This is a genomic window from Cellulomonas sp. zg-ZUI22 (assembly GCF_017353535.1).
GTDB lineage: Bacteria > Actinomycetota > Actinomycetes > Actinomycetales > Cellulomonadaceae > Cellulomonas > Cellulomonas wangleii.
On sequence record NZ_JAFMUZ010000004.1, the window covers coordinates 56,587 to 167,704 of the forward strand.

A 111,118-nucleotide genomic window follows, 5' to 3' on the forward strand; every position below is an offset into this window, starting at 1 on the left:
CCTTGGCCGTCTCCTCGGCGCTCGACACGAGCGTGACCTCCTCGCCCATGACGTAGGAGATGACGCCGGTGAGCAGCGGGTAGTGGGTGCAGCCCAGCACGAGCGTGTCGACGCCGGCCGCGCGGACGGGGTCGAGGTACTCGTGGGCCGTGGCCAGGGCGTCGGGTCCGGACGTCACCCCCGCCTCCACGAGCTCCACGAACCGGGGGCACGCACGCGACGTCAGCTCCACCCCGGCGACCGCGAAGGCGTCGTCGTAGGCGCGCGAGTCGATCGTGGCCCGCGTGCCGATGACACCGATGCGCCCGTTCCGCGTCGCCGCGACCGCTCGCCGCGCGGCCGGCAGCACCACCTCGACGACCGGCAGCCCGCGGCGCAGCGTGTACCGCTCACGGGCGTCGCGCAGCACGGCCGCGGACGCGGAGTTGCAGGCGATGACCAGCATCTTCACGCCCGCGTCGACCAGGTCGTCCATGATCTCCAGCGCGTGGGCGCGCACCGCGGCGAGCGGCTTGGGACCGTACGGGCCGTTGAGGGTGTCGCCGATGTACAACGTGGACTCGTGCGGCAGCTGGTCGAGGATGGACCGCGCCACGGTCAGGCCCCCGACGCCGGAGTCGAAGATGCCGATGGGGGCGTCGCTCACGCGACCGAGACTAGCCGTCGGACCGGCGGCGCCCGGTGCCGGGACGCTCCGGTGCGGCGAGCATCACAGCCAGCAGCGACTCCTGCAGCCAGGACAGCGCGCCGTACACCGAGGCCAGGTAGGCGCGGACGTCGTCCTCGTCGCCGTCGCCCAGGCCGTCGTACAGGGCCTCGGAGTCCGCGTCCGTGCGGATGCCGAGCCGCTCGCCGAGCACCAGGCGCAGGTCCGTCAGCGTCGCCGCGACGTCGTCGGCCTGGTCGGGCGACACCACCAGCGCGTGCTCCGGCCACCCGGGCTCGCCGTGCACCAGCGCGGCCCACAGGGCCCGCAGGCGGGCGATCTTGCGCCCGCGCAGGTCGTCCTCCGTCAGCCTGCGGAACTCGTCGGCGACCTCGGGGTCGTCCCGCGACGCGTCGGGCAGCAGCCGGCGCACCGCGGGGTCCTGCGGCGGCGGCACGGGTCCGGTACGCATCGACCACCCACCGGGAGCACCGGGGACGGGCTCGCCCGTCGCGGGCGGGGCGCCGTCCTCGAGGCGGCCGGCGCCCAGCAGCTCGGCGACGTCGGCGACGACCGAGGCGACGACGTCGCGCTCGCTCGGGTCGAGCTGCGCGACGAAGCGGCCCTTCTGACGGCGGAACGCGCGCATCACTGCCCCCCGCGCTGCATCGTGGCCCACAGGCCGTAGGAGTGCATGGCCTGCACGTCGATCTCCATGGCCTCACGGTTGCCGGTCGACACCACCGCGCGGCCCTCCTCGTGGACCTGGCGCATGAGGTGCTCGGCCTTCTCGGTCGGGTACCCGAAGTAGGTGCGGAAGACGTAGGTGACGTAGGTCATGAGGTTCACCGGGTCGTTCCACACGATCGTGACCCAGGCGTCGGCCGTGGACGTCGCCTCGGCCACGTCCGGGCGGGTGTCGGGAGCGGTCAGCGCGGGCACGACGCCCACTGTAGGTGGGACGGCCTGGCGCGGCGGATGACCGCGTCGCCGGGGGCGTCTACGTTGACGGCATGACGGACACGCACGCACCGGCACCGACCGCGACCACCCCGGCCGTCGCCGCCGTCGGCTCGGGCAGCACCGCCCTGCTCACCGACCGCTACGAGCTGACCATGCTGCAGGCGGCACTCGCCGACGGCACGGCGCACCGGCGCTGCGTCTTCGAGGTCTTCACGCGGCGGCTGCCGGCCGGCCGCCGGTACGGCGTGCTGGCCGGCACGGGCCGCGTGCTCGAGCAGCTGGCCGCCTTCCGGTTCGGCACCCCCGAGCTGGACTGGCTGGCCGACGAGCGCATCGTGGACGACGCCACGCTGGAGTTCCTGGCGGGGTACCGCTTCCGCGGCTCGGCCGTGGGCTACGCGGAGGGCGAGATGTTCTTCCCGCAGTCCCCCGTGCTGGTCGTCGAGGGCACCTTCGCCGAGGCCGTGCTGCTCGAGACGCTGGTGCTGTCCGTGCTCAACTACGACTCGGCGGTGGCGTCGGCGGCGTCCCGCATGACCAGCGCGGCGGTGGACCGCCCGTGCCTGGAGATGGGGGCGCGGCGCGCGCACGAGGACGCCGCCGTCGCAGCCGCCCGGGCCGCCGCGGTCGCGGGTTTCGCCGGCACGTCCAACCTGGAGGCGGGGCGCCGCTACGGGCTGCGGACCATCGGCACCGCCGCGCACGCCTTCACGCTGCTGCACGACGACGAGGAGGCGGCGTTCGCCTCGCAGGTGCGCTCGTCCGGCGCCGGTACCACCCTGCTGGTCGACACGTATGACGTGCGCCGCGGCGTGGAGCGCGCGCTCGCGGCGGCGGGCACGGGCCTGGGTGCCGTGCGGCTCGACTCCGGGGACCTGGCCGTGCTGGCGCAGGAGGTCCGTGCCCAGCTGGACGCGGCGGGCGCCCGCGACACGCGGATCGTGGTGACGAGCGACCTCGACGAGTACGCGATCGCCGCGCTGGCGGTCGCTCCCGTGGACTCGTACGGCGTCGGCACGTCGCTGGTGACCGGCTCGGGCGCCCCCACGTGCGGGATGGTCTACAAGCTCGTGGCCCGCGAGGGCGCCTCGGGTGCCATGGAGCCGGTCGCCAAGGCGTCGCGGTCCAAGACGAGCCTGGGTGGCCGCAAGTCCGCGGCGCGGCGCCTGGACCGGGACGGGCGCGCCGTCGAGGAGGTGCTGGTCGTCGGTGACGACGAGCGGGTGGCCGCCTGGACGGACGAGCGGCACCGCGACCCCGACCCCACGCTGCGGCCCCTGCACGTGCCGCTCGTGGTCGACGGCGAGGTGCTGCCCGGGCTGACGGCGGCGCAGGGCGTGCGTGCTGCGGCCGCGCGGCACGCCGCGTCCCGCGACGAGCTGCCGCGCGGCGCCCGCCGGCTGTCCTCGGACGAGGCGGCCGTTCCGACGGTGGAGCTGCGCCTGGGGTGAGCCACTCCGGACACGGCACGGGCCGGGACGCGTGGTGCGTCCCGGCCCGGCGCGTCAGGTCGGCGTTCGCCGACCGCGCGATGCTGCGTCAGATCCTCGTGCGCGACCGACCACGGCCCACGAGGCCCAGGATCAGGCTCACGACCAGCACGATGACGCCGATCCAGATGAGGAACTGGCCGATGTTGGTCGCAACGCCGAGGACGACGAGGACGACACCGACGAGAATGAGGATGAGCCAGGACGGCATGTGAGCACCCTTTCGTGCGAACGCCCGGCGGCACGTGGCCGCAGGCTCCGAGTTCGGCCCCGGGGGTACCCGGGGCCGTCTTTGTCACGGGAAGAGCCTGGCAGTCACAGGCCCGCTCGGCACGTCGAACGGTCGACTTGCGGAGCCGGGCGTCACTGGTATGTGGTCACGTGTCCAGCGTCCTGACCTGGCATTTCATCCAATCCTCATCGTCCACATCGTGAGATGGACGGGTGTGCGAGACAGCCGTCCCGATGCGCGACGGACCGTCAGCGCTTGCCGACGAACCACCCACGGACCATCGCGATGCGGGCCTCGAGCTGGTCCGGCGCGGCCAGCGCGACCTCCGGACCCCCGCACCGGCGACGCAGCTCGGCGTGGACCGTCGCGTGCGGCTGCCCGCTGCGCCGCGCCCACGCGCCGACCAGCTGCGCGAGCTCCTTGCGCAGCTCGGCCTGCTTGCGGTGGTCCATGACCTCCGGCTCGGGCTGGGAGCGCGCACGACGCGCCCCCTGCTGGTCGGCCTGGCGCTGCCGCAGCAGCGTCGTCACCTGGTCCGCGTCGAGCAGGCCCGGCAGGCCGAGGAAGTCCAGCTCCTCGTCGGAGCCCACCTCGGCGCCCGTGCCGAACTCGCCGCCGTCGAACAGCACCCGGTCGAACGAGGCCTGCGCCTCGAGCGCCTGGAACGAGCCGGCGACACCGTCCGCGCCGACCGCGTCGGAGGCCTTCTCCGCGCGCTCCGCGAGGGCGAGCAGGTCCCCCTCGGGGTCCTCGGAGCCGTCGGTCGGCTTGTCGAGCGCGTGGTCCCGCTCGACCTCGAGGGAGGCGGCGAGCTCCAGCAGCTGCGGCACGCTCGGCAGGAACACCGACGCCGTCTCGCCGCGCTTGCGCGCCCGCACGAACCGGCCGACCGCCTGGGCGAAGAACAGCGGGGTCGCGGTGCTCGTCGCGTAGACGCCCACGGACAGCCGGGGGACGTCGACGCCCTCGGAGACCATGCGCACGGCCACGAGCCAGCGGGAGTCGCTCGCCGAGAACTCCTCGATACGGTCGCTCGCCCCCGCGTCGTCGGACAGCACCACGGTCGGCGACTGCCCCGTGAGGCGGGCGAGGTGCCCGGCGTAGGCGCGGGCGTCGGTCTGGTCCGTCGCGATCACCATCGCCCCGGCGTCCGGGACGGTGCGGCGCACCTCCGTCAGCCGGCGGTCGGCCGCCGCCAGGACCGAGGGGATCCACTCGCCGTCGGGGTCCAGCGCGGTGCGCCAGGCCTGGGACGTCATGTCCTTGGTCAGCGGCTCGCCCAGGCGCGCGGCGATCTCGTCGCCCGCCTTGGTGCGCCAGCGCATCGATCCCGAGTACGACAGGAAGATCACGGGACGCACGACGTGGTCGCGCAGCGCGTCGCCGTACGCGTAGGTGTAGTCGGCGACCGAGCGGCGGATGCCCTGCGCGTCGGGCGCGTACGTGACGAACGGGATCGCGGCGGTGTCCGAGCGGAACGGCGTGCCCGTCAGCGCGAGCCGGCGCGTGGCCCCCTCGAACGCCTCGCGCACCGCGTCGCCCCAGGACAGGGCGTCACCGCCGTGGTGCACCTCGTCGAGGATGACCAGCGTGCGCTCGGCGGTGGTGCGTGCCGCGTGCAGCGCGGGCTTGCTCGCCACCTGCGCGTACGTCACCGCGACGCCGTCGTAGCCGGCACCGTGCCGCCCCTGGGCGTTGGAGAACCGCGGGTCCAGGCGGATGCCGACGCGCGCGGCCGCGTCCGCCCACTGCTTCTTGAGGTGCTCGGTCGGGGCGACCACGGTCACGCGCCGGACGGCACCCGACGCGAGCAGCTCCGTGGCGATCCGCAGCGCGAAGGTCGTCTTGCCGGCGCCGGGCGTCGCGACGGCGAGGAAGTCGCGCGGCGCACGCTCGCGGTACAGGTCGATCGCCTGCGCCTGCCAGGCCCGCAGGCTCCCCGCGGCCCCCCACGGCGCACGCGCGGGGAACGCCGGCGGCAGCTGCTGCGCTGCCGCCGTCGAGGGGTGCTGGGGGGTGGAGACAGGGGCGACGGACCGACGGGCCGCGCTCACGCGCCGCCCGCGCCGGAGCCGGAGCCGGAGCCCTTGCCACGGCCGAAGCCGAAGAACCCGCGGCCTCCGCCGCCTCCCCCGTCCGAGCCGCCGTCGCCGTCCTGCGGCTCGCGGAGGCCGTCGTACACCTCTTTGCAGATGGGGCACACGGGGAACTTGTTCGGGTCGCGACCGGGCACCCAGACCTTGCCGCACAGCGCGATGACCGGCTTGCCGGTCATCGCGGACTCCATGATCTTCTCCTTGCGCACGTAGTGCGCGAAGCGCTCGTGATCACCGGGCTCGACCTGCTCGGTCGTCTCGGCACGCTCGAGGACCGAGGTGCCGCCCTGGGGTCCGAACGGGTCGTCGGGTCCGGTCGGCGGGGTCGGCTCACTCATGGGGCCATCGTACGTCGGGGGTCGGACAGCCCCGCGGCGGCACGACGGGTCGAGCCGGACCGGGAGGAGCCCCCACCCGGCGCGACCGGGTCTGGAACCACTCCCCTGTTTTGTGTCAATCTATGAACACATTGACATCGTCGCGGAGGCCGTCGTGAACCTGCCCGTGCTGCTCCTCTCCCTCGCCGTGGCGGCCCTCGTGGCCTGCCTGGTCGCGGTCGTCGCCGCGCGTGCGGCCACCTCGGCCGTCGGCGAGGTGGTCGTCACGCCCGCCGCGTACGACCGTGCCCGGCGGCACGCCGCGACCGTGGCGCTCGTGGCGTGGGCCGTCCTGTCGGCCGTGGCCGTGCTGCTGCCCGGCGCGGTACCCGACGGACCAGGGGCCGGGGTCGCCCTGGGCTGCGTCCCCGCGGTCGCCGGCCTGGCGTTCCTGCTCGTGGCGGCGGTCGGCGAGCGCACGTGGCCGGCGCCCCGGGGGACCGTCCGCGGCGCGGCGCTGACCCGCCGCACCGCGCGCGACGTCGCGCCCCGCTGGACGGTGGTGGCGCTGCTCACGTGGACCGCCCTGCTGCTGGGGACCCTGCTCGCCACCGGCGTGACCGCCGGACCCGACGGCCGGACCGTCGTGCTGCAGCCGGACGCCCTGGTGTCGACCGCCGCCGGGCCGTACCCCGGAGCTCCCTACGCGGTGCCCCTCGCCGCCGCCACCGTGCTGCTGGCGGTCGCCACGTGGGGCGTGCTGCACCTGGTGGCGGCGCGCCCGGCGGTCGCCGGGGTGTCGACGGACGACGACGCCCTGCTGCGCCGCGTGTCCGGGGCGCGGGTCGTCGCGGGCGTGCAGCTGGTCGTCGGCGGGACGCTCGCCGCCGTCCTGCTGGCCACGGGCAAGGCGGTGCGGTCCGCCGCGCACGCCACGTACGCGGTCGACGGCGTGTCGATCGAGGTCGTGCAGCCCGTCGCCGCTGCGCTCGGCACCGCGGCCATCGCCGCCGCGCCGGTGGTGGGGCTCACCACGCTCCTGCTCGCCGCGACCGCGCTGCTGCGCTCCTCCCGTGCGGCGCAGCCGCGCGTCGCCGTCCGGCTCGACGCCCGGGTCACCGGATGAGTGCCCCGCGGATCGAGGTGGACCTGGGCTCCGGGGTCCCGGTCTACGAGCAGCTGCGCACCCAGGTCGTCGCGCACGTCGCCGCAGGCCGCCTGCGGCCGGGCGACCGGCTGCCCACGATCCGCGCGCTGGCCACCGACCTGGGCGTCGCACCCGGGACGGTCGCCCGCGCGTTCCGGGAGCTGGAGCTCGCCGGCGTCGTGGTGACGCGGCGCCGCACGGGGACCGTCGTGGCGGCCGACGCGGCCCCGGCGACCGTCGGCGCGCGCGAGGCCGCCGCGGCCTACGTGCGGGCCGCGCGGGCCGCCGGCCTCAGCCCGGACGAGGCGCTCGACCTCGTGCGCGGCGCCCTGCTGACCTGAGGCCGCCCGGGCGACGGCCACGACGGGCGACCGTCGAGGCCGACGACGCCGGGACACGCGGACCGGAGGCACGCGGACCGGAGGCACGCGGACCGATGCGCGCGAGCCAGGGAGGCGTGGGCTACAGCCCCTGCCACGCGGGCTTGCTCGCCCACGTCTCGCGGTAGTGGTCCAGCAGCCGCAGCCGGCTCGCGGCCGCCTCGTCGACCAGGACGCTCACGTGCGGGTGCAGCTGCAGCACGGTGGCAGGCCACAGGGCGCTGACCGGGCCCTCGACCAGCTGCTGCACGGCCTCGGCCTTCCCCTCCCCCTGCGCGAGCAGCACCAGGTGCCGTGCCGCCATGATCGTCGCGAGGCCCTGGGTGAGGCAGTGCGTGGGGACCGCGTCGGCGTCGCCGTCGAAGAACCGGGCGTTGTCCTCGCGCGTCTGGCGCGTCAGCGTCTTGATCCGCGTGCGCGAGCCCAGCGACGATCCCGGCTCGTTGAACGCGACGTGCCCGTCGGTGCCGATGCCCAGCAGCTGCAGGTCGACGCCGCCCGCGTCGGCGATCGCGGCCTCGTACGCGGCGCACGCCGCGGGGAGGTCCTCGGCCAGCCCGTCGGGGCCGTGGACCGCGTCGGGCGGCAGGTCGACGCGCGAGACCAGCTCGGCGTCGATGACGTGGCGGTACCGCTGCGGGTGGTCCGCCGGCAGCCCGACGTACTCGTCGAGCAGGAACGCCTGCGCGCGCGCGAACGACAGGCCGTGCTCCGCGTGCCGCCGGGCGAGCTCGTCGTACACGGCCAGCGGGCTCGACCCGGTGGCCAGGCCCAGCACGGCGTCGGGCCGCTCCGTGAGCAGCCTGCCCACGGCGTCCGCGGCCAGCCGCGCCAGCTCGGGCGCGGGTGCGACGACCACCTCCATCAGACGACCTCCCCTCGTCCCACGAGCGCGGCCCCCACGGCACCCACGGGCACGTCCCGTGGTGCCAGGTGCACACGCTCGGCCAGTCGCAGCGACGCCAGGAACGGCGACGCCGCGGCCTCCCTCCCCAGCTCGACGCGCACCGCGTCCAGCAGCGGATCACCCACACCGCTCACCCCACCGCCCAGGACCACGTGGTCGACGTCGCACGTCAGCACCAGGATGCGCACGGCACCGGCGACCGCCCACGCGAACCGGTCGCGGACCGCCACGGCGCGCGGGTCGCCCGCGGCGGCCGCCGCGAACAGCGCGAGCGGCGCGGGCCGCCCGTCCGTCGAGGGCCACGCCACGTCCACGGCGCTGCCCGACGCGTACTGCTCGACGCACCCCCGCTGCCCGCACCCGCACGGCAGGCCGTCAGGCACGAGCGTCAGGTGCCCGACCTCACCGGCCGCCCGACGGGCGCCGCGCCGCAGCGCCCCGTCGAGCATCAGACCGGCGGCCACGCCGGTGCCCAGCGCGAGGAAGGCGAGATCGCGCGGTGCGGGCACCGCGTCGACCGTGTGGGCGGCGCCGACGACCGCGGCGTTGAGGTCGTTCTCGACCCGGACCGGCACCTGGCCGGCCAGCGCCGCCGCCACGGCCGATGCCAGCCCGAAGGGGCGCTCGACGCCCACGTTGACGGCGTGCTCGACCGTGCCCGTCACGGGGTCGACCACACCCGGCACCCCCACCCCGACCCCGCTCAGCGCGGCGAGCGGCAGTCCCTGCTCCGCGGTGAGCGTCTCCACGCAGGTCCGCACGGCGGCGACCAGCCCGTCGGGCCCGGGCACGGTCGGCACCCGGTGCGTGGCGACGACCGCGCCGTCGGCGGCGAGCAGGACGGCGAGCACCTTGGTGCCGCCGACGTCGACGCCCACCGCCCAGCCCGCCCGGCCGGCGTCGGTCGGGGTGCCGCCGGCGGGTACGAGGGCGCCGGTCGCACCGGCAGGCGTGACGTCAGGGGCGGTCGGGTCGACGGGTGTGGTGCGGGCGTGCGTGGGCACGACAGGGTTCCCCCCCGGGGTCGTGGCGTCCATGGCTCAGCCCTTGACCGCTCCGGACACCAGGCCTCCGGTCATGCGCCCCTGCACGAGGAGGAAGAAGATGACGACGGGGATCGCGACCAGCACCGAGCCGGCCATGAGCGCCCCCCAGTCCGTCGCCTTGGTGGCCTGCTGGAACGTGCGCAGCCACACGGGCAGCGTCATGGACTCGGGCCGGGTCATGATGATCAGGGCCATCATGAACTCGTTCCACGCCTGCAGGAACGCGAACACGCCGGTGGCCACGAGACCGGGCGCGAGCAGCGGGAACGTCACCTTCCAGAACGCGCGCGGGCGGGAGCAGCCGTCGATCATCGCGGCCTCCTCGAGCTCGACGGGCACCCCGTTGACGAACCCGCGCAACGTCCAGATCGTGAAGGGCAGGACGCCCGCGAGGTACACGACGCCGAGCGCGACCACGGTGTTCAGCAGCCGCCAGGAGTCGACCATCTGGAACACCGAGATCATCATCGCCTCGCCCGGGACCATCTGGATCACCAGGATCGACAGCACGAAGGCCGCCCGCCCCCGGAACCGGAAGCGTGTGACGGCCAGCGACGCGAAGAACGCCAGGACCATCGCGGCGACGAGCACGAGGAACGTCACCTGCAGCGAGTTGCCGAGCGCCGGCACGAAGGGCGAGCGCTCCTGGTGGAACATCGCGGTGTCGTAGTTGCGCAGCGTCGGCTCGTCCGGCCACAGGTGCAGCTCCGGCCCGATGATGCGGTCGGTCGGCAGGAACGACGTGTTGACCATCCAGTAGACCGGGAACACGAAGGCCGCGGCGAGCAGGGCGGCGACCACGCCCCAGCCGACGGACGCCGCCCGGCGGCGGGCCGGACGGCGGCGGACGACACCCGCGGCCGGTGGTGCGGGTGCAGCGACCGGCACGGTGCCGGCGGGTGCCAGGCTCACAGCTGCTCCTCCTTGACCGTCGCACGCACGTAGTACGCGGAGATGGCGAGCATGAGGACGGTGAAGATGACGGCGATGGCGCTCGCGGCCCCGTAGTGGCCCTGGGCCATGCCCATCTCGTAGATGTAGACGCCGAGCGTGCTCGTCTCGGACGTCACGCCGCCGATGCCCTGCAGGACGAAGATCTGCGTGAAGACCTTCAGGTCCCAGATCATCGACAGCACGATCAGCACGACGTAGATGGTCCGCACGTACGGGACCTGCACGTCGAGGAACCGCTGCCGGCCGTCGGCGCCGTCGAGCTGTGCGGCCTCGAGCACCTCGCGGGGGACCTGCGTGAACCCCGCGTAGAGCGTGAACGCCACGAAGGGGATCGCCCCCCACACGATGACCAGGGCCGCGACCGCGAAGAAGGACAGCGGGGAGATGAGCCACGAGTGGCCCATCCAGCTCTCGCCGGTCACCGACGTCAGCAGGTGGTTGACGACGCCGTACCGGGTGTCGAAGATCCACCCCCAGACGAGCATCGCGGCCAGCGGTGGCATCGCCCAGGCCAGCAGCAGCGCGACCGACAGCACGAGGCGCATCACCCGGCCGAGCCGCATGAGCAGCAGGGCCACCAGCGTGCCGGCCGTGATGGTCGCGACGACGCACACGAGCATGAAGACGAAGCTGCGGGCCGTGACGGCCCAGAACCGTTCGTCGGTCAGCGTGGCGGCGTAGTTGTCGAGACCCACGAACGGCGCCGGCACGCCGAGCAGCTGGGCGCGCTCGTACTCGTGCACGGACAGCCAGAGCATGCGGACCAGCGGGTAGCCGGTGACGACGACGAGCACGGCGAGGCTGGGGGCCAGCAGCACCCAGGGCAGGAGCCGCGCGGGGGTGGTCGCGCGGGTCGCGCGGGGCGGCGGCGCGGCGCCGGGCGGCGCGGGCCGCAGCACGGTGGAGCTCATGGGGGTCCCTCCTGCGGTGACCCGGCCGGGCCCGCACGCGAGGCGCGGACCCGACCGGTGACGCCGGGTCAGCCGTTGAGGATGGACTCGATCTGCGCGTCGAGCTCGGTCGCGATCGTCTCGACGTCACCGCCCTGCGCGATCTGCACGAGGGCGTCCTGGACGACCTTCTGCGCCTCGACGTCGCCCCACCTCGGCGTCGCCGGGGTCAGCTCGGCGTTGGCCGCCGCGGTGGCGGACGCGAGCGTGAACTCGTCGTCCGGCAGGGCCGGGACGAGCGACTTCTTGGCCGGGATCATCGAGTTCTCGGCGAGGATCGTCTGGTACTCGTCGGACAGCAGGATCGTCAGGGCCTTCTTCGCCAGGTCGACGTTCTGCGACTTCGTCGCGACCGCGATGTTCGACCCGCCGGCGAAGACCTTGGCGGTCTCGCCCGCGGTCGCGCCGGGCAGCGGGAAGGCGTGCAGGTCGGCACCGAACGTGTCGGCGCACCCGGGTGCCTCGGCGTCGGCCGGGGCCTGGATGGACCACCGGATCCAGTTCGGGGCGGACAGGAACGTCGTCTGCCCGGCGCAGAACGGGATCTGCAGCTCGGACTCGTCGCCGTCCTTGGGCGCGTTCGAGGCGTTGACCATGAGGTCCTGGACCTGCTCGAGGCCCTTGATGCCACCCTCGGAGGAGAACCCGGCCTCCCACGTGCCGTCGTCACGGGGCTCGGCGATGAAGCCGCCGTTCTCCCAGACGAACGGCAGCGCGTTGTACCAGTCCTGCCCGGGGAACCAGACACCGGAGTGGTCGGCGGTCCTCAGGGACTTGGCCGTCTCGACGTACTCCTCGAGCGTGGTCGGCAGCGCCGCCCCGCCCAGGACCTGGTCGCTGTAGAACACGATGCGCGAGCCCGCGTAGTACGGGGCGGCGTAGAACGTGCCCTCCCACGTGCCGGCCTTGACGAAGCCGGGCAGCAGGTCGTCGCCACCGAGGTCCTCGGCGATGTCGTCGAGCGGCGCGAAGTACCCGGCGGACGTGAACGTGGCGGCCTGCGTGTTGCCGACCTCGACGACGTCGGGCGAGTCGGACGACGACAGCGCGGTCGTCAGCTTGTCGACGAGGCCGGTCCAGGACTGCTCCTCGATGGTGAGCGTCGAGCCGGGGTTCTCCTCCTCGAACGTCGACGTGAGGTACTCGCGCGCCTCGTCGGGGGTGTCGCTCCCGACGAGCCAGACGCGGATCTCGGCGGCCTCGGCGCCGGACGCGTCGTCGGTCCCGCTGTCACCGCCGCCGGAGCACGCCGTCAGGACGAGGGCTGCCGCCAGGCCGGCGGCGCCGGTACGTAGGATCTTCACGTCGTTGTTCCTCCCAGGTGCGAGGCGACCGTCGCGCGACGTCGCCGGTGGGTGGTGCCGACCTGCTGGACGCTCGGCCCGGGGTCGTCACGTGACCCCGGGCCGGCTCCGGCCGCTCCGGATCGTCACGTGATCCCGAGCCGGCCGGACAGGACGAGCACGCAGGCGCCCGCGAGCGCCGCGTCCTCGTCCAGTGCTGCCATGCGGACCCCGAGGTCGTGACCGACCGCGGGGATGGTGCGCTCGCGCAACGTCGTGGTGGCCGCCGCGCGCAACGGCCCGTCGAGCAGGTCGACGGGGCCGGAGAGCAGGACCTCGGCGAGGTTGAGTGCGCTGACGACGGGCGCGAGGGTGCGGCCCAGCGTCCGCCCGGCGGCGGCCAGCGCCTCGTCCGCGTCCTGGGCGCTCGCGCCGGAGGTGCGGCGACGCAGCGCGGGCGCGCTCAGCACGGTCTCCAGGCAGCCGGCGCGCCCGCACGCGCAGGGCAGCGGCGCCTCGCCCGGGGTGTCCGCGTCGATGACGGTGACGTGCCCGATCTCGCCGGCAGCGTGCCCACGTCCGCGTACCAGCGCACCGTCGACGAGCATCCCCGCCCCGACACCCTGCCCGACGGTGACGACCATGGCGTTGGCGTCGGCGCCGCCGAACGTGTACTCCCCCAGCGCGCGGGTGTCGGCGTCGTTGGCGACGTGCACCGGGGCACCGAGCACGGCCGTCAGCCGGGAGGCGAGCGGCACGTCGTACCACCCGCGGTTGGGCGCCTCCAGGACGCGGCCCGCGTCGTCCACGACCCCCGGGGAGGCGATCCCCACACCGAGCACGGGCGCGGTGGCGGCCGCGACGAGCCTGCGCCCGAGCTCCTCGACGAGGGCGACGGCGGCCGCGCCCGTGGCACCGGCCGTCGGCACGTGGTCCCGCGCCACGACCTGCCCCTCGAGCGTCATCACGGCGCCACGGACGGTCTCGTCGTCGGTGAGGTCGAGCACGACCACGTGGTGGTCGGCCGAGCGCAGGCCGACGAGCGTGGCCGGCTTGCCGACGCGACCTTCCGTGCGCACACCCAGGTCCCCCACCAGCCCGTCGGCGAGCAGGTCGGCGACCAGGTCCGACACGGTGACGCGCGTGAGGCCGGTGCTGCGGGCGATGTCGGCGCGCGACGAGGGGCCGGCGTGGAAGAGGTGCCCGAGCACCAGGGACCGGTTGTGGGCCCGGGCGTGCTCGGGGAGCACCTTGGCGGTGGGCCGCAGCTCGCGCCGCACCGGCCCGGGCGGGCGGCCGGTCGTGCGTCCCGTGGTCGTCGACATGTTTGTTAGTAGACCTTCCTTACAAATCCCGGTCAAGGCTCCCCTGTGACCGTGATCACATCGTGACCGCTGGTTCACACGGGCGTCTCACGGCCCGCGGCGGCGCCCGGAACGCGGCTCGGAACGCGGGGACCGCCCTGTGCTCAACCGGCCGCAGGACCACCCTCGGCCAGGGCGGCCAGCCAGCCCCGGGCGCCCGGGTGCCGGACGGACGTCGTCGCCCGGCGGACGCCCTCCCCCAGTGCGTCCAGGGGGTCGGCACCGCGCGCGAGCGCCGCGGCCATCGCGCCGTGCAGCACGTCGCCGGCACCGAGCGTGTCCACGACCTCGCCGGGCGGCACCGCGACGGGCGCCACCCAGGACCGCACGGGCGGCCCGTCGGCAGCGGCACGGCGCACCCGGACCGGCCCCGCCCCGGCGCTGCGCGCGACGAACCGCGGCCCCTGCGCGGCGACCTCGTCCAGCAGCGCGTCCACCGCCCGCTCGTCGCGCACCGCCCGGCCGGGCACGGCGAAGTCCGCCGACAGCACCGCCAGGTCGACGACGGCCAGCAGCTCGGGCGTCGACGGCTTCCAGCTCCCGCCGTCCAGGAGCACGGGGACGCCCGCGTCGCGGGCCGCGCCCGCCAGCACCGCGGCGGCGCCCGCGTGGTGCCCGTCCACGAGCAGGGCGCCGGCGCCGGTGACCACGTCCGCGCCGGGGGTCGGCAGCCGCGGGACGCGCGCGCCGTTCACCGACACCACCGCCCGCTCCCCCGTCGCGCGCGTCACCAGCACCGTGGACACCGGCAGCACGCCCGCCACGTCCGGCACGAGGTCGACGACGTCGACGCCCGCAGCGGCCAGGCCGGCACGGGCCACGTCCGCGAGCGCCCCGGAGCCGATCGCCGTGACCAGCGTCGTGGGCACCCCGAGGCCGGCAGCGACCGCGGCGGCGTTGGCCGCGGGACCGCCGAACGTCACGTCGAGGCCGTCGGCGACGACCTTCTCGTCCGCACCGGGCAGGCGGTCCACCACCTGGGTGACGTCGAGCGTGGTCAGGCCGCAGCAGACGAGGCGGGCAGGCATGCGGGCATCCTCCCAGGCGCGCCCAGCACCGCCGCGCCGCGAGCCGGACCTGCGGCCCCACCACGTAACGTTTCACAGCCGCCCCGGGGGATTCGCCGGAGATGTCCGGCGTGGTTCGCTGAGCCCGCGTAAGCGCTTCCCCCACGAGAGGCAGGGACATGTCCCGCAGACCACCGGCGGCCCGACGCCCGTTCCGCGTCGCACTCGCCGCCGCCCTCACGCTCGCCCTCGGCGGCACCCTCGGCCTCGCCACGGCCGTCGGCGCGAGCGCTGCGAGCGTCGACACCAACGCCTGGTACGTCCTGGTGAACCGCCAGAGCGGCAAGGTCATGGACGTCACCGGCACGTCCACGGCCGACGGTGCGGCCATCCAGCAGTGGCCCCGCAACGACGGGGCCTGGCAGCAGTGGCAGTTCGTCGACTCCGGGTCGGGCTGGTACCGGCTGAGGTCGCGGCACTCCGGCAAGGTCCTCGACCTGTGGCAGTGGTCGACCGCCGACCGCGCCCCGTTCCACCAGTACTCCGACCTCGACGGGTACAACCAGCAGTTCAAGCTCATCGACTCCGCGAGCGGCGCCTACGTGCGCCTGCACAACCGCCACTCCGGCAAGCTCGTGACCGTCACCGACCGCTCGACCGCGGACGGTGCGAGCATCACGCAGCTCACCGACAACAACCAGTACAACCAGCAGTGGCAGCTCGTGAAGGTCGGGGCGGGCACCGCGCCCACGCAGCAGCCGACGCAGCAGCCCACGACACCCCCGCCGTCCGGCGGGTCGGGCTCCTGGCCCTCGGCGTCCGGCCAGCAGAAGGTCTCCGCGACCATCAAGGTCAGCGGCACCCTCGACGGCCGCAACGTGCGGTACTACGGGATCTCGTCGGGCGACCAGGACGAGTCGCAGCCGCCGATCTTCCAGCTCTCCGACGGCGCGGTGCTCCGCAACGTCATCATCGGCACGGGCGCCGGCGACGGCGTCCACTGCACCGGCACCTGCACGCTCGAGAACGTCTGGTGGGAGGACGTCGGCGAGGACGCCGCGACCCTCAAGGGCTCGAACGCCTCGCAGGTCATGACCGTCAACGGCGGTGGTGCGAGGTCCGCGTCGGACAAGGTGTTCCAGCACAACGGGCCCGGCCGGTTCGTCATCACGAACTTCCAGGTGTCCGACTTCGGCAAGCTCTACCGCTCGTGCGGCAACTGCTCCACGCAGTACGCACGGACCGTCGTCATCGAGAACGTGCAGGTCACCGCGCCGGGCAAGTCGCTCGTGGGGATCAACTCCAACTACGGCGACAGGGCCACCATCTCGGGCGTGACGATCGTCAACGACCCGTCCCGCAAGATCGTGATCTGCGAGGAGTACCGCGGGGTCACGTCGGGCGAGCCGTCGAAGATCGGCTCCGGCCCGTCCGGGGCCTGCGGCTACAGCAGCTCGAGCATCACCTACCGCTGACGCGTCAGCGCACGGCGACCCGCGGCCGTGCCCGGTCGACGAGCCCCCAGGCCGTCGCACCGAGCACGACCGCGGCCGTCAGCACGGCGGGCCACGGCCCGAGGACGTCGGTCGCGACGTGGGACGCGACGAACACCCCCAGCCCGACCGCCACGACGACGAGCGCCCGCCACCAACCGGCCCGCGGCACCGCGAGCCGCAGGCACACCGCGGCCACCACGAGCAGCACCGCACCCCCGAGCCCGCGCACGCCGGTGCCCTGCGCGACGGCGAAGGCGACGACCAGACCGACGGCGGCGAGCGGTGCGACGGGGAGGCGGGGCATGCGCCCACGCTAGCCCGGTCCACCGGACGTCCCGTGCGGGCTGCACCCCCACGGCCCTACGGTGGGCGGGAGACCACGCCCACCCCGAGGGAGACCCACGTGCCCACGCCGCCCATCGACCCGACGACCACGAGCGCCTGGCAGGACCTCTCGGAGCACGAGAGCACGCTGCGGCCCGACCTGCGCGCCTGGTTCGCCGACGACCCGGAGCGTGCGCAGCGCATGACGCTGCAGCTCGCGGACCTCACGGTCGACCTGTCGAAGAACCTCGTCACGGACGAGACGCTGGCGCTGCTGGCACGCCTCGCCGACGAGGTGCGGCTCACCGACCGCTTCACGGCCATGCTGGCCGGCGAGCACATCAACGTCACCGAGGACCGCGCCGTGCTGCACACCGCCCTGCGGCGCCCGGCCGACGCCGAGCCGCCGCTCGTGGTCGACGGGCAGCAGGTGGACGACGACGTGCAGGCCGTCCTGGGCGAGGTCTTCGCGTTCGCGGAGAAGGTGCGCTCGGGCGAGTGGACCGGCGTCACCGGCGAGGCCGTGCGCACGGTGGTCAACATCGGGATCGGCGGGTCCGACCTGGGCCCCGTCATGGTCTACGAGGCCCTCGAGCCGTACGTCGCGGACGGGCTGGAGGTGCGGTTCGTCTCCAACATCGACCCCACGGACCTCGCGCAGAAGACCGCGGACCTCGACCCGACCACGACGCTGTTCATCGTCGCGTCCAAGACCTTCACGACCCTCGAGACGCTGACGAACGCGCGCCTGGCCCGCCAGTGGCTGTGGGACCGGCTGATCGGCGAGGGCCGCATCGAGGACACGGACGAGGACCGTCGCCGCGCGGTGGCGAACCACTTCGTCGCCGTGTCGACCGCCCTGGACAAGGTCGCCGACTTCGGCATCGACCCCGCCAACGCGTTCGGGTTCTGGGACTGGGTCGGCGGGCGCTACTCCGTCGACTCCGCGATCGGGACGTCGCTGGCCATCGCGATCGGCCCCGACGCGTTCGGCGAGCTGCTCGAGGGCTTCCACGCCGTCGACGAGCACACGCGCACCACCCCCGTGGCGCAGAACGTGCCGTTCCTCATGGGCCTGCTGAACGTCTGGTACGTCAACTTCCTCGGCGCGCACACGCACGCCGTGCTGCCGTACGCCCAGCAGCTGCACCGCTTCCCGGCCTACCTGCAGCAGCTCACCATGGAGTCCAACGGCAAGTCCGTGCGCTGGGACGGCACACCCGTCACCACGCAGACCGGCGAGGTCTTCTGGGGCGAGCCCGGCACCAACGGCCAGCACGCGTTCTACCAGCTCATCCACCAGGGCACGCGGCTGATCCCCGCCGACTTCATCGCGGTGGCCAACCCCGCCTACCCGCTGAGCGACGGCGGCACCGACGTGCACGGGCTGTTCCTGGCCAACTTCTTCGCCCAGACCAAGGCGCTCGCGTTCGGCAAGACCGCCGACGAGGTCCGCGCCGAGGGCACGCCCGAGGAGATCGTCGCCGCCCGCGTGTTCTCGGGGAACCGGCCGACCACGTCGATCCTGGCGCCCGCCCTGACCCCGTCCGTCGTGGGGCAGCTCATCGCGCTGTACGAGCACATCACCTTCGCGCAGGGCGTCGTGTGGGGCATCGACTCCTTCGACCAGTGGGGCGTCGAGCTGGGCAAGAAGCTCGCGACGGAGATCGCCCCGGCCGTGCAGGGTGACGCCGCGGCCCTCGACGCGCAGGACGCGTCCACGCGCGCGCTGATCGCCCGGTACCTCGAGCTGCGGCGCTGACAGCCGCTCGGGCGGTCCGACGACGGGCCGCGGCTCCCCACCCGGGGGCCGCGGCCCGTCGTCGCGTCCACGGCGCCACGTCGCCTCAGGCGGTCACCGCGCCGTGCACGTGACCGCGCCGGGCGCGCCGCTGCCCGTGCCCTGGAAGCCGAGGTCGGTGGACGCCCCCGGCGCGAGCGCGCCGTTCCAGGCCGCCTCCCGGAAGGTCACGGGCGACGTGCCGGACGCCGTCGCGCTCCACACGTGGGCGACCCGGCCACCGGGTAGCTCGACCGTGACCTCCCACCCGCTCGACGCGACGGAACCCGTGGCGGTGACGCGCACCGAGGCCACGAACCCGCCCGGCCACGCGCTCGTCACGGCGTAGGTCGCGGTGCACCCGGGGGAACCCGGAGCCGGGGTGGGCGTCCGGGTCACGTCGGGGCGCGGCGTCGTGGCCGGGGTCGGCGTCGGGCTCGGCGTCGGGCTCACCGTGGGCGCGGGCGTCGGGCTCACGGTGGGCGCGGGGCTCCCGCCCTCGACGAGGGCCAGGGCACGCTCCGCCGCCGGGAGCCAGGTCGCGGCCATCCGCGCCGTGCCGGCGTCGTTCGGGTGGACGCCGTCGGACGTGTCGCGGGCGGGGTCCCAGCCCGTCGCGTGGTCGACGACGAGGACGGGCGACGCCGCGGTGGACGTCACGGCCGCCCAGTCGGGCACGGCCGCGTTCAGCGCGCGGGTCCGTGCCGGGCAGTCGCCGCAGGTCGGCGGCGCGACGGGGACGATCTGCGCGACCACGACCACGACCTGCGGGTCCACGGCACGCATCTGGGTGACGAGCGTCGTCCACGCGTCGAGGACCTGCTGGGTGCTCCGGTTGCTCCAGACGTCGTTGGTGGCGAAGTGCATGAGGACGACCTGGGGCCGTGTCGCGGCGAACCAGCGGGCCGCCTCGCCCGACGCGGCGACGTCCGTCACCAGCGCGCCGCCGTGACCCTCGTTGTCGCCGTCGTGCGCGAAGCCGCAGCCCTGCGGCGGCAGGGTGCCCACCATGTCCACACGGTGCCCGGCGGCCGTGAGGTCGCGGTGCAGGAGCGCGCGCCAGCACCCGGGCGACCCCGTGATCGAGTCGCCCAGGGCCATGACGCGCACGGGCTCCTGCGCCGCGCGTGCCGCAGGAGCGGTGGCCAGCGCACCGGCCGGCAGGAGCAGGGCGAGTCCCAGCAGCGCCGCTCCGACGCGACGCAGGGGGTGGTGGACCATGGTCGGCTCCTTCGACGCTGGACGCCCCCGCCGCGGGCGGGTGCCGGTGGGTGCGTCGAGCCTGCCGTCCCGGTGGTGCCCGAGGAGGGCGTCGAAGCGTTTCGCCGCGGTGCGACGTCCGCAGCCCGCGCGTGGCAGGCTGATGTCGGGACCGGCGACGTGCCGGCAGGGAGGTGGCAGCGTGCCCGAGCCGCAGGGTCGCGTACGTGTCGACGCCTGGACGTGGGCGGTGCGGCTGTTCCCCACCCGGTCCGCCGCGGCCGCCGCGTGCCGGGCGGGCCACGTGCGCGTCAACGGCGACCGGGCCAAGCCGGCGACGCAGGTGGTGCCGGGCGACGAGGTGCAGGTGCGGGGCGGCGCGCGCGAGCGTCTCGTCGTCGTGCAACGGCTCCTGGTCAAGCGCGTGTCCGCGGAGGTCGCGCAGGCCTCGTACCTCGACCGCTCCCCCGTGCCGCCGCCGCGCACGCAGGTGGCGGTCGCCGGGGAGCGTGACCGCGGCGCGGGCCGCCCCACCAAGCGTGAGCGCCGGGCCATCGAGCGGCTGCGCGGGCACTGAGCCGGCGGCACTGAGCCGGCACCGAGCCGTCGGCGGCACGCGCGCTCAGTGCACGTCGGCGAGGGTCGCCATCCAGTCGCCGACCCCGGTCTGCTCCAGCAGGTCGGCGACGCGCGGGCTGACCGCGGCCATCCGCAGGGGCAGGCCGCGCTCGGCCGCGTCGCGCGCGAGGCGCACCAGGACGGACAGCCCCGTGGAGTCGAGGAACGTCACGCCGGAGGCGTCGACCTGCACGTCGTGGACCCCGGGCGCGTCCAGCGCCCGCCACAGCGCCGGCGCGTCACGCTCCCGCACCACCAGGTCGACGGCCCCCGTCAGCACGACCCGCAGCACGGGGCCCTCGGCGTGCACGTCGAGGCGCCCCTCCGACCCCGGCCGCCCGTTCATCGGGCGGGTGTGCCCCACGCCACGGACATCCGGCACCCGTAGCGGGAGTGGCCCTGCGACCGGCGGGTCGCAGGGGTGGCGGACGCGGCCGTGACCACGCAGGCGGTGGCCGGACCGGCGTCCGGGTGCGGTGCGTCCGGCTGCTGTGCGTCGGGTGCTGTGCGTCCGGGTGCATCCTGGGGACGTGACCACGGGCCCGGGCCTCGCGACGGGCGACACCCACGTCGTCGTGGCCTGCCCACCGGGCCTCGACGTGCGCCGCACGGTCGGCCGGCTGCGGCGCGGGCCGGGCGACCCGACGTGGGCGACGACGCCGGGCGCCGTGTGGCACGCGACGCGCCGCGGCCCGGGGGCGGCCACCCTGCGGCTGTGCCCCGTGCCCGGTGGCGTGCGGGCCGACGCCTGGGGACCGGGCGCGTCCGCCGTGCTCACCGAGGCTCCTGCCCTGCTCGGGCTGCTCGACGACCCGACGGGGTTCGCGGCCGGGCTGCACCCGGTGGTCGCGCGCGCCCACCGCACGCACGCCGGCGTCCGGCTCGCCCGCAGCGGCGACGTGTGGTCGACCGTCGTGACGGCCGTGCTGGAGCAGCGCGTCGTCGGGGTCGACGCGCAGGCCTCGTGGCGCCGGCTCGTCGCGCGGCACGGGTCGCCGGCGCCCGGTCCAGCGCCTGCCGGCCTGCGGGTGGCGCCGCCGCCTGCCGTGTGGCGGACGCTGCCGGTGTGGGAGTGGCGCCGCGCCGGGGTCGACGCGCAGCGCTCCGACACCGTGCGCCGGGCCGCCGCCGTCGCGCACGCGATGCGGGCCGACCTCGACCCGCCCGAGCTCGCGCGGCGCCTGCGGACCGTGCCCGGCATCGGCCCGTGGACGACGGCGGAGGTGACGTCCCGCGCGCTCGGCGACCCCGACGCCGTGCCCGTGGGCGACGCCCACCTGCCGCACCTGGTCGGCTGGGCCCTCACCGGGCGGCGGGTCGACGACGCGGGGATGCTGCACCTGCTGGCTCCGTGGCAGGGGCACCGCCAGCGCGTCCTGGTCCTGCTGCAGCTCGCCCACCTGGGACGGATGCCGGCGTACGGCCCCCGCGGGCCGCGCGCGCTGCCGATGCGCTGACGTGCCGTGGCCGGACGTGCCGCGGTGCGGCAGGCCGGGGATACTGGCCGTTCACCGCGTCCGACCGCAGGAGGAGCCATGCCGCACGACGACACCGCCCGCCCGACCGACGCACCCCCGGAGGACCCGTCGCGCGCGGCGACCGGGCTGCTGTGCCTCCTGCTGTTCGTCGGGTCGTTCGCGCTCCTCGCCTTCGGGTTCGACGGCGACGCGACCACCGGGCCGTGGCTCGTGACGGCGGGCATCCTCGCGTTCGGTCTGGCCTTCGCGATCCCGACGACGATCCTGCCCGCGATCGAGGAGCGCGACGGCCGGTGACGCCGCTCGCGGTGCCCACGTGCCTGGTGCTGGTGCGCCACGGCGAGAGCGTCGGCAACATCGCGGCCACGCGGGCCGAGCGCGAGCGCGCGCTGCGGGTCGACGTGGCGACGCGCGACGCGGACACCCCGCTGTCCGAGCGGGGGCGCGAGCAGGCGCGGGCACTCGGGACGTGGCTCGCGGACCTGCCGGCCGACGAGCGGCCCGACGTGGTGTGGTGCTCGCCGTACGTGCGCGCCCGGCAGACCGCGGAGCTGGCGATGGAGGTGGCGGGACTCGACCTCCCGGTCCGGCTCGACGAGCGGCTGCGCGACCGTGAGCTGGGCGTGCTCGACCGCCTCACGTGGCGCGGCGTGCAGGAGCTGCACCCGCTGGAGGCCGAGCGTCGGCACCACCTCGGCAAGATGTACCACCGCCCGCCCGGCGGCGAGTCCTGGGCGGACGTCGCGTTGCGCGTGCGGTCCGCCCTCGGGGACCTGCAGCCGCGCGACGCCGGGCGGCGGGTCCTCGTCGTGGTGCACGACGCGGTCGTCATGCTCCTGCGGTACGTCCTGGAGGAGCTGACCGAGGACGAGCTGATGACGATCATCCGGGAGCGCAGCGTGCGCAACGCGTCGCTGACGCGCCTGGACCGGGCCGACGACGCCTGGCTGCTGACGGCGTTCGACGAGGTCGAGCACCTCGCGGAGCTGGACGCCCCGATCACGGAGCACGAAGGGACGGCGGACACCGGTGGATGACCTCGTGCTGACCCCCGCGCTGCTGCGGGAGCACCCCCTGCCCGAGCCGACGGGCGGCAAGGACGCGCGCGGCGGCGTGCTCGTGCTCGGCGGCGCGCGCGCCACGCCCGGCGCGGTGCTGCTCGCCGGCGTGGCCGCGCTGCGGGTCGGCGCCGGGCGGCTGTCGCTGGGCGTCGCGGCCTCCGTGGCCGGGCCGCTGGCCGTGGCGGTCCCGGAGGCCGGGGTCGTGGGGCTGCCCGAGGGACGCACCGGGTCGGTCACCGGCCCGGGTGACGAGCTCGACGGCGAGCTGCAGCGCGCCGACGTCGTCGTCGTCGGGCCGGGCCTCGACGAGCCGGACGGGACCCTCGCGCTGCTGCGCGCGGTGGTCGCCGCGGCCCCTGCCACGACGTCCCTGGTGCTGGACGCGTTCGCCCTCGGCGTGCTGCGCGACGCGCGGGACCTGCACGGGGCGCTGCGCGGGCGGACCGTCCTGACGCCCAACACGACCGAGGCCGGGCGGCTGCTCGGACAGGACGCGGACACGACCGACGAGGGTCGCGACGACGCCGACGTGCCGGTCGCCGCCCGCCTCGCGGACGCGTACGACGTCGTCGTGGCGTGCGCGGGGGTCGTCGCCGAGCCCCGCGGCCGCCGCTGGCGCTCGTCGACGGGCTACTCGGGCCTGGGCACGTCCGGCAGCGGCGACGTCCTGGCCGGCGCCGTGGGCGGGCTGCTCGCGCGAGGGGCGCCGCCCGCACAGGCCGCGTGCTTCGGGGTCGCCGCGCACGGCGTCGCCGGTGACCGGCTGGCCGCGTCCGTCGGGCCGCACGGGTACCTGGCGAGCGAGCTGCTGGCCGAGCTCCCCCGGGTGCTCGTCGAGCTGCGCTCGCGCTGAGCGCTCCCGCTCCGCGGACGCGACGCCCGGACGGGCCCGCGGTACCGCACACTGGTGGCGTGGACACACCGCGCATGAACGTCGAGTCGTTCAACCTGGACCACCGCACCGTCGCCGCGCCGTACATCCGGCTCGCGGACCTCAAGGAGCTCCCCCACGGGGACGTCCTGTCCAAGTTCGACGTGCGGTTCACGCAGCCCAACGTGGCGCACCTCGAGATGGACGCCGTGCACTCCCTCGAGCACCTGTTCGCCGAGCACTCGCGCAACCACTCGGACCGGGTCCTGGACTTCTCCCCCATGGGCTGCCAGACGGGCTTCTACCTGATGCTCGAGGGCCGCTGGACGGACCAGGAGGTGCAGGACCTGGTCGCCGCGACCCTCGAGGACGTCCTGCACGCGACCGAGGTCCCCGCGGCCAACGAGGTGCAGTGCGGCTGGGGCGCGCACCACACGCTGACCGGTGCGCAGGACGTGGCCCGCGCGTTCCTCGCGCAGCGCGACGCGTGGAGCACGGTGACCGCGTGAGCGACGGGCTCTCGGCCGCGCCCGGCGTGCTCGTCGACGCGGTCGTCGTGACCGCGATGGGGGTGGAGGCCTCCCCCTTCCTCGAGCGTGCGACCGCCGTGGGCGACGAGGTGGAGGTCGCGGGCGCGCGGCGCCGCGTGCTGGACCTCGGCGGTCCGCGGGTGATGCTCGTGACCTGCGGCATCGGCCTGGTCAACGCCGCCTCGGCCGCGACGCTCGCGCTGCACGGGTCGGGGGCGCGCGTCGTGCTCAGCGCCGGCTCGGCCGGGGGCATGGGGCTCGACGTGCGCGTCGGCGACGTCGTCGTCGGTGCCACGACCGTGTACGGGGCTGCCGACGCCCGCGTGTTCGGGTACGCGCTGGGGCAGGTGCCCGGCATGCCGGCACGCTTCGACGCCGACCCGGGCCTGCTCGCCGCGGCAGCCGGTGTCGCCACGGACGGCCTGACGGTCCGCACCGGCACCATCCTGTCGAGCGACGTCTTCGTGGACGCCGAGCGCGTGGTCCCGCTGCGCCACGCCTTCCCCGACGCGCTGGCCTGCGACATGGAGTCCACGGCCCTCGCGCACACGGCGCACCTCGCCGGGGTGCCGTTCCTGTCCGTCCGCGGCATCTCCGACCTGTGCGGGCCGATCGCCGGGGTCGACTTCGACGCGCACGTCGACGACGCGGCCGAGCGGTCCGCGGTCGTGGTGCTCGGCCTGCTGGACGCGGCGCTCGTCACGGGCTGACGGGACGCCCGACGACTTCGCGCCGCGTCCACGGTCGGTAGGTCTGTCCCGGAATGTCGTCGACCGGTGCGCGGTTGGCACCGGAGACTGCTGGCGCACGACTGCTGCGCCCGGCGGCCGTCCGTCCACCGCCGCGCCCCGCACCGGCCCGAACCGACAGGCGACCTCGTGACCGACAGGACCGCTCCGCCCGTCGCGCCGCCCACGGGGCCCACCGCGGCCACGCAGCCGGCGACCGCCGCACCCACGGGCCCCGACGGCGTCCCGGTCGCGATGTCACCCCGCGACCGGCTCGCGGTCGCGCTGCTGCTGGTCTCGACGTTCGTCGTCATCCTCAACGAGACGATCATGGGCGTCGCGCTGCCGCGGCTCATGGACGACCTCGCGATCACCGCGGGCACCGCGCAGTGGCTGACGACCGGGTTCCTGCTGACGATGGCCGTGGTCATCCCCGTGACCGGCTTCTTCCTGCAGCGCACCACGACCCGGGGCGCGTTCCTCACGGCGATGGGCCTGTTCTCGCTCGGCACGCTGGTGTGCGCGCTCTCCCCCGGGTTCGAGATGCTGCTCGTGGGGCGCGTCGTGCAGGCCACCGGCACCGCGGTGATGCTGCCGCTGCTCATGACGACCGTCATGACCGTGACCCCGCCGGCCTCCCGCGGGCGCACGATGGGCAACATCTCGATCGTCATCTCCGTCGCCCCCGCCGTGGGCCCGACCCTCTCCGGCCTGATCCTGTCGGTGCTGGACTGGCGGTGGATGTTCGGTCTGGTGCTGCCCGTCGCGCTGGCCGCGCTGGCCCTGGGCGCGCTGCGGCTGCCGGACGTCACGCAGCCGCGGCACGCACGGGTCGACGTGGTCTCCGTGGTCCTGTCGGCCGTCGCGTTCGGCGGCCTGGTGCTGGGCATGTCACGGGTCGGCGAGGTCGTCGCCGGCGGGCTGCAGCCCGCCACCGCGGCCGCGCTGGTCGCCGGGGCCGCGGGGCTCACCCTCTTCGTCGCACGCCAGCTGCGGCTGCAGCGCACGGACGACGCCCTGCTGGACCTGCGGGTGTTCCGCTCCCGGACGTTCGCCGTGTCGGTCGGGCTGATGGCGATCATGATGATGGCCCTGTTCGGCGTCATCATCATGCTGCCCATCTACGCGCAGGACGTGCTCGGCCTCGACACCCTGCGCACCGGGCTCATGCTGCTGCCCGGCGGGCTCCTCATGGGGCTGCTCGCCCCGCTGGTCGGGCGCGCGTACGACCGGGTCGGCGCGCGTCCCCTGCTGCTGCCGGGCACCGTGCTGGTCAGCACGGCCACGTGGGGCATGGCGCTGCTGCTCGGCGAGCAGACGCAGCCCTGGCTCCTGGTCGCGGCGCACCTGACGATGTCCGCAGGGCTGGCGCTGGTGTTCACGCCGCTGTTCACGTCGGCGCTCGGGGCCGTCAGCGCCGACCGCTACTCCCACGGCAGCGCGATCATCGGCACCGTGCAGCAGGTCGCGGGCGCGGCCGGCACCGCCGTGTTCGTCACGGTCCTGTCGGCGGTGGCGGCGGACCGGGCGGCCGACGGCGCGTCCGCGCTCGTCGCGACCGCGGAGGGTGTGCACGCGGCGTTCCTCGTGGGCGCCGTGCTGACGCTGCCCGCGATCGCGGGTGCGCTCGCCGTGCGCTCGGCACCGGCCGGTGCCGCCGTCGCCGGCCACCACTGACACCCGCCGGCACCCCGCGGCGCACGCACCGGGCGCCGCCCGGTCAGGGACCGGGCGAGGGCCCGGCACCGTCGGCGAGGTGCGTGACCGCGTCCAGCACCGCGGCGTGCAGGAGAGGGTCGCCGAGCGGGCGGAAGTGCCCGTCGAGCGGCAGGCGGACGTTGACCGCGCCCGCGAGCTCGCTGCCGCCGGGGACGTGCGGGTCGAACCGCGCGAAGATCGACCAGATCCGCGCGTGCGCCGCGACGTCCCGGGCCAGGGCGAGCAGGTGCACGTCGAGGGGCGACAGCGCCCGCACCGGACGCACCGGGAACCACCGCGCGTACACCGAGCCGGCGAACGGGGTGTTGACGGCCACCAGCCCCGCGACCCGCGGGCCGGCGTGCTCGTCGGCGAGCACCATCTTGCCGATCAGCCCGCCCTTGGAGTGCGCCACCAGCACGACGCGAGTGAGCCCCAGGGCCTCCAGCCGCTCCACCACGAGCGGCATCGAGGCCCCCAGCGGCCGCAGGTTGAGCCCGAGCGCCGGGACCGTGTGCACGGGGTGCCCCGCGGCGTGCAGGGCCCGCGCCAGCGACGTCATCACCGGCCACGTCTCGTAGATCCCGGGCAGCAGCAGGACGGGCGTGCGGTCGCCCGCCGCCAGGGAGTCCGGCAGCGGTGCGGCGAGCACCGCCCGCGCCTGCGCGCGGACGATCCACGCGTAGTCCCGGACCCAGGCCACCCCCTGGCGCAGCCGGTGCCACACCTCCGCGGCCGCCCGCCCGGCCGCCCGCAGCCGGGCCGGTCGCACCGGCACCGTCCTCGCAGCCGGCCCGTCCGTCATCGCGCGACGTGCTCCAGCACGAGGTCCGCGACCTCGTCGGCGCGGGGGTACATCGCGGCGTGCGACGCCCCGGGGACCGTCACGTGCGTGCCGCGCGGCGCCGCGGACGCGAGCCGAGCCGTCCACCCGGGCGGTGCGACCCTGTCGTGCTCGCCCCGCACGACGAGCACGGGCGCGTCGACCTGCCGGAGCCGCTCGGCGACGGGGTGCTGCAGCATGTGCCGCAGCACCGCGAGGTACCAGCGGGGTCCGCACTCGGCGTAGGTACGCGCCAGCAGCGCCTGCGCCCGCACCGGCTCGAAGACGTTGCCGGCCACCAGACGCAGCATCTGCTCGGTGGCGGTGGGGGCGTCGTCGTCGACGGTGGGGCCGACGAGCACCGCGTGGGACGCGACGGCGGGCGTCGTGGCGACCGCCTCGACCACGACCTGCGCGCCCATGGAGTGCCCGACCCAGGTGGCGCCCTCGATCCCGGTGCGCCCGGCCCAGCGCGTGACGAGCCGGGCCAGGTCCGCCACACCGACGTCGGTGCGGGGGCGCGGGACGCGCCCGAAGCCCGGCAGGTCGAGCAGGTGCACGGTCCCGGCGCGTGCGAGCCGCCGCGCGAGCGGGTCGAACGTCGCCGACGAGGCCCCCAGCCCGTGCACGAGCACGACGTCGAGCCGGTCCCGCTCCGGCAGCTCGTCCACCATCGCGTCGCGCAGCGTGCGGGTGCGCAGCGCGAGCCCGTCGATCCGCATCCTGTCGACCCGGCACGTCGTCGCCGTGGGTGCGTGGGCCCGGCCGACCGTCAGCGGCATGCGTCCTCCCGTCGTACGACGCCCGGTGCGGGCGCGCCCCGGGATCGTCGCACGCGCCGACCACCCGCGCAGGTCAGGGCGGCACCCGGCGTCAGCCCGCCGGGAGCTCCAGGACCGTCCGCGTGCCCGCCCCCGGGGCGTCCGCCACCCGCACGTCGCCGCCCAGGTCGCGCGCCACCTCGCGGGCGATCGCCAGGCCGAGGCCCGCACCACCGGCGTCACGCTCACGCGCCTCGTCGAGCCGCACGAACCGCTCGAACACCCGCTCGCGGTCGGCCGGCGCGATGCCCGTGCCGTCGTCGTCGACCAGGACACGGACGACGCCGGGGCCGGGCGCGACCGTCACGGTGACCCGGCTGCGGGCGTGCCGCACGGCGTTCGCGACGAGGTTGCGCAGCACGCGGGTGGCCCCCTCGACGGTGGCGGTCGCGGTGCCCGCCCCGTGCACGTCCACCCGGACGTCCCGCTCCCGGGCCGCGGTCGCGAGGCCCGCCGCGACGTCCGCCGCCACGGCCGCCAGGTCGACCGGCTCGCGCGGGGCGTCCGACGCACCCACGCGCGCCAGCACCAGCAGGTCGTCCACGAGCGTCTGCATCCGGGCGACCTGCGGGGTCAGGTCCGCGACGAGGTCGTCGACGGGGTACGCACCGGGGTGAGCGGCGGCGACCTCGACCGCCGCCCGCGCCGCCGCGACCGGCGAGCGCAGCTCGTGCGCCGCGTCCGCGACGAAGGTGCGCTGACGGGCGGCGGCGACCTCGAGCCGGTCGAGCATCGAGTTCAGGGTGCGCGCGAGCGCCGCGAGCTCGTCGTCGACGGGTGGGACGGGCAGGGCTCCGGGCCCGCCCGCGAGCGCGACCCGGTCGGCCGCGGCGCGCAGCTGCTCGACGGGGGCCAGGGCGCGTCCCAGCACGGTCCACAGCACCACCGCGAACCCCACGGTCAGCACCGGCACCACCAGCAGCAGCGCGACCCGCAGGGCGCGCAGCACGCCCTGGACGTCGGTCGCCGGGACGGTGGTGACGAGCGTGGCGGGCTCGCCCCGCCAGGTCACCGCCCGCACCGCGGCGCGGGCGACCTCGTCGTAGGCACCGGCGTCCGTGCCCACCACGAGCACGTCGTCGCCCGCGCGCTCGCGCCAGGCGGCGAGGGTCGCGGGGTCGACCACCGGCAGGGTGCGGGAGGCGGTCGCGGACGTCGCCAGCACACGCCCCGACGCGTCGAGCAGCTGCGCCACCTCTCCGGGCTGCCGGACGGGCAGCGCGTCCGGCACACGGTCGTCCGCGACGAGCGCGGCGAGCGTCTGCGAGCGCTCGCGGACGACGTCGTCGAGCGCGGCGGTGCGCGCGGTGCCCAGGGCTGCCGAGAGCGCCAGGGCGCCGGCGACCAGGACCACCGCGACGGCGAGCGTGGCGACGAGCGTCAGGCGCGCCCGCAGCGACAGGGCGCGACGGCGCGGCCCGCGCGGCCCGGTGCGCGACGCACCCGCCCCGGGACCGGTCACGCGCCACCGACCCGGTACCCGGCACCGCGCACCGTGGTGACCGCGTCGCGGCCGAGCTTGCGGCGCAGGTAGCCGACGTACACCTCGACGACGTTCGGGTCCTCGCCGCCGGTGTCGAACACGTGGTCGAGCAGCTCGATCTTGCCGACGACCCGGTCGGCGTGCCGCAGCAGGTACTCCAGCAGGGCCGTCTCCCGCACGGTGAGCCCGACCGGGCGGCCGTCCCGCGTGACCTCGCGCGACGCAGGGTCGAGCGTCAGCGCGCCGGCCTGCAGCACCGCCGGGCGCGGTGCGACCGGGCGGCGCACCAGCGCCCGCAGCCGGGCCACGAGCACGACGAACGAGAACGGCTTGGTGAGGTAGTCGTCGGCGCCGACGTCGAGCCCGTCCGCCACGTCGTGCTCGCCGTCCTTGGCCGAGAGCATGAGGACCGGCGTCCACACGTCCTGCGCGCGCAGCGCCGTGACGACCTCGTAGCCGTTGCGCCGGGGCAGCATCACGTCGACCACCAGCACGTCGTACGCGCCGTCGACCGCCATCGCCAGACCCGTCGCGCCGTCGTGCGCGGCGTCGACGGCGAAGCCCTCGGCCGTCAGGCCCCGGCGCAGGGCGTGCACGAGCCCCACCTCGTCGTCGACCACCAGCACCCGCACCCCGGCAGCATCCCACCCGCCGGGCTCCGACCGCGGTGCCCGCCGCGGTCGGCGTCTCAGCGTCCGCTCAGGCCGGTGCGCGCAGAGTGGTGGCATGGACACCGCACCCGCCTCCCCCGCCCGCCCGCGGCTGCGCACCGCGTGGGCCGTGCCCGCCACCGCGGTCGTGGCCGTCGCCGCGGCGTTCGCGGCGCCCCCGCTGCTCGCGTCGGCCGACTCCGCCGGCCTGCCGGAGGTCTCGGCGGCCGAGCTGCTGGACCGCGTCGCGGCCGCCGAGCCGCAGGCGCTGTCCGGCACGGTCGTGCACACCGCCCGCCTGGGCCTGCCGGAGCTGAGCCTGACGCAGGCGTCGGGCGCCGACCCCGTCAGCCTGCTCAGCGGCTCGACGACGCTGCGGGTGTGGACCGACGGCCAGGAGCGCTCGCGCGTGTCCCTGCTGGGCACCGCCTCGGAGTACTCGGTCGTGACCGACGCCACCCAGGCGTGGACGTACTCGTCGTCCGACGACGAGGTCGTGCACTACGCGCTCTCGCCGCAGGACGCCGCGCGGGCCCAGGAGCTGGCGGCCACCGCGACCCCGCCGGCCGACCTGCCCAGCCCCGACGAGCTGGGCCGCGAGGCGCTCGAGCGGGCCGAGAAGGACGCGACGGTCGGCGTGGACGCCGTCACGACCGTCGCGGGCCGCGACGCCTACCAGGTGGTCGTGACGCCGCGCAGCACCACCACCCTCGTGGCGCGGATCGTCGTGGCCGTGGACGCCGCGACGTGGACCCCGCTGCGGGTGCAGGTCTGGAGCAGCGACGAGGCCGCGACGCCGGCGCTCGAGGTCGGCTTCACCGACGTGACGTTCGCCGACCCGGGCGAGGCGGTCCTGACGTTCTCCGCGCCCCCCGGGGCCGAGGTCCGCGAGGTGACCGTCCCGCTGCCGGACGCCGCGGCGCACGCCGCGGCCGCGGACGCGGCGCAGGGCCTGCCGGCGGACCCGGAGGCGATGACGGCGCCCGAGGGCGTGCGCGTCAGCGGCAGCGGCTGGGACACGGTCGTCGAGCTCAGCGACGTCGACGTCGCGGCGCTGCTGGCGGGCGACCCGTCCGCCCTCGGCGACGGCCCGGCGGCGGACGGGCCGCTCGGCGGTGAGGGCGCGCAGGACCTGGCCGAGGACTTCATGCCCGAGGGCGACGGTCCCGGCGTCGAGCTGGACGCGGGGGCGCTGTACGACCAGCTGACCACGCCCGTCGAGGGCGGCCGGGCGCTGACCTCGACGCTGCTGTCCGTGCTGGTCCTCGACGACGGCCGCGTGCTGGTCGGGTCCGTGCCGGTGGACGTGCTGCGCGCGGCGGCGGACGCGTGACGACGCCCGCGGGGGCGACCGCCACGGCGGCCGCCCCCGCGTCGGCGCCCGTCGTGCCGCACCCTGGTGCGGTGGGTGACGACGCGGTCCGCACGCACGGCCTGACCAAGCGGTTCCGTACGGGTCAGGTCGCCGTCGACCGTGTCGACCTGCTCGTGCCGCGTGGGGCGGTCTACGGGTTCCTGGGACCCAACGGGTCGGGCAAGACCACGACGATCCGCATGCTGCTGGGCCTGGTGGCCCCCACCGCGGGCGAGGTGCACCTGCTGGGCTCACCGATGCCCCGGGACGCCGGGCGCGTGCTGCCGCGGGTGGGCGCGCTCGTCGAGGGCCCGGCGTTCCAGCCGTACCTGTCGGGGCGGGCCAACCTCGCGCGGCTGGACGCCGTCGACGCGTCGGCGGACCCGCGCACCGCCCGCGCCCGGTCCGACGCCGCGCTGGACCGCGTGGGCCTGGGCGCCGCGGCCGACAAGCGCTACCGGCAGTACTCGCTGGGCATGAAGCAGCGCCTCGGGCTCGCCGCCGCGCTGCTGCGCCCGCGTGACCTGCTGGTGCTCGACGAGCCCACCAACGGCCTGGACCCGCAGGGCACGCGGGAGGTGCGGCACCTGGTGCGCGAGCTGGCCGACGCCGGGACCACCGTGCTGGTGTCCTCGCACCTGCTCGCGGAGATCGAGCAGGTCTGCACGCACGTCGGGATCATGGGTGGCGGGCGGCTGCTGCTGCAGGGCCCGCGCGCCGACCTCACGGCACGGCGGGCCGCGCACGTCATGGTCCGCACGGCACCGGCGGACGTCGACGCGGCCGTGGTCGAGCTGCGCCGCCTCGGACTGGTCGACGTCACGGTCGAGCAGGGCGTCGTGGACGGCGGCGTCACCGTCGTCGCCTCGGACGCGGCCGACGACGGCCGCGAGCGGCCCGCACCGCAGGACGTCGCGGCGGCCCTGGTGCGCGCCGGTGTCGGCCTGCTCGCCTTCGACGTGCGCCGACCCTCGCTGGAGCAGGTGTTCGTCGAGCTGACCGGGGAGGGCTTCGATGTCGCCCGTTGAGACCGCCGCGGCGGAGCCGCGACCCGTGCCCGCCGTCCGGGAGGCCGACACGCCCAGCCGGCACCCCGGGGCGCTGGGCCGCCTGGTGCGCTCCGAGCTCCGCCTGGTGCTGCGCCGACGCCGCAACGTGGTGCTGCTCGTCGGCCTGGCGTTCGTCCCGCTGCTGCTGGGCGTCGTGCTGCGCCTGGCGCAGGACGCGGGCCTGGCCGGCCAGGGGCCCCCGTTCGTGGCCAGCGTGACGGGCAACGGGCTGTTCCTCGTCGTGGCGTCGCTGTTCCTGTGCACGCCGTTCCTGCTGCCGCTGACCATCGGCATCGCGTCGGGCGACGCGATCGCGGGCGAGGCGTCCGCCGGGACCCTGCGCTACCTGCTCGTGGTGCCCGTCGCGCGCGGGCGGCTGCTCGCCGTCAAGGCACTCGGTGCGCTCACGTTCGCCGCGGCGGCGGTGCTGGCGATCGCCGTGGTGGGGCTGGTGACCGGCGCCGTGCTGTTCGGGGTCGGCGACCTCACGCTGCTGTCCGGCGACACCGTCCCGCTCGGCGAGGGCGTGCTGCGGGTCGCGGGGGTCGTGGCGTACGTCGGGCTGTCGATGACCGGGCTCGTGGCCGTGGGCCTGTTCTTCTCCACCCTCACGGAGGTGCCGGTGGGCGCGATGGCGGCCACGGTGGTGGTGGCCGTCGTCTCCAGCGTCCTGGACCAGCTGCCGCAGGTCGCGGTGATCCACCCGGCGCTGCTGACGCACCACTGGTTCGACTTCGCCGAGATGCTGCGCATCGTCCCCTCGGTGGACGTGCTGGCGCAGGGGCTGGCCGTGCAGGCGGGCTGGGTCGTGGTGTTCGGTGCCCTGGCGTGGGCCCGGTTCACCACCGCCGACGTCACGTCCTGACCGGCGCACCGGGCGCCCGCCGGGGCGTCCCGGTGCCAGACTCGGTGCGTGAGCGTGTACGGGACGGAGCCGGTCGCGGGGCCGGAGGGGCTGACCTACGCCGCGCTGCTCGTGCGGGCGGAGCGGTCCGACGTGCTGGCGGCACTGACGCGGGAGCGGTTCTCCGGCTGGGTGGGCCCGCAGGACGACGGCTGGGTCGTGGCCGTGCCGGAGCACGCGCGCGGCCACGTCGCCGCGCACCGGCGCCGGGTCGACGACCTGGCCGCCGTCGTGGCGCAGGACCTGACCACGGTGGCGGTCGCCGTGCTCGTGCAGCGGGACCGTCTGCTGCGCCTGTGGGCGTCCGACGGCGCCGTCCCGGTCACCGACTACGTCTCCGACGCCCACGTGGCGTACCCGCACGACGACGAGGCCTACGGGACGGAGGGCCTCGAGGGGGTCCGCGGCCTGGCGACGCTCGCCGGGCACCCGGAGGCCGCCGACGACCTCACGGCGCTGCTGGCCGAGGAGCTCGGTGAGTCCGAGTCGGAGTCGGAGCGGCTGATGGCCGTGTGCCGGCTGCTCGGGTGGCCGCAGTGGCTCGTGGCCGTCGACTCGCTGCCGCGGCGCGTGCCCGGCGGCCCGGGCGCGGAGGCGTTCACGCGGCTGCGCGCAGGGCGCACCGGGGTGGGTGGCCTGCTGGCGGCGCGCGCCGCGGCGGTCGTGCGCCGGTCGGAGTAGCCGGCCGGCGCCGTCAGACGATCCGGGCCGCGTCGGGTGCGAGCCGGCGCTGCATGCCCGCGCCGAGCGCGAGGCCCGCGAGCACGCCCAGGCTGATGGCCACCATGGACACGCCCGTGGTGACGATGGTCGTGATCGCCTGGTCGGTCGAGCGCCCCAGCGCGGAGGTCACGCCGACCAGGCCGAGCGCACCGGGCACCAGCAGCCAGAACCCGGGCAGGAACGTCACGAGGAACGGCGGTCCCCCGCGCCGGGCGGCCGCGAGCATCGCGACCGGCGTCATCGCCAGCGCCCCGACGAACGACGACACGACCGCCCCGAACAGCACGCCGCCCAGCACCTGCCCGGCGTACCCGACCACCAGCACGAGCGTGATCCACGGCAACGACCCGCGGTGCGCCTCGTTGTTGGTCGTGACGCCCACGGCGTACACGAGCACCCCGAGCCAGGTCGCGACCCAGCCCAGGGGGTGGTCGGCCCCCGTGCTGCCGACGTCCGCCGCGGGCACGCCGACCAGGCCGGCGGCGGCCGTGATCCCCAGGGCCAGCAGGACCAGCTGCATGACGCCCGCCGCGAGACGGGACGACCCCGCGATCATCTGCCGCGTGGCCAGGTCGATGACCCCCGTGGTGAGCAGCGCTCCCGGCAGGAACGTCACCAGCGGCGCCACCAGCGGGGCCAGCAGCCCCACGGACCAGCCGGTGCGCACCAGCAGCAGCACCGGCACCGCGACGACGAACGCGCAGACCGCCACGATCAGCCCCTGGTAGACAGGGGGCACCCGCCGGGTCGCCGCGGTCAGCACGGCGACCACGCCCCCGAGCGCGGCCGCCACCAGGGTGTCGAGCCACCCGCCGCCGAGCACCATGGACAAGCCGGCGGCGACGGCCACGTAGCCCGCCGCGCGCCGCGCGGTCGACGTCGCCGGGTCCGAGGCCACGATCCTCTGCAGTTGCTCCAGGGCCTCGCGCGGCCGCACGTCGCCGCGCTGGGCGGAGTTGGCCAGGTCCAGCACGTCGGAGACCTGGTCGAGCCGCAGCGCGCGGCTGCCGGCCGTCGACACGGCCGTCTGCACGGTGTCGTGCTGCGGCACCGAGACGATGAGCGCCGTCGGGAACGTGACGACGGCCGCGTCGGGCAGCCCGTTGACGGCGGCCACCCGCTGGAGCGTGGAGTTGACCTGCACGATGGGCGACCCGGCGTCGATCATCGCCTCACCGAGCCGGACGAGCAGCTGCACGGTGACGTCCACGCGCGCCGAGAACGCCTCCGCCTCGGGGGTGCCCGGACCCGGGGAGCCCTCCCCCGTCGGGAGCACGAGCGTCGCGTCGGCGTCGTCACCGACCCGTGGCAGCGGCATCGTCGTCGCGGCGGTGGCGGGCCCGCCACGGCGGGCGCCCGTCACGTCGTCGGCCGTGCCACCGGCGGACGCCCCGTCACCCGCACGACGCTCGGCGACGGCCCTGCGCCACCACCACCACAGCCCGGCCGCCGCAGCCACGAGCACGACCGCGGCCAGCGCCACCACCACCCACGGCACGTTCGACTCCACGACCGCGGGGCGCGAGGAGAACGCCGGGACCTGGACGGCGGGCTCGGTCGTCGGGGTGGTCGGGACGACCGGTGCGGGAGCCGTGGGCGCGGCCGTCGGTTCGGCGGTCGGGAGCGGGGCGACGCCCTCGCCCGGCGTCGCCTCGGGCGTGGCCTCGACGGGCGGGGCCGTGGCCACCGGTGCGCTGGCCGTGGGTGTCGGCGCCGGCGCGCTCACCGTCGGCTCGGGTGCGACCGTCTCCTCCGGCTCGACGGGCAGGACGGGATCGACGGGCTCGAGCGGCTCGAGGAGCTCCAGGCCGGTGGGGAGCCCGAGACCTGTGAGGGACGTCGGCAGCACCGTCACGGCTCGACCTCGAACGTCGTCAGCCCCTGCGGTGGTGCTTCGTGGACCTCGAGGCCGGTGACCCGTGCGTGCCGCGGGCCGCGGGCCAGGAACGCCAGCATGGCGTCGACCTGCTCCGGCGCGCCCTCGACCGCGGTCTCCACGGCGCCGTCCGGGCGGTTGCGCACCCAGCCCGCGACACCGAGACGGGCGGCCTCCTGCGCGCAGGACCAGCGGAAGCCGACCCCCTGCACCACGCCGCGCACGACGACCCGTCTGTGCACCCGGTCCTCCGCTCCCCGCCCGCCCTGTGGGCAGGTTACCGACGCACCGGGGGGCGAGCACGGCGGGAGGGACGGCAGGATGGGGGTCGTGACCATCAACCCCGACCCGCCCCGGCGGCTGCGCTCGGCGCTGTTCGTCGACTTCGACAACGTGTACATCGGCCTGGCACGCCTGGACCCGCAGGCGGCGGAGGCGTTCGCCACCGACCCCGCCCACTGGCTGTCCGAGCTCAGCCAGGGCTCCGACGTCGACGGGGACCTGACGCGCCGCTTCCTGGTGCGCGCGTGCTACCTCAACCCGTCGGTGTACTCCCGGTTCCGTCCCAACTTCACGCGGGCCGGCTTCCAGGTGGTGGACTGCCCGTCGCTCACGCAGCAGGGCAAGTCCAGCGCCGACATCAACCTCGTCCTCGACGCGGTGGACGCGCTGGCGGCCACCACGCGGTACGACGAGTTCGTCATCGTCTCCGCCGACGCGGACTTCACGCCGCTCGCGCAGCGCTGCCGCGCGGACGACCGGCGCGTGACGATCATCACAGCGTCGCCCGCCGCGTCGGCGTACCGCTCGGTCGCGGACACGGTCATCGGCGCGGACGCGCTGGCCGACCTCGTCACCCAGACCGCGTCCACGCTGGACGCGGAGCCCGCCGTGGTGCCGACGCCCGCCGAGCCGGCCGCGGTCGAGCCGGCCGCCGACCCGGTCGCCGCGGCGGCGACGCCGCCCGCCGCGACCCGCGGGTCGCGCGGATCCGGCAGGTCATCCGCCAAGGAGACGCCCGACGAGCCGGCACCCGCCGCCGCACCGGCGCGCACGCCGGCCCGGGCGCGGGTCGCCGAGCGGGTCATGGACGAGGGTGAGGCGCGGGCCCGGCGGGCCGTGCGACGCGCGGTGCGCACCGCCGACGCACCGTTGCCGCTGGGCGCGGCCGCACAGGTCGCGCAGACCGCCGACCCGTCCCTCGCGACGACGCAGTGGGCCGGCGCCGGCAACTTCACGGCGTGGCTGGGGCGCGCGGTGCCGGACCTCGACGTGTCGACGCGCCCGCCGGGGCACGTGTGGGACCCGCAGCGCTTCGGCGAGGCCGACCTGCCGGGTGCGGTGGCCGACACGGCCCCCAACGAGCTGCAGCGTCAGGTCATCGCCGTCACCGACACACCGGGTCTGAGCCAGGCCCAGTACCGGGTGCTGCTCAAGACCCTCGCGTCGGACGTCGCGGCCCACCCCTTCGACCGCGTCGCCACGTCGCGCCGCGTCCACGAGGCGTGCCAGCAGTCGGGCACCAAGGTCGGCCGCTCGACCGTCAACTTCGTGATCTCGGGTGTCCTGTACACCGGGCTGTCGCTGGACGGGGACCCCGGTGCGGAGAAGGTGGCCCGGGCGTGGACCGACAACGTCATCGGGCTGTGCCGCGGTGCGCGCATGGAGCTGACCAACGGCGACGCGGCCGCCATCCGCGCCTGGGTGGGCGGCGGTCTGGTCACCACCTGACCCCGGACGCAGGCCGGCCCGGCCGCCACGTGGGCGACCGGGCCGGGAGGGGTGGGCGGGTGTCAGGCGTACGAGGGGCGCTGCGTCGACCCCGCGGCGGCTGCGGCCGGGCCGCGGTAGGTGCTCGAGCCGAGCCACAGGATCCAGGTGAAGACGACGGACAGCAGCACCAGCCCGACGGTGAAGCCGGCGTCGTGGCCGAACGACTTCGACAGGTCGTGCATGATGATGATCAGCGCGACCACGTTGACGCCCGGGACCAGGAGCAGCAGGAACCACCACAGGGGCCGGCCCACGACCTGCAGCAGGACGATGGTGTTGTAGATCGGGACGAAGGCCGCCCAGCCCGGCTGGCCCGCCTTCGTGAAGATGCCCATGAGGCCGAGGCAGCCGATGACGTAGAAGACGAGGCTGAAGATCAGCGCGACGACCACGCTACCTGCGGCGGCAGCGGCCTCGGCGTCGGTGAGCGGGACCGTGAGAAATGTGGACATGGCGCGAAGGCTAGCGCCCCTGTGAGCCCGCTGTGCCCCGTTCTCACCCGTGATCGTGGGCAGGTGCCGGACCGGCTCCTCCGGTCGGCGCAACCGTCGGTCCGGCGGTGAGGAACCCGACGGTCAGCGTCGCGAGCAGGTCGGGCCGGTCCCGCGGCAGCATGTGGCCGGCCCGGGGGACGACCTCGAGCCGGGCGTCCGGCAGGGACCGCACGAGGAGCCCCGTGTGCGCGTGGTCCACGACGTCCCGCTCCCCCACGACGACCAGCGTCGGCGCCGTGACCCGCGCGAGCCCGGCGGGGTCCAGGCGGGGCTCGCAGGCCATCAGCGCGACGCGCTCCGCGAACGCCCGCAGACGCGGCACGACGCGCGCGAGCGGGCCCGCCACCGCGTGCAGGGCACGGACCCGCGCCTGCACCCGGGCGGTCAGTCCCGCGGGGAACAGGTTGGCGCCCACGACGACGAGGCGCCGCACACGGTCCGGCCGGCGCACGGCCAGCTCGAGGGCGACGTTGCCGCCGTCGGAGAACCCCAGCACGTCGGGCTGCCGCAGCCCCAGCAGGTCGAGCACCTCGGCGACGTCGTCGGCCATCCGCGCGATGCTGAGCGGCCCCGTGCCGCGCGGGCTGCGGCCGTGCGCGCGCGAGTCGATGCCCACGAGCGTGCGTCCCGCGCCGAGGGCGGGCACCATCCGGTCGAAGACGTGGTGGTCCTCACCGTTGCCGTGCAGCAGCACCAGCGGGGGGCCCGAGCCGCGCGTGACGACCCACAGCGGCCCCACCTGCCGCCCGGGCGCCGGGCACCGCACCGCGACCGTCTCGCTCACGCCCCGACCCTAGGCCCGGCGGGGAGGCGACGCCGAGGCGGGCGCCGCGGCCGCCCGGGGCCCCGGCGTGCAGTGCGCCACCGGGCGCGCCGACGCCCACGGCGACCGTGGTGCGGGCGCACCCGCCCGGAATGGGGTGCCGGCACCGGCGGTTGCCCCAGGGGTGACCGCGATCTCCGTGCTCGACCTCGTGCCCGTCCGCTCCGACCAGACCACCGCCGACGCCCTCGCCGCGACCCTCGCGCTCGCGCGCGTCGCCGACGAGGTCGGTGCCCGCCGGTACTGGCTCGCCGAGCACCACAACATGCCCGCCGTGGCCGCGACCAACGCGCCCCTGCTGATGGCTCTCGTGGCGGCCGCGACGTCCCGGGTGCGGGTCGGGTCCGGCGGCGTCATGCTGCCCAACCACTCGCCGCTGGTCGTCGCGGAGCAGGTCGCGCTCCTGGAGGCGGCGTACCCGGGCCGCGTCGACGTCGGCATCGGCCGCGCGCCCGGCGCCGACCCGGTCACCGGCCACCTGCTGCGGCGCGGCGCGACGGGCGACGGCGTGGACACGTTCGACGCGGACGTGGCGACGCTGGCGTCCCTGGTCCGGCCCGACGGCGTGGACGTGCGCGTGGGGTCGTCCACCTACCCGCTGCGCGCCACCCCCCGCGCGGTGTCGACGCCGCAGCTGTGGCTGCTGGGGTCCTCGACGTACTCGGCGCAGCTCGCCGGGCGGCTGGGGCTGCCCTACGTCTTCGCGCACCACTTCGCCGGGCGCGGCACCGCCGAGGCCGTCGCCCTGTACCGCCGGTCGTTCCAGCCCTCGCCGGAGCTCGCGGAGCCCCGCACGATCGCGGTGGCGAACGTCGCGGTGGCGGCCACCGAGGACGGGGCCCGGCGTCTGGCCCTGCCGCAGGTGCGCAGCATGTGGCGGCTGCGCTCCGGGCTCACGCTCGAGCCGCAGGAGCTCGTCGAGGACGCGGAGGCGACGCCCCTGCCCGCCGCCGCCGACGAGGGGGTGGCCGCGCTGACGTCGTCGTGGGTCGTGGGCGACCCCGACCAGGCGGCGACGCAGCTGCGCGCCCTGGCCGACGTGGTCGGCACCGACGAGATCATGCTCCAGCCGATCGCGGGGGCCACCCGCGGCACCCCCGCGGACCGCTCCCCCGCCCGGGAGCAGACGCTGCGCCTGGTCGCCGAGGCCCTGGCCTGACGGACGTCACGCGCCCGCGGCCGGTCACGCGGGCGTGCGCTCCAGGAGCGTGAGCACCTCGTGGTGCGTCGTGTGCGGGAACATGTCGAGCACCTGCGCGCGCACCAGCCGCAGCGAGGGCATGTGCGCCAGGTCGCGCGCCAGCGAGCCCGCGTGGCACGACGAGTAGAGGACCCGCGGCACCCCGCTGGACTCCAGCCAGCGGCTCAGCGGCTCCCCGAGCCCGCGCCGCGGCGGGTTCACGACCACCAGGTCGGGCACGTCGGGCGCGGCCAGCGCGAAGGCGGTCGCGTCGCCGGCCAGGAAGCGGGTGCCGGGCAGGCCCGCGTCGCGGGCCGTCTGCTCCGCGCTCGCGACCGCCTCGGCGCTGCTCTCCACGCCGACGACGTCACGGCCGGGGCGCGCCAGGTGCAGGGCGAACCCGCCGACACCGCAGTAGAGGTCCCAGGCGGACGCGACCTCGGCCTCGTCGGCCCACGCCACCGCCTGCCGGTAGAGCGCGGCGGCGACCTCGGTGTTCGTCTGGAAGAAGCTGCGCGGCCGCAGGTGCAGGTCCAGGCCGTTGACCCGCATCCGGAGCGTCTCGCGCTGCGTGAGCAGGATCTCCCGGTCCCCCTCGAGCACGGCGGCGTGCGCCGGCTGCACGTTGACCGACGCGACGACCAGGTGCGGCAGGTCGGCCTGCAGGCCGGGCAGGTGCTTGCGGATCCGGGCCAGCGCCTCGGTGCTGCGCAGCACGAACCGCACCATGAGCTCGCCGTCGGGCGACCCGGTGACGATGACGTGCTTGAGCTCGCCGCTGCGTGACGGCACGTCGTACGGCGTGAGCCGCGCGCGGGTGACGAACGCGGCGAGCGGCGCGAACGCGGTCGAGACGGCGGGCGGGTACAGGGGGCAGCCCTGCAGGTCGACGCCGTGCCCGTGGCCGTCGAGGATGCCGAGGGTCGGCGCGTCGACCGTGCCGGCGACGACCATCTTCGCCTTGTTGCGGAAGCCGGCCTCGGCGCTGGTGACGGTCGGCAGCCACGTCACGCCGCCCGGGTCGCCCAGCACCGCCCGCACGTGCCGCTGCTGCTCGTCGACCTGCTGCTGGTACGGCTCGGCGAGGAGGGTGCACGAGCGGCACACCCCCGCGTCGAAGTACCCGCAGCGCACGGCACCAGGGTACGTGCCGCACCCCGCCGTCAGAGAGCTCGGGACGGCGGGGCGTCAGAGCTCGGCGAGGAGCGCGTCGATCTGCCCGACGGCCTCCCGCATGCCCTCGGCCATGCCCATGGCGAGGACCTGCTCGAGCGCCTCCGCGGAGGCGAAGTGCGAGGTGATGGTCATGATCGTGCCCGTGCCGCCCGGCTGCAGCTCGACCACCATGCGGGTCGTCGGCAGCGACGTGTCCGGCTCACCGTGCGCGTCGGCGAACCCGTCCTCGAACTCGATCCGCCGCGGCTCGTCGACCGCCACGAAGGTCCACCACCCGTGCGCGGTCGTCCCGTCGGGACCGGTCATGTGGTACTTCGCACCCCCACCGGGCCGCAGGTCGTGCTCGTCGAAGGTGGCCGGCCAGGTGGGCGGGCCCCACCAGCGCTCCAGCGTGCGCGGCTCGGCCCACAGCCGCCACGCGCGCTCGGGCGCGGCGGCGAGGTCGGCGACGACGACGAGGGTCAGGTCGGTGGTGTCGGGCGTGGTGCTCAGGACGGTCATGGCGTGCCTCCGGTCCGGGGTGCGACCCGGGCCACGGCGGCCGCGGGCTGAGGGCCGACCGCATCGGCGGCCGGGTCGTGAGCGGGGCCACGCCCCGGGTCGAGCTCCGCCAGGACGGCGGACATGCGGTCCACGCGGGCTTCCCACAGCTCCTCGAGCTGCTCGAGCAGGGCGGCCGCCCGCCGGACGGTCGCGACGTCGCCGCGGACGATCTGCTCGCGTCCGTGACGCTCCTTGACCACGAGGTGCGCCTGCGCGAGCACGCTGACGTGCTTCTGCACGGCCGCGAAGCTCATCTCGTAGCGCGCCGCCAGGGCCGAGACGGACGAGCCGTCCACGAGCACGCGACGCAAGATGTCGCGCCGCGTCGTGTCGGCCAGCGCCCGGAACAGGCGGTCCGCCGCCCGGTCCTCGTCGGTTCGTTGATCTACAACCACAAGGTTGTACGTTATGCCCGTCGACCGCGTCCCACAAGACCCCACCGCACAGCCCGATGGCGAGGGCGCCCCGGTTCCGGCGGCCCGTCGTCGACCCGCTGCACGACCGCCGGACGCCGAGGCGGCGGGTCGACGTACCCGCCGCGCACGGCACCCGGGTGCGTGCCGGGCTCAGCCGCTCGCGGTGGAGGCACGCACGACGACCCGGGGCGCGATCGTCTCGACGCCCCGCTCCGCGGCTCCCGCGATCCGGGAGAACAGCCGGGTCGCGGCCCGGCGCCCCATCGTCTCGAAGTTCATGTCGACGCTGGTCAGGGCAGGGCGCGAGCCGGCGATCATCGGCTCCCAGTTGTCGAACCCGATGACCGCGACGTCCTGCGGGACGCGCACGCCCCGCTCCCGCAGCGCGTCGAGGACGCCGCGGGCGATCATGTCCGAGCCGCACACGACGGCGTCGATGCCCGGGTCCGCGTCGAGGGCGGCGCTCACCCCGGCCCGGCCCCACGCCTCGCTCCACGAGCCGAAGCGCACCGGCCCGACCTGCTCCAGGCCCGCGGCGGCGAGCGCCTGCCCCACGCCGGTGGCGCGGTCCTGCGCGGCGGCGTAGGTCGGGTCACCGGAGACGTGCGCGATGCGCCGGCGGCCCAGCGTGAGCAGGTGCTCGGCGGCCAGCCGTCCGGCCGAGACGTTGTCGGGCACGACGGACGCGTCGTCCGGGTCGTCGGAGGGCGCGTAGGCGTACACCACCGGCACCGGGACGTCGGGACCGAGCGAGGACCGGGAGTCCGTCCGCGACCCGACGACGATGAGCCCGTCGACGCGCCGGCCCAGCAGGGCGCGCAGGTGGTGCTGCTCGCGGATCGCGTCCTCGCGGGCGTCGCACAGGAAGACCGACGTGCTCCCGGCGCCGAACGCGTCCTCGGCCCCCATGAGGATCGGCAGGCTGAACCGACCCTCGAGGTCGTGCGTCAGCAGGCCGACGGTGCCGGTGCGGCCGGCGGTGATGGCGCGGGCGAGCGAGTTGGGGGTGAACGCGAGACGGTCGGCGACCTCCTGCACGCGCCGCCGCGTGTCCGGGTGGACGTCGGCCTTGCCGTTGAGCGCCTTGGACGCGGTGGCCACCGACACGCCGGCGAGCTGCGCGACGTCGCGCAGCGTGACCGGGCGCGTCCGGGTGTCGCGCGTCGCCATGGTCGACCTCCGTTCGGTGACGGACCCCCGTCCGGGTGCCGCCGGGTCAATCATGCCCGAAAACGTCACGACGCCGTGCAGGGTTGACCCCGCCGCCTGGCCGCTGATAACGTCCCGAAAAGGGTTTCGGCGATTTTCGACCGACGGTTCTCGCACCGCGCCCGCCGCAGCGACGCGGCCCTCGCCGTCCTGACGTCGCTGCCGATCCTCGTCGTCTTCAGCCTCACCTACCGCCAGCTCATGGACGGCTCACCGTCGGCGCGGTGAAGTAGCCCCTCCTGCCACCCCCCGTCCGGCGCCGCCGGACCGAGCACCACCGGAGCACGCCATGCCCTCGTCCGACATCCTCCGCACCGACCCCCCGAGCCGCACCCCCGACCACGGCCGCCCCGTTGCCCCGTCCCGCTCCCCCTGGCGTCCCCTGGGGCTCGACGAGGTCAGGATCACCGGAGGCTTCTGGGGGGACCTGCAGGACCTCAACGCGTCGACGATGATCGCGCACGTCGAGGGCTGGCTCGAGCGGCTGGGCTGGACGGGCAACTTCGACGCCGCGGCCGAGGGGCGGCTGCCGCTGGACCGCCGGGGCCGCGAGTTCTCGGACTCCGAGACGTACAAGCTGCTCGAGGCCATGGCCTGGGAGGTCGGCCGGACCGGGGACCCCGACCTCGACCGCCGGCTGCGCGCGCTGGCGGCCCGGGTCGCGGCCGCGCAGGAGCCCGACGGCTACATCGGCACGATGTTCGGCCGCACCGGGCAGCGTCCGCGCTGGTCGGACCTGGAGTGGGGGCACGAGCTGTACTGCATCGGCCACCTGGTCCAGGCGGGTGTCGCGCGGGCACGGACCCACGGCGACGACGAGATCGTCCGCGTCGCGGTCCGGGCCGCCGACCACGTGTGCGAGGTCTTCGGACCCGACGGGCCGCACCAGGGCGTGTGCGGGCACCCGGAGATCGAGGTCGCGCTCGTCGAGCTGTACCGGGTCACCGGGGAGCGGCGCTACCTGGACCAGGCGCGCCTGTTCGTCGAGCGACGCGGGCACGGCGCCCTCGGTGAGATCGACTTCGGGCCGACGTACTTCCAGGACGACGTGCCGGTCCGCGACGCGACCGTGCTCGCCGGGCACGCCGTGCGCGCCCTGTACCTGGCGGCCGCGGCCGTGGACCTCGCGGTCGAGGACGCCGACGACGAGCTGCTGGCCGCCGTGGCCGGGCAGGTCCGCACGACCCTGGCCCGCCGCACCTACCTGACGGGCGGGATGGGCGCGCACCACGAGGGCGAGTCGTTCGGCGCGGACTTCGAGCTGCCGTCCGACCGGGCCTACGCGGAGACGTGCGCCGGCATCGGGTCGGTCATGGTGGACCACCGGCTGCTGCTGCAGACGCAGGACGCCCTGCACGCCGACGCCGTCGAGCGCGCGCTCTACAACGTCGTCGCCACGTCCCCCGCGCAGGACGGACGGGCGTTCTACTACACGAACACCCTCCACCAGCGGACACCGGGACGCGAGGTCGCACCCGACGAGGTCAGCCCGCGGGCGGCGTCCAGCCTGCGGGCACCGTTCTTCGCGGTGTCCTGCTGCCCCACGAACGTCACCCGCACGGTCGCGTCGCTGGCGTCGTACGTGGCCACGGTCGACGACGACGGCGTGCAGCTGCACCAGTACGCACCGGCGACCCTCCGGGCCGCACTCGGTGACGGCCGCCGGGTCGAGCTCGAGGTGACGACCGCGTACCCGCACGACGGGCGCGTCGTCGTGCGCGCCCTCGCCGCACCGCAGGACGACTGGACCCTCACGCTGCGGGTGCCCGCGTGGGCCACCGGGGCGCAGGTCACGACGGCCGACGGATCGTCCCGGGCGGCCGAGCCCGGCTACGTCACCGTCGCCGGCCCGGCCGCCGGGGCGCAGGTCGTGCTGGACCTGCCGGTCGCGGCCCGCTGGACGTGGGCGGACCCGCGGGTCGACGCCGTGCGCGGCCAGGTCGCGGTCGAGCGCGGGCCGCTCGTGCTGGCCCTGGAGTCGACCGACCTCGGTCGGGACGTCGCGGCCGCCGTCGTCTCGACGCAGGAGCCCCCCGTGGAGCGGGACGGCCAGGTGCTCGTGCCCGTCGCGGTGCGCGACCTGGCGGAGCGCACCTGGCCCTTCGGCGGGGCACCCTCCCCCGCGCCCGACGACCACCGGCTGGTGCCGTTGGTCCCGTACCACGCGTGGGCCAACCGCGGTCCGTCGACGATGCGGGTGTGGCTGCCCGTGGTGTGACCGCGCGGTCCGCACCGCGCACGGCCGGGCGCGCCCAACGGGTGCCCGGCCGTGCGCGTCCGCCGGGTCACGGGTCATGCCTGCGGCACCCCGGACAACCGCCCGAAACCAGGACCGAACGGATTGTCAGGGGGACGTTGCATCACCTAAGGTCACGACCGCGGGAGCGCTCCCGCACTCGCGTGCTGCGGACGTCGCCGGCCCGCAACCACGTCGCAGGCACAGGGGGAACCACCGATGGACCGCACCGCCGCGCCCGCACCCACCCGTCCCCACCCTCCGGGGCACACCGGGGCCCGACGGGTCGCGCTCGTCACCGGCGCCACCTCGGGCATCGGCGCCGCGACGGCCCTCGAGCTGGGCTGGCGCGGGCTGCGGGTGGTCGTCCTCGGCCGTGACGTGACGCGCGGCACCGGTGTCGTCGACCGCATCCGGGCGTCCGGCGGCGAGGCAGCGCTCGTCACGACCGACCTGTGTGACGACGACGACCTCGAGCGCGCCATCGACGAGGCCACCGCCGTGTGGGGCCGGCTCGACCACGCGTTCAACAACGCCGGCGTGACCGGGCCCGGGACCGTCGCCGACGCGACGACCGAGGACTTCGACCGGGCCTTCGCGGTCAACACCCGCGCCCTGTGGCTGTGCATGCGTGCGGAGATCCGCCACATGACGCGCACGGGCGGCGGGTCCATCGTCAACAACCTCTCGGTGCACTCCGTGCGGACCGTGTTCCACGGCGTCGCCCCCTACGCGGCGTCCAAGGCCGCCGCCCTCGCCCTGACCCGGTGCGCGGCGGTGGAGCTGGCCGGCCGGGGCATCCGCGTCAACGGCGTCGCCCCGGGGCCCATCGACACCGGGCTCTTCCCCGGCGCAGGGCTGCACCCCGACGGCACCGACGCCTGGGAGCCGCTGCTGCCGATGGGTCGCGCCGGCACCACCGGTGAGGTCGCGGACGCGGTCGCGTGGCTGTTCTCGGACGAGGCGAGGTACGTGACCGGCAACGTCGTCGCGGTCGACGGCGGCTTCCTCGCCTGCTGAGGTCGGGCCCCGGTCGCGCGCCCCGGCTCCCGGCGTCCTAGCCTCGGAGGTCCCACCGGCCGAGGAGGACCCCCGTGACGACGCACCGCACCCCGACCACCCGCGCCGGCGACGGGCTCGCGCGCACGATCGGCCGGGTCGCGCTGGGCGGGTTCCTCGCCTTCGCCGGCACGGGCCACCTGACGTTCGCCCGGAAGGAGTTCGTGGCCCAGGTGCCGTCCTGGGTGCCGCTGGACACCGACCTGGTCGTCGTGGGCTCCGGCCTCGTCGAGATCGCCCTGGGCACGGCCCTGGTGGTGGCGCCGCGGCGCTACCGCCCGTGGGTGGGTGCCGCCGCCGCGGCGTTCTTCGTCGCCGTCTTCCCCGGCAACGTCGCGCAGTACGTCGAGCGCAACGACGGCTTCGGCCTGGACACGGACGCCAAGCGGCTGGCGCGCCTGCCGTTCCAGGGCGTGCTCGTCCTGTGGGCGCTGTGGTCCACGGGCGCCTGGCGCGCGTGGCGGCAGCGGCGGCGCTGACGGGCGGGCCCGGCGGACGGGCGGACCCGGCGGACGGGCGGGACCGGACGAGCACCGCCCCCGTCGCGCGGGGGCGGTGCTGACGTCGGGCCGTCGCGCCGTCAGGGCGTGGTGAGGTCGAAGCTGCGGACCGTCACCGCCCCGCCGAGCGCCGTCGTGGCGTGGTTGAAGATGCCGAACCGGTAGCCCATGAAGAACTGCCAGTCGTTGTTCAGGGTGAACGCCGGGCCCAGCGTCCGGAAGGTGCTGCCGTCGGTGCTGTAGGAGAACGTGGCCTGGCGGCCCGACCCCGGCCGGATGTCCGCCGAGGCCCGCAGCCAGATCCGTCCCGCGGGCACGCTCGCGCTCGCCCGCTCGGTCCCCGTGCTGGTGGTGGCCCAGGACGAGCTCATCGCGAGCCCGTCGGTCATGACGACCCGGGAGCTGCCGTCGGCGTCGCGCACCACGCCGATCCACGCCGACGACTGCCGCAGCATCGCCAGCCCGGCCCGGTCCCCCGCCCGCATCTGCGAGTGGTCGAGCTCGATGGTCGCGGTGGACGACGGCCCCTGGATCCGGTGGGTCAGGGTGTTGCGCGCCGCGTACAGGTCGTTGGTGACCGTGGCCGTCTGCAGCCGCAGCCCGTCGCCGACCGAGAACCGGCTGGTGTCGGGGTTGTGGTTCCACTCCCACCGGTGCCCCAGCGTGCTGCCGGTGAACGTGTCCCGCCCGGTCATCGGCGCGACCGTGCGCGTCGTGCTGATCGCGGGTCGCGGGTACGTCGCACCCCAGCGCCCGTTGACGGTCTGGACGCTCGGCCACCCGTCGGTCCAGGTGAGCGGCGCGAGGGTCGGCATGCGACCGCCGGGGTACGCGTCGGTGAACGCCATGTACCACCAGTCGCCGGCCTGCGTCTGCACGATGCCGCCCTGGTGCGGGACGCCGCCGCCGCTGATCGGGCCGGGCAGGTCGAGCAGCACCCGGCGCTGCTCGTACGGGCCCCACGGCGACCGGGAGCGCAGCACGTACTGGCCGTTCGCGGGCCGCGTCAGCCAGATGTAGTAGTAGCCGTCCTTCTTGTAGAACCGGGCGCCCTCGAGCGTCCCGATGTCGGACGGCGTCTGGTACACCTGCTGCGCCCGCACCTGCTGGGTCCCATCGGCGTTGAGCTGCGCGACGCTGATGGTGCCGTTGCCGTACGCGATGTACATGGTGTCGTCGTCGTCGACGAGCAGGCCGGCGTCGTAGTAGCACTGGTTCATCCGGGCCTTCTTGGTCCACGTGCCGTCGACGGCCGAGGCCGTGTAGACGTACGTGCGGTTGAACTCCGTGCAGCCGTACCAGTAGTAGGTGCTGTTGCTCCTGCGGTAACCGAGGGTCGACGCCCAGATGCCCTTGACGTACCGGTTGCCGCCGGTGAGGTCGTACTTCGCGTCGTCGAAGTCGAGCCGTGGCACGGAGTGCCCGGCATACTCCCAGTTCACGAGGTCGTACGAGCGCAGGACCGGGGCTCCCGGGGAGTAGTGCATGGTCGAGGCGGAGTAGTAGTACGCGTCGCCCACGCGGATGATGTCGCCGTCGGCGAAGTCCTGCCAGACGACCGGGTTGGTGAAGGTGCCGGTCACGGGGGGTGGTGTCCTCGTCGGGCTCGGGGTCGGGGCCGGGGTGGTGCTCGGGGTCGCTGTCGGCGTGGCGCCGACGGGCACCGCCTGCCACTGCTGGTTGGTGCCGCCCCAGCTGTTGTACTGGACGATCTCGGCGTTGTCCCCCGTCGCCGCGTTCTGCACCTCCAGCGCCTTGCCGGAGTTCCGGTTGACCAGCGTCACGTACCCGGTCCCGGTGTCCTGCACCCGCCACTGCTGGTTCGCTCCCCCGTGGTCGGCGTACTGCACCACGCGGGCGCCGTCGGCGGTGGACCAGCCCTGGACGTCCAGGACCTTGCCCGACAGCACGGAGCTCACGCGGTGGTAGCCGTCGCCGGCGTCGATGAACCGCCACTGCTGGTTCGTGCCGGTGCCACGGGTCCACTGGGTCAGGCGGGCGCCGTCGGTGGTGGCGAAGTTGTAGACGTCGAGCGCCTTGCCGCTGTTGCGGTTGACCAGGACGTACGCGCTCCCGGCGTCCACGGCGGCGGCTGCGGGCAGGGCGGCGAGGGACGCGCAGACGGTCGCGAGCGCCGCGAGGAAGGCTGCGGCGGCCCGCGGGCGCCGCGACGTCGGGGCAGGGGTGACACGCATCGGGGCTCCTCGGGCAGGAGGGCGGCGGACGCGCCGGAGCGCGGTGTGATCGTTCACAACCCGCCATGGACGACACCGGTGTCGTCGGGGGCTGTGTCGTCATGCTCCCGCCGGGTCAGGGCGACCACAAGGCCGACGGGACCGTCGAAGCGTTTCACCCGCGCGGCGTCCGCGTCCCGCGCGCGGGGACGGTGCGCGCCGGGCGACGCGGGGTCGAGGCCGCCGCGTCGTGCGGGAGGCTGGGTCGGTGACCGAGACCAGCCCGCTGCCGATCACCCGCTACGCGTCCGTCGTCGCGACGAACCTCGCGACGCCGTGGCCGTACCACCTGGTGCACCTGGCCACCGGACCGGACGACGTGCGCCCGCCCGCCGACCTGTACCCGGCCTTCCACACGTCCTTCGACTGGCACTCCTGCGTGCACATGCACTGGCTGGGGGTCGAGGTGCTGCGCACCGGTCACGAGGACACGGTCCTACGGGCCCGGATCGACGCGAACCTCACCGCCGAGCGCGTCGGGGGCGAGGTCGCGTACCTGCGGGCGCACCCCGCCTTCGAGCGGCCCTACGGCTGGGCGTGGGCGGCGCGCCTCGCGGCGTCCTGCCGCGCCGCGGCCGACGCGGGCGACGAGGACGCCGCACGCTGGGCCGACGCGACCGCGCCACTGGCGGACACGGTGCTGGACCTCGCCGTTCCCTGGCTCGCCCGCATCGAGCACCCGGTGCGCCACGGCGTGCACAGCAACACCGCGTTCGGCCTGGCGCTGCTGCTCACGGCCGCCGACGACCTGGGCCGCACCGCCGCGGCCCGGGCCCTGCGGACGCACGCGCGCCGGCTGTACGGCACCGACCGGGACTGGCCCGCCCGCTGGGAGCGCAGCGGGCACGACTTCCTGTCCCCCGGCCTGGCGGAGGCGGACCTCATGGCCCGTGTGCTGCCCGCGGACGAGCTGCGCCCCTGGTTCACGGCGTTCCTGCCCCGGCCGGGCGAGGCCACGTCACCCGCACGCGTCGTCGACCCCACCGACGGCCACGCCGTCCACCTCGACGGCCTCAACCTCTCGCGCGCGGGCGCGCTCTTCCGCCTCGCCCGCGCCCTGGACGACCCGTCGCTGCGCGACGCCGGCGACCGCCTGCTCGCCGCCGGGCTCGCCTCCCTGGACAACGAGGACTTCGTCGCGACGCACTGGCTCGCGTCGTTCGCGTGGGACGCGATGACGAGCCGGTGAGCGCGGGAACGCGCGGCCGTGGGACCTGCTCGATCGTGGACACGCCTCACCGGGTCCGCGGGACGGCCGGGGTCAGACGTGCGCGGCACCCCCGGCGCCGTGCCCCACGGGCACGCCCCCGAGCCGCGCCAGGGCGCCGTGCGCCGCGACGACCCCCGTGCTGAACGACGCCTGCAGCAGGTAGCCGCCGGTGGGCGCCTCCCAGTCGAGCATCTCGCCGGCGACGAACGTGCCCGGCAGCGCGCGCAGCATGAGCGACCCGTCGACCTGCGACCACGCGATGCCGCCCGCGGTCGAGATCGCCTTGCCCATCGGCATCGTGTCCGTCACCACGACGGGCACCGCCTTGAGCCGTTCCGCCATGCCGGAGGACGGCAGCGCTCCGGCACGGGCCTCGCGGAGCAGGCCGATGCCGGCGGGGTCGAGGCCGACCGTGCGACGCAACCAGCTCGACCCCGAGTCCTTCGGCCGGCGTCGCTGCAGCCGCTCGTCGAGCTGCGCCACGGTGAGGTCCGGACGCAGGTCGACCTCCACGACGCAGCGGCCCTGCGCGTCGAGGACCTCCCGGATCGCGGCACCGAGCGCGTAGACCGGTCCCCCCTCGAGACCGGTGCTCGTGAGCATCGCGTCGCCGCGCACCCGCGCTCCGGGACGTCCGCGGACCGTCAGCGCGACGTTCTTCAGCGGCGTCCCGGCGAACCGCTGCGCGAACACCTCGGTCCATGCGACGCGGACCCCGACGTTGGCCGCCCGCAGCGGCGTCACCTCGATCCCGCGCTCCGTGAAGGGCCCGACCCAGTCGCCGTCGGCCCCCAGCCGCGGCCAGGACGCACCCCCGAGTGCGAAGACCGTCACGTCCGCGCCCACCTCGGACGTCGTCCCGTCCGCCCCGGTGAACCGTGACGCCCCGTCGGGCGACCAACCGACCCACCGCCGCCGCTTCTCGATCCGTACCCCGAGCTCCGCCAGCCGCGCGAGCCACGCCCGCATCAGGGGCGTCGCCCGGAACGAGCGAGGGAAGACCCGACCGCTCGACCCGACGACGGTCTCCTCCCCCAGGCCCGCGCACCACGCACGCAGGTCCCCCGGGCCGAACACGTCGAGCATCGGCCGCAACCGGTCTGCGGCCGCGCCGTACCGGGCGACGAAGGCGTCACGCCCCTCGGTGTGCGTGATGTTCAGGCCGCCGTGCCCGGCGAGCAGGAACTTGCGCCCCACCGACGGCATCCGGTCGTGCACCACGACGTCGACGCCGGCGCGCGCCAGCACCTCGGCGGCGATCAGGCCGGCCGGTCCACCACCGACGACGGCGGCGGTGGTCATCGGCGGGGACGGACGCGGCGGTCGTGTGTCGGCACCGGGCGAACGTAGCGGACCGGCGGGCGACCGCCGTCACCTGACGTGCACGTGGCTCACGCGCCGTTCGGCATCGTGAGCGCGCGGGCCACGCACGACGACGCCGAAGTCGACGACGAGCCGCCGCAGGACTGAGCAGAGAACGCGTCGAGGCCCGCCCCCAGACGGGGACGGGCCTCGATGCGATCGGCGAAGAGTGCCTTCGCGTTCGACGAAGACCTCGACGTGGAGGTGGCGGGAATCGAACCCGCGTCCGATGACGTGGGACCAGGGCTTCTCCGGGTGCAGTCCGCAGTAGATTTTCTCAGCCCCCACGATCACGCGGACAAGACGTGGACGGGCTCAGTCGGCTGAGAGTCCCGCCCGCCCCACCGACGAGGACGGACAGCAGTGGCTCTCTAGATGACGCCGGGAACTAGATCGAGAGCATGTCTAGGCCGACGGACTTCGAAGCCTCGCTCAGGCGGCGAGGGCGAAGTCGGTGCGCTTGGAATCGGCACCTATGAGTTGCACGGAGCGTTTACGAGATAACCGTGCATCCTCGACCCGCTTCACCTGGCTCGACGATCACCGTCGAAACCGATCACCCCCATGGGTGTATGCACTTGTCAAGATCGCCGTCCGCCCTGGTGGGGCGGCAGGCGTGGACCAGCGTACGTCACAACGTCCGCCGGTGTCATGGTCATTCCCGCCTGCGCCGGCGCGGGCCGACGGCACCGGACAGCGCACCCCACGGTGCGGCCCGGTGCCGTGCGCGGCCCACGTCACGCCTGGCCGGCCGGGTCCTGCTCCGGCGTCGCGTCCTGCGACGGAGCGTCGGACGACTCGTCCTGCGGGGCGTCCGAGCGGTCGCGCGGCGAACGACCCGGGCGCTCGTCGGTCGAGCCCGCGTCCTCGTCCGGACGGACCTGCGACCGACCCTCCGACGCGTCGCCGTCCTGCGCCGACGGACCCGCGCCGCGGTCACCACGGTCACCGTGCTCGCCGCGCCCACCGGGCCGCTGCCCGTCGAAGCCGCCTCGCTCGCCCCCGCCGAAACGCTCGCCCTGCCACTCCTGGTGCATCCCGCGGTCGTCGCCGCGGTCGTCGTGCGTGGCCAGCGCCACGGTGCCGCCGCCGATGACCAGGCCGAGGACCAGGGCGCCGCCACCGATCAGCGACGTCGCCAGCACGCTCAGGCTGCGGCCCTTGCCCTTGCCCTTCTCCGACGCGGGCTCGACGGGCGTCCCGCCCGGCACCGGGTCCGTCACGGGTGCGACCGGCTGAGCGGCCGCGGGCTGCGCCGGCGTCGTGGTCTCCGGGGTCGCCGCGGCGTCGGCCGGGCGGTTCCTCGTCGTGTCCTCCATGCTGCTGCTCCTTCCGTCGGCGCCCCGACGGCGCCTGCTGCATGACAGGACACCTCCCTGATCCTGGAACGTGCTGAGATCGACCTAGGACCCACCTGTGGACCGGACGGCGCACCGGTGGGACGCCGGCGACGGGGACGTGGTCAGCGCGCCCCGGGCCGTCCGGCCGGGCCGCCTCGACGCGTGACCTTCGCCAGGAGCTCCTTGGCCCTGCGCTGGTTCTCCGGCTTCGCCATCTCGCGCCGGGCGATCTGTGCCGCCTTCAGCGCGAGTCCGCTCTTCATCGCTCTGCCCAGGTATCCCATGGCTGTCCACCTCCGTGATCGTGGCGTCCCACGGTAGGACGGCATGGGTGGCTGCGCGCGCCGGGGCCGGGCGCCGCGGTTCCTCCGGATCGTGCGCGCCGGTGCGTATGTCGGTGCCGTCCCCCACGATGGCCTCATGGACCTGCCGGTGATGCCACCCGTCGCGCCGATGCTCGCGAAGTCGGTCAAGGAGATCCCCGACACCGGGCACGTCGAGCCGAAGTGGGACGGCTTCCGCACGATCGTGTTCCGCGACGGTGACGACGTGGAGCTCGGCAGCCGCAACGAGAAGCCGATGACCCGGTACTTCCCCGAGCTGGTCGAGTCGCTGAAGGCGAACCTGCCGGAGCGGTGCGTCGTCGACGGCGAGATCGTCCTGGTCTCCGGCGACCGCCTCGACTTCGACGCCCTGCAGCAGCGCATCCACCCGGCGGCCAGCCGGGTGAAGCTCCTGGCGGAGCAGACGCCGACGTCGTTCGTCGCGTTCGACCTGCTGGCCCTCGGCGACGAGGACCTCACGCACCGGCCGTTCTCGGAGCGCCGTGCGCTCCTGGTCGACGCGCTCGCCGGCGCCCGTCCTCCGGTCCACGTCACGCGCGCCACCTCCGACATGGCCGAGGCGCAGGCGTGGTTCCGGCAGTTCGAGGGGGCCGGCCTCGACGGCGTCGTCGCCAAGCCGCTGGGCGCGCCGTACCAGCAGGACAAGCGGGCGATGTTCAAGATCAAGCACGAGCGCACGGCCGACTGCGTCGTCGCCGGCTTCCGGTGGCACAAGTCCGGCGACGTGGTCGGCTCGCTGCTGCTGGGCCTGTGGAACGACGAGGGCCACCTGCAGCACGTCGGTGTCAGCGCGTCGTTCCCGATGGCCCGCCGGCGCACCCTGCTCGACGACCTCGCGCCCTACCGGGACGTCGACCTGGCCGACCACCCGTGGGGCGCCTGGGCGGACCAGGCCGCGCACGCCGACCGACGCATGCCCGGTGCGGTGAGCCGCTGGAGCGCGGGCAAGGACCTGTCGTTCGTCCCGCTGCGCCCCGAGCTGGTCGTGGAGGTCGCGTACGACCACATGGAGGGCGACCGCTTCCGCCACACCGCGCAGTTCCGCCGGTGGCGGCCGGACCGTGAGCCCCGCTCGTGCACCTACGCCCAGCTCGACGAGCCGGTCCGGTACGACCTGGCCGACGTCCTCGGCCCCTGAGATCCCGGTACGGCGTCGCTCACACGACGCGCAGCACGGCCGCCGTCACGGCGAGGGTCGCGACGACCTCCCCCGCACCGATCACCGCCGGCCGCACCTGCGGCCACCGGTGCGGCACCAGCCAGGCACGCAGCGCCAGCAGCGCGCCCACGAACCCGAGCAGCGGGTGCACCAGTGCCCCCGCCACGGCGGCCACCACGTGGTAGACCACGGAACCCCGCAGGACCCGCGGGTCGTCCCGCTCACGGATCAGCGACTTCACGTACGGCACGGTCCCGAGGAAGTACACGGCCAGCACCACGGTGGCGGTCCACACGGCACCGGACCGCGGGTCGCCGGTACCCAGGCCCGCGGCCACCGGCGTGAGCAGCGCGGCCGCGAGCACGGTGACGGTGTCGTTCCACCACGAGCGGTCGGCGCGGCGCAGCGAGGCGTAGAGGCTCACGCCGAGCAGCGGGGCGAACGCCGGCGCCCACAGCAGCAGGTGCGGCGCGACGCCGAGCAGGACCCCGAGCAGCATCAGACCGGCGGCGCCGTACACCGCGACCGGCGCCCGGTAGCGGACCTTGCGCCCCGACCTCAGCCACAGCCCGGCGGCGTGGTACGCGAGGTACCCGACCAGCCAGGCGACCAGCAGCAGCACGTGCCGCCACGACCACCCGCCGAGGACCCCGCCGACGACCGGCGGGACGACGAGCATCGCCCACGCACCGTGCTGGCGCGGCACCCAGCCCGGACCGGGCCGTCGGCGGCGGGGGCGCGCAGGGCGCACGTCGCGGACCGGCGCCGGGGACGAGGCCGGGGTGGAGGCGCTCATCCCGGCAGGCTAGGGCGCGGCACCCGCGGCCACCTGGGCCCCAGGTCCGTGCTCCGTCAGTCCGCCAGGCCGATCGCGTACCCGACGAAGAACAGCACGGCGAATGCCACGACGACGCCGATGATCACGTAGGCCGCCCAGTTGGCGCCCCGCGACCCGGTCGCGGGCTGGTGGTCGGACGCACCGGACGTCGACGACTCCCCCGGCGGTGTGTCACCGGGAGCCACGGAGCCGCCCGGCTCCAGGCCGGGCGTGGTGGCCGGGTCGGGGTCGGGGCTCGTCGGTGTACTCATGCCGCTCCTCCTGTCGTGCCGTCGTCCCACGGTGCGGGACGTGCGGCGACCCGGCAACCGCAGGAGCCGCACGGATCGCCTCCGTCGCGCGCTGCGCGGGTCTCAGCCGTCGACCAGCGCGAGCAGCTCGGCGTCCAGGGCGATCTGCGTGTCCAGGGTGACGTAGCCCCGCTCCTCGAACAGGACCGTGACCCGCTCGGGCTCCACGACGCTCACCGTGCCGGCCCCGAACTCCCGGTGCCGCACCTCCTGCCCGGGGCGGACGGCCCCCTCGGCGACGGCCAGGGACGTGCCCGCGTCACAGCTGTCGCAGCGGCCGCACGGCTCGGTGCGCTCCTCCCCCAGCAGCTCCAGCAGCAGGCGGCGCCGGCAGTCGGTCGTGTCGGTGTAGGACCGGACGAGCTCGACCCGCGACGCCTCCAGCCGGGCGCGCCGCTCACCCTGCTCGTGCACCTGCTCCAGGACGGTGCGCGGGTCGGCGTCGGCGACCAGCGACACGCGCCCGTCGTCGTGCCGGACCGCCCCGACCTGCTCGAGCGTCGCGAGGGCACGGACGACGGTGCGACGTGCGAGCCCCGCGCGCTCCGCGAGCACCTGCTGGCCCACGGGGCCCTCCGCCAGCGCGGTCAGCACCTTCGCCAGCGTGCCGGGACGCGGGCCGCCGCCACCGCGCTGGTACCGGGCCAGTGCGTGGTCCTCGGCACGGTGCAGCACCAGGCCCCGGGCAGGCTCACCGTCCCGGCCGGCCCGCCCGACCTCCTGGTAGTACTGGTCGAGCGTGGCGGGCGGCCCCGCGTGCACGACGAGGCGCACGTCGGCGCGGTCGATCCCCATGCCGAACGCGGACGTCGCGACGACGACGTCGTGCCGGCCGGCCAGGAAGGCGTCCTGCGTGGCGGCCCGCTCCGCCGCCGGCAGACCCGCGTGGTAGACCAGCGCGGGCCGCACGTCCGCGAGCCGCTCGGCCAGCCGCTCGCAGTGCGCCCGGGTCCGGGCGTAGACGATCACCGGACCCGGCTCCGCGGCGACCTCGGCGACCACGCCGGCGTCCCGCTCGTCCTCCGTCGCGGTCGGCCGCGCGCCCAGCCAGATGTTGGGCCGGTCGGCGTCGTGCACCAGCACGCGCGGTTCCCGCATGCCCAGGAGCCGCACGATCTCGTCGCGCACGTGCGTGGACGCCGTCGCCGTCAGCGCCAGGATGCGCGGTGCACCGAGCCGTCGCGTCGCGGCACCGACCAGCAGGTAGTCGGGCCGGAAGTCGTGGCCCCACTCGGCGACGCAGTGCGCCTCGTCCACGACGACGAGACCCACGTCGGCGCCCGTCAGCGCCTCGAGGACCACCTCGCGCTGGAGCTGCTCGGGCCCCAGGAGCAGCACGTCGAGGTCGCCGGACGCGGCCGCGGCCAGGGCGTCGCGCTGCTGGGCGGCGGTCCGCACCGAGCTCACGGACGACACCCGCAGCCCGGACTCCCGCAGGGCCCGCTCCTGGTCGCGCTGCAGCGCGATCAACGGCGACACCACCACGGTGAGCCGCGCCGCGACGAGGGTCGCGATCGCGTACACCGCGGTCTTGCCCGCACCCGTGCGGGCCACCAGCACCGTGTCATGGGTGTCGAGCCCCGCGAGGGCGTCGCGCTGCGCCTGCCGCAGCGCGGTTCCCTCGCCCAGCACCCGGCCCACGGCCTCGTCCAGCTCCCGGTCCTCGGTCACGCCCACCGTCCCTCTCGTCGGATCCGGGGTGATGTCTACCCGCGGCGGCGCCCGCGCGCGCGGTGAGCGCGGTCCCGTCGCCGTGCAGCCACAGGTGTCGCGCCCACCGCGCGGGTGCCGTGCCGGGCCCGTACCGTCGGGACCGGTGGCGCGCCGCGAAGCCCGCGGCCCGGCCCGGGCTCAGGAGGTCTCGCATGAGGACGACGCGACGCCCCCACGACGTGGTCGTCGTGGGCTCCGGATTCGGCGGGCTGTTCGCGACCCGCGCGCTGGCCGACGTGCCGGGTGTGCGCGTCACCGTGGTCAGCGGCGTGAACCACCACCTGTTCCAGCCGCTGCTGTACCAGGTCGCGACCGGCATCCTCTCCTCGGGCGAGATCGCTCCCGCGACCCGCGACGTGCTGCGGCGTCAACGCAACGCGCGCGTCCTGCTCGGGGTCGTCGAGGACGTGGACCTGGAGGCCCGCGAGGTCGTCCACCGGTCCGTCCTCGGCCTGCGCCGCACCCGGTTCGACTCGCTCGTGGTGGCCGCGGGCGCCGGTCAGTCGTACTTCGGCGCCGACCAGTTCGCCGAGCACGCCCCGGGTCTGAAGAGCCTGGACGACGCGCTCGAGGTCCGTGCCCGGATCCTCGGCGCCTTCGAGCTGGCGGAGCTCTCGGGCGACGACGACACCGTCGACCGGCTGCTGACGTTCGTCGTCGTCGGGGCCGGGCCGACGGGTGTCGAGATGGCCGGGCAGGTCGCCGAGCTGGCGCACCGGGTACTGCGCGGCCAGTTCCGCCGCATCGACCCGACGCGTGCCCGCGTGCTGCTCGTCGACCCCCTCCCCCAGGTGCTGCCCGGGTACCCGGAGCGCCTGTCCACCGCCGCGGCGACCGAGCTCGTGCGCGTCGGTGTCGAGGTCTGGACGGGCTGGAAGGTCGTGGACGTCGACGAGCTGACCGTCACGGTCGAGAACGGCGACGGGCACCGGCGGACCGTGCCGTCCGCCTGCAAGGTCTGGGCGGCCGGCGTGGCCGGGGCACCGATCGGGCGGGTGCTCGCCGACCGTGCGGGGGTCGAGACGGACCGCGCCGGGCGTGTCCCGGTCGAGCCGGACTGCTCGCTGCCGGGCCACCCCGAGGTGTTCGTCGTCGGGGACCTCATGCTCAACGGCAGGCTGCCGGGTGTCGCGCAGGTCGCCATCCAGAGCGGCCGGCACGCGGCCGACCAGATCCGCCGGCGGGTGCAGGGCGAGCCGACCGGGCAGCCGTTCGTCTACCGGGACAAGGGCAGCATGTCGACCGTGTCCCGGTTCTTCGCCGTTGCGCAGGTGGGGCCCGTGCGCACGGCCGGCGTCACGGCGTGGGCGCTGTGGCTGGGCGTCCACCTGGTGTACCTGGTGGGGTTCAAGAACCGCCTGACGACGCTCCTGCACTGGGCCGTCTCGTTCGTCGGCCGCGGCCGTGCCGAGCGCGCGTCGACCTGGCAGCAGGTGGTGGCCCGCAACGCGCTGCGGCAGACGGGTGAGGCCGCGCCGGCGTCACCCGGCGAGGGCTCCGCAGCCTGAGCGCACGGCCCGGACGCGGCCGGCGGCTCACCAGCCGCCGCCACCCCCGCCGCCGACGCCCCCGCCGGAGAACCCACCGCCGCCGAGCCCGGAGCCACCCGACGTCCCGGGCGTGGGTGCGCTGATCGCCGCCGTGGTGATCGACTCGAACCTGTCGATCGCACCGACGAACCCGGTGCCCCAGAACCCTGTGCCGTACGCGTACGTGCCGACGTACCACGTGGGGGCGGCGACCACCACGCCCTGCGCCGCGAGCTCGGCGAACACGCGCGACCAGCGGTCCGCGAGGCCGAAGACGATCGCGTAGGGCAGGTACCGGCTGAAGATGTCCTGCCCCTCCTCGAACCGGATCTGGTTCGCCTCGGCGGTCGCCAGGTAGCGGCGGAAGCCGAGCGCCTGGGCGAGCACCGCGGTGCCGTCCGCCGTGCGGGCGGGCGCCGAGCCGCTGAGCACGAGGACCAGGATGCCGACCAGCAGCAGCGCGACGCCGACGAGCGCGAGACCGGGCACGACACCGACCGCCATGCCGATCATGAGGCCGAGCCCGCCGACCACGGCGAGCAGGACGCCCACGACGATCCACGCGGTGCGCACGCTCTTCGGGTTGGCGCGGAACCACCCCACGCTGGTCACGTGCTGGTACAGCATGTCCTGCACCTTGGCCAGCGACGCCGCGAAGGTCGTCCGCAGCTCCGAGAGCCGGACCTCGTCACCCGTGCGGAAGAGGTCGCCGAGCAGCGTGGCCTCGAACGGCAGCAGGCCCTCGGTGCCGGACCGCAGTCGCACGAGCGTCCAGTCCTTCGGCTTCTTCCCGGGCTTCGAGCGCGGCACCTCCTCGATGCGCAACCATCCGCGCACGGCCAGGTCGATGATCGTGGCGGTCACGTCCACGGGGTCGGCCTTCTCGTCGACGAGCGTGCCGATCTCCCCCGGCCGCGTCCCCTCGGGCGGCTGGAACTCCACGCTCACGGGCGTGCGGCGGTCGCGGTGCCCGGTCGGCACCTCCATGCCCGCGGCCGGTCGCAGGCCCGGGGTCAGGCCCAGGTACGCGCGGTCCCGGCCGGTCCGGCGGACCTTGCTCACCGCCAGCCCGCCGCCGAGCAGCACGATCACGGCGGCGATCGCACCGCCCACGCTCGCAGGACGCAGCGGCAGCAGCGGGTCCGGCTTGTCGCGCAGGATCGGCTGCACGCCGGGGAACGTGCCGCCCGGCCACCCCGTGACCGTGGTGAGCTGGTCACCGACCGGGACGACGTCCTGCGTGAACGTCGCGGAGTCACCCGCGGACGTGGCGGAACCGCACGGCGTCGTCGACCCCTCGGGGCCGACGAAGCACGCGACGCCCTCGACGGTGGCCGGCCCCGTGACGGTGACCGACAGGTCCGACAGGGGGATCTCCCAGCCCGGGCCGATGACGTTCCAGTACAGCTCGTCGCCCGAGTGCTGCGCGTTCGCGGGGTTGATCCAGCCCTCGACCGTGAACTCCACCCGGTACGTCTGGACCCCGGAGACGTCGTCGACGTCCTCGTCCCCGATCCGCAGGATCATCGCGGACGTCTCGTCCTCGCGGTTCACGTCGGCCGGGGCGCCCGTGGGGCTCGAGGCCCGCACGTCGCTGAACTCGAAGACGCGGTCCTGCTCGTCGTCGTACGACACGCGCGTGGGGAAGGTCAGGTACGGGCCGTGACCCGGGTCGTCGCCGTAGTCGAAGTCCAGGTCGATCGCGACGGCCACCGTCCCGTCGACGGCAGCCTCGGCCGTGACGTCGTAGCGCGTGATCTCACGGCCGCTGGTCATGTCGCCGGGCGTGCCGGCGGCGAGCGCGACGGGCGGCGCCAGCAGCAGGACGCCGAGCGCGACGACCACGACGAGCGCCAGCACGACGAGCCGTCGTACCGCACGGGAGAGCACAGGGTCGGGTCCGGCTGGTCGTGCGTTCGTCACCGGTCGCGTCGCTCCCTGATCGCTCGCTGCGCCTCGAGGTTGTCCTGCCGCTCGCGCAGCGCCTGTCGCTTGTCCCAGTCCTTCTTGCCGACGGCCAGGGCGATCTCGACCTTCGCCCGGCCGTCGAGGAAGTACAGCGCGAGGGGCACGATCGTGTGCCCCTTCTCGCGCGTGCGCGCCTCCAGGCGCTCGATCTCCTCGCGGTGCAGCAGCATCTTGCGCTTGCGCCGCGGTGCGTGGTTGGTCCACGTGCCCTGGGAGTACTCCGGGATGTGCACCCCGTGCAGCCAGGCCTCGCCGCCCTCGACCTCGCCCCAGCCGTCGACCAGAGAGGCCCGACCGGCGCGCAACGCCTTGACCTCGGTGCCCGTCAGCACGAGCCCGGCCTCGAGCACGTCCTGGATGAGGTAGTCGTGCCGGGCCTTGCGGTTGGCGGCGACCATCTGGCGGCCGTCGGCCTTCGCCTTCGCCACGGCACGGCCCTCCGTCCTGCTGCTCGTCGGCGGCACGGGGCCACCGGGTGGGGCGCCCCTCGGGCGCGGCGCGGCGGTTGCCGCGGGGTCGAGCCTACCGGCGGTCCCCGGCCGGTTCCCAGGTCATTGCGACGCTGCCGTCACAGACCCAGGTAGGGCCGGGGGTTCACGGCGCCCCCGTTGAGGTACACCTCGAAGTGCAGGTGGCACGCGGCCGACGTGCCGGTGTTGCCCGCGTAGCCGATGACCTGTCCCGCGCTGACGCGTGCACCGGCACCGACGCTGAACGACGACAGGTGGTTGTAGCTCGACATGAGCGACGAGCCGTTCACCCACCCGTGGTCGACCATGACCTGGTTGCCGTACCCGCCGCGGTACCGGGCCCACTGCACGGTGCCGGACCGGGCGGCGTACACGGGCTCGCCGCACCGGTCGCGCAGGTCGATGCCCGCGTGCAGCCGCCAGTAGCCCAGCACGGGGTGCAGGCGGTTGCCGTACTCCGAGGTCACCACCATCGGGTTGTGCGCCGTGGGGTTGGCGAACAGGGCACCCGGTCGGGCACCTCCGGGCTGGGAGCTGCCGCCACCACCGCCCCCGCCACCACCGCCACCGCCGTTGCCGTTGCCGTTTCCGTTCTGGGCGGCGGCACGGCGCGCGGCCTCCTCCTGCTCGCGCTGCACGCGCTGGGCCTCGACGATCGCGGCGAGCTCGCTCGCGACCTTCGCCCGCTCGGCGTCGTTGGCCGCGACCTGCGCCTCCGCCTCGGACCTGCGCGACTCGATGTCGGCCTTGCGCTGCTGCTGCTCGGCGACCAGCCGCTCGACCTCGGCCTTGGCCGTCTCCGCCTGCGCCTGGGCCTGCCGGGCCTCCTCGAGCTTGACGTCGGCGGCTGCCTTGAGCTCGTCCACCTTCGCGCGGACCGCCGCCTGCCGCGCCTGGGCGTTCTTGTTCCTGGCGGCCAGCTCGGTGAGCTCGTCGAGCACCTGCGTCTGCGTACGCAGGGCGGTCGAGACCATCCCGTACTTCTCGACGAAGTCCTGGGAGCTGTCGGCGTCGAGCACGACGCTCATCCCGGAGACGTCGCGCCCGCCCTTGTACGCCTCGCGCGCCATCTGGCCGATGGCGACCCGGATCTCCTGCTCGCGGGCGTCGTCGACAGCGATCTGCTCGACGATCGCCGCCTCCTCGTCCTGCGCGGCCTGCAGGCGTGCGGCGAGGATCTCGGCCTCGCGCTGCGCGGCCTGGGCGGCGGCGACGGCCGCGTCGAGCGCGGCCTGGGCGGCGGGCAGCTGCGCCTCGACCTCGGCGAGCCGGGTCAGGGCGGCGGCCAGCTCGCCGCTGAGCTCCTCGATCGCCTCGGCGAGGTCCGCGGCACGCTGGTCCGCCGCCTCGGCACGCTGCTCGGCCGCGGCACGCTTGTTGGACAGGTCGTCGGCCACGGCCGGCCCGCCCGCGGCGACGAACGCCGGCGCCGCGACCGCGAGTGCCGCCAGCAGGGCGACGACCGCCTGCAGCGGACGCCGCCGGGCGCCGGTGGAGGGGGTGCGGTCGGGTCGGTGCATGGTCATACCTTCGTGTATCGGCTCAGGGTGACCAGGGACGAGATCGCCGCGAGGACGAACGCGACGACGATCAGCAGCGGGGCGATCGCCAGGACGTCCGACGTCCCGACGTACGGGATCCACGGCACCGACTGGCCCAGCCAGTCCGTGACGAGGTACTCGACCCCCAGCCACAGCCCGCCGATCGCCATGGCGGCACCGAGGGTGGCCGCGATCGCGCCCTCGAGCATGAACGGGAGCTGGATGAACAGGGTCGACGCGCCGACGAGTCGCATGATGCCCGTCTCCCGACGTCGGCTGAGGGCCGACAGGCGGATCGTCGTCGTGATGAGCAGCACCGCCGCGAGCAGCATGATCGCCGCCAGGCCGGCTGCGGCCCACGTGGCGCGGTCCAGCACCAGGAAGAGGTTGTCGAACAGGCGGCGCTGGTCCTGCACGGACTCGACGCCCGGCCTGCCGGACACGACGTCGGCGACCACCTGGTACTGCTCGGGGTCGCTCAGCTTGATGCGCAGCGAGGAGTTCATGTCGTCAGCCGTCACGGCCGACGCCCAGAACTGGTCCTGGAACTGCTCCTGGAACGCCTCGTACGCCTGCTGCTTGGACTCCTGGTAGATCTCCTGGACGAAGTCCGCGACCTCGGGGGCGTCGAGGGCGGCGAGCACCTCGGCCCGCTGCTCCTCGGTGACCTCGCCGGCCGCGCACGTCGGCGCGGTGGAGCCCGTGGGGCACAGGAAGACCGAGACCTCGACCTTGTCGTACCAGTCGTCCTTCATCTTCCCGATCTGCGTCTGCAGCAGCGCCGCGGCGCCCAGGAAGGTGAGGCACACGAACGTGACGAGGACGACCGAGATCGTCATCGACAGGTTGCGGCGCAGGCCGATGCCGATCTCGGAGAGGATGAACTGGGCGCGCATGTCCGATCCCCTCAGCGGTCCGAGCCGTAGACGCCGCGCGACTGGTCGCGCACCATCTCGCCCGTGCTCAGCTCGATGACGCGCTTGCGCATCTGGTCGACGATCTCGTCGTCGTGGGTCGCCATCACCACGGTGGTGCCGGTGCGGTTGATGCGGTCGAGCAGGCGCATGATCCCCAGGGACGTCGTCGGGTCGAGGTTGCCGGTGGGCTCGTCGGCCAGCAGGATCGCCGGCCGGTTGACGAAGGCGCGGGCGATCGCCACACGCTGCTGCTCACCGCCCGACAGCTCGTGCGGGCGGCGCTTCTCCTTGCCGGCCAGGCCGACCATGTCCAGCACGTCCGGCACCGTCGTGAGGATGTGGTGCCGCGGCTTGCCGATGACCTGCAGCGCGAACGCGACGTTCTCGAAGACCGTCTTCGTGGGCAGCAGGCGGAAGTCCTGGAAGACCGCGCCGATCTGGCGGCGCAGGTGCGGCACCTTCCAGCTCGAGAGCGTGCCGAGCTCCTTGCCCGCGACGAACACCCGGCCTGCGGACGCCCGCTCCTCACGGAGCACCAGACGCAGGAACGTCGACTTGCCGGAGCCCGACGCACCCACGAGGAAGACGAACTCACCGCGCTCGACGTCGAGGGACACCCGGTCCAGCGCGGGTCGTGCACCGCGCGCGTAGACCTTCGTCACGTTCTCGAACCGGATCACGACCGACCTCGCCTCGTCCTGCCCCCGGGCGTCGCCGGGGCCGCCCGCGGGCCGCGGGCCTCATCGAGGGTAGGAAGGCCCTCACCCGGACGGGGGCAGGACACGCCGCCGCCCGCCTGTGAATCGGCGCGCAGGACGGACGACCGTCCGACTCGTCCCGGTCCGTCCCGGACGCCGGTCCACGACGCCGGGTGGCGTCCGGTCAGGCGTCGGCGATCTGCTGCCCGCGGCGCCAGCGGATGCCGGCCTCGATGAAGTCGTCGATGTCACCGTCGAACACCGCGGCGGGGTTGCCGACCTCGTGCTCCGTGCGCAGGTCCTTGACCATCTGGTACGGCTGCAGCACGTAGGAGCGCATCTGGTCGCCCCACGACGCCTTGATGTCGCCCGCCATCTCCTTCTTCGCGGCCCGCTCCTCCTCCTGACGCTGCAGGAGCAGGCGCGACTGCAGGACGCGCAGGGCGGCGGCACGGTTCTGGATCTGCGACTTCTCGTTCTGCATGGACACGACGATCCCGGTGGGGATGTGGGTCATGCGCACGGCCGAGTCGGTGGTGTTGACGGACTGCCCGCCGGGCCCGGAGGACCGGAACACGTCGACCTTGATCTCCGACTCGGGGATCTCGATGGAGTCGGTCTGCTCGATGAGCGGGATCACCTCGACGGCGGCGAAGGACGTCTGCCGGCGACCCTGGTTGTCGAACGGGGAGATCCGGACCAGACGGTGCGTGCCGGCCTCGACGGACAGGTGCCCGAACGCGTAGGGCGCCTTGACCTCGAACGTCGCCGACTTCAGCCCCGCCTCCTCGGCGTAGGACGTGTCGAGCACGGACGTGGCGTACCCGTGCCGCTCGGCCCAGCGCAGGTACATGCGCATGAGCATCTCGGCGAAGTCCGCCGCGTCGACGCCGCCGGCACCCGCGCGGATCGTGACGACCGCGTCGCGGATGTCGTACTTGCCGGCCAGCAGCGTGCGGACCTCGAGCTCACCGAGGTCCTTGCGGATCTTGACGAGCTCGGCCTCGGCCTCGGCGAGCGTGTCGGCGTCGTCCTCCTCCGCGGCCATCTCGACGAGCGTCTCCAGGTCGTCGATGCGCCCCCCGAGCCTGGTGACGCGGTCGAGCTCGGACTGCGTCGAGGACAGCGCGCTGGTGACCTTCTGCGCCGCGTCGGGGTCGTCCCACAGGTCGGGGGCGGACGCCTGCTCGGAGAGCACGGCGATCTTCTCCCGCAGCGCGGTGGGGTCGCTCACCGACTGGATCGACTCCAGCGTGGAGCGCAGCTCGCGGATCTCGGCAGGGAAGTCGGTGGTGGCCACGGCCGTCCAGGCTACCCGCTCCGGGGGGCCGGTCCGTCGGCCGTCACTGCGTCACCGTGCGCGAGACCAGCACCGGGCACGCCGCCCGCGCCACGAGCCACTGGCTCACGGAGCCGAGCACGAGGCCCGCCAGCCCGCTGCGGCCGCGCGTGCCGACCACCAGCAGGTCCGCCTTCTCGGCGTGGCGCGCGAGCACGCGCGCTGCGGGACCCTCCTCGACCAGGGTCTCGACCTGCACGTCCGGGTACCGGTCGCGCAGCAGGGTCCGCGCGCGCTCGAGCGAGTCCTCGGCCGCGCGCCGGGCCACGTCGTCGGGCGAGACGTCGGGGTGGTCCCGGACCCAGTCGGCCAGGGAGCGGCCGTGCAGCGGCCCCTGCCAGCACGCGACGACCCGCAGGCGGGCGCCCGTGCGCGCCGCGTACCGGCCGGCCGCCTCCACGGCACCCAGCGCCTGCCGTGACCCGTCGACACCGACGACGACGAGGTCGGTGGGCGCCTCCTCGGGGCTGGTGCGGGGCACGATCACGACCGGGCAGGGCGCGTGCTGCAGCGTCGCCAGGGCGACGGACCCCATGAGCACGCCGGACAGCCGCGCCGACCCCTGCCGGCCCAGGACGATCAGGGGCGCGTCGACGGCACGGTCGACCAGGGCACGGGCGGGTGGCCCGTCGTCGAGCACCGCCTCCACCTCGATGCCCGGCACGGCCTCGCGCGCGACCTGGGCGCCCTCCTCCGCGACCTCGCGCGCACCGTCGCGCACGTACGCGGACGCGGCGCGCGTCGGCGGGGTGTCCAGCTGGCCGGCCAGGCCCCACACGTGCACCACCTGCAGGGGCAGCCCCAGACGCTGGGCAGAGCCTGCCGCCCACCGGACCGCGGCCACCGCCTCGGGTGAGCCGTCGTACCCCGCCACCACGTGCTCGGTCATGGGTGTCCTCCTCGACGTCTCGATCGTCCCGCCGCCGCGCGCCCGGGACAACCGCGCGATGCGCCACGCGCATCCTCTTGACCGGTCAAGTGAGGCGGCGTAGCGTCGAACTCGCCAACTTGATCGGTACAGAAGCGATGGGAGCACGACATGAGCCTCTTCGGCACCGGCTTCGGCGTCCGCGCGACCCAGATCCGCGCGACCAGCGCCCACGCGGACGCCCCCCTGGTCCCCCTGCGCCCCGGGGACCTGCGCGCCGAGCGTCGTGCGCGACGCCGGCGCACGCGCCCGTCGCGCACGGCGCGCGCCCGGCTCGCGGCGGCGAGCCTGCTGCACCGGCTGGCCGATGCGCTGACCCCGGCCCCCGAGCGGCTCGGCCGGCCCGTGGCATGACGGCCCGCCCGGGCGCCGCGGCCTACGCTGGTCCCCGTGACGCGGGGACCGAGGGCGGGGACGACATGGGCCGCGTGACGCTGCAGACCGTCGCCGACGTGGTCGGCGTCAGCCGCATGACCGTGTCCAACGCGTTCTCCCGCCCCGACCAGCTCTCGGCCACGCTGCGCGCGCGGATCCTCGCCGCGGCGGCCGAGCTCGGGTACGCCGGCCCGGACCCGACCGCGCGGGCGCTGGCGCGGCGGTCCACCGGCGCGGTGGGCGCGGTGATGACCGACTCCCTGGGCGAGGCGTTCCGGGACCCTGCGGCGGCCGCGTTCTTCGGGGCGCTGGCCGAGGAGCTCGCGCCGACCGGCCTGTCCGTCTCGCTCATCCCCGCGGCGGGCGTCGGTGGCCACCTGCACGCGCGCGACCTGCCGATCGACGCCGCGGTGGTCTACGCGTGCGCCGGTGACACCGAGGCCGTCGGCTGGCTGGCCCGGCGCCGGCTGCCCCTGGTGTTCGTGGACCAGGAGCCGCTGGCGGGGAGCACGGGCATCGTGCTGGACGACGTCGGCGGCGGCCGGGCGGCGGTCGAGCACCTGGTGGGCATGGGGCACCGTGACATCGCGGTGCTGACGATGAACTCGGGCCTCACCGCCCCCGCGTGGCGCGCCGACCTGTCCGCGGACAACCCGACCCAGGTGGCGCGCAAGCGGACGGCGGGCGCCCTGGCGGCGCTGGCGGACGCAGGGCTGACCGGTCGGGTCCTCGAGGTGCCGGACAACCGGGCCACGGACACCGCCGCCGGCGTCGAGCTGCTGCTCGCCGACCCGCAGCGCCCCACGGGTGTCGTCTGCTTCTCCGACCTCATGGGCGCCACGCTGGTGCGCGCCGCGCAGCAGGCGGGACTGACGGTCCCGCGCGACCTGTCCGTCGTGGGGTTCGACGACTCGTTCCTCGCCCAGACCGTCCGGCCGGCGCTGACGACCCTGCGGCAGGACTTCGACGCGAAGGGCCGGCTGGCGGCGCAGGCGCTCATCGACGCCCTGGCGCACGCCCGCGGCGACGGCCCCGAGCCCGCGCCGACCACGGTGGTGGTGCCCGTCGAGCTGGTCGTGCGCGGCAGCACCGGTCCGGCCCCGGCCTGACCCACCCGCCCGGCACGGCCGCCCGGCACGGGCCGCCCGCACGACCGCCCGGTCCGCCCACCCGGCGTCACGAGGCGCGTGCCGCGCCCTCGGCCTCGAGCGCGATGCCGTCGGTCCACGGCGCCAGCACCCACGTCACCAGCACCGGGCGCGTAACCGCGCCCAGGCGCACGACGGCGGTCCGCCCGTCGGGCGTGGACGCCTCGAGCACGCGGACGGCGTCCCACCGTGCGGCGGGGTCCGGGTGGTCGCGCACGTACTGCTCGACCGCGGCCCGTACCGCGGCGTCGGTCAACGGCACCCCGCCCGCGTCGCCCGGTTCGGCGAAGTAGCGCGCGCCGACCTGGTCGGCGGCCGAGAGCGCCGCCAGGTCCGCCACCGCGAGCAGCCGCTTGCGGTCCAGGTGCACCCCGGTGGCCGCGGCGACGACCAGCACCAGCAGGATCGCGAGGACGGCGAATCCCAGCGACAGGACCATGACCTGCCCGCTGTCGTCACCACCGCCGGCGCCCGTCCGCGCGCGGCGCCAGGAGCTCGGCGCCCCCGGCCTCATCGCGCCGCCCGGTAGGCGTCGACCGGCGCCACCCGCTCGGCCGTGACCGGGACCTCGAGCGGGACCACGTCGCGCACGAACGTCGGGACGAACGGCAGCGGCACGCGGACCTGCACGGTCGCCGCGACCTCCGCACCCGGCGTGAGGCACGGGTCGCTCGAGCACCGGACGGTCAGCGCCGCTGCGGGGTCGTCGTCGAAGCCCTGGTCCGCGAGCGCCACCCCCACGGCGGTCACCGCACGGGCAGCGCCCTGCCGGGCGTCGTCCGCCACGACGTACACGCGCGCCGCCTCCCGCGCGGCTCCCTCCGTCGCGAACGTCGCGGCCTGGATGCGGCCGAGGACGAGCACGAGGTAGACGATCGGCACCAGCAGCACGAGCGAGATGCCGAGGAACTCCACGAGCGCGCTGCCCGCATCGGCGTCCCGTCCGGCCGTCCGGGCGCGGTGCCGCCGCCGGAGCCGGGCGACGGCGGTCACGGCCACTCCACGGGTGCGTGCCCGTCGAGCCGCATGACGCCCCCCGGGCCGAGCAGACCGACCACGGGCAGCGGCACCCGGACGCTCACCTCGACGAGCTCGAGCCCGGCGGCGTCGACGCGTCGCGCGGTCACGTCCTGCGCGTACCGCTCCGCGAGCGACGCCCGCAGCAGCTCGGTGGTGCGGGCTGCGCCCTCCGCGGGGGTCCGGCCCACCTGGGCCGCGTAGCGGGCACCCTCCGCCGCCGCGTCCACGCAGGTGTTGCGCACGTGCTGGACGAGCGCGAGCTGCAGCACGGAGGCGAACAGCACCACGACCAGGCCCCCGACCAGCGTGAAGTCGACGATCGCGGAGCCCCGGTCACCGGCGCCGCGCAGTTCCGGGGCGGACCTCAGGTGCCCGATCCGGGCGAGACGCCCTCGATCGCGTCGAGGAACAGCCGCTGCAGCGCGTCGCCCGCGGCCAGCCACAGCACCGACACCAGACCGGCCGTCATGAGGGTGACCAGCACCCAGCCCGGCACGTCGCCCCGCTCCGGGTGACCACCCGCCGACGCCCGGTGCACCGCCGCGCTCCACGTCCGGGACCAGAACCTCGTCGCCATGCTCGACCTCCGTCGTCACCGCGCGGACGCCGGGCGGCGTCGCGCTGCTCGTCGCGGCCGGGGTCACAACCCCACCCGCAGGACCACCGCGCTGGGGAAGACGGCGAACAGGACGGTCACCGGGAGGATGAGGAACACCACCGGGACCATCATGAGCACCTCCTTGCGCCCGCCGGTCTGCATCAGGGCTCGCCGGCCCTCCTCGCGGACGTCCTGGGCCTGCGCCCGCAGCACGTCGGCCAGGGGTGAACCGCGCTCGACCGCGACAGCGACGCCTTCGGCGAACCGCGCCAGCGCGGGGAGCCCGGTCCGGTCCGCGAGCGCCTGGAGGGCGCCGGTCAGCGGCGTACCGGCCCGCGCGTCGGCCAGGGTGCGGGCGAGCTCGTCGGCCAGCTCGCCGTGGGTCTGGCGCACGACGCGCTCGAGCGCACCGGTCGCTCCCTCCCCCGCGCTCACGGCCAGCGCGAGCAGCTCGGTGACGGTGGGCATCTGCGCGAGGAGCCGCGCCTCCCGGCGGGCGACCTGCCGCCCCACCAGCCAGTCGGGCACCAGCGCGCCGAGGAGCCCGCAGACGGCGACCAGCGCGACCAGGGGCACCACGGCAGCACCCCGGGTGGCGGCGAGCACCACGGCGGCGAGCAGCCCGACCGCGAGCCCGACGACGCCCGAGACGACCTGCTGCGCGCGCAGCTGCTCGACCGTCTCGTGACGACCGGCGCGCGCCAGCCGCCGCCGCACGTCGGCGGCCGGCGACCCCAGCCGGGCGACGAGGCGCACCCCGTCCGCCAGGAAGGGCGCCACGAGTCGGTCGACCGTGGCCCACGGACCACGCGCCGCCTCGGCGCGCAGCAGGCTCGACGTGCCGCGCGTGCGCAGGTAGGGCCCGACCCGCTGGTCGAGCGTGATCCGCCGGGCGCCGAGCCGCAGCGCGACGAGCACCAGCCCGCTGCCCAGCAGCAGGCCGGCGAGCGCACCCAGCACACGGGGGCTCATCGCAGCACCCGAGGGTCGTCCGGCAGGCGGGCGACCCGCAGCATGACCCGGTACGCCACGACCGTGCAGACCGCGCCGGTGACGAGGACGACCGCACCGGCGGTCGAGTCGTAGGCGCGGATCGCCTCGGGACGCGTCGCCAGCATCGCGAGCACGACCCACGGCGCGGCGACGGCCAGGCGGGCGGCGTACACGGTCCAGCTCTGGCGCGCCTCGATCTCCCCACGGGTGCGCAGGTCCTCACGCAGGAAGGTCGACAACGTGCGCAGCAGCCGCCCCAGGTCGGTGCCACCGACGTCCCGGGTGAGACGCAGCGCCTCGATGATCCGGTCCGCGACGGGGTCGGCGAGCCGGTCCTTGAGCACGTCGAGGCTGTCGACGAACCGCCCGGTCGCGCGGTAGTCCTCCGCGAACGCGCGGAACGGCGGGCGCAGCTCGGCCGGTCCCCGGTCACCCAGCTGGGCGACCGCCTCCGGCAGGGACAGCCCTGCACGCACGCCCGACGCGAGGTGGTCGACCACGTCGGGCCACAGGCCGCGTGCGGCGGCGAGCCGGCGGCGGGCCCGGCCGCGCACGAGCGCCGAGGGCGCGGCGGCCGCGAACGCGCCCGCGCACAGGGCGACCACCGGGACCGGCACGACGAGGAACGCCAGTGCCGCGACCAGCAGGCTCGCGAGCACGCTGACACCGATCAGCGCACCCGGCGTCACGGCGCTGACACCGGCCTGCGTCAGCGTGTCGCGCGTCCGCACGGTCCAGCCGTCAGGCCGCTGCCCGTGGCCACGCGCGAGCGGCCACCAGGACCACCAGACGCACGCGAGCCCCGCCCCCAGCAGCAGCCCCACGACGACGCCCACGGCTCAGCCCTGCCGCAGCATCGCGGCGACGTCGAGGCCGGCCCGGGCGAAGCGCTCGACGTGCGGCGGGAACCCGTCCCCACGCACGAGCACACCGGCGCGCGTGGTAAACAGGTCGGCCGTCTCCACGACACCCGCCTCCACGCGACCGGGCACCGCGACGACCTCACGGGTGCGCCGCCGCCCACGGGCGTCCAGCTCCAGGTGAACGACGAGGTCCACGGAGGACGCGACGGTCGGCACCACGAACCGGTCCGAGATGTTGCCTCCGGCCAGCAGCGGCAGCGTGCACAGCTTGCTGAGCGCCTCCCGTGCCGAGCTGGCGTGGATCGTGCACATCGCGGGGATGCCGCTGTTGAGGGCGATGAGCAGGTCGAGCGCCTCCGCCTCCCGGACCTCCCCCACCAGCAGCCTGTCGGGGCGCATCCGCAGCGCCTCCTTGACGAGGCGGCGCAGGGTGATCTCGCCGGTGCCCTCCAGGTTGGGCTGCCGCGTCTGCATCGCCACCCAGTCACGCACGGCCGGGCGCAGCTCGAAGACCTCCTCGCAGCTCACCACCCGCTCGCGCGGCGGAACGGCCCCGGCCAGGGCGTTGAGCATCGTCGTCTTGCCGGCCTGCGTCTGGCCGGAGACCAGCACGTTGAGGCCGACCTGGACCGCGGCCCGCAGGAACGCGGCCGCCTGCGGGGTGACCGACCCCAGGGCGACCATGTCCTCCATGCTCGTGGCCCGCACGACGTACTTGCGGATGTTCACCGACCAGTACCGTCGCGTGACGTCGGGGATGACGGCGTGCAGCCGTTCACCGCCGGGCAGGGAGGCGTCGACGAACGGGCTGGACAGGTCCAGCCGCCGCCCGGAGACCTTCAGCATCCTCTCCACGAGGTCCCGGACCTGGGCCTCCGTCAGGATCGTCGTGGTCAGCTCGGGCTCACCGCGCCGGGCCACGAAGACCTGCGACGGCGAGTTGATCCAAATCTCCTCGACCTCCTCGTCGTCCAGGTAGCGCTGCAGCGGTCCCAGCCCGGCCACGGCGTCGACCACCAGCTTGTGCGCGGCGGCGGCGTCACCCAGCGGCGGCACGGCCCCGAGCAGCGAGCGCTCGTCGTAGTCGGCCATGGCGGCGTGGACCAGCGCCACGACCCCGGCCCGGTCCCGCACCGGGTCGAGCCCGCGACGCCGGACGAGCTCACGGACCTCCCCCTCGAGGATCGTCACGCCGTCCGCCACCACCGTCACCACCCTCACCGTCCCGCGTCCCGCGCCGCAGATGTCCCGTTCGTCCGTATCCGGCAGCGACGGTAGGGCATGGCGCGCCACCGCGGGGCGGTTCGTCCACAGGACGACGCGGGAGGGCCCGCGACTCGCCGGGGCCGCTGGTCCCGTTGTGCCCTGATCTCGTCCCGCCGCACCGGGCGGAGGAGACAAGGAGTACTGGCGCACCATGACCACCAGCACGGTGAGCCCCGCGTTCAGCGTCTTCACCTCGGCGGAGGTCCAGGAGGTGATGGAGCGCGCCGGCACGATCCGCTGGAACCCCTCGGTGGAGGGGGCGGGTGCGACGGTCGTCACCATGGAGACGTTCGTGTGGGTGCAGGACACCACCACGGCCGCGACGTCGCGGCACGCCCGTGCGGTCCCCGTGCGGGGCGCACGTTCACACGTAGGTTGGGTTCCGTGAACACTCCCCCACCCACGGGTGACCAGCACGTGCTGCAGCACGGTGACCAGGTCGCCGTCGTCACGTCCGTCGCCGCGAGCCTGCGCGAGTACCGCGTCGGTGACCGGGACGTCGTCCTGCCGTTCGCGGTCGACTCGATCGCCCCCGCGTTCTCCGGTGCCGTGCTGGCGCCGTGGCCCAACCGGCTGCGCGACGGCACATACCGGTTCCGCGACGTCACCTACGAGGTGCCGCTGACCGAGCACGAGCGCCTGACGTCGCTGCACGGCCTGCTCGCGTACGAGCGGTTCGCCACCGTGATCGCCACCGAGGACTCGGTGACGCTGCGCCACGACCTGGTGCCGATCCCGGGCTACCCCTGGCCGCTGCGCCTGGACGTGACCTACACGCTGGGCGACGACGGCCTCACGGTGGCGCTCGCCGCGACCAACCAGGGCACCGACGTCGCGCCGTACGGCGTCGGGTTCCACCCGTGGCTGTCCCCCGGCCCCGGCACGGTCGACGAGTGCACGCTGCAGCTCGACGCGGCCCGGTCGGTGACGGTCGACGAGCGCCTGCTGCCCACCGGGACGCAGGCCGTCGCGGGCGACATGGACCTGCGCGCGGGCCGGCCGCTGGCCGGCGTCACGCTGGACGACGCGTGGCTCGAGGTGACCCCCGACGCCGACGGCCTGACGTGGGCCACCCTCACCGGGGCCGACGGCCGCACCGTCGCGGTCTGGGCCGACGCCACGCTGCCCGCGTGGCAGGTCTGCACGGGCGACGGCATCCCCGGCATCGAGCGCCGCGGCGTCGCGGTCGAGCCGATGACGTGCATCGCGGACGCGTTCCGCACCGGCGACCTGCTCGTGGAGCTCGCGCCCGGCGCGACCCACGAGGTCCGGTGGGGCATGTCGCTGCGCTGAGCCGTCCCGTCGGCGGGTCCGCTGCGGCGGGCCCGCCGGCGTGCGTCAGGTGCCGCCGCGCGTCACCGACGCGGACCGGCCGACCGCGACGTCAGCCGTAGTACTCGCCGTCGGCCTTGACGCCCTTGGTGTACTCCCAGTGCCACGGCTCGTACGGGCCGGAGCCCCCGCGGACGGCCCAGTTGGGCTGCTCCCAGCCGAACGTGGGTCCGTTGTCGTTCATCCACGTCCAGCGGGCGCCCGACGTCTGGATCGAGCAGAAGTCCATCGCGAGGCCCCAGCCGTGGTTGCTCTTGCCGGGGGTGGCGGCCAGGCCGCCCTTCTGCGCCTTGACGGCCTTCTGCTGCGCGAGCGTCCGGTACCCGGACGACAGGCACAGGTCCGTCCCGAACCGCGCGACGTGGGCCTCGTTGAGCTCGGCGAGCGCGACGGCCGCGTCGGCGCGCATCTGCGTGCGCCCGTCCCACAGCGTGCACAGGTCCTTGGTCGCCAGCAGGCCGTTCTCGCCCGCAGCGCGCACCGACCCGTCGCAGCCGGGCAGCGCGGAGCGCTCGGCGTCCCGCGAGACGTCGGCCAGGGCCCGCAGCCGCGAGCTGGAGTCGGTCGACATCAGCGGGGTGGGGGGCAGGTCCGTCAGCGGGAGGGCGGTCAGGGCCGCGACCGTCGACGGGAGGTTCGCGTCCGCGGCGGCCGTGGTGGCGACACCCATGACGATCTCGCCGTCCGCCACGCCCTGCGTGACCGGCACGACCACGGTGACCCCGACCAGCGCGCACAGCACACCGGCGCGCCCCAGGACCGTCGTCGAGCGCCGACGCGCGGGGGCGTCACCGTCGTCGGTCGCCACGATGCCGCGCCCGACGGGCTGCGCCGCCACAGGGACGGCTGTCACGTCGGCGTCCGGTCGCGCACTGCGACGGCGCGCGCGTGTCGTCGGCTCCGCTCGGTGGGATCCCACGACACCTCCGCTCACTTCGTCCCGCTGGTCATCGGCTCCCCCGATGCGGTTACGAAACCATAACGGGCTGCGCGCGCCGCTCCAAGGGCCTGATACGTCACAGGACGGTCGCAATCTGGACACGTGCACGACACACCGGGCGACACGCCGCGTCTTCACGGATCCTCCACCGCCGCAGGTGTCGTCAGCGGGCCGGATCACCCCGGCGCCGGTGCGTCCTGCACCCCGGTCGGGGGCCGCCCGGCCGTGCGCCCGACCTCAGCGCAGCTGGCCCCGCTGCATCGCGTCGCGGACCTCGCCGACGAGCTCCTCGAGGATGTCCTCGAGGAAGACGACACCGGTCGTGCGCCCCGCGTCGTCCACGCGGGCGAGGTGCGAGCCCGAGCGCTGCATCGCCTCCAGCGCCGTCTCCACCTCGTCGCCCGGCGCGACCACCGCGAGGGTGCGCACGCGCCAGGCCGGCACGGGCTGCGTGCGTGTCGCCTCGTCGGCGTACAGGACGTCCTTGATGTGCAGGTACCCGGTGGGCCGCCCGTCCGCGTCCACGACGACGAACCGGCTGAAGCCGGTGCGGGCGACCAGGTGCTCGATGTCGTCGGGCGTGCTGCCCGCGTCCACGGTCACCAGCTCGTCGACCGGCACCATCACCTCCGCGGCGGTGCGGTCCGAGAACTCGATGGCCCCCGAGAGCAGTCCCTGCTCGTCGGCCAGCAGACCCTCCGCCTGCGAGCGCTCGACGATGGACTGCACCTCCTCCGCGGTGAACGCGGAGGCCACCTCGTCCTGCGGCTCGACGCGGAACACCCGCAGCACGTGGTTCGCGAGCCAGTTGAGCGCGACGATCACCGGACGCATCACGCGGGCCACCCACACCAGCGGCGGGCCGAACAGCAGCACGGCGCGGTCCGGCCCGGCGACGGCCAGGTTCTTGGGCACCATCTCGCCCAGCACCACGTGCAGGTAGACGACCACCAGCAGCGCCAGGACGAACGCGATGGGGTGCGTGAGGGCGGCGGGCACCCCCAGGGCGTGCAGCGGGTCCTCGATGAGGTGGGCGATCGCCGGCTCGGCGACGAGGCCCAGGCTCGTCGAGCACACGGTGATGCCCAGCTGCGCGGCCGCGAGCATGAGCGAGACGTGCTCCATGGCCCACAGCACGGTGACGGCGCGCCGGTCACCGGCCTCGGCCAGCGGCTCGACCGACGAGCGGCGCGCGGACATCAGGGCGAACTCCGCACCGACGAAGAACGCGTTCGCCGCGAGGAGGACCACGGCCAGGACGAGCGCGAGCGTCGCGTCCATCAGTCGTCACCCGCCTCGTCGGCCGGGACCTCGCTGATCCGCACCCGCTCGACGCGGCGCCCTGCCATGCGCTCGACCCGCAGCCGCACGTTCCCCTCCACGATCTCGTCGCCCTCCGCAGGCACGCGCCCGAGCCGCGCCATGAGCAGACCGGCGACGGTCTCCCACGGGCCGTCGTCCGGCACGCGCAGCGCCGTCGCCTCGTGCAGCTCGTCGGGGCGCACCACGCCCGGCAGGACCCACGAGCCGTCCGCCTGCCGCGCCCGCGTGCCGCGCGCGCGGTCGTGCTCGTCGGCCACCTCGCCGACCAGCTCCTCGACGACGTCCTCGAGGGTCACGGCACCGGCGGTACCGCCGTACTCGTCCACGACGACCGCCATCTGCAGTCCCTGCGCTCGCAGGTCGACCAGCAGCGGACCCAGGCCCACCGTCTCGGGGACGCGCGGCGCGTCGACCATGAGGGCGGCGGCAGGCACCTCCGGGCGCCGCTCGTGGGGCACCGCCATCGCCTTGCGCAGGTGCACCAGGCCCAGCACGTCGTCCACGGAGTCCCCGATGACGGGGAAGCGCGAGTGGCCGGTCTGCCGGGCCAGCGCCATCACGTCGGCGGCGGAGTCGTCGCGCCGCACCACGTGCAGGCGCGTGCGGTCCGTCATGACGTCGACGGCGGTGAGGGTCGAGAAGTCGATCGAGTTGGTCAGCAGCGTCGCGGTGGCCTGGTCCAACGTGCCCTGGGCGGCGGACCGGCGCACGAGCGAGGCGAGCTCGGCGGGCGACCGCGCGCCCGACAGCTCCTCGCGCGGCTCGACGCCCACGCGCCGCAGCAGGGCGTTGGCGGTCCCGTTGGTCAGGGCGATCACCGGGCGCAGCGCGGCGGTGAAGCCCAGCTGCAGCGGCGCCACGACGCGTGCGGTGCCCAGCGGGCGGGCGATGGCGAAGTTCTTGGGCACGAGCTCGCCGAAGAGCATGGAGAACCCGTTGACGAGGACCAGCGCGAGCACGGCCGCGAGCGCGCCCGCCACGGCACCCCCGACCCCCGCGCCCTCCAGCGGCAGGCCGAGCAGGCGCACGACCGCGGGCTGCGTGGTGTAGCCGAGCAGCACGGTCGTGACCGTGATGCCGACCTGGGCCCCGGACAGCTGCGTCGAGAGCCGGCGCAGCGCCCGCACGACGGAGCCGCCGCGCGTGTCGTCGGGGGCGGTCTGCCGCTCGACGAGACCGGGGTCGAGGGTGACGAGCGCGAACTCGGCGGCGACGAACACCGCCGTCCCCGCGGTCAGCAGCACACCGAGGCCGACGAGCAGCCAGTCGGTCAGCACGGGAGCACCGGCGCGCGGTGCCCGCGGGCACCCGCGGGCTCGCAGGACGTGGAGAGGGGCGGGCCGGCGTGCTCGCGTCCAGCGGGACGCCGTCCGCGGCCGGCTCCCGCGCACGCGGCGGGGGCGGGACGGACGCGGGGCGGGACGCGATGCCGGCAGCGACTTGAGCTGCTCATGGTGAGCGACATCCTACGGACGATGCGCGGACGCGCGCGGGCTCGCCATGACCGCTCCCGGCTGCGTGTGCCACGCTGGCCCCATGGCCACCAGCGTCGCGCGACCGGGTGTCACCACCGTCCTCGTGGTGGAGGACGAGCCCGCGATCGCCCAGGCGATCGTGCACCGCTTCACCGCCGAGGGCTGGAACGTCGAGGCGGTGGGCGACGGCCACGCGGGCGTCGCGACCGCCGCCCGGCTGCAGCCCGACGTCGTCGTCCTCGACGTCATGCTGCCGGGGATCGACGGCCTCGAGGTGTGCCGGCAGATCCAGGCCGAGCGGCCCGTCCCCGTCCTCATGCTCACGGCCCGCGACGACGAGACGGACATGCTGGTCGGCCTGGGTGTGGGCGCCGACGACTACATGACCAAGCCGTTCTCGATGCGCGAGCTGGTCGCGCGGACCAAGGTGCTGCTGCGCCGCACCGAGCGTGCGGCGCGGGCCGCCGAGATGGCCACCGTCCAGCAGCCGGAGCCCCCGCTCGTGGTCGGTGACGTCACGATCGACAGCGCGCAGCGCCGGGTGCAGCGCGCCGGGACCGAGGTGCACCTGACCCCGACCGAGTTCGACCTGCTGCTGACGCTCGCGTCCTCGCCGCGCACCGTGCTGACCCGCGAGCGGCTGCTCGCGGACGTGTGGGACTGGGTGGACGCCAGCGGGACCCGGACCGTCGACTCCCACATCAAGGCGCTGCGCCGCAAGCTCGGGCCGGACCTGATCCGCACGGTCCACGGCGTGGGGTACGCCTACGAGCCCGCGGACGCGGCGGCGGACGACCCCGCCGAGGGCGGGTCGTGACGGTTCCCCCGCCGCCGCCCGCCCGCCACGCGCGGGGGGACGCCGACCGCTGGCGGCTGCCGGACGTCCGGCCGCTCGACCCGCTGCGCACCATCAAGATGAAGCTGGGCGTGCTGGTCGCCGCGACCGTCACGCTCGCCGCCTTCGTCATCTGGGTGGGCTACGGCCAGGCGCTCGGCCCGAGCCGCACGCTGCCGCTGGCGATCGCCCTGTCGCTCGTCGTGACGCAGCTGCTGGCCCGCGGCATGACGTCCCCGCTGCGGGAGATGACCGAGGCGGCGCGGGCGATGGCGGCCGGCGACTACAGCCGCCGGGTGCGCTCCACGAGCCGCGACGAGGTCGGGCAGCTCGCCGAGGCGTTCAACACGATGGCCGACGACCTGGAGCACCTGGACACCTTCCGGCGCGAGCTGGTCGCCAACGTCTCGCACGAGCTGCGCACACCCGTCACGGCGCTGCAGGCACAGCTCGAGAACATGGTCGACGGGGTCAGCGAGCCGGACCCCGCGACCCTGGCCGTCGCGCTGGCGCAGACCGAGCGGCTGTCCCGGCTGGTGTCCTCCCTGCTCGACCTGTCGCGGGTCGAGGCGGGTGCCATGTCGCTGCGGATCGAGGACGTCGACCTGGACCAGCTGCTGCACGAGGCGGCCGACGAGGCGTCGCTGGTCGGTGCCGAGAAGCGGCTGCGGTTCGTCGTGGACGTCGTGCCGGACGGTCTGACCGTCCCCGCCGACCCGGAGCGGCTGCACCAGGTGATCGCCAACCTCCTGCAGAACGCGGCCCGGCACTCGCCCGCGGACGAGGAGGTCCGCGTGGTCGCCCGTCGTGCGGGGCGCGACGTGCAGATCGACGTGATCGACCGGGGACCGGGCATCGCCCGGGAGCAGCGCGCGCACGTCTTCGAGCGGTTCGTGCGGGGGAACACCCCCGCGCTGACGGGACAGGGGTCGACGGGCGGCACGGGGCTCGGCCTGGCGATCGTCCGCTGGGCCGTGGAGCTGCACGGGGGCACCGTGGAGGTCGCCGACTCCGACTCGGGCTGCACCATGCGCGTGCGCCTGCCGGCCACGCCCGCCCGCACCGCCCGGCACCCGTGAGGCGCGGCCCGGCACGCCCCGGACCTGCCTTTGAGGCACGTCCCAGCCTGCCTTTAGGGGCCGTTGACCCCGGCGCCGCGCGGAGTGAAGACGATGCACAGATCACCGTGCGGGGCGCCGCGCAAGAGGCCTCCGACCCCGTCGAGCACGTAGTGTTGTCGTCAACAGAACTGGCGATGGCGCGGTCCGGTACCGCGCACCGGAAGTGGGCGATCCCAGCGTGACGCAGAACGCGCAGTCAGACTCCACCCGTGCCGACTTCGGCGCGAACGAGTGGCTGGTCGACGAGCTGTACGAGCAGTACCAGAAGGACCGCGACGCGGTGGACCCCGCGTGGTGGGACTTCTTCGAGGGCTACAGGCCCGAGACGTCGGGTGCTACGGCCAACGGCGACGCCACGACCCACGCACCGCCCGGCCGTCCGGCCGAGCAGACGGCGCCCGCCGTCGCGGCACCTGCTGCGCCGCCCGCCGCCGCGGCGCCCGCGCGGCCCGTCGAGGTCACGCCCTCCCCCGTCGCCACCGCACAGCCGGCGACGGCGCCGTACGCCGAGGTCGCCACGCGCCGCACCGACGAGGCACAGGACGCCCAGCCCGTCGACGACGTGCAGAAGCTGCGCGGCCCGGCGGCCCGCGTCGTCACCAACATGGAGGCGTCGCTCGAGGTGCCCACGGCCACCTCGGTGCGCGCCGTGCCGGCCAAGCTGATGGTCGACAACCGCATCGTCATCAACAACCACCTGGCGCGCGGCCGCGGCGGCAAGGTCTCCTTCACGCACCTCATCGGCTTCGCGCTGGTCGAGGCCGTCGGCGAGATGCCCGCCATGAACTCCTCGTTCACGCTGGTCGACGGCAAGCCGGGCGTGCTGTCGCCCGCGCACGTCAACCTGGGCCTCGCGATCGACCTGGCCAAGCCGGACGGCACGCGCCAGCTCCTGGTCCCGTCGATCAAGAAGGCCGAGACGCTCGACTTCGCGCAGTTCTGGACGGCCTACGAGGACGTCGTGCGCCGCGCGCGCAACAACAAGCTCACGGTGGACGACTTCGCCGGGACGACGATCTCGCTGACCAACCCCGGCACGATCGGCACGGTGCACTCGGTGCCGCGGCTCATGCAGGGGCAGGGCACGATCGTCGGCGTCGGCGCCATGGACTACCCCGCGGAGTTCGCCGGCACGTCGGACGAGCAGCTCAACCGCATGGGCGTCTCCAAGGTCCTCACGGTCACCTCGACGTACGACCACCGGATCATCCAGGGCGCCCAGTCGGGCGACTTCCTGCGGATCCTGTCGCGCAAGCTGCTGGGCGAGGACGGGTTCTACGACAGGGTGTTCGCGGCCCTGCGCGTGCCGTACGAGCCGGTGCGCTGGGTGCGGGACGCCAACCACGACCCGGACGCGGAGGCCATCAAGCCCGCGCGCGTCGCCGAGCTGATCCACGCGTACCGCTCGCGCGGCCACCTCATGGCCGACACCGACCCGCTCGCCTACCGCCAGCGCAAGCACCCGGACCTCGACGTGCAGAACCACGGGCTGACGCTGTGGGACCTGGACCGCACGTTCCCCACCGGCGGCTTCACGGGCAGGTCCCGCGCCACGCTGCGCGACGTGCTGGGCCTGCTGCGCGACTCGTACTGCCGCACCGTCGGCGCCGAGTACATGCACCTGCAGGACCCGCGGCAGCGCCGCTGGCTGCAGGAGCGCCTGGAGTCCGGGTACGCGCGCACGCCCCGTGAGGACCAGCTGCGCATCCTGCGCCGCCTCAACGCCGCCGAGGCGTTCGAGACGTTCCTGCAGACGAAGTTCGTCGGGCAGAAGCGCTTCTCGCTCGAGGGCGGCGAGTCCCTCATCCCGCTGCTCGACGCGATCCTCTCGCGAGCGGCCGACGGCGGCCTCGACGAGGTCGGCATCGGCATGGCGCACCGCGGGCGGCTGAACGTGCTGGCGAACATCGCCGGCAAGTCCTACGGCCAGATCTTCAGCGAGTTCGAGGGCAACCAGGACCCGAAGTCGGTCCAGGGCTCGGGCGACGTGAAGTACCACCTCGGCACCGAGGGCGTCTTCACCGCCGAGTCCGGCGCGACGACGGCCGTCTACCTGGCCGCGAACCCGTCGCACCTGGAGGCCGTCGACCCGGTGCTCGAGGGCATCGTGCGGGCCAAGCAGGACCGCATCGACCTCGGGGGCGACGGCTTCTCCGTGCTGCCGATCCTCATCCACGGCGACGCGGCGTTCGCGGGCCAGGGTGTCGTCTTCGAGACCCTCAACCTCGCGCAGCTGCGCGGGTACCGCACGGGCGGCACGATCCACGTGATCGTCAACAACCAGGTCGGCTTCACCACCGGCCCGTCGTCGTCGCGCTCCTCGCAGTACGCGACGGACGTCGCCAAGGGCCTGCAGGTGCCGATCTTCCACGTCAACGGGGACGACCCCGAGGCCGTGGTGCGGGTGGCCGAGCTGGCGTTCGAGTACCGCGAGCAGTTCGACCGCGACGTCATCATCGACATGGTCTGCTACCGCCGCCGCGGGCACAACGAGGGCGACGACCCCTCGATGACGCAGCCGCTGATGTACAACCTCATCGAGGCGAAGCGCTCGGTCCGCAAGATCTACACCGAGGCCCTCGTGGCGCGGGGGGACATCACCCTCGAGGAGGCCGAGCAGGCCCTGCGCGACTACCAGTCGCAGCTCGAGCGCGTCTTCACCGAGACGCGGGAGGACGGCTGGACGCCGCCGCCCGCGGACGTGGAGACGGTGGCCGGGCTCGAGCGACCGGAGTCCCAGCAGGAGGACGCCGGTGTCATGGTCGGCTGGCAGACGGCCGTGCCCGCGTCGGTCCTGCAGCGGATCGGCCAGGCGCACGTGAGCCCGCCGGAGGGCTTCACGGTCCACCCGAAGCTCGCCCAGCTCCTGGACAAGCGCGAGCGCATGAGCCGCGACGGCGGGATCGACTGGGGCTACGGCGAGATCCTCGCCTTCGGCTCCCTGCTGATCGAGGGCACGCCGGTGCGGCTGGCCGGGCAGGACTCGCGCCGCGGCACCTTCGTGCAGCGGCACGCGGTGCTGCACGACCGCGAGACGGGCGCCGAGTGGACCCCGCTGCTGTACCTGTCGGGCGACCAGGCGAAGTTCTGGGTCTACGACTCCTCGCTGTCGGAGTACGCCGCCCTCGGGTTCGAGTACGGCTACTCGGTGGAGCGCCCCGACGCGCTGGTGCTGTGGGAGGCGCAGTTCGGCGACTTCGTCAACGGCGCGCAGACCGTCATCGACGAGTTCATCTCGTCCGCGGAGCAGAAGTGGGCGCAGCGCTCGTCGGTCGTGCTGCTGCTCCCCCACGGCTACGAGGGCCAGGGGCCCGACCACTCGTCCGCACGCATCGAGCGCTTCCTGCAGCTCGCCGCCGAGGACAACATGACGATCGCCCAGCCGTCGACGCCCGCGTCGCACTTCCACCTGCTGCGCCGTCAGGCGTACCAGCGTCCGCGGCGCCCCCTCGTGGTGTTCACGCCGAAGTCGATGCTGCGGCTCAAGACCGCGACCTCGGACGTGCAGGACTTCACGACGGGCACCTTCCGCCCCGTGGTCGGCGACGACCTCGCAGCGGCCAAGGCCGACCAGGTGACGCGCGTGCTGCTGTGCTCGGGCAAGGTCTACTGGGACCTCCTGGCGCAGCGGGTGTCCTCGGGCGACCAGCAGACCGCGATCGTGCGGTTCGAGCAGCTCTACCCGCTGGACCCCGACTCGATCGCGCAGGCGCTCGCCCCGTACGGCGACGCCGAGCTGGTGTGGGTGCAGGACGAGCCGCGCAACCAGGGTCCGTGGACGTTCATGTCGACGCACCTGCCGCCGCTCGTCGGGCGGACCGTCCGGGTGGTCTCCCGCCCGGGGTCGGCCTCCCCCGCGGCCGGGTCGGCCAAGAAGCACGCGGCCGAGCAGAAGGCCCTGATCGAGGCGGCCTTCCAGCGCTGAGCACGGCCGACGGGCCGGCGACCCCCTGCGGGGCGCCGGCCCGTCGTCGTTCCCGGAGCGCCTACGAGGCCTGGTCGGCGGGGTCGCAGCTGAACCGGCGCCGGTACGCCAGCGGTGTGGTGCCGAGCGTGCGGGCGAAGTGGTGGCGCAGCAGCGCGGCGGTGCCGAACCCGCAGCGTCGAGCGATCTCCTCGACGGGTGCGGCGGTGCGCTCCAGCAGCTCCTGGGCACGGGCGACCCGCTGCCGCGCCACCCAGGCGGCGGGCGTCGAGCCGGTCTCGGAGCGGAACCGGCGCGCGAACGTGCGCTCCGACATCAGTGCGCGGGCAGCGAGCACGGGCACGCCCAGGTCGTCGTCGAGGTGCTCGAGCATCCACGCCAGCAGCGGGGCGAGGGTGTCGGCCTGCGGGGGCAGCGGGGTGTCGACGTACTGCGCCTGGCCGCCGTCGCGCTGCGGGGGCACCACCATCCGCCGCGCGATGCTCGTGGCCGCCGCCGCCCCGAGCTCGCGACGCACCAGGTGCAGGCAGGCGTCGATGCCGGCGGCGGTCCCGGCGCCGGTGATGACCCGCCCGTCCTCGACGTAGAGCACGTCGGGGTCCACCGTGGCCGACGGGAAGCGCTGCGCGAGGGCGGCCGCGTGCATCCAGTGGGTGGTGCAGCGTCGCCCGTCGAGCAGCCCGGCCTCACCCAGCGCGAACGCACCGCTGCAGATGCTCAGGATCCACGCCCCGCGCTCGTGGGCGTCACGCAGCCCCTGCAGCACCTCGGCGGGGACGGTCCCCTGCGGCATGCCGTAGGCGGGCACCACGACGAGGTCGGCGTCGCGCATCGCCTCCACACCGTGGTCGACGACGATCGCGAAGCCGCCCTTGGTCGGCATCGCGACACCGGGCGTGGGCCCGCAGACACGGAAGTCGAACCTGGGACCACCGGTGTCGGAGCGGTCGATCCCGAAGACCTCGCACGCGGTGCCGAGCTCGAAGGCGGCGGCGTTGGGCAGGGCGAGCACGGCGACGGTCCGGAGCACCCGTCCACGGTCCCACGGGGTTGGCAGGATTTCAACCCTCACCGTCAGTTCCGCCACTCGTGGCGCGATCTGGGCGTACACAGACTTTCTGCCATGGACATTCTCTGGATCGTCGTCATCGCCCTCACCGCCGCCGCGTGGGTCGCGTGGCTCGTCCACGTCGTCCGGCACGACGGACTGGGCGACCACGAGCCACCCCGCTCGCACCCGCACGAGGTGCACCAGCCCGTGACGCAGATCTTCCTCCGGTGACCCGTCGCGCCCCGCGACCGCGCCACCGCGACCGACACGGACGCGACCCGCCCGTCGATCGGTGCGACCACGCGCCCCCGGCCTGAGAGACTGTCGCCCATCGCGCACCGGACCGCCCGGCGCCGCGGGCACAGGCAGGAGTGATGGGCGTGGGTGAGCTGCCGCTGCGTCTCGCCGTGGTCGGGGACGAGCTGGTGGCCGGCGCGGGCGACCCCAAGGGACTGGGCTGGGTGGGACGCGTCACGGCGCGCACCAGCACGCCCGACCCGTTGACCGTGCTGACCCTGGCCGTCCCGGGCGAGACCAGCACCGAGCTGGGTGCCCGCTGGGACGCCGAGGTCTCGCGACGACTGTCGCCCCACGCCGACAACCGGCTCGTGGTCGCGCTCGGGCGCGCCGACATCGCCGCCGGACTCTCGCTGGCACGCAGCCGCCTGAACCTGGCCAACATCCTCGACGTCGCCGACCAGCGCCGGATCCCGGCGTTCGTGATCGGCCCGCCGCCGGGCCCCGCGCACGAGAGCGACCGCCTGGCGGAGCTCTCCGCCGCGCTCGGGGACGTCGCCTCGCGGCGCCGCGTCCCGTACGTGGACATGTACTCGCCCCTGGCGACGCACGACCAGTGGCTCGCGGACATGGCCACCTCGCCGCAGCACCTGCCCGGTCAGGCCGGCTACGGGCTCATGGCCTGGCTCGTCCTGCACACCGGCTGGCACACGTGGCTGGGCCTGCCGGATGACGGCGCCTGACCCCACGCCGGACCCGGCACCTGCCGTCCCGCAGCACACCGCCCCCGCACCGTCGGGAGCGGCCCGCGTCGTCGGCCCTCGTGCCGTGCTCGAGGTCTGCCTGCGCGCCGCTGCCGTCCTGCTGGTCATGGCCGCCGTCATGCTCGCCGTGCTGCTGGCGATGGCCTCCCGCTCCTCCGACGCGGCCGTCGACGCCCAGGCCGCCGTGATGGTCGTCGTCCTCATGTACGGGCTGCACCTCGTGGCCCTGGCCGTCCTCGGGTGGCCCGGCGGCCTGCTGACCGCGCACCTCATGCGGCACGAGACGTCCGAGCGCCGGCACGTGATCGCGTTCGCGGTCGCCGGCGGCCTGCTGGGAGGCGCCACCCTGGCGGCGTGGGGCGGCGGGGTCGCGATCCTCGTGTGGGCCGCCGTCGGCGCGGCCGTGGCGGGTGGCGCGCGCGCCTGGACGGGCCTGGCGCGTCGCCGTCGCGCGCTGCTGCGCGCCACCCACCCCAGCGCGCCCTCCTGAGCGACCCGGGCCCTCGGGCGCTCAGCGCAGCGTGGACCGCATCGTGCGCAGCGCCGTGTCGAGCACCGTCCGCAGGGTCTCGACCGTCAGCTCGTCGACGCCCGACGCGGCGTCGGCCCGGCGCAGGTCGGTGCGGACCTCGTCGCCGAAGCGCCGGACGATCGCCTCGGCCTCGACACGTCGCCGGTGCGAGGCCGTGCGCTGCGGGTCCGGCTCGCCCGGGGAGGGGCGTGCCGCGTCGCGGGCGCGCTGGGCGGCCGAGGCGAGATCGGCCCGCAGGCCGCGCATCGCCGCCTGCACGTCGTCCCGCACCTGGGACGCCTGCGCCCGGACCGTCTCGGAGATCTCGGCCTCCAGGTGCGCCAGGTCGCCGCGACGGGCGTCGAGCTCGGCCCGCCCGGCCTCGGTGAGCGTGTAGGTCGCCTTGCGCCCCTCGTCGGCGCGCCGGACCAGCCCCTCCTCCTCCAGCCGCGCGAGCCGCGGGTACACCGTCCCGGCGCTGGGGCGGTAGGTCCCGCCGAACCGGTCGCTCAACGCGGTCATGAGCTCGTAGCCGTGCCGCGGCCCGTCCTCGAGCAAGGACAGCAGGTACAGCCGCAGCCGGCCGTGCGCGAACACCTGGACCATCAGGCGCTCCTGTCGGCTGCGTCACCCGGCACCGCGTCGCCCGGCACCGCGTCGACGACGGCGTCATCAACGGGCGCGCGCAGCACCGTCACGTGCCCCGTCACCGTGGTCGCGGAGAGGTAGGTGCCGCCGTCGCCGGAGTCCAGGTCGACGGTCCGGCGCCCGGGACCGGTGCCCTTGTGCTCCTGCCCGTCGACGACGAGCCGTCCGGAGACCGACTGGGCCCGCACGCTCAGCCCGGCACCCTCCGGCACACGGACCGTGAGGTCGCCGGCGACGGTGGTGACCGTGAGCGAGGACGTGCCGGGACCGACGTCGAGCGAGACCGCCCCCGACACCGAGTTGCCCTGCACGAGCGTCAGCTCGCCGGAGGCTGCGAACTCGCCCGACACGGTGTTGAAGCGCACGTCGCCCTGGTGGCGGCGCACGACCGTCTCCCCCGAGACGCTGGTGGTCGACAGCCGTCCGTGCACGTCGTCCACGACGACGGAGCCGGAGACGGTCGAGACCGAGACGTCCTGCCGCAGGCCGGCGACGAGCTCGTCCGCGCTCACCGTGCCGACCTTGGCCAGCACGTCGCTCGGGACCGCGATGTGGACGTCGGCGCGGTCCTTGTCCTGGAAGTTGCGGAACCGCTCGACGAAGCCCTCCCACCCGCCGAGCGTGAAGCTGTAGCCGACGCGCAGCTCCCCGTCGGACAGCGTCACCTCGAGCGGACGGCCGTCGACCTCGTGCACCTCCAGGCGGGCCCCGCGCTGCTCCGGGTCGTCGTGCGCGACGACGTCGACGCGACCACCCACCAGCCCGACGCGCAGCGCGCGCAGGTCCTCGATCTCGATCACCTGCGGGCCGGCGACGACCCAGGACTCCGTCGACATGATGCCTCCATCGCGATATGTCGTGTTGTGCGGACACGTTATATCGCGATCGCGCACCGCACAACCCTGCGGACGACGACGGCCGACGACCTCCACGAGGTCGACCGCCCGCGGCGGTCAGGCGTGGGGAGGAGCTTGACGGACCCGCCCACCCGGGCCGACCAGGCGGGCCGCCGCCCGCCCCGCGGCGGGCGCCCGTCGTCGTGCTGCGGTGCGGTGCAGCTACACGACGATGCCCGCGCCGCGCAGCTCCACCGTGAGGTCGTGCGGGTTGGACGCGACGGCCAGCGCCTCCTCGAAGGTCACCACCGCGTCGCGGACCAGCGTGAACAGGTGCTGGTCGAACGTCTGCATCTTGTAGAAGTCCCCCTCCTTGATGAGGTCGTTCAGCGGGGGGTTCTCCTGGGGCTCGATGATGGCCTCGGCCGTGCGGCCGGTGTTGATCATGACCTCGATGGCCGCCTGCCGGCCGCTGCCGTCCGCCTTGCGCACCAGGCGCTGCGACACGATGCCGCGCAGCGCCTGCGCCAGCGCGATGCGGACCTGCTTCTGCTCGTGGGGCGGGAAGAAGTCCACGATGCGGTTGATGGTCTCGGCGGCGTCGATGGTGTGCAGCGTCGAGAGCACGAGGTGGCCGGTCTCGGCCGCGGACAGCGCCGCGCGCACGGTCTCGGTGTCACGCATCTCGCCGACCAGGATGACGTCCGGGTCCTGACGCATCGCGGCGCGCAGTGCCACGGTGAAGTCCGCGGTGTCCTGGCGCACCTCGCGCTGGGAGACGATCGCCTTCTTGTCCGCGTGCAGGATCTCGATCGGGTCCTCGATCGTCACGATGTTGACCTCACGGTACGAGTTGATGAGGTCGACCATCGAGGCCAGGGTCGTCGTCTTGCCCGATCCGGTGGGTCCGGTCACCAGGACCAGACCGCGGGGCTCCAGCGCGAGCTCGCCGACGACCTCCGGCAGGCCCAGCTCCCCCAGCGACTGCGCCCCGACGGCGACACGGCGGAACACCATCCCGAAGGTCCCGCGCGCCTGGTACGCGTTGACGCGGAACCGGCCGACGCCCGACAGCGAGTACGCGAAGTCCGCCTCCTTCGTCTCGCGGAAGATCTCCACGAGGTCGTCGGGCAGGACCTCCTCGAGCATCCGCTCGGTGTCCGCGGGGCGCAGCTCCGGCGCCTGCAGCTTGCGCAGCCGGCCGTCCACCCGCACGCGGGGTGACGACCCCACCTTGCAGTGCAGGTCGGAGCCGCCCGTGCTGGCCAGGGCGTGGAGGAACGGGATCACGGACTGCGGCTGCTGGCTCACGTCTGGGATATCGGGCGCGCTGCCCCCGCACTTGAGCACCCGCACGGCGGCGCGCACCACCCCGCGGGTGTGGGACCATGGGACGACATCCCTGCGTGCGTGCGTCGTGCGCGCGCGCCGCGACCCGAGGAGAACCACGATGAGCAAGCGTGGCCGCAAGCGTCGCTCCCGCAAGGGGAACGCCGCCAACCACGGCAAGCGTCCCAACGCCTGAGCGTTCGACGCCGTGACGTCGCGACGGGCCCGGAGCAACCGCTCCGGGCCCGTCGCCGTGTCGTGGGGTCTCAGACCTCGGTGTCAGTCGCGGGACGCAGCCGCAGGACCGTGAGCTGCTCGCGGATCCGCAGGCGCAGCGTCGCCGGGGCCTCCTCCTGGCAGCAGCGCCGCACGAGCTGCTTCATGACGAGCTCGATCTGCTCCTCCTCGAGGCAGTCCCTGCACTCGTGCAGGTGCGCCTCGACGCGGTCGTGGTCCAGCGCACCCAGCTCGGAGTCGACGTACTCCCACAGCCGCTCGACCGCCTCGTCGCAGCCGCAGGCGTCGGTCACGGGCCGGCCGGCCGACGTGTCGGCCACGACGGGCTCGTCCTCACGCGCGCTCACCGGGCACCGTCCGGCGTGCTCGGCGCCGCCCCCGCCAGGCCGCGGCCGCGGGCGTAGTCGGCCAGCAGCTCGCGCAGCTGGGCACGACCCCGGTGCAGGCGGGACATCACCGTCCCGATCGGTGTGCCCATGATCTCGGCGATCTCCTTGTAGGCGAAGCCCTCGACGTCCGCGAGGTACACCGCGATGCGGAAGTCCTCGGGGATCTGCTGCAGGGCGTCCTTGACGTCGGAGTCCGGCAGGTGGTCCAGCGCCTCGGCCTCGGCCGAGCGCAGCCCGCGCGACGTGTGCGACTCCGCCCGCGCCAGCTGCCAGTCCTCGATCTCCTCCGACCGGGACTGCTGCGGCTCGCGCTGCTTCTTGCGGTACGTGTTGATGTACGTGTTCGTGAGGATCCGGTACAGCCACGCCTTGAGGTTCGTACCCGGGCGGTACTGGTGGAAGGCGGCGAACGCCTTGGTGAACGCCTCCTGCACCAGGTCCTCGGCGTCGGCGGGGTTGCGCGTCATCCGCAGCGCCGCGCCGTACAGCTGGTCGAGGTAGACCAGCGCCTCGGCCTCGAACCGCTCGCTGCGGGCGGCGTCGTCCTCACCCGCAGGGGCACGGGTCGTGCCCTCGCCGTCGTCGACTCCCTCGGGGTGCTCGCTCATCACCACCGAGCCTAGTGCGCCGCGGGCACCACCACCCCCGCGCGGGGGCACGCCCCAGGGGGCGACGCCGTACGCCGGTCCGGGCCGCAGCGGGTGCACGACGGTCGCCGCGCCGGTGACGTCGACGGGCACGGGTGCGGCCGGGGGCGCCGGAGGGCTCGCGAGGGCACAGCTCATGACCGCTCCAACACGGCGGACACCTGCACGCATTCCCGGCGGTGGGCGCGCCGTCGAGGGCGGACGACACTAGCGTGGGACGCACCGTCCACCCGCGGTGACGTCTTCCTGGAGGAACCCGTGCTGCTGCGTCGCATCGCCCGCCCCCTGTTCGCGTCGTGGTTCGTCAGCCAAGGGCTCGACGCGCTGCGCCAACCCGCCGGCCACGCGCAGGTGATGCGCGACGGCCTCGACGGGCTGCGGAGCCGCGTGCCGGGCACCGCCCGTGCCTCGGCACCCGCCCCGGTCGGCAAGGCGCTGGACGGCGACGTCAGCGACAAGCAGCTCGCCATGCTCGCGCAGGCGCACGGTGCCGCGATGCTCGTCGCGGGCACGATGCTCGCGGTGGGCCGCGCACCGCGCACGGCCGCGCTCGCGCTGGCCGGCCTCACGGTGCCGCTGGTGCTCGTCAACCTGCCCCTGTCACGCCGGGGCGCGCTGACGCCCGCCGAGAAGAAGGCGCGCACGGAGCGCCTGGTGCGGGCTCTGTCGTTCACGGGCGGCGCCGTCCTCGCGGGCGTGGACCTCGAGGGTCGACCGGGGGTCTCGTGGCGCGTGCAGCACGCCATGGTGGACCGCGCCGCCGTCAAGGCGGCCCGCGCCGCCGAGGCCGCGAAGCACGTGGACGGCTGACGTGACCGTCCGGCGACGCCGCTAGCCTGGCCGTATGACGAGACAGCACGCCGACCTGTGGACCGCCCCCGTCGCCGACGGGGCGCTCGACGCGACGGTCGCGGTGCCGGGCTCCAAGTCGCTGAGCAACCGCTACCTCGTCCTGGCGGCCCTCGCGGGCGGCCCGAGCACGCTGCGCTCGCTGCTCGTCTCCCGCGACACCCGGCTCATGGCCGGCGCGCTCGAGGCCCTCGGCGTGCAGGTGGACCTGGGTGGGGACGCCGTGCAGGTGACCCCGGCGCCGTTGCGCGGGCACGTGACGATCGACTGCGGGCTGGCCGGCACGGTGATGCGGTTCCTGCCCGCCGTCGCGGCGCTCGCCGACGGCCCGGTCCGCTTCACGGGTGATCCCGAGGCCCTCGCGCGGCCCATGGGCCCCCTGCTGCAGGCACTGCGCGCGCTCGACGTGCGCGTGGACGAGGAGGGCGAGCCCGGCCGCCTGCCGTTCACCGTGCACGGCCGCGGTGCCGTGCGCGGCGGGCACGTCGACGTCGACGCCTCGGGCTCCAGCCAGTTCGTGTCCGGTCTGCTGCTCGCCGCCGCCCGGTTCGACCAAGGGCTCACCGTCCGGCACACCGGGCCGACGCTGCCGAGCCTGCCCCACATCGAGATGACCGTGGCCGTGCTGCGCGCCGCCGGCGTCGTGGTGGACGACTCCCGGCCGGACATCTGGCACGTCGAGCCGGGTCCCGTCGCCGGCCGTGACGTCCAGGTCGAGCCTGACCTGTCCAACGCCGCACCCTTCCTGTGCGCCGCGATGGTGGCCGGCGGCTCCGTGAGCGTGCCCGGCTGGCCTGTGCGCACCACGCAGCCCGGCGGGCTGCTGCCGGGCATCCTCACGCGCATGGGCGCATCGACGTCGCTCGACGGCGACGTGCTCACGGTCAGCGGCACCGGAGCCGTGCACGGAGTCGACCTGGACCTGCGCGCCGCGGGCGAGCTCGCCCCCACGATCGCGGCGCTGGCCGCCCTCGGCGACTCCCCCACCCGCCTGCGCGGCATCGCGCACCTGCGCGGCCACGAGTCCGACCGGCTCGCGGCACTCGCCGCGGAGATCACGCGCCTCGGCGGTCAGGCGGAGCAGACCTCCGACGGCCTGGTCATCACCCCCCGCCCGCTGCACGGCGGGGTGTGGCGCACGTACGCCGACCACCGCATGGCCACCGCCGGTGCCCTCGTCGGCCTGCGGGTGCCCGGCGTGGAGGTCGAGGACGTCGCCACCACCGCGAAGACCCTGCCCGGGTTCGTCGACCTGTGGAGCGGGATGCTGGCCGCGTCGGCGCACGGCGGGCGCGTCGTGCGCGACGGCCTGACGGCCGGGCCGACGGCCTGATGCCCACGCGGCGCTACGACGAGCGGGACGTGCGGATCCGTCCCGGTCGAGGCTCGCGGCCCCGCACCAAGCAGCGCCCCGAGCACGCCGACGCCCGCACGGCGATGGTCGTCGCCGTCGACCGAGGGCGGTACACGGTGCTGGTCGACCCCGGCGGGCCGGACGAGACCCGGATCCTGGCCATGAAGGCCCGTGAGCTGGGGCGTGACCGCGTCGTCCCGGGCGACCGGGTCGACGTCGTCGGGGACACGTCCGGCGCCGAGGGCTCGTTGGCGCGCATCGTGCGGATCGGCGAGCGCCGCACGGTGCTGCGCCGCACCGCCGACGACACCGACCCCGTGGAGCGCGTGATCGTCGCCAACGCCGACCGGCTGGTCGTCGTCACCGCGCTGGCCGACCCGGAGCCGCGCACCCGCATGATCGACCGCTGCGTGGCCGCGGCGTACGACGCGGGCATGGAGGTGCTCCTCGCCCTCACGAAGGCGGACCTCGCGGACCCGGCGGAGCTGACGGCCATGTACGCGCCGATCGGCGTGGACGTCGTGGTGACGCGCAGCGGCGTGGACCCGGTGACGGGCGAGCGGACCATCGAGGGGCTGGACGAGCTGCGCCGGATCCTGTCCGGTGAGGTGTCGGTCCTGGTCGGGCACTCGGGCGTCGGCAAGTCCACGCTCGTCAACGCGCTCGTGCCCGACGCGCACCGCGCCGTCGGCGTGGTCAACGACGTCACGGGCCGCGGGCGGCACACGTCGACGTCGGCGGTCGCGCTCGAGGTGCCGGGCACGGGAGCCCCGACGTGGGTCATCGACACGCCGGGCGTCCGGTCCTTCGGGCTCGCGCACGTCGACCCCGCGCACCTGCTCGGTGCGTTCCCCGACCTCGACGACGTCGCGCGGGAGTGCCCGCGCGGCTGCACGCACCTGGCCGGCTCGCCGGACTGCACGCTCGACGACTGGGTGGCGGGCGCACCCGACGACGTCACCCGCGCGGCACGCGCCGCGCGGCTCGACTCGTTCCGCCGGCTGCTGGTGAGCCGTCTGGGTGTCGAGGACCCCGAGCCGGAGGGTGACGGCGCGCGCGTCCCGTGACCGGGCGTCACGTTCGGTAGGTTGACGGCGCGGGCCGCCCGCCGACGACGGCGTGGCGGGGACCGCGCGCGACACCCGCACGTGTGACGAGGAGCCCTGATGGCCTACGACGACGACCTCCGGCTGGCGCACGTGGTCGCCGACCAGGTCGACTCGCTGACGATGTCGCGGTTCAAGGCCCAGGACCTGCAGGTCGAGACCAAGCCGGACCTCACGCCCGTGTCCGACGCGGACCGCGCGGCCGAGGACCTGGTGCGCTCGCAGCTGTCCCGGGCCCGTCCGCGCGACGCCGTGCACGGCGAGGAGCGCTCCGACACCGGGCACGGCCCGCGCCGCTGGGTCGTGGACCCGATCGACGGCACCAAGAACTTCGTCCGCGGCGTGCCCGTGTGGGCCACCCTCCTGGCGCTGATGGACGGTGACGAGGTCGTGCTCGGCGTCGTGTCCGCCCCCGCCCTCGGCCGGCGCTGGTGGGCCGCCAAGGGCACCGGCGCGTGGACGGGCCGGTCGCTCTCGGCCGCGACGCGGCTGCGGGTCTCGGGCGTCGAGCGCCTCGAGGACGCGTCGCTGTCGTACTCCGACCTGGCCGAGTGGGAGCAGCACGGCCGGTTCGACCAGTTCATGGACCTGCAGCGCCGGGTGTGGCGCACGCGGGCCTACGGCGACTTCTGGTCGTACGTGCTCGTCGCCGAGGGCGCCGTGGACGTCGCGGCGGAGCCCGAGCTCGAGCTGTACGACATGGCGGCCCTCGTGCCCGTCGTCACCGAGGCCGGTGGGCGCTTCACGTCGCTCGCGGGCGTCGACGGCCCGCACGGCGGCAGCGCCGTGGTCACCAACGGGCGGCTGCACGACGAGGTGCTCGACATCCTGTCCGTCTGACCAGCACGTCCGCCCGGAGATGACCGTGGACCCAGACCGTCATGCCGAGCACGCCGCGGCGTTCACGCAGAACGCCGACGAGTACGCCGCGGTGCGCCCCGGCTACCCCGACGCGGCCGTCGACCTGCTGGTCCCCCCGGACGCCCGCGACGTGCTGGACCTGGCCGCCGGCACGGGCAAGCTGACCGCCGCGCTCGTCGCGCGTGGCCTGCACGTCGTCGCCGTCGAGCCGGCCGACGGCATGCGCCGCGAGCTCGTGGCCCGGCTGCCGCAGGTCGAGGTGCACGACGGCACCGCGGAGTCGGTCCCGCTGCCCGACGCGTCCGTCGACGCCGTCACGGTCGCGCAGGCCTGGCACTGGTTCGACGAGCCGGCGGCCGCCGCCGAGGTCGCCCGCGTGCTGCGCCCGGGCGGGACGCTCGGCATCGTCTGGAACGACCGCGACGAGGACGTGCCGTGGGTGGGCGCGTACGGCGCGCTGCTGCACGAGGCCGCCGGGCCGCAGCTGGCACGCGGCACGTACCCGACGCCCGGCCCCGCGTTCACGGACGTCCTGCGCACCGACGTGCGGTGGGACCACGTCGTGGCGCCCGAGGACCTGGTGCGGCTGGCCGGCACCCGCTCCTACGCGCTGGTCCTGCCCCCCGACGAGCGTGCGGCCCTGCTGGGGCGGGTGCGCGAGCTCGTCGCGACCCACCCCGCGACGGCCGGTCGCGACCGGATCGCCGTCCCCTACGTCACGCGCGTGTACACGGCCCGCCGGCTCTGACGGCGGGTCAGACTCCCAGCGCCGCGGGCAGCTCGTCGAGCGAGCGGATGACGATCACCTCGGCCTGCGTGACCTCGGCCTCGGTGACGGGCACGCGTCGCGGCCCGGGCCGGTCCAGCCACACGCCGACCAGCCCGGCCTGGCGCGACGCGACCGCGTCCACGTCCAGCTCGTCGCCGACGTACGCCGTGCGCGCGGGCGCGGTGCCCAGGCGGCGGCACGCCTCGAGGAAGACGCGCGGGTCCGGCTTGCCGAATCCCAGGGTGTCGACCCCGACCAGCACCTCGAGCCGCTCCCCCAGGCCCGCGCGGGCGAGCTTGGTGGTCTGCAGGTCCTGGCGGGCGTTGCTCAGCGCGCCGATGCGGATGCCCGCGTCGAGCAGCCGCGCCAGCACGGGGTCCGCGTCGGCGTGCGCGGACCAGGCGGACGCGAACGCCTCGTCGAACAGCGCGGACCAGTCCCGGTAGCCCGCCTCGTCGAGCGCCGACCCGCCGAGCGTGGCGTGCAGCTCGTTCGCGCGCGTCCGGCGCTGCTCGTGGAACGTCAGCTCGCCCCGCGTGTAGGCGCGGTAGTGCTGCCCGGCGTCGGCGCGCCACAGTGCCAGCGCCCTGTCGACGTCGACGCCCGGCGCGTACCGCGCCAGCACCGTGGCGAGCGCGACACGGAACGCCGCGCGCGTCTCGACGAGCGTGTCGTCGATGTCGAACAGGACGCCGTCGACGGCTCTCACAGGGTCGCGCGCAGGGCGGCGACCCGCGCCAGCGTCGCGTCCTTGCCGAGGATCTCCATCGACTCGAACAGCGGCGGCGAGACGCGCCGCCCGGTCAGCGCCACGCGCAGCGGCGTGTACGCGAACCGCGGCTTGATGCCCAAGCCGCCCTCCTCCGCCGGGGACACGAGCGCGGCCGCGAGCGCCGTCTGCGTGGCGTCGGTCGTGAAGCCGTCGGCGGGGATCTCGCCGAGCACCTGCGCGGCACGGTCCAGCACGTCGGCCGACTCGGGGCGCAGCGCGGTGCGCGCGTCCTCCGCGACCTCGAGGGCGTCGTCGGCGACGAACAGGAAGCCGAGCATGCCCACGGCCTCGCCCAGCAGCGTCATGCGCTCCTGCACCAGCGGCGCGCCCGCGTCGAGCAATGCGCGGTGCTCGGCCGAGAGGTCCGCGTAGGAGTCCGCCGGCACCAGGCCCGCGTGGTGCAGGTACGGCACGAGGCGGTCCCGGAAGTCCTCGGGCGCCAGCATGCGCACGTGCGCGCCGTTGATCGCCTCGGCCTTCTTCAGGTCGAACCGGGCGGGGTTCGGGTTGACGTCGGCGATGTCGAACGCCGCGACCATCTCCTCGATCGAGAACACGTCCCGGTCGGGCGCGATGGACCAGCCGAGCAGCGCGAGGTAGTTGAGCAGGCCCTCGGGGACGAAGCCACGCTCGCGGTGCAGGAACAGGTTGGACTCGGGGTCGCGCTTCGAGAGCTTCTTGTTGCCCTCGCCCATGACGTACGGCATGTGGCCGAACTGCGGCACGACGGTCGCGACGCCCAGGTCCAGCAGCGCGCGGTAGAGCACCACCTGGCGCGGGGTCGACGACAGCAGGTCCTCGCCGCGCAGCACGTGGGTGATGCCCATGAGCGCGTCGTCCACCGGGTTCACCAGCGTGTACAGGGGGTGGCCGTTGCCGCGCACGATGACGTAGTCCGGCACGGACCCGGCCTTGAACGTGATCTCACCGCGCACGAGGTCGGTGAACGTCACGTCCTCGTCGGGCATCCGCATGCGGATGACGGCCTCGCGACCCTCGGCGCGGTAGGCGGCCTTCTGCTCGTCGGTCAGGTCGCGGTCGAAGCCGTCGTACCCGAGCTTCGGGTCCCGGCCGGCAGCACGGTGCCGCGCCTCGACCTCCTCCGGCGTCGAGAAGGACTCGTAGGCGTAGCCGCCGGCGACCAGGCGCGCGACGACGTCGCGGTACAGGTCCATGCGCTGCGACTGCCGGTACGGCTCGTGGGGGCCGCCGACCTCGACGCCCTCGTCCCAGTCCAGGCCGAGCCAGCGCAGCGCGTCGAGCAGCTGCAGGTACGACTCCTGCGAGTCGCGCGCGGGGTCGGTGTCCTCGATGCGGAAGACGAACGTGCCGCCGACGTGGCGCGCGAAGGCCCAGTTGAACAGCGCGGTGCGGATCAGACCGACATGGGGCGTACCCGTCGGGGACGGGCAGAAGCGGACGCGCACAGGGCTGCTGGCGGACACGGAGCACCTCGGGGCTGGCAGGAGTGGGATCGGGTCCAGCGTACCGAGCAGCCGGAACCCCGACGTCCTCCCGGTCGTTGGAGGAGGCATGCCCGGCTCGACCGCAGCACCCCCGTCGCCTCGTCACGCCCAGCCCGCAGCAGCAGCGGCGGTCCCGGACGGCGACGCACCGGGCGGCGCGGCGCACGACGTCGCCGAGGTGGTGCGTCGGCGGGCGGCGGCGCTGGTCACCGAGGACGTCGACGCGGGGCGTGTCGTCGTCGCCAGGGTGCGCGACGCGCAGCGCGACATGGCGCGGTTCCGCATGGTCTACGAGTTCGGCATCGAGGAGATGCTGACCAAGATCCGCGTCCTGCGCTCCGAGTTCCGCCAGACCCACGACCACAACCCGATCGAGCACGTCACGTCGCGACTGAAGTCCATGGACTCGATCCTCGACAAGACGATGCGCTACGGGTGCGCGAGCGACCTGCCGACCGTCCGCGAGCGCATCCGTGACATCGCGGGCATCCGCATCACCTGCAGCTTCGTGTCCGACGCCTACTGGGTCGCGGACATGCTCTCGGCGCAGCCGGACGTCGAGCTCGTCGAGCGCAAGGACTACATCGCGCACCCCAAGCCCAACGGGTACCGGTCGCTGCACCTCATCGTGCGCATCCCGGTGTTCCTGTCCGACCGCACCGAGCACGTGTACGTCGAGGTGCAGATCCGCACGATCGCCATGGACTTCTGGGCGAGCGTCGAGCACAAGCTGTCGTACAAGTACCGCGACGCGCTGCCGACGCACCTGCGCGACGAGCTGCTGGACGCTGCCGCGACGGCGGCCGAGCTCGACGCGCGCATGGGACGGCTGCGCGCCGAGGTGCAGGACCTCGGGACGGACGGCGCTGCGACACCCGCACCGTCGTCCCGCTGACGAGCACCCCGCTCCCGACGGCGCCCGGCCGGCACCGCGACGGGACGTCCGGCCGCAGGACCACGTCGCGGCCCCGCGGGGCCCTCGGAGGCTCACCCCACCGCATGGGCGTCGGCCGGTCGCCCGTCACTCGCGCCGGGGGCCCACACGGCCCCGGGCACGTCGCCGGGCAGCAGCGGGTTGCCGTGCCCCACGAACCGCTCGTCGCGCCCCCCACGCACGGACGCGCGGTAGTCGGCCAGCGCACCGAGGGCCCAGCCGGACAGCAGCACGATCGCGACGAGGTTGACGGTCGCCATGAGGGCCATGGCGACGTCGGCGAGCGCCCACACGGTCGTCAGCGCGAGCAACGAGCCGATGCCGATCGCCGCGAGCACCAGCGTGCGCAGGGCCGTCAGCGCCCGCCCGTGGATGCCGAGGTACGTGAGGTTGGTCTCCGCGTACGAGTAGTTGCCGAGCACGGAGCTGAAGGCGAACGTGAAGACCAGGACGGTCATGGGCAGCGCCGCCCAGTCGCCGAGCTCGTGGGTGACGGCGTCGGACGTGAGCGCCGCACCCGCGCTCGGGCCGGTCTCGCCGGGGACGTACACCGCGGGGCCCGCCGACAGCACGACGAACGCCGTCGCGGAGCACACCAGCATGGTGTCGACGAACACTCCCAGCGACTGCACCAGGCCCTGCTTGACCGGGTGCGACACGGTGGCCGTCGCGGCGGTGTTGGGGACCGAGCCCATGCCCGCCTCGTTGGAGAACAGACCGCGCTTGGTGCCGTTGAGGACCGCCGCGAGCAGCCCGCCGCCGGTGCCGGCCAACGCGCTGTCCAGCCCGAAGGCGCCCTCGAGGATCTGCCGCACCACGTCCGGCAGCGCCGGGAGGTTGAGCACGACGATGACCACGGCCAGCAGCAGGTAGGTACCCGCCATGAGGGGGACGACCACCTCGGCGACGCGTGCCACGCGGCGCACGCCACCGAAGAGCACGGGTGCCGCGACGATCATGAGGCCCACGGCGGTCCACGGCGCGGGCAGCTGGTGGTTCGAGGCGAGCGTGTCGGCGATGGTGTTGGCCTGCACCATGTTGAAGGCGAACCCGAACGTGACCACCAGCAGGACGGCGAACACCGCACCCCACCGGTACGACCCGAGCCCGCGCTGGATGTAGTACGCCGGACCCCCACGGTAGGTGCCGTCCGGCTGGCGCACCTTGAAGACCTGCGCGAGCGTCGCCTCGACGAGCGCCGTGGCCATCCCGACCGCGGCGACGACCCACATCCAGAACACCGCGCCCGGCCCGCCGAGCGTGAGCGCGACCGCGACACCGGCGATGTTGCCCGTGCCGACGCGTGACGCCAGGCCGACGGCGAAGGCCTGGAAGGACGAGATGCCACCGGCGGAGCCCGTCCGGGACGCGAACAGCTGGCGGACCATGGCCGGGAACAGCCGCACCTGCACGAACCCGGTGCGGACGGAGAACCACAGGCCCACGCCGACGAGCAGGTAGACGAGCCAGTACGAGTACAGGGCGTTCGTGAGCCAGTCGATCCCCACCTGCAGGTCCATGCCCGCCCCCGTCCGCGCCCCTCAGACCGAGGCTAGGTCGGTCCCGCGGGCGCGGCGAGGGCTGAGGGCCGCGCCGGGGCTACGGGGTGCGGCGCAGCACCGGGTTGCGCAGCACGCCGATCTCCTCGACCTCGACCTCGACGACGTCACGGTGCTCGATGCGTCCCACACCGGCGGGCGTGCCGGTGGAGATCCAGGTCCGCACACTCGCGACGGACCCCTGGGGCTGGCGCCGAGCACAGGTCGTCGCACGGGTACCACGGCGACGTGCGCGAGCACCCGCGCACCGAGCTGCTCGACGTCTGGATGGTCCGACCGCATGATGAGTGCCGCACGTCGACCGCCTCGGTCCGACCCGAGCGGGCCGGACCGGCCCCCGAGCGGAGACGCTGGGCCGGGAGGCGCCCCCGGACCGTCAGCGCGCCCCGCGGGTGGACGTGCGCACCACAACCCGCCACTGGTGCAGTGCCGGCAACCGGGTGGGCCGACCGAGTACCGCCCGCGCGCAGTCGGCACCCTGCTCGCGCAGCGACTGCGCCAGCGTGGTGAGACCGGCGGGGCCGGCTGCATCACGGTCGTCCCACCCCGTGACGGCGAGGTCGTCCGGCACCCGGACCCCGAGGTCGGCGGCGGCGCGCAGCGCCCCGAGCGCGAGCTCGTCGCTCATGGCGCCGATCGCGTCCGGCGGGTCCGCGCTCGCGAGCAGCTCGCGGGCGAAGGACTCGCCCGCGGCGACGCCGTTGACCGGGCATGCCGCCAGCCGGAGGTCCCCGGCCTCGTGGCCCTCGGACGTCCAGGCGTCGAGGAAGCCCTGCCAGCGGTGTCGGGTGACGGGGAACAGCACGTCCGGGACGTCCGTGCCGCTGACGAGCTGCCGAGAGCGGCCGCGGTCGAGCGGGAATCCCAGGACAAGGGGCCGCCGGGCCCCGGTGAACGCGATCCCCCCGATCGCTGCCGCCGCCGCGCGGTCGTCGATGCCGACCGTCTGCATCCCGGGTCGGTGCGGTCCGGCGTGGACGACCGCGGGCAGCCCGGTGTCCTCGACCGCGTCGAGGACGGGGTCGTCGTCACTCGTGGTCCAGACGATGAAGCCGTCGACCGCTGCCTGCGCGACCCTCACGACGTCCGTGGGCGCCCCGGTGGTCGGCACGAGCGTGAGGCCCACCCCCTCGCTCGCGCAGACCTCCGAGACGCCGGCGAGGAAGCGCGCCGCCTGGGGGTCGTCGAACGCGTAGCTCAGCCGCTCGCCGAGGACGACACCGAGGGAGCCGACCCGGCCGCGCGCGAGCGAGCGCGCTGCCGGATGGGGACCGGGATACCCGAGCAGGCGTGCGGCGGCGTGCACCTTGTCCGCAGCGTCCGCCGACACCCTGCCGGGCTGGGAGTACGCGTAGGACACGGTCATCGGCGAGACCCCGGCGGCGCGCGCCACCTCGCGCATCGTGGGCCGGCGTCTCGGGCTGTCATCTGCCCGGACCATGCCTCACACTCTACGTGTGTACCGCTACACAAAGCCGCACGCGCACCGCGCGTCCCGCCCGCCGGAGGGACTGCCTCCGGACGAGGCGGGCGGCTTCGTGCGGGACGCACCGACACTCCTCGCGTACGCGGCACTGGGGTGCTACACGTTCTGGCTGTACGCGTTCGGGCCCGCGGTGACCGTGCTCCGGGCCGAGCTGGGGTTCTCCTACTCGGTGCTCGGCCTGTACTCCGTGCTCTGGTCGGTCGGGGCGGCTGCCGCGGGCGCGGGCTTCGCCTGGGTCGCCCCCCGCGTCACGCGCCGCGCGCTGCTGTGGTGCTCGGCGCTCGGCGCCGTCCTCGCCGCGGCTCTGTTCACCCTGGGTCACGGCGTCCCCACCACGTTGGTCGCCGCCGCGGTGTTCGGGCTCGCGGGCACGATGCTGCTGACGGCGCTGCAGGCGATCCTCTCCGACCGTCACGGCGCCCGGCGGGGCCAGGCCCTCACCGAGGCCAACATCGCCGCCGGTGCCTCGGCCGTCATCGCTCCCCTGGTCCTGGGCGCCCTGGCGGCAGGCGTGCTGGGCTGGCGCGCGACGTTCGTGCTGCCGGCGGTGGTCCTCGCTGCGCTGTGGCTGCGGCACCGTCACGAGCCCTTCGCGGCCGACCCTCGCGACCGCACGACCAGGAGCGACGGGCCGCTGCCGCCGGCGTCCTGGGCCTTCGCCCTGCTCATGGCGCTCGGGTCCGCGATCGAGTTCTGCCTCGTGTACTTCGGTCCGCAGATGCTCATCGACATCGGGCTGTCGCCGGCGGCCGCGGGTACTGCTCTCGGTGCCAACTACCTCGGCATCCTCATAGGTCGGATGCTCGGTGCGCGGGTGACCCGACGGCCGGGCCGGAGCGTGGCGCTGCTCCACGCCTCCTTGGCGGTGACAGCCGTGGGCTTCTGCTTCTTCTGGCTGACGGACACGCCCGTCGTGGCAGTGGTGGGGCTCTTCGTCTGCGGAGTGGGGGTTGCCAACCTCTACCCGCTCGCGCTCGCCCTCACCCTCGACGCGGCACGAGGCGCCGAGGACCGCGCCAACTCGCGTTCACAGCTGCTCGTCGGCCTGGTCGCGGCCGCCTCGCCGTTCGTGCTCGGCGGCCTCGCCGACCGCTACGGGCTGACGGCGGCCTTCGTCGTCGAACCGGTGCTCATCGGCGCCAGCCTCCTGCTGCTGTGGGCCGGTCTGCGCGCCTCGCGCCGCGCGGACGGGAGGGCACTGTGACCCACCGCCCCTGCGACGTGACGGCCGAACCCCGGACGATGGACGCCCGCGGACGTCGCGGGTCCGTCCGGCGGGCCCGGCAGACGTGCCTGCCGGGCATCCCCGGCAACGGCTGGTCCTGCGGCAGGAAGGAGGCACAGGGGTACGGCCCCCTTCACTGAGCAGGCAACGGCGCCCGCTCTCTCGTGACCCCGAACCGGTGACGACGGGAGATGGTGCGTGATGATGCTGACTGTTCTCGATGTGGGCGGCACGTCACGGTGGCGCTGCTCCACCCGTCGAGCACCCCGGCCGCGCGACGCTCAAGGACATGCCCGGGGTCGTGCGGCGCCTGGTCGACCTCCCCCACGACCCCGGGCTGAGGTCCGAGCTCGGCGGGCGCGCGCGAGCGGCTGCTCTCGAGCGGTACAGCATGGACCGGCTCGTGAAGGACTACGAGGCGGTCGTCCGGGGCCGGTGACGTGGCCGCACGTCATCCGGCGCCAGGACGCCACGACCGGCTCAGCCCCGGCGCAGCACCGGGTTGCGCAGCACGCCGATCTCCTCGACCTCGACCTCGACGACGTCACGGTACTCGATGCGCCCGACGCCCGCGGGCGTGCCGGTGAGGATGACGTCGCCGGGCAGCAGCGTGAAGACCTCGGAGACGTACGACACGAGGTACGCCACGTCGAAGACCATCTGCGACGTGCGGCCGTCCTGCCGGGCCTCGCCGTTGACGCGAGCCGTCACCGCGAGGTCGTCGACGTCGAGGCCGGGCACGACCCACGGTCCCAGGGGGCAGGACGTGTCGAAGCCCTTGGCGCGGGTCCACTGGTCGTCGGACCGCTGGATGTCGCGCGCCGTCACGTCGTTGGCCACGGTGTAGCCGAACACGTGCTGCAGGGCGCGCTCGGGCGTGACGTCCTTGGTGACCTTGCCGATGACGACGGCCAGCTCGGCCTCGTGCTCGACGTGCTCGGTCCAGTCCGGCAGCACGATCGGGTCGTCCGGGCCGATCACGGACGTGTTGGGCTTGAGGAACAGCAGCGGCGACGTGGGGACGTCGTTGCCGTGCTCCGCGGCGTGCGCCGCGTAGTTGCGTCCCACGCCGACGATCTTCGAGCGCGGGATGACGGGAGCGAGCAGGCGCACCCCGTCGTCGTCGAGCTTGACGCGCTCCCCCGTCGGCTGCACCGGCGTGTAGATGGGGTCGCCCGTGATGACGACGAGCTCCTCGTGGCCGGGCTCGCCCTCGACGAGCGCGTAGCGGGGGTCGGAACCGTTGGTGAACCTGGCGATGCGCACGGGCCCAGCCTAGGTGCTCCGGGCCCGCGGCCCGTGCCCGCTCAGGCGCGGGCCAGCACCTCGCCGTGCGGCACCATGAACCAGCCGTCGGGCGACGTGCCCCACTCGCGCCACGCCTCGGCCAGGAGCTCGAGGGCGACCTCGTCGGCGAGGCGGTGGTCCATCGCCTGGACGGCGAAGTCGGAGGTCACGCAGCGGTCGGCCCACAGCGTCGCCCACCACGTCCGGTCCTCCGGGGTGGCGTAGCACCAGACGCCGGCGCCGGGCGCGATGCCCGCGGCGTCGAAGCCGGCCTGGCGCACCCACGACAGCAGACGGCGTCCGGCGTCCGCCTCGGCGCCGTTGGCCGCCGTCACCTCGTGGTAGAGCTCCTGCCACTCGTCGAGGCCGGGGTGGGCGGGGTACCAGGTCATGCCGGCGTAGTCGGCGTCGCGGACGGCGACCACACCGCCCGGGCGCGTCACGCGCTTCATCTCGCGCAGCGCGGCGACGGGGTCGGTGAGGTGCTGCAGCACCTGGTGGGCGTGCACGACGTCGAAGGTGTCGTCCTCGAACTCCAGCGCGTACGCGTCACCGACCTGGAAGCGCGCGTTCGTCGCCCCCTTCTCGGCGGCGTGCTCCGTGGCCACGGCGAGGACGGCGGCCGACCGGTCGACGCCCACGACCTCACCCGGCGCCACGCGCGCGGCGAGGTCGACCGTCACGGTGCCCGGACCGCAGCCCACGTCCAGCAGCCGCTGCCCGGGGGCGAGCGCGGGCAGCAGGTAGCCGGCGGAGTTCTCGGCCGTGCGCCACCGGTGCGAGCGCAGCACGCTCTCGTGGTGGCCGTGCGTGTAGACGTCCTGGGTCCGCGTGGTCACACCGGCACTGTAGGCGCGGTCGTACCGATTCGACCAACAGCCGGGACGGATGAGGTCACATCCTGAGAACCCCTGCCGCGGCCGCGCGGCCGCGGCACGTCTAGCATGCGCAGATGCGACGCATCGTGGGCGTGGACACCGCGCGGGGGGTCGCCGTGCTCGGCATGGTCACGGCACACGTCGGCCCCGGGGACGCGTGGCGCACCCTGCCGCCCGGCGGCTGGGCGCAGCTCGCCGACGGCCGCCCGTCCGCGCTGTTCGTCCTCCTCGCGGGGGTGGGCCTCGCCCTGCTGTCGGGCGGTGCCGACGCGGTCGACGGCACCCGGCTGGTGCAGGCGCGGCTCCGCATCCTCGTGCGCGCGGTGCTGCTGGTCGTCCTGGGGACCGCGCTGGTCCTGCTCGAGACGCCGGTCGTCGTGATCCTCGTGGTGTACGCCGGGCTCTTCGCGGCGGGCGTCGTCGCGCTGCGGTGGCCGCGGTGGGCGCTGGTGGTCGCCGCCGTGCTCGTCGCCCTCGTCGGTCCCCCGCTGCGGCGGGGCCTGGCCGGCTGGGTGGAGGTGGTCGACGCGCGGCCGCTCGACCTGGTGACCGTGCTCGTCGGGCAGTACTACCCCGCGGTGGTCTGGATCGCGTACGTGCTGGTGGGGCTCGCGGTGGGCCGCAGCGACCTGCGCTCCGGCCGCACGCACGCCGCGCTGGCGCTGTGGGGTGCCGCGCTGGTGCTGCTCGGTCACGGCGGCGCCTGGGCCGCACGCCTGCTGCTGGGCCGCGTCACCGAGCTGACCACGGCCGAGCCGCACTCCTCCACCCTGTTCGAGGTCGCCGGCAACACCGGCACCTCGCTGCTCGTGCTCGCGGCGTGCCTGGCCGTCGGCGTCCGGTGGCCGCGGGCGCTGGCACCGGTGTCGGCGACGGGCGCGCTGGCCCTGACCGCGTACACCGGGCAGCTGCTGGCCATCGCGGTGCTGGGCGACGAGGTCGTGTGGCAGGCGACCACCGCGGGCTGGGTCGCGTTCCTGCTCGTCACGGTCGGGCTGTGCTGGCTGTGGCGGGCGACGCTGGGCCGCGGGCCGCTGGAGCTGCTGCTGCACGTGGTGTCGGTGCGCGCGGCCGACGTCTCCCCGGACGTCCTCCCGCCGCGACGCACCCCGACGGACGTCCCGGCCCCGGGAGCGCCGACCCCGACGACGACCGCGCCCTCGCCCGACTGAGGCACCGGCCCGACCTGCGGTCCGGAGCGGGGGCGCCGTCGGCTCAGAGCGGGTCGAGGATCCGCTGCAGGAACCGCCGCGTCCGCTCCTGGCGCGGCTCGACCAGCACGTCGTCGGGCCGCCCCTCCTCGACGACGACCCCGCCGTCCATGAAGACGACGTGGTCGGCGACCTGCCGCGCGAACCGGATCTCGTGCGTGACGACGACCATCGTCCAGCCCTCGGCCGCCAGGTCGCGCATGACGGTGAGCACCTCCCCCACGGTCTCGGGGTCGAGCGCCGACGTCGGCTCGTCGAACAGCAGCAGCCGGGGCCGCAGGGCGAGCGCCCGCGCGATCCCGACGCGCTGCTGCTGGCCGCCGGACAGCTCGTGCGGGTAGGCGTCCGCCTTGTCCGCGAGCCCGACCTTCGCGAGCAGCGCCGTCGCCTCGGCCGTCACCTGCGCCGCGGGCCGGCGCTGCGCGTACAGCGGCCCCTCGGTCACGTTCTGCAGGGCCGTGCGGTGCGGGAACAGCTCGTGCGACTGGAACACCATGCCCGACGTGGCGCGCAGCCGGCGCAGCTCCGCGCGGGAGGGTCGACGCGCGAAGTCGACGGCGACGTCGTCGATCCGCACCGTGCCGACCTCGGGGACCTCGAGCGAGTTGAGGCACCGCAGGAAGGTCGTCTTGCCGGAGCCGGAGGGACCGAGCAGCACCGTGACGCTGCCGCGGCCGACGCCCAGGTCGATGCCCTGCAGCACGTGCAGCGCACCGAACGACTTCGTCAGCCCGTGCACCTCCACCAGCGGGCGGTCGTCACTCGTCATCGCGTCCCCCACGTCAGTGCGCCACGAACCGGTCGAGGCGGCGCTCCAGCCGGGACTGCGCCGTCGACAGCACCAGGCAGATCAGCCAGTAGATCACCGCGGCCAGCGAGTACAACGTCATGAACTGGTACGTCGGGGCCGCGATCTCCTGCGCCTTGCGCAGCAGCTCGGTGACCATGATCGTCGAGGCCAGCGACGTGTCCTTGACCAGCGAGATGAACGTGTTGGACAGCGGCGGGACCGCGACGCGCACCGCCTGCGGCAGGACGACGCGCTGCAGGGTCAGCCGATGGTCCAGCCCGACGGTCGCCGCCGCCTCCCACTGCCCCTTCGGCACGGACAGGATCGCGGCACGGATCGTCTCGGCCGCGTAGCCGCCCACGTTCAGCGAGAACGCGACGACCGCCGACGGGAACGGGTCGATGACCAGGCCCAGCGACGGCAGCGCGTAGAAGATGATGAACAGCTGCACCAGCAGCGGCGTGCCGCGGATCAGCGAGATGTAGGCGCGGGCGACCCCGGACACCAGCCGGCGCCGCGACAGCCGCGCCAGCGCGACGACCAGCGCCAGCGCCAGCCCGAGGACGAACGAGATCAGCGTCAGCGGGATCGTCCCGCGGATCGCACCGGACAGCAGCGGCCCGATGGACGAGACGACGAGGTCCCAGGTGTCCCCGTTCACGCCGGCTCCACCGGCCGCGACGCGGTCACTGCGAGACGTCCTCGCCGAACCACTTCTCCGAGATCTGCGCGAGCGTGCCGTCCGCGCGGAGCGTCGCGAGCGCCTCGTCGACCTGTGCGGTGAGGTCGGAGCCCTCGCGCAGCGCGAACGCCTGCTCGACGGTGTCCCCCGTCTCGAACGCGATCCTGACCGACTCGTCGCCCGACTGCTTCAGGTAGTCCAGCACGGCCAGGTCGTCGTTGAACGTCACGTCGACGCGTCCCTGCTGCAGCAGCGCGACCGCCTGGGTCAGCCCTTCGACGGCCTCGACCTTCGCACCGGCGTCCGTCGCGATCTGCGACCAGTTGGACGTCGCGGACTGCGCGGCCGTCAGGCCCGAGACGTCGGCGAGCGAGGTGACCGCGTCGTTGTCGGCCGCGACCACCGCGACACCCGTCGACACGGTGTACGGCTCGCTGAAGTCGTACGTGGCGCGGCGCTCGTCGTTGACCGTGACCTGGTTGGCGATGACGTCGTACCGCTCCGCCTCCAGACCCGCGAAGATCGAGTCCCACGTCGTCTCGGAGAACTCGACCTCCAGACCCAGCTCCTCGGCGACCGCCGTGACCACCTCGACGTCGTACCCGGTCAGGTCGCCGTCCGCGTCGTGGAAGCTGAACGGCGAGTACGTGCCCTCGGTGCCCACGCGCAGGACACCGGACGACGGGCCGCCCTCACCCGCCTGCTCCCCCGACGAGCAGGCGGCCAGCACCCCGACGACGAGGACGACGGGCAGGACCAGCAGGCGGCGCAGGGGGCGGGACATGAGTGACCTTTCGGACGGGTGCAGCGCCCCCGACCGTGACGGCGGGGCGAGAGCTGCGGGAGTGGCCGGGAGACCGGCGAGGGGTGGACGACCGGGCGTCCGGTGGACCGCGGGGCGGTCGGGAGGGACCAGTGGTCCGGCTGGCGAGGCGGTGCTCAGCGACAGCGACAACGACGACACGCGGCAGCGAGCGCGGTGCGCGGTGCCGTGGTCATGCGGGCGACCCTAGCACCGGCCCCGGCCCCGGTACCGGCCCCGGCGCCCGACGTCACGGCCAGACCAGGCCGCGCGACCAGCCGCCCTCGCAGCTGCGGTAGACGACCCGGGCGTGGGCGCGGTCCAGGCTCCCCTGCCAGAACTCGATGACGTCCGGCACCACGAGCCACGCCTGCCACGTCGGGAGCACGAAGCCGGGGTCCTCGTCGATGCGGGCGCGGGAGCGGGCCATCGCGTCGCGCAGGTCCGTGACCGAGGCCAGCTCGCGCCCCGGGCGCACGCTCGCGGCAGCCGCGCGGGAGCGCGGCGAGCGCGCCAGGTAGTCCTCGGCCGACGCCTCCTCGCCGAGGAACCGCGCGGCACCCGAGATGCGCACCTGCCGCACCACGGGCTGCCACCAGAAGGTCAGCGCCGCCTGCGGGTTCACCTCGAGGTCCTCGACCTTGGCGCTGCGCGCGTCGGTGGCGAACGCGAACCCCTCGGGTCCGACGTCCTTGAGGACCAGGACGCGCGCGGAGGGCTGCCCGGCGACGTCCGCGGTGGACAGCGTCGCGGCGTGCGGCTCCGGGACGCCGCGGCTCAGGGCGGTGGTGAACCAGTCGACGAACAGCTCCAGCGGGTCGTCCGGAACCGCTTCCGCGTCGAACGCCGGTGCGGTGCCGGACAGGGCGGGCAGGGACCGCAGCAACTCGCGCACGACGACACCCTGCCGGGCGGCCCGGACGACGGCAAATGCACGCGACCTACGCTGGGGCGGTGGACCCCCGACCCCACCCGACCGTCACCGTGCTCGACGCGGCGCGGTGGCGTGCCCGCGCCGACGCGCACGCCGCGCGGGCCGACGAGCTGACCGCGGGCCACCGCGCGCGGCGCTCCCGGCACGAGAAGCACGCGATCGAGGACTTCCTGTTCGAGTACTACCCGGCCACCCCCGGGCAGCTGCGTCGGTGGCACCCCGGCGCAGGCGTGGCGCTGGCACCGGGGCCCGACGGACCCGCGCCCCAGGGCGCCTGGCGCTGGTACCGCACCGACGACGACGGCACGGTGGGCCTCGACCTGGCGGCATTCCTCGACGCGCGGGGGGACACCGTGCGGTTCGTCACCGGCCTGCTGGACGCCACCGCGTCCCGGCCCGCGGCGACGGGGTGCTTCGGCCTGCACGAGTGGGCGATGGTCTACCGCGAGCCCGACGGCGAGCACCGGCACTCCCTGCCCCTGCGCCTCGGCGGGGCCGGGACGGACGCGGTGGTGGAGGGGCACCGCATCCGGTGCACCCACGTCGACGCGTTCCGGTTCTTCACCCCCGAGGCCGTCGGGCGCAACACGCTCGTCCCGACGCGTGAGACGCAGACAGCGATGGAGCAGCCCGGCTGCCTGCACGCCAACATGGACCTGTACAAGTGGTCGCTCAAGCTCGGCCCGCTGGTCCCCGGTGAGCTGCTGCTCGACTGCTTCGAGCTGGCCCGCGAGATCCGCACCACGGACATG

At 74.8% G+C, this 111,118-nt stretch carries 115 protein-coding genes and 1 other RNA gene (2 of these 116 running past the window's edge); 46 read left to right on the forward strand and 70 right to left on the reverse strand.

From position 1 onward, the window contains the following. The 3 genes in view from murI to clpS are tightly spaced (at most 10 nt apart) and all read right to left on the reverse strand, a layout consistent with a single transcriptional unit that may run on beyond the window. Positions 1-646 carry the 5' portion of a glutamate racemase gene (gene murI, locus J1G43_RS13025; RefSeq protein ID WP_207378610.1) on the reverse strand. It extends 167 nt beyond the left edge of the window, so the window shows 646 of its 813 coding nt (coding positions 1-646); its start codon is at positions 644-646; its stop codon lies off the left edge, out of view. 10 nt (positions 647-656) lie between these two features. Further along, on the reverse strand, positions 657-1,295 hold the full coding sequence (locus tag J1G43_RS13030; RefSeq protein ID WP_207340653.1) for a DUF2017 domain-containing protein: 639 nt from the start codon (positions 1,293-1,295) through the stop codon (positions 657-659). Continuing rightward, positions 1,295-1,588: an ATP-dependent Clp protease adapter ClpS gene (gene clpS / locus J1G43_RS13035; RefSeq protein WP_372434886.1), complete on the reverse strand. Its 294-nt coding sequence runs from the start codon at positions 1,586-1,588 to the stop codon at positions 1,295-1,297. Before clpS ends, J1G43_RS13030 begins: the two co-directional genes overlap by 1 nt. Before the next feature lie 71 nt (positions 1,589-1,659). On the opposite strand from clpS, the gene J1G43_RS13040 reads away from it, so the two are divergent. Then, positions 1,660-3,060 (forward strand): nicotinate phosphoribosyltransferase, encoded by a 1,401-nt coding sequence (locus J1G43_RS13040; RefSeq protein ID WP_207340655.1) that lies wholly within the window; start codon positions 1,660-1,662, stop codon positions 3,058-3,060. An 88-nt stretch (positions 3,061-3,148) separates the two neighbouring features. Here the strand turns inward: J1G43_RS13040 and J1G43_RS13045 are convergent, their stop codons facing one another. The 3 genes from J1G43_RS13045 to J1G43_RS13055 all read right to left on the reverse strand — a co-directional run bounded on the left by J1G43_RS13045 (position 3,149) and on the right by J1G43_RS13055 (position 5,765). Continuing rightward, a complete protein-coding gene (locus J1G43_RS13045) occupies positions 3,149-3,310 on the reverse strand; it encodes a hypothetical protein (RefSeq protein ID WP_207340656.1) in 162 nt (53 codons plus the stop codon). A gap of 269 nt (positions 3,311-3,579) precedes the next feature. Further along, positions 3,580-5,385: a DEAD/DEAH box helicase gene (locus tag J1G43_RS13050; RefSeq protein ID WP_207370817.1), complete on the reverse strand. Its 1,806-nt coding sequence runs from the start codon at positions 5,383-5,385 to the stop codon at positions 3,580-3,582. Then, positions 5,382-5,765 (reverse strand): DUF3039 domain-containing protein, encoded by a 384-nt coding sequence (locus tag J1G43_RS13055; protein ID WP_207340658.1) that lies wholly within the window; start codon positions 5,763-5,765, stop codon positions 5,382-5,384. Before J1G43_RS13055 ends, J1G43_RS13050 begins: the two co-directional genes overlap by 4 nt. Positions 5,766-5,919: 154 nt before the next feature. On the opposite strand from J1G43_RS13055, the gene J1G43_RS13060 reads away from it, so the two are divergent. Beyond that, a complete protein-coding gene (locus J1G43_RS13060; RefSeq protein WP_207378611.1) occupies positions 5,920-6,870 on the forward strand; it encodes a hypothetical protein in 951 nt (316 codons plus the stop codon). Beyond that, positions 6,867-7,232, forward strand: a complete 366-nt coding sequence (locus tag J1G43_RS13065) for a GntR family transcriptional regulator (RefSeq protein ID WP_207340660.1) — start codon at positions 6,867-6,869, stop codon at positions 7,230-7,232. The genes J1G43_RS13060 and J1G43_RS13065 overlap by 4 nt, the downstream gene beginning before the upstream one ends. A gap of 121 nt (positions 7,233-7,353) precedes the next feature. Here J1G43_RS13065 and nagB read toward each other — a convergent pair whose 3' ends face one another. The 7 genes from nagB to J1G43_RS13100 all read right to left on the reverse strand — a co-directional run bounded on the left by nagB (position 7,354) and on the right by J1G43_RS13100 (position 14,803). After that, positions 7,354-8,136: a glucosamine-6-phosphate deaminase gene (gene nagB / locus J1G43_RS13070; protein ID WP_207378612.1), complete on the reverse strand. Its 783-nt coding sequence runs from the start codon at positions 8,134-8,136 to the stop codon at positions 7,354-7,356. Then, on the reverse strand, positions 8,136-9,182 hold the full coding sequence (locus tag J1G43_RS13075; protein ID WP_307859592.1) for an ROK family protein: 1,047 nt from the start codon (positions 9,180-9,182) through the stop codon (positions 8,136-8,138). Before J1G43_RS13075 ends, nagB begins: the two co-directional genes overlap by 1 nt. 36 nt (positions 9,183-9,218) lie before the next feature. After that, positions 9,219-10,136, reverse strand: a complete 918-nt coding sequence (locus J1G43_RS13080) for a carbohydrate ABC transporter permease (protein WP_372434887.1) — start codon at positions 10,134-10,136, stop codon at positions 9,219-9,221. After that, complete coding sequence (locus tag J1G43_RS13085; RefSeq protein ID WP_207340663.1) at positions 10,133-11,089, reverse strand: carbohydrate ABC transporter permease; 957 nt, start codon at positions 11,087-11,089, stop codon at positions 10,133-10,135. The genes J1G43_RS13080 and J1G43_RS13085 overlap by 4 nt, the downstream gene beginning before the upstream one ends. A gap of 68 nt (positions 11,090-11,157) precedes the next feature. After that, positions 11,158-12,432 (reverse strand): extracellular solute-binding protein, encoded by a 1,275-nt coding sequence (locus J1G43_RS13090; RefSeq protein ID WP_307859593.1) that lies wholly within the window; start codon positions 12,430-12,432, stop codon positions 11,158-11,160. 125 nt (positions 12,433-12,557) lie between these two features. Further along, entirely contained in the window at positions 12,558-13,736 is a 1,179-nt protein-coding gene (locus tag J1G43_RS13095) for an ROK family transcriptional regulator (RefSeq protein WP_207378614.1), read from the reverse strand. A 143-nt stretch (positions 13,737-13,879) separates the two neighbouring features. After that, entirely contained in the window at positions 13,880-14,803 is a 924-nt protein-coding gene (locus J1G43_RS13100) for a PfkB family carbohydrate kinase (RefSeq protein WP_207340665.1), read from the reverse strand. Positions 14,804-14,961: 158 nt separating this feature from the next. Between J1G43_RS13100 and J1G43_RS13105 the strand changes: the two genes are divergently transcribed. Beyond that, positions 14,962-16,257, forward strand: a complete 1,296-nt coding sequence (locus J1G43_RS13105) for a pectate lyase (RefSeq protein ID WP_207340666.1) — start codon at positions 14,962-14,964, stop codon at positions 16,255-16,257. A 4-nt stretch (positions 16,258-16,261) separates the two neighbouring features. Here the strand turns inward: J1G43_RS13105 and J1G43_RS13110 are convergent, their stop codons facing one another. Further along, positions 16,262-16,582 carry a hypothetical protein gene (locus J1G43_RS13110; protein WP_207340667.1) on the reverse strand — a complete coding sequence of 107 codons (321 nt, stop codon included), beginning with the start codon at positions 16,580-16,582 and terminating at the stop codon, positions 16,262-16,264. A gap of 99 nt (positions 16,583-16,681) precedes the next feature. On the opposite strand from J1G43_RS13110, the gene pgi reads away from it, so the two are divergent. Continuing rightward, positions 16,682-18,364, forward strand: a complete 1,683-nt coding sequence (pgi, locus tag J1G43_RS13115) for a glucose-6-phosphate isomerase (protein ID WP_207370821.1) — start codon at positions 16,682-16,684, stop codon at positions 18,362-18,364. Between the two features lie 93 nt (positions 18,365-18,457). Here the strand turns inward: pgi and J1G43_RS13120 are convergent, their stop codons facing one another. Further along, positions 18,458-19,603 (reverse strand): cellulose binding domain-containing protein, encoded by a 1,146-nt coding sequence (locus J1G43_RS13120; RefSeq protein WP_207378615.1) that lies wholly within the window; start codon positions 19,601-19,603, stop codon positions 18,458-18,460. 181 nt (positions 19,604-19,784) lie between these two features. Here J1G43_RS13120 and J1G43_RS13125 point away from each other — a divergent pair, with 181 nt between their 5' ends. After that, on the forward strand, positions 19,785-20,159 hold the full coding sequence (locus J1G43_RS13125) for an RNA-binding S4 domain-containing protein (RefSeq protein WP_207340670.1): 375 nt from the start codon (positions 19,785-19,787) through the stop codon (positions 20,157-20,159). 45 nt (positions 20,160-20,204) lie between these two features. Here J1G43_RS13125 and J1G43_RS13130 read toward each other — a convergent pair whose 3' ends face one another. Then, positions 20,205-20,546, reverse strand: coding sequence for an STAS domain-containing protein (locus J1G43_RS13130; RefSeq protein WP_207378616.1), 342 nt, complete (start codon positions 20,544-20,546; stop codon positions 20,205-20,207). A gap of 184 nt (positions 20,547-20,730) precedes the next feature. On the opposite strand from J1G43_RS13130, the gene J1G43_RS13135 reads away from it, so the two are divergent. The 7 genes from J1G43_RS13135 to J1G43_RS13165 all read left to right on the forward strand — a co-directional run bounded on the left by J1G43_RS13135 (position 20,731) and on the right by J1G43_RS13165 (position 26,545). Further along, positions 20,731-21,657: a DNA-3-methyladenine glycosylase gene (locus tag J1G43_RS13135; RefSeq protein WP_249670828.1), complete on the forward strand. Its 927-nt coding sequence runs from the start codon at positions 20,731-20,733 to the stop codon at positions 21,655-21,657. A 78-nt stretch (positions 21,658-21,735) separates the two neighbouring features. After that, entirely contained in the window at positions 21,736-21,975 is a 240-nt protein-coding gene (locus J1G43_RS13140) for a hypothetical protein (RefSeq protein ID WP_207340673.1), read from the forward strand. Next, positions 21,972-22,715 (forward strand): histidine phosphatase family protein, encoded by a 744-nt coding sequence (locus J1G43_RS13145; RefSeq protein ID WP_249670827.1) that lies wholly within the window; start codon positions 21,972-21,974, stop codon positions 22,713-22,715. The genes J1G43_RS13140 and J1G43_RS13145 overlap by 4 nt, the downstream gene beginning before the upstream one ends. Then, positions 22,708-23,592: an NAD(P)H-hydrate dehydratase gene (locus J1G43_RS13150; RefSeq protein WP_207340674.1), complete on the forward strand. Its 885-nt coding sequence runs from the start codon at positions 22,708-22,710 to the stop codon at positions 23,590-23,592. Before J1G43_RS13145 ends, J1G43_RS13150 begins: the two co-directional genes overlap by 8 nt. Before the next feature lie 74 nt (positions 23,593-23,666). Continuing rightward, positions 23,667-24,119 carry an S-ribosylhomocysteine lyase gene (locus tag J1G43_RS13155; RefSeq protein WP_207340816.1) on the forward strand — a complete coding sequence of 151 codons (453 nt, stop codon included), beginning with the start codon at positions 23,667-23,669 and terminating at the stop codon, positions 24,117-24,119. Next, positions 24,116-24,850, forward strand: a complete 735-nt coding sequence (gene mtnN, locus J1G43_RS13160; protein WP_207370824.1) for a 5'-methylthioadenosine/S-adenosylhomocysteine nucleosidase — start codon at positions 24,116-24,118, stop codon at positions 24,848-24,850. The genes J1G43_RS13155 and mtnN overlap by 4 nt, the downstream gene beginning before the upstream one ends. Positions 24,851-25,123: 273 nt before the next feature. Next, positions 25,124-26,545, forward strand: a complete 1,422-nt coding sequence (locus J1G43_RS13165; RefSeq protein WP_207340817.1) for a DHA2 family efflux MFS transporter permease subunit — start codon at positions 25,124-25,126, stop codon at positions 26,543-26,545. Between the two features lie 43 nt (positions 26,546-26,588). Here the strand turns inward: J1G43_RS13165 and J1G43_RS13170 are convergent, their stop codons facing one another. From J1G43_RS13170 to J1G43_RS13185, 4 genes are all read right to left on the reverse strand, one after another. Continuing rightward, entirely contained in the window at positions 26,589-27,338 is a 750-nt protein-coding gene (locus J1G43_RS13170) for a triacylglycerol lipase (RefSeq protein WP_207340676.1), read from the reverse strand. Between the two features lie 29 nt (positions 27,339-27,367). After that, a complete protein-coding gene (locus J1G43_RS13175) occupies positions 27,368-28,171 on the reverse strand; it encodes an alpha/beta fold hydrolase (protein WP_207340677.1) in 804 nt (267 codons plus the stop codon). Positions 28,172-28,262: 91 nt separating this feature from the next. Beyond that, positions 28,263-29,672 (reverse strand): HAMP domain-containing sensor histidine kinase, encoded by a 1,410-nt coding sequence (locus J1G43_RS13180; RefSeq protein WP_207340678.1) that lies wholly within the window; start codon positions 29,670-29,672, stop codon positions 28,263-28,265. After that, positions 29,669-30,325 (reverse strand): response regulator transcription factor, encoded by a 657-nt coding sequence (locus J1G43_RS13185; protein WP_207340679.1) that lies wholly within the window; start codon positions 30,323-30,325, stop codon positions 29,669-29,671. Before J1G43_RS13185 ends, J1G43_RS13180 begins: the two co-directional genes overlap by 4 nt. Before the next feature lie 94 nt (positions 30,326-30,419). On the opposite strand from J1G43_RS13185, the gene J1G43_RS13190 reads away from it, so the two are divergent. The 4 genes from J1G43_RS13190 (at position 30,420) to J1G43_RS13205 (ending at position 34,331) form a co-directional block, all read left to right on the forward strand. Continuing rightward, complete coding sequence (locus J1G43_RS13190; RefSeq protein ID WP_207370828.1) at positions 30,420-31,676, forward strand: hypothetical protein; 1,257 nt, start codon at positions 30,420-30,422, stop codon at positions 31,674-31,676. Positions 31,677-31,747: 71 nt separating this feature from the next. Then, positions 31,748-32,725, forward strand: coding sequence for an ABC transporter ATP-binding protein (locus J1G43_RS13195; RefSeq protein WP_249670826.1), 978 nt, complete (start codon positions 31,748-31,750; stop codon positions 32,723-32,725). Then, the gene (locus J1G43_RS13200) at positions 32,712-33,611 is read left to right on the forward strand and encodes an ABC transporter permease (protein WP_207378617.1); all 900 of its coding nucleotides are present in this window, start codon (positions 32,712-32,714) and stop codon (positions 33,609-33,611) included. The genes J1G43_RS13195 and J1G43_RS13200 overlap by 14 nt, the downstream gene beginning before the upstream one ends. 48 nt (positions 33,612-33,659) lie before the next feature. Then, positions 33,660-34,331 carry a hypothetical protein gene (locus J1G43_RS13205; RefSeq protein WP_207378618.1) on the forward strand — a complete coding sequence of 224 codons (672 nt, stop codon included), beginning with the start codon at positions 33,660-33,662 and terminating at the stop codon, positions 34,329-34,331. A gap of 13 nt (positions 34,332-34,344) precedes the next feature. On the opposite strand, the gene J1G43_RS13210 is transcribed toward J1G43_RS13205, so the two are convergent. Further along, positions 34,345-36,228, reverse strand: a complete 1,884-nt coding sequence (locus J1G43_RS13210; RefSeq protein ID WP_207340684.1) for a threonine/serine exporter ThrE family protein — start codon at positions 36,226-36,228, stop codon at positions 34,345-34,347. Beyond that, positions 36,225-36,491, reverse strand: a complete 267-nt coding sequence (locus J1G43_RS13215) for an acylphosphatase (protein ID WP_249670825.1) — start codon at positions 36,489-36,491, stop codon at positions 36,225-36,227. The genes J1G43_RS13210 and J1G43_RS13215 overlap by 4 nt, the downstream gene beginning before the upstream one ends. 88 nt (positions 36,492-36,579) lie before the next feature. Between J1G43_RS13215 and J1G43_RS13220 the strand changes: the two genes are divergently transcribed. After that, positions 36,580-37,980: an NYN domain-containing protein gene (locus J1G43_RS13220; protein ID WP_207370832.1), complete on the forward strand. Its 1,401-nt coding sequence runs from the start codon at positions 36,580-36,582 to the stop codon at positions 37,978-37,980. 62 nt (positions 37,981-38,042) lie between these two features. Here the strand turns inward: J1G43_RS13220 and J1G43_RS13225 are convergent, their stop codons facing one another. Both J1G43_RS13225 and J1G43_RS13230 read right to left on the reverse strand, forming a co-directional pair. Beyond that, positions 38,043-38,474, reverse strand: a complete 432-nt coding sequence (locus J1G43_RS13225) for a DUF5684 domain-containing protein (RefSeq protein ID WP_207340687.1) — start codon at positions 38,472-38,474, stop codon at positions 38,043-38,045. 43 nt (positions 38,475-38,517) lie between these two features. Next, positions 38,518-39,300: an alpha/beta fold hydrolase gene (locus J1G43_RS13230; RefSeq protein ID WP_207340688.1), complete on the reverse strand. Its 783-nt coding sequence runs from the start codon at positions 39,298-39,300 to the stop codon at positions 38,518-38,520. Positions 39,301-39,463: 163 nt separating this feature from the next. Between J1G43_RS13230 and J1G43_RS13235 the strand changes: the two genes are divergently transcribed. Then, complete coding sequence (locus J1G43_RS13235) at positions 39,464-40,498, forward strand: MsnO8 family LLM class oxidoreductase (protein WP_207370833.1); 1,035 nt, start codon at positions 39,464-39,466, stop codon at positions 40,496-40,498. Between the two features lie 24 nt (positions 40,499-40,522). Here J1G43_RS13235 and rlmC read toward each other — a convergent pair whose 3' ends face one another. From rlmC to J1G43_RS13255, 4 genes are all read right to left on the reverse strand, one after another. Then, a complete protein-coding gene (gene rlmC / locus J1G43_RS13240; RefSeq protein ID WP_207370834.1) occupies positions 40,523-41,653 on the reverse strand; it encodes a 23S rRNA (uracil(747)-C(5))-methyltransferase RlmC in 1,131 nt (376 codons plus the stop codon). Positions 41,654-41,707: 54 nt separating this feature from the next. Next, positions 41,708-42,196, reverse strand: coding sequence for an SRPBCC domain-containing protein (locus J1G43_RS13245; RefSeq protein WP_207370835.1), 489 nt, complete (start codon positions 42,194-42,196; stop codon positions 41,708-41,710). Further along, the gene (locus tag J1G43_RS13250; RefSeq protein ID WP_207340692.1) at positions 42,193-42,633 is read right to left on the reverse strand and encodes a helix-turn-helix transcriptional regulator; all 441 of its coding nucleotides are present in this window, start codon (positions 42,631-42,633) and stop codon (positions 42,193-42,195) included. The genes J1G43_RS13245 and J1G43_RS13250 overlap by 4 nt, the downstream gene beginning before the upstream one ends. Before the next feature lie 171 nt (positions 42,634-42,804). Further along, complete coding sequence (locus J1G43_RS13255) at positions 42,805-43,824, reverse strand: LacI family DNA-binding transcriptional regulator (protein ID WP_207378619.1); 1,020 nt, start codon at positions 43,822-43,824, stop codon at positions 42,805-42,807. 328 nt (positions 43,825-44,152) lie between these two features. Here J1G43_RS13255 and J1G43_RS13260 point away from each other — a divergent pair, with 328 nt between their 5' ends. The 3 genes from J1G43_RS13260 to J1G43_RS13270 all read left to right on the forward strand — a co-directional run bounded on the left by J1G43_RS13260 (position 44,153) and on the right by J1G43_RS13270 (position 47,637). Further along, on the forward strand, positions 44,153-46,081 hold the full coding sequence (locus tag J1G43_RS13260; RefSeq protein WP_207378620.1) for a glycoside hydrolase family 127 protein: 1,929 nt from the start codon (positions 44,153-44,155) through the stop codon (positions 46,079-46,081). Between the two features lie 237 nt (positions 46,082-46,318). Beyond that, positions 46,319-47,119: an SDR family NAD(P)-dependent oxidoreductase gene (locus tag J1G43_RS13265; RefSeq protein WP_207378621.1), complete on the forward strand. Its 801-nt coding sequence runs from the start codon at positions 46,319-46,321 to the stop codon at positions 47,117-47,119. A 74-nt stretch (positions 47,120-47,193) separates the two neighbouring features. Further along, positions 47,194-47,637 (forward strand): hypothetical protein, encoded by a 444-nt coding sequence (locus J1G43_RS13270; RefSeq protein ID WP_207378622.1) that lies wholly within the window; start codon positions 47,194-47,196, stop codon positions 47,635-47,637. 101 nt (positions 47,638-47,738) lie between these two features. Here J1G43_RS13270 and J1G43_RS13275 read toward each other — a convergent pair whose 3' ends face one another. Next, positions 47,739-49,853 carry a family 43 glycosylhydrolase gene (locus tag J1G43_RS13275; RefSeq protein WP_207370839.1) on the reverse strand — a complete coding sequence of 705 codons (2,115 nt, stop codon included), beginning with the start codon at positions 49,851-49,853 and terminating at the stop codon, positions 47,739-47,741. Positions 49,854-50,100: 247 nt separating this feature from the next. Between J1G43_RS13275 and J1G43_RS13280 the strand changes: the two genes are divergently transcribed. Beyond that, a complete protein-coding gene (locus J1G43_RS13280; RefSeq protein WP_207370840.1) occupies positions 50,101-51,081 on the forward strand; it encodes a DUF2891 family protein in 981 nt (326 codons plus the stop codon). Positions 51,082-51,153: 72 nt separating this feature from the next. Here J1G43_RS13280 and J1G43_RS13285 read toward each other — a convergent pair whose 3' ends face one another. The 4 genes from J1G43_RS13285 to J1G43_RS13300 form a co-directional block, all read right to left on the reverse strand. Next, positions 51,154-52,404 carry a TIGR03862 family flavoprotein gene (locus J1G43_RS13285; RefSeq protein ID WP_207370841.1) on the reverse strand — a complete coding sequence of 417 codons (1,251 nt, stop codon included), beginning with the start codon at positions 52,402-52,404 and terminating at the stop codon, positions 51,154-51,156. A gap of 256 nt (positions 52,405-52,660) precedes the next feature. Next, positions 52,661-53,028, reverse strand: a transfer-messenger RNA (tmRNA) gene (ssrA, locus tag J1G43_RS13290). 173 nt (positions 53,029-53,201) lie between these two features. Continuing rightward, a complete protein-coding gene (locus tag J1G43_RS13295) occupies positions 53,202-53,783 on the reverse strand; it encodes a hypothetical protein (protein ID WP_207370842.1) in 582 nt (193 codons plus the stop codon). Positions 53,784-53,926: 143 nt separating this feature from the next. Then, the gene (locus tag J1G43_RS13300; RefSeq protein ID WP_207340701.1) at positions 53,927-54,067 is read right to left on the reverse strand and encodes a hypothetical protein; all 141 of its coding nucleotides are present in this window, start codon (positions 54,065-54,067) and stop codon (positions 53,927-53,929) included. A gap of 157 nt (positions 54,068-54,224) precedes the next feature. Here J1G43_RS13300 and J1G43_RS13305 point away from each other — a divergent pair, with 157 nt between their 5' ends. Then, positions 54,225-55,286 carry an ATP-dependent DNA ligase gene (locus J1G43_RS13305; protein ID WP_207340702.1) on the forward strand — a complete coding sequence of 354 codons (1,062 nt, stop codon included), beginning with the start codon at positions 54,225-54,227 and terminating at the stop codon, positions 55,284-55,286. A gap of 19 nt (positions 55,287-55,305) precedes the next feature. Here the strand turns inward: J1G43_RS13305 and J1G43_RS13310 are convergent, their stop codons facing one another. The 3 genes from J1G43_RS13310 to J1G43_RS13320 form a co-directional block, all read right to left on the reverse strand. Beyond that, positions 55,306-56,103: a YwiC-like family protein gene (locus J1G43_RS13310; protein ID WP_207370843.1), complete on the reverse strand. Its 798-nt coding sequence runs from the start codon at positions 56,101-56,103 to the stop codon at positions 55,306-55,308. A gap of 56 nt (positions 56,104-56,159) precedes the next feature. Further along, positions 56,160-56,396 carry a DUF6480 family protein gene (locus J1G43_RS13315; protein WP_207340704.1) on the reverse strand — a complete coding sequence of 79 codons (237 nt, stop codon included), beginning with the start codon at positions 56,394-56,396 and terminating at the stop codon, positions 56,160-56,162. Between the two features lie 102 nt (positions 56,397-56,498). Further along, positions 56,499-58,106, reverse strand: a complete 1,608-nt coding sequence (locus J1G43_RS13320; protein ID WP_264758261.1) for a RecQ family ATP-dependent DNA helicase — start codon at positions 58,104-58,106, stop codon at positions 56,499-56,501. A 194-nt stretch (positions 58,107-58,300) separates the two neighbouring features. Here J1G43_RS13320 and J1G43_RS13325 point away from each other — a divergent pair, with 194 nt between their 5' ends. Next, a complete protein-coding gene (locus tag J1G43_RS13325; RefSeq protein WP_207340706.1) occupies positions 58,301-59,656 on the forward strand; it encodes an NAD(P)/FAD-dependent oxidoreductase in 1,356 nt (451 codons plus the stop codon). 27 nt (positions 59,657-59,683) lie between these two features. On the opposite strand, the gene J1G43_RS13330 is transcribed toward J1G43_RS13325, so the two are convergent. From J1G43_RS13330 to J1G43_RS13360, 7 genes are all read right to left on the reverse strand, one after another. After that, positions 59,684-61,537 carry a DUF2207 domain-containing protein gene (locus J1G43_RS13330; RefSeq protein ID WP_307859594.1) on the reverse strand — a complete coding sequence of 618 codons (1,854 nt, stop codon included), beginning with the start codon at positions 61,535-61,537 and terminating at the stop codon, positions 59,684-59,686. A 59-nt stretch (positions 61,538-61,596) separates the two neighbouring features. Then, positions 61,597-62,073 (reverse strand): SsrA-binding protein SmpB, encoded by a 477-nt coding sequence (gene smpB, locus J1G43_RS13335; RefSeq protein WP_089801352.1) that lies wholly within the window; start codon positions 62,071-62,073, stop codon positions 61,597-61,599. Positions 62,074-62,213: 140 nt separating this feature from the next. Continuing rightward, complete coding sequence (locus J1G43_RS13340; protein ID WP_242635735.1) at positions 62,214-63,635, reverse strand: M23 family metallopeptidase; 1,422 nt, start codon at positions 63,633-63,635, stop codon at positions 62,214-62,216. Positions 63,636-63,637: 2 nt separating this feature from the next. Beyond that, positions 63,638-64,552 (reverse strand): permease-like cell division protein FtsX, encoded by a 915-nt coding sequence (ftsX, locus tag J1G43_RS13345; protein ID WP_207378623.1) that lies wholly within the window; start codon positions 64,550-64,552, stop codon positions 63,638-63,640. 11 nt (positions 64,553-64,563) lie between these two features. After that, a complete protein-coding gene (ftsE, locus tag J1G43_RS13350) occupies positions 64,564-65,253 on the reverse strand; it encodes a cell division ATP-binding protein FtsE (protein WP_089801348.1) in 690 nt (229 codons plus the stop codon). Between the two features lie 202 nt (positions 65,254-65,455). Next, positions 65,456-66,571: a peptide chain release factor 2 gene (prfB, locus tag J1G43_RS13355; protein WP_207340709.1), complete on the reverse strand. Its 1,116-nt coding sequence runs from the start codon at positions 66,569-66,571 to the stop codon at positions 65,456-65,458. A 43-nt stretch (positions 66,572-66,614) separates the two neighbouring features. Beyond that, complete coding sequence (locus J1G43_RS13360; RefSeq protein WP_207340710.1) at positions 66,615-67,499, reverse strand: universal stress protein; 885 nt, start codon at positions 67,497-67,499, stop codon at positions 66,615-66,617. Positions 67,500-67,649: 150 nt separating this feature from the next. Here J1G43_RS13360 and J1G43_RS13365 point away from each other — a divergent pair, with 150 nt between their 5' ends. Together J1G43_RS13365 and J1G43_RS13370 are read left to right on the forward strand one after the other, a co-directional pair. Continuing rightward, positions 67,650-67,892 carry a hypothetical protein gene (locus J1G43_RS13365; RefSeq protein ID WP_207340711.1) on the forward strand — a complete coding sequence of 81 codons (243 nt, stop codon included), beginning with the start codon at positions 67,650-67,652 and terminating at the stop codon, positions 67,890-67,892. 65 nt (positions 67,893-67,957) lie between these two features. Continuing rightward, positions 67,958-69,022: a LacI family DNA-binding transcriptional regulator gene (locus J1G43_RS13370; RefSeq protein WP_207378624.1), complete on the forward strand. Its 1,065-nt coding sequence runs from the start codon at positions 67,958-67,960 to the stop codon at positions 69,020-69,022. Positions 69,023-69,089: 67 nt separating this feature from the next. On the opposite strand, the gene J1G43_RS13375 is transcribed toward J1G43_RS13370, so the two are convergent. The 7 genes from J1G43_RS13375 to J1G43_RS13405 form a co-directional block, all read right to left on the reverse strand. After that, entirely contained in the window at positions 69,090-69,575 is a 486-nt protein-coding gene (locus J1G43_RS13375) for a pilus assembly protein TadG-related protein (RefSeq protein WP_242635736.1), read from the reverse strand. Beyond that, complete coding sequence (locus tag J1G43_RS13380) at positions 69,572-70,054, reverse strand: pilus assembly protein (RefSeq protein ID WP_207340713.1); 483 nt, start codon at positions 70,052-70,054, stop codon at positions 69,572-69,574. The genes J1G43_RS13375 and J1G43_RS13380 overlap by 4 nt, the downstream gene beginning before the upstream one ends. Further along, complete coding sequence (locus J1G43_RS13385) at positions 70,051-70,458, reverse strand: TadE/TadG family type IV pilus assembly protein (protein WP_307859599.1); 408 nt, start codon at positions 70,456-70,458, stop codon at positions 70,051-70,053. Before J1G43_RS13385 ends, J1G43_RS13380 begins: the two co-directional genes overlap by 4 nt. Next, a complete protein-coding gene (locus J1G43_RS13390; RefSeq protein WP_207340828.1) occupies positions 70,446-70,658 on the reverse strand; it encodes a hypothetical protein in 213 nt (70 codons plus the stop codon). The genes J1G43_RS13385 and J1G43_RS13390 overlap by 13 nt, the downstream gene beginning before the upstream one ends. Positions 70,659-70,721: 63 nt before the next feature. Next, positions 70,722-71,651 carry a type II secretion system F family protein gene (locus tag J1G43_RS13395; RefSeq protein ID WP_207340714.1) on the reverse strand — a complete coding sequence of 310 codons (930 nt, stop codon included), beginning with the start codon at positions 71,649-71,651 and terminating at the stop codon, positions 70,722-70,724. Next, a complete protein-coding gene (locus tag J1G43_RS13400) occupies positions 71,648-72,508 on the reverse strand; it encodes a type II secretion system F family protein (RefSeq protein WP_207378625.1) in 861 nt (286 codons plus the stop codon). The genes J1G43_RS13395 and J1G43_RS13400 overlap by 4 nt, the downstream gene beginning before the upstream one ends. Positions 72,509-72,511: 3 nt before the next feature. Then, positions 72,512-73,750, reverse strand: a complete 1,239-nt coding sequence (locus J1G43_RS13405) for a CpaF family protein (protein ID WP_372434893.1) — start codon at positions 73,748-73,750, stop codon at positions 72,512-72,514. 202 nt (positions 73,751-73,952) lie between these two features. Here J1G43_RS13405 and J1G43_RS13410 point away from each other — a divergent pair, with 202 nt between their 5' ends. Both J1G43_RS13410 and J1G43_RS13415 read left to right on the forward strand, forming a co-directional pair. Next, on the forward strand, positions 73,953-74,189 hold the full coding sequence (locus tag J1G43_RS13410; RefSeq protein WP_207340716.1) for a hypothetical protein: 237 nt from the start codon (positions 73,953-73,955) through the stop codon (positions 74,187-74,189). Beyond that, positions 74,186-75,094: an aldose 1-epimerase family protein gene (locus J1G43_RS13415; protein WP_207370847.1), complete on the forward strand. Its 909-nt coding sequence runs from the start codon at positions 74,186-74,188 to the stop codon at positions 75,092-75,094. The genes J1G43_RS13410 and J1G43_RS13415 overlap by 4 nt, the downstream gene beginning before the upstream one ends. Before the next feature lie 91 nt (positions 75,095-75,185). Here J1G43_RS13415 and J1G43_RS19650 read toward each other — a convergent pair whose 3' ends face one another. The 3 genes from J1G43_RS19650 to J1G43_RS13430 form a co-directional block, all read right to left on the reverse strand. After that, positions 75,186-75,986 (reverse strand): M15 family metallopeptidase, encoded by an 801-nt coding sequence (locus J1G43_RS19650; RefSeq protein ID WP_207340718.1) that lies wholly within the window; start codon positions 75,984-75,986, stop codon positions 75,186-75,188. Positions 75,987-76,310: 324 nt separating this feature from the next. Then, the gene (locus J1G43_RS13425) at positions 76,311-77,354 is read right to left on the reverse strand and encodes a hemolysin family protein (RefSeq protein WP_207340719.1); all 1,044 of its coding nucleotides are present in this window, start codon (positions 77,352-77,354) and stop codon (positions 76,311-76,313) included. Further along, positions 77,354-78,673 (reverse strand): hemolysin family protein, encoded by a 1,320-nt coding sequence (locus J1G43_RS13430; RefSeq protein ID WP_207340720.1) that lies wholly within the window; start codon positions 78,671-78,673, stop codon positions 77,354-77,356. The genes J1G43_RS13425 and J1G43_RS13430 overlap by 1 nt, the downstream gene beginning before the upstream one ends. Before the next feature lie 259 nt (positions 78,674-78,932). Here J1G43_RS13430 and J1G43_RS13435 point away from each other — a divergent pair, with 259 nt between their 5' ends. The 3 genes from J1G43_RS13435 (at position 78,933) to J1G43_RS13445 (ending at position 84,752) form a co-directional block, all read left to right on the forward strand. Then, entirely contained in the window at positions 78,933-79,688 is a 756-nt protein-coding gene (locus J1G43_RS13435) for a response regulator transcription factor (RefSeq protein ID WP_207340721.1), read from the forward strand. After that, the gene (locus J1G43_RS13440) at positions 79,685-80,785 is read left to right on the forward strand and encodes an ATP-binding protein (RefSeq protein ID WP_207370848.1); all 1,101 of its coding nucleotides are present in this window, start codon (positions 79,685-79,687) and stop codon (positions 80,783-80,785) included. Before J1G43_RS13435 ends, J1G43_RS13440 begins: the two co-directional genes overlap by 4 nt. A gap of 220 nt (positions 80,786-81,005) precedes the next feature. Beyond that, positions 81,006-84,752 (forward strand): multifunctional oxoglutarate decarboxylase/oxoglutarate dehydrogenase thiamine pyrophosphate-binding subunit/dihydrolipoyllysine-residue succinyltransferase subunit, encoded by a 3,747-nt coding sequence (locus J1G43_RS13445; protein WP_207378626.1) that lies wholly within the window; start codon positions 81,006-81,008, stop codon positions 84,750-84,752. A 61-nt stretch (positions 84,753-84,813) separates the two neighbouring features. On the opposite strand, the gene J1G43_RS13450 is transcribed toward J1G43_RS13445, so the two are convergent. Beyond that, positions 84,814-85,782 carry a GlxA family transcriptional regulator gene (locus tag J1G43_RS13450; RefSeq protein WP_207370850.1) on the reverse strand — a complete coding sequence of 323 codons (969 nt, stop codon included), beginning with the start codon at positions 85,780-85,782 and terminating at the stop codon, positions 84,814-84,816. Between the two features lie 93 nt (positions 85,783-85,875). Between J1G43_RS13450 and J1G43_RS13455 the strand changes: the two genes are divergently transcribed. From J1G43_RS13455 to J1G43_RS13465, 3 genes are all read left to right on the forward strand, one after another. Then, a complete protein-coding gene (locus J1G43_RS13455) occupies positions 85,876-86,034 on the forward strand; it encodes a hypothetical protein (RefSeq protein WP_207340725.1) in 159 nt (52 codons plus the stop codon). 149 nt (positions 86,035-86,183) lie between these two features. Continuing rightward, complete coding sequence (locus tag J1G43_RS13460) at positions 86,184-86,783, forward strand: GDSL-type esterase/lipase family protein (RefSeq protein ID WP_372434888.1); 600 nt, start codon at positions 86,184-86,186, stop codon at positions 86,781-86,783. Then, positions 86,770-87,294: a hypothetical protein gene (locus J1G43_RS13465; protein ID WP_207370851.1), complete on the forward strand. Its 525-nt coding sequence runs from the start codon at positions 86,770-86,772 to the stop codon at positions 87,292-87,294. Before J1G43_RS13460 ends, J1G43_RS13465 begins: the two co-directional genes overlap by 14 nt. A gap of 21 nt (positions 87,295-87,315) precedes the next feature. Here the strand turns inward: J1G43_RS13465 and J1G43_RS13470 are convergent, their stop codons facing one another. From J1G43_RS13470 to J1G43_RS13480, 3 genes are all read right to left on the reverse strand, one after another. Next, positions 87,316-87,921 carry a PadR family transcriptional regulator gene (locus J1G43_RS13470; RefSeq protein ID WP_207340728.1) on the reverse strand — a complete coding sequence of 202 codons (606 nt, stop codon included), beginning with the start codon at positions 87,919-87,921 and terminating at the stop codon, positions 87,316-87,318. Next, a complete protein-coding gene (locus tag J1G43_RS13475; RefSeq protein ID WP_207340729.1) occupies positions 87,921-88,799 on the reverse strand; it encodes a DUF4097 family beta strand repeat-containing protein in 879 nt (292 codons plus the stop codon). Before J1G43_RS13475 ends, J1G43_RS13470 begins: the two co-directional genes overlap by 1 nt. 222 nt (positions 88,800-89,021) lie before the next feature. Beyond that, positions 89,022-90,110, reverse strand: coding sequence for a type IV pilus twitching motility protein PilT (locus J1G43_RS13480; protein WP_207340730.1), 1,089 nt, complete (start codon positions 90,108-90,110; stop codon positions 89,022-89,024). 139 nt (positions 90,111-90,249) lie between these two features. Between J1G43_RS13480 and J1G43_RS19785 the strand changes: the two genes are divergently transcribed. Next, positions 90,250-90,324 carry a 50S ribosomal protein bL37 gene (locus J1G43_RS19785; RefSeq protein WP_099052597.1) on the forward strand — a complete coding sequence of 25 codons (75 nt, stop codon included), beginning with the start codon at positions 90,250-90,252 and terminating at the stop codon, positions 90,322-90,324. A 70-nt stretch (positions 90,325-90,394) separates the two neighbouring features. Here J1G43_RS19785 and rsrA read toward each other — a convergent pair whose 3' ends face one another. Continuing rightward, the gene (gene rsrA / locus J1G43_RS13485; protein ID WP_307859595.1) at positions 90,395-90,712 is read right to left on the reverse strand and encodes a mycothiol system anti-sigma-R factor; all 318 of its coding nucleotides are present in this window, start codon (positions 90,710-90,712) and stop codon (positions 90,395-90,397) included. Further along, positions 90,709-91,539, reverse strand: a complete 831-nt coding sequence (locus tag J1G43_RS13490) for a sigma-70 family RNA polymerase sigma factor (protein WP_278186652.1) — start codon at positions 91,537-91,539, stop codon at positions 90,709-90,711. The genes rsrA and J1G43_RS13490 overlap by 4 nt, the downstream gene beginning before the upstream one ends. Before the next feature lie 120 nt (positions 91,540-91,659). Here J1G43_RS13490 and J1G43_RS13495 point away from each other — a divergent pair, with 120 nt between their 5' ends. From J1G43_RS13495 to J1G43_RS13515, 5 genes are all read left to right on the forward strand, one after another. After that, entirely contained in the window at positions 91,660-92,211 is a 552-nt protein-coding gene (locus J1G43_RS13495) for a DoxX family membrane protein (RefSeq protein ID WP_207340732.1), read from the forward strand. Positions 92,212-92,245: 34 nt separating this feature from the next. Next, complete coding sequence (aroA, locus tag J1G43_RS13500) at positions 92,246-93,583, forward strand: 3-phosphoshikimate 1-carboxyvinyltransferase (protein WP_207378627.1); 1,338 nt, start codon at positions 92,246-92,248, stop codon at positions 93,581-93,583. Then, positions 93,583-94,671, forward strand: coding sequence for a ribosome small subunit-dependent GTPase A (gene rsgA, locus J1G43_RS13505; protein ID WP_207378628.1), 1,089 nt, complete (start codon positions 93,583-93,585; stop codon positions 94,669-94,671). Before aroA ends, rsgA begins: the two co-directional genes overlap by 1 nt. Positions 94,672-94,770: 99 nt before the next feature. After that, positions 94,771-95,550, forward strand: a complete 780-nt coding sequence (gene hisN, locus J1G43_RS13510; RefSeq protein WP_207340735.1) for a histidinol-phosphatase — start codon at positions 94,771-94,773, stop codon at positions 95,548-95,550. A 19-nt stretch (positions 95,551-95,569) separates the two neighbouring features. After that, positions 95,570-96,319: a class I SAM-dependent methyltransferase gene (locus tag J1G43_RS13515; protein WP_207800585.1), complete on the forward strand. Its 750-nt coding sequence runs from the start codon at positions 95,570-95,572 to the stop codon at positions 96,317-96,319. Between the two features lie 7 nt (positions 96,320-96,326). Here J1G43_RS13515 and J1G43_RS13520 read toward each other — a convergent pair whose 3' ends face one another. Together J1G43_RS13520 and gltX are read right to left on the reverse strand one after the other, a co-directional pair. Continuing rightward, entirely contained in the window at positions 96,327-97,049 is a 723-nt protein-coding gene (locus J1G43_RS13520) for an HAD family hydrolase (RefSeq protein WP_207370857.1), read from the reverse strand. Next, positions 97,046-98,557 carry a glutamate--tRNA ligase gene (gltX, locus tag J1G43_RS13525; protein ID WP_207370858.1) on the reverse strand — a complete coding sequence of 504 codons (1,512 nt, stop codon included), beginning with the start codon at positions 98,555-98,557 and terminating at the stop codon, positions 97,046-97,048. The genes J1G43_RS13520 and gltX overlap by 4 nt, the downstream gene beginning before the upstream one ends. 88 nt (positions 98,558-98,645) lie before the next feature. Between gltX and J1G43_RS19405 the strand changes: the two genes are divergently transcribed. Beyond that, a complete protein-coding gene (locus J1G43_RS19405; RefSeq protein WP_207340739.1) occupies positions 98,646-99,473 on the forward strand; it encodes a GTP pyrophosphokinase family protein in 828 nt (275 codons plus the stop codon). A 92-nt stretch (positions 99,474-99,565) separates the two neighbouring features. Here J1G43_RS19405 and J1G43_RS13535 read toward each other — a convergent pair whose 3' ends face one another. The 3 genes from J1G43_RS13535 to J1G43_RS13545 form a co-directional block, all read right to left on the reverse strand. Continuing rightward, the gene (locus J1G43_RS13535; RefSeq protein WP_207378629.1) at positions 99,566-101,032 is read right to left on the reverse strand and encodes a sodium:alanine symporter family protein; all 1,467 of its coding nucleotides are present in this window, start codon (positions 101,030-101,032) and stop codon (positions 99,566-99,568) included. 79 nt (positions 101,033-101,111) lie between these two features. Further along, positions 101,112-101,237: a fumarylacetoacetate hydrolase family protein gene (locus tag J1G43_RS13540; protein WP_372437918.1), complete on the reverse strand. Its 126-nt coding sequence runs from the start codon at positions 101,235-101,237 to the stop codon at positions 101,112-101,114. A gap of 210 nt (positions 101,238-101,447) precedes the next feature. Then, positions 101,448-102,512 carry a LacI family DNA-binding transcriptional regulator gene (locus J1G43_RS13545; RefSeq protein ID WP_307859596.1) on the reverse strand — a complete coding sequence of 355 codons (1,065 nt, stop codon included), beginning with the start codon at positions 102,510-102,512 and terminating at the stop codon, positions 101,448-101,450. 16 nt (positions 102,513-102,528) lie between these two features. Between J1G43_RS13545 and J1G43_RS13550 the strand changes: the two genes are divergently transcribed. Together J1G43_RS13550 and J1G43_RS13555 are read left to right on the forward strand one after the other, a co-directional pair. Beyond that, entirely contained in the window at positions 102,529-103,761 is a 1,233-nt protein-coding gene (locus J1G43_RS13550) for a sugar MFS transporter (protein WP_207370860.1), read from the forward strand. 310 nt (positions 103,762-104,071) lie between these two features. After that, on the forward strand, positions 104,072-104,221 hold the full coding sequence (locus J1G43_RS13555; RefSeq protein WP_207370861.1) for a glycosyltransferase: 150 nt from the start codon (positions 104,072-104,074) through the stop codon (positions 104,219-104,221). 41 nt (positions 104,222-104,262) lie between these two features. On the opposite strand, the gene J1G43_RS13560 is transcribed toward J1G43_RS13555, so the two are convergent. Both J1G43_RS13560 and J1G43_RS13565 read right to left on the reverse strand, forming a co-directional pair. Beyond that, positions 104,263-105,048, reverse strand: a complete 786-nt coding sequence (locus J1G43_RS13560) for a fumarylacetoacetate hydrolase family protein (protein ID WP_207370862.1) — start codon at positions 105,046-105,048, stop codon at positions 104,263-104,265. 41 nt (positions 105,049-105,089) lie between these two features. After that, positions 105,090-105,908: a methyltransferase domain-containing protein gene (locus J1G43_RS13565; protein ID WP_207370863.1), complete on the reverse strand. Its 819-nt coding sequence runs from the start codon at positions 105,906-105,908 to the stop codon at positions 105,090-105,092. Between the two features lie 113 nt (positions 105,909-106,021). On the opposite strand from J1G43_RS13565, the gene J1G43_RS13570 reads away from it, so the two are divergent. Continuing rightward, the gene (locus J1G43_RS13570; RefSeq protein ID WP_207370864.1) at positions 106,022-107,119 is read left to right on the forward strand and encodes a heparan-alpha-glucosaminide N-acetyltransferase domain-containing protein; all 1,098 of its coding nucleotides are present in this window, start codon (positions 106,022-106,024) and stop codon (positions 107,117-107,119) included. A gap of 43 nt (positions 107,120-107,162) precedes the next feature. On the opposite strand, the gene J1G43_RS13575 is transcribed toward J1G43_RS13570, so the two are convergent. From J1G43_RS13575 to J1G43_RS13590, 4 genes are all read right to left on the reverse strand, one after another. Continuing rightward, the gene (locus tag J1G43_RS13575) at positions 107,163-107,927 is read right to left on the reverse strand and encodes an amino acid ABC transporter ATP-binding protein (RefSeq protein WP_278186654.1); all 765 of its coding nucleotides are present in this window, start codon (positions 107,925-107,927) and stop codon (positions 107,163-107,165) included. 13 nt (positions 107,928-107,940) lie between these two features. Further along, the gene (locus tag J1G43_RS13580; RefSeq protein ID WP_207340744.1) at positions 107,941-108,609 is read right to left on the reverse strand and encodes an amino acid ABC transporter permease; all 669 of its coding nucleotides are present in this window, start codon (positions 108,607-108,609) and stop codon (positions 107,941-107,943) included. A gap of 25 nt (positions 108,610-108,634) precedes the next feature. Further along, positions 108,635-109,414: an amino acid ABC transporter substrate-binding protein gene (locus J1G43_RS13585; RefSeq protein ID WP_207370865.1), complete on the reverse strand. Its 780-nt coding sequence runs from the start codon at positions 109,412-109,414 to the stop codon at positions 108,635-108,637. A 268-nt stretch (positions 109,415-109,682) separates the two neighbouring features. Next, a complete protein-coding gene (locus tag J1G43_RS13590; RefSeq protein WP_207340746.1) occupies positions 109,683-110,327 on the reverse strand; it encodes a pyridoxal 5'-phosphate synthase in 645 nt (214 codons plus the stop codon). Between the two features lie 35 nt (positions 110,328-110,362). Between J1G43_RS13590 and J1G43_RS13595 the strand changes: the two genes are divergently transcribed. Continuing rightward, a protein-coding gene (locus J1G43_RS13595; protein WP_207800586.1) for a 3-methyladenine DNA glycosylase crosses the window boundary here: on the forward strand, positions 110,363-111,118 show its 5' portion. Its footprint extends 171 nt past the window's final position; the window shows 756 of its 927 coding nt (coding positions 1-756); it begins with the start codon at positions 110,363-110,365; its stop codon lies off the right edge, out of view.

Excerpts from the sequence above, each read along its gene's own strand:
- J1G43_RS13030 (WP_207340653.1), bottom strand. The coding sequence starts at position 1,295 with ATGCGCGCGTTCCGCCGTCAGAAGGGCCGCTTCGTCGCGCAGCTCGAC.
- J1G43_RS13040 (WP_207340655.1), top strand. The coding sequence starts at position 1,660 with ATGACGGACACGCACGCACCGGCACCGACCGCGACCACCCCGGCCGTC.
- J1G43_RS13045 (WP_207340656.1), bottom strand. The coding sequence starts at position 3,310 with ATGCCGTCCTGGCTCATCCTCATTCTCGTCGGTGTCGTCCTCGTCGTC.
- J1G43_RS13055 (WP_207340658.1), bottom strand. The coding sequence starts at position 5,765 with ATGAGTGAGCCGACCCCGCCGACCGGACCCGACGACCCGTTCGGACCC.
- J1G43_RS13065 (WP_207340660.1), top strand. The coding sequence starts at position 6,867 with ATGAGTGCCCCGCGGATCGAGGTGGACCTGGGCTCCGGGGTCCCGGTC.
- nagB (WP_207378612.1), bottom strand. The coding sequence starts at position 8,136 with ATGGAGGTGGTCGTCGCACCCGCGCCCGAGCTGGCGCGGCTGGCCGCG.
- J1G43_RS13085 (WP_207340663.1), bottom strand. The coding sequence starts at position 11,089 with ATGAGCTCCACCGTGCTGCGGCCCGCGCCGCCCGGCGCCGCGCCGCCG.
- J1G43_RS13095 (WP_207378614.1), bottom strand. The coding sequence starts at position 13,736 with ATGTCGACGACCACGGGACGCACGACCGGCCGCCCGCCCGGGCCGGTG.
- J1G43_RS13100 (WP_207340665.1), bottom strand. The coding sequence starts at position 14,803 with ATGCCTGCCCGCCTCGTCTGCTGCGGCCTGACCACGCTCGACGTCACC.
- J1G43_RS13105 (WP_207340666.1), top strand. The coding sequence starts at position 14,962 with ATGTCCCGCAGACCACCGGCGGCCCGACGCCCGTTCCGCGTCGCACTC.
- J1G43_RS13110 (WP_207340667.1), bottom strand. The coding sequence starts at position 16,582 with ATGCCCCGCCTCCCCGTCGCACCGCTCGCCGCCGTCGGTCTGGTCGTC.
- J1G43_RS13120 (WP_207378615.1), bottom strand. The coding sequence starts at position 19,603 with ATGGTCCACCACCCCCTGCGTCGCGTCGGAGCGGCGCTGCTGGGACTC.
- J1G43_RS13130 (WP_207378616.1), bottom strand. The coding sequence starts at position 20,546 with ATGAACGGGCGGCCGGGGTCGGAGGGGCGCCTCGACGTGCACGCCGAG.
- J1G43_RS13140 (WP_207340673.1), top strand. The coding sequence starts at position 21,736 with ATGCCGCACGACGACACCGCCCGCCCGACCGACGCACCCCCGGAGGAC.
- J1G43_RS13155 (WP_207340816.1), top strand. The coding sequence starts at position 23,667 with ATGAACGTCGAGTCGTTCAACCTGGACCACCGCACCGTCGCCGCGCCG.
- J1G43_RS13165 (WP_207340817.1), top strand. The coding sequence starts at position 25,124 with ATGTCACCCCGCGACCGGCTCGCGGTCGCGCTGCTGCTGGTCTCGACG.
- J1G43_RS13175 (WP_207340677.1), bottom strand. The coding sequence starts at position 28,171 with ATGCCGCTGACGGTCGGCCGGGCCCACGCACCCACGGCGACGACGTGC.
- J1G43_RS13190 (WP_207370828.1), top strand. The coding sequence starts at position 30,420 with ATGGACACCGCACCCGCCTCCCCCGCCCGCCCGCGGCTGCGCACCGCG.
- J1G43_RS13200 (WP_207378617.1), top strand. The coding sequence starts at position 32,712 with ATGTCGCCCGTTGAGACCGCCGCGGCGGAGCCGCGACCCGTGCCCGCC.
- J1G43_RS13225 (WP_207340687.1), bottom strand. The coding sequence starts at position 38,474 with ATGTCCACATTTCTCACGGTCCCGCTCACCGACGCCGAGGCCGCTGCC.
- J1G43_RS13245 (WP_207370835.1), bottom strand. The coding sequence starts at position 42,196 with ATGACCGTCCTGAGCACCACGCCCGACACCACCGACCTGACCCTCGTC.
- J1G43_RS13255 (WP_207378619.1), bottom strand. The coding sequence starts at position 43,824 with ATGGCGACGCGCGACACCCGGACGCGCCCGGTCACGCTGCGCGACGTC.
- J1G43_RS13260 (WP_207378620.1), top strand. The coding sequence starts at position 44,153 with ATGCCCTCGTCCGACATCCTCCGCACCGACCCCCCGAGCCGCACCCCC.
- J1G43_RS13265 (WP_207378621.1), top strand. The coding sequence starts at position 46,319 with ATGGACCGCACCGCCGCGCCCGCACCCACCCGTCCCCACCCTCCGGGG.
- J1G43_RS13275 (WP_207370839.1), bottom strand. The coding sequence starts at position 49,853 with ATGCGTGTCACCCCTGCCCCGACGTCGCGGCGCCCGCGGGCCGCCGCA.
- J1G43_RS13285 (WP_207370841.1), bottom strand. The coding sequence starts at position 52,404 with ATGACCACCGCCGCCGTCGTCGGTGGTGGACCGGCCGGCCTGATCGCC.
- J1G43_RS13295 (WP_207370842.1), bottom strand. The coding sequence starts at position 53,783 with ATGGAGGACACGACGAGGAACCGCCCGGCCGACGCCGCGGCGACCCCG.
- J1G43_RS13300 (WP_207340701.1), bottom strand. The coding sequence starts at position 54,067 with ATGAAGAGCGGACTCGCGCTGAAGGCGGCACAGATCGCCCGGCGCGAG.
- J1G43_RS13305 (WP_207340702.1), top strand. The coding sequence starts at position 54,225 with ATGGACCTGCCGGTGATGCCACCCGTCGCGCCGATGCTCGCGAAGTCG.
- J1G43_RS13310 (WP_207370843.1), bottom strand. The coding sequence starts at position 56,103 with ATGAGCGCCTCCACCCCGGCCTCGTCCCCGGCGCCGGTCCGCGACGTG.
- J1G43_RS13315 (WP_207340704.1), bottom strand. The coding sequence starts at position 56,396 with ATGAGTACACCGACGAGCCCCGACCCCGACCCGGCCACCACGCCCGGC.
- J1G43_RS13325 (WP_207340706.1), top strand. The coding sequence starts at position 58,301 with ATGAGGACGACGCGACGCCCCCACGACGTGGTCGTCGTGGGCTCCGGA.
- J1G43_RS13340 (WP_242635735.1), bottom strand. The coding sequence starts at position 63,635 with ATGCACCGACCCGACCGCACCCCCTCCACCGGCGCCCGGCGGCGTCCG.
- ftsX (WP_207378623.1), bottom strand. The coding sequence starts at position 64,552 with ATGCGCGCCCAGTTCATCCTCTCCGAGATCGGCATCGGCCTGCGCCGC.
- J1G43_RS13360 (WP_207340710.1), bottom strand. The coding sequence starts at position 67,499 with ATGACCGAGCACGTGGTGGCGGGGTACGACGGCTCACCCGAGGCGGTG.
- J1G43_RS13365 (WP_207340711.1), top strand. The coding sequence starts at position 67,650 with ATGAGCCTCTTCGGCACCGGCTTCGGCGTCCGCGCGACCCAGATCCGC.
- J1G43_RS13370 (WP_207378624.1), top strand. The coding sequence starts at position 67,958 with ATGGGCCGCGTGACGCTGCAGACCGTCGCCGACGTGGTCGGCGTCAGC.
- J1G43_RS13375 (WP_242635736.1), bottom strand. The coding sequence starts at position 69,575 with ATGAGGCCGGGGGCGCCGAGCTCCTGGCGCCGCGCGCGGACGGGCGCC.
- J1G43_RS13390 (WP_207340828.1), bottom strand. The coding sequence starts at position 70,658 with ATGGCGACGAGGTTCTGGTCCCGGACGTGGAGCGCGGCGGTGCACCGG.
- J1G43_RS13395 (WP_207340714.1), bottom strand. The coding sequence starts at position 71,651 with ATGAGCCCCCGTGTGCTGGGTGCGCTCGCCGGCCTGCTGCTGGGCAGC.
- J1G43_RS13410 (WP_207340716.1), top strand. The coding sequence starts at position 73,953 with ATGACCACCAGCACGGTGAGCCCCGCGTTCAGCGTCTTCACCTCGGCG.
- J1G43_RS13425 (WP_207340719.1), bottom strand. The coding sequence starts at position 77,354 with ATGGACGCGACGCTCGCGCTCGTCCTGGCCGTGGTCCTCCTCGCGGCG.
- J1G43_RS13435 (WP_207340721.1), top strand. The coding sequence starts at position 78,933 with ATGGCCACCAGCGTCGCGCGACCGGGTGTCACCACCGTCCTCGTGGTG.
- J1G43_RS13455 (WP_207340725.1), top strand. The coding sequence starts at position 85,876 with ATGGACATTCTCTGGATCGTCGTCATCGCCCTCACCGCCGCCGCGTGG.
- J1G43_RS13465 (WP_207370851.1), top strand. The coding sequence starts at position 86,770 with ATGACGGCGCCTGACCCCACGCCGGACCCGGCACCTGCCGTCCCGCAG.
- J1G43_RS13470 (WP_207340728.1), bottom strand. The coding sequence starts at position 87,921 with ATGGTCCAGGTGTTCGCGCACGGCCGGCTGCGGCTGTACCTGCTGTCC.
- J1G43_RS13475 (WP_207340729.1), bottom strand. The coding sequence starts at position 88,799 with ATGTCGACGGAGTCCTGGGTCGTCGCCGGCCCGCAGGTGATCGAGATC.
- J1G43_RS13490 (WP_278186652.1), bottom strand. The coding sequence starts at position 91,539 with ATGAGCTGTGCCCTCGCGAGCCCTCCGGCGCCCCCGGCCGCACCCGTG.
- aroA (WP_207378627.1), top strand. The coding sequence starts at position 92,246 with ATGACGAGACAGCACGCCGACCTGTGGACCGCCCCCGTCGCCGACGGG.
- rsgA (WP_207378628.1), top strand. The coding sequence starts at position 93,583 with ATGCCCACGCGGCGCTACGACGAGCGGGACGTGCGGATCCGTCCCGGT.
- hisN (WP_207340735.1), top strand. The coding sequence starts at position 94,771 with ATGGCCTACGACGACGACCTCCGGCTGGCGCACGTGGTCGCCGACCAG.
- J1G43_RS13515 (WP_207800585.1), top strand. The coding sequence starts at position 95,570 with ATGACCGTGGACCCAGACCGTCATGCCGAGCACGCCGCGGCGTTCACG.
- J1G43_RS19405 (WP_207340739.1), top strand. The coding sequence starts at position 98,646 with ATGCCCGGCTCGACCGCAGCACCCCCGTCGCCTCGTCACGCCCAGCCC.
- J1G43_RS13535 (WP_207378629.1), bottom strand. The coding sequence starts at position 101,032 with ATGGACCTGCAGGTGGGGATCGACTGGCTCACGAACGCCCTGTACTCG.
- J1G43_RS13545 (WP_307859596.1), bottom strand. The coding sequence starts at position 102,512 with ATGGTCCGGGCAGATGACAGCCCGAGACGCCGGCCCACGATGCGCGAG.
- J1G43_RS13555 (WP_207370861.1), top strand. The coding sequence starts at position 104,072 with ATGCCCGGGGTCGTGCGGCGCCTGGTCGACCTCCCCCACGACCCCGGG.
- J1G43_RS13570 (WP_207370864.1), top strand. The coding sequence starts at position 106,022 with ATGCGACGCATCGTGGGCGTGGACACCGCGCGGGGGGTCGCCGTGCTC.
- J1G43_RS13575 (WP_278186654.1), bottom strand. The coding sequence starts at position 107,927 with ATGACGAGTGACGACCGCCCGCTGGTGGAGGTGCACGGGCTGACGAAG.
- J1G43_RS13585 (WP_207370865.1), bottom strand. The coding sequence starts at position 109,414 with ATGTCCCGCCCCCTGCGCCGCCTGCTGGTCCTGCCCGTCGTCCTCGTC.